Source organism: Polaribacter sp. 11A2H, assembly GCF_011379025.1.
Classification (GTDB): Bacteria; Bacteroidota; Bacteroidia; order Flavobacteriales; family Flavobacteriaceae; genus Polaribacter.
Window position 1 is genome coordinate 173,015 of record NZ_WTLD01000004.1, and the last position, 85,563, is coordinate 258,577.

78 protein-coding genes, 1 tRNA gene and 3 pseudogenes (1 of these 82 running past the window's edge) are annotated in these 85,563 nt (G+C 29.2%); 42 read left to right on the forward strand and 40 right to left on the reverse strand.

The window, feature by feature from the left end:
- Nucleotides 1-641, forward strand: the 3' portion of a protein-coding gene (locus tag GQS58_RS06735; protein WP_166384176.1) for a RagB/SusD family nutrient uptake outer membrane protein. 853 nt of this gene lie to the left of the window's left edge; the window shows 641 of its 1,494 coding nt (coding positions 854-1,494); its start codon lies beyond the left edge, outside the window; the stop codon is at nucleotides 639-641.
- Between the two features lie 463 nt (nucleotides 642-1,104).
- Here GQS58_RS06735 and GQS58_RS06740 read toward each other — a convergent pair whose 3' ends face one another.
- Nucleotides 1,105-1,965 (reverse strand): hypothetical protein, encoded by an 861-nt coding sequence (locus GQS58_RS06740; protein ID WP_166384178.1) that lies wholly within the window; start codon nucleotides 1,963-1,965, stop codon nucleotides 1,105-1,107.
- 7 nt (nucleotides 1,966-1,972) lie between these two features.
- Complete coding sequence (locus GQS58_RS06745) at nucleotides 1,973-3,169, reverse strand: Ig domain-containing protein (RefSeq protein WP_166384180.1); 1,197 nt, start codon at nucleotides 3,167-3,169, stop codon at nucleotides 1,973-1,975.
- A gap of 195 nt (nucleotides 3,170-3,364) precedes the next feature.
- On the opposite strand from GQS58_RS06745, the gene GQS58_RS06750 reads away from it, so the two are divergent.
- The 3 genes from GQS58_RS06750 (at nucleotide 3,365) to GQS58_RS06755 (ending at nucleotide 5,765) form a co-directional block, all read left to right on the forward strand.
- Nucleotides 3,365-4,033, forward strand: coding sequence for a response regulator (locus GQS58_RS06750; protein ID WP_166384181.1), 669 nt, complete (start codon nucleotides 3,365-3,367; stop codon nucleotides 4,031-4,033).
- Nucleotides 4,034-5,093: 1,060 nt separating this feature from the next.
- A complete protein-coding gene (locus GQS58_RS17045; protein ID WP_205860402.1) occupies nucleotides 5,094-5,279 on the forward strand; it encodes a hypothetical protein in 186 nt (61 codons plus the stop codon).
- Nucleotides 5,280-5,330: 51 nt separating this feature from the next.
- Nucleotides 5,331-5,765: a hypothetical protein gene (locus GQS58_RS06755; protein ID WP_166384183.1), complete on the forward strand. Its 435-nt coding sequence runs from the start codon at nucleotides 5,331-5,333 to the stop codon at nucleotides 5,763-5,765.
- A 289-nt stretch (nucleotides 5,766-6,054) separates the two neighbouring features.
- Here GQS58_RS06755 and GQS58_RS06760 read toward each other — a convergent pair whose 3' ends face one another.
- The 10 genes from GQS58_RS06760 to rplM form a co-directional block, all read right to left on the reverse strand.
- Nucleotides 6,055-6,654, reverse strand: a complete 600-nt coding sequence (locus tag GQS58_RS06760) for a hypothetical protein (protein ID WP_166384185.1) — start codon at nucleotides 6,652-6,654, stop codon at nucleotides 6,055-6,057.
- Entirely contained in the window at nucleotides 6,654-8,111 is a 1,458-nt protein-coding gene (gene rpoN / locus GQS58_RS06765; RefSeq protein ID WP_166384187.1) for an RNA polymerase factor sigma-54, read from the reverse strand. Before rpoN ends, GQS58_RS06760 begins: the two co-directional genes overlap by 1 nt.
- A gap of 86 nt (nucleotides 8,112-8,197) precedes the next feature.
- Nucleotides 8,198-9,634: an asparagine--tRNA ligase gene (gene asnS, locus GQS58_RS06770; RefSeq protein WP_166384189.1), complete on the reverse strand. Its 1,437-nt coding sequence runs from the start codon at nucleotides 9,632-9,634 to the stop codon at nucleotides 8,198-8,200.
- 328 nt (nucleotides 9,635-9,962) lie between these two features.
- Nucleotides 9,963-12,338, reverse strand: a complete 2,376-nt coding sequence (locus GQS58_RS06775) for an efflux RND transporter permease subunit (protein WP_166384191.1) — start codon at nucleotides 12,336-12,338, stop codon at nucleotides 9,963-9,965.
- Nucleotides 12,339-12,433: 95 nt separating this feature from the next.
- Nucleotides 12,434-12,988 carry a ribosome recycling factor gene (frr, locus tag GQS58_RS06780; protein WP_166384193.1) on the reverse strand — a complete coding sequence of 185 codons (555 nt, stop codon included), beginning with the start codon at nucleotides 12,986-12,988 and terminating at the stop codon, nucleotides 12,434-12,436.
- 30 nt (nucleotides 12,989-13,018) lie between these two features.
- Nucleotides 13,019-13,729 (reverse strand): UMP kinase, encoded by a 711-nt coding sequence (pyrH, locus tag GQS58_RS06785; protein ID WP_166384195.1) that lies wholly within the window; start codon nucleotides 13,727-13,729, stop codon nucleotides 13,019-13,021.
- Nucleotides 13,730-13,876: 147 nt separating this feature from the next.
- The gene (gene tsf / locus GQS58_RS06790) at nucleotides 13,877-14,848 is read right to left on the reverse strand and encodes a translation elongation factor Ts (protein WP_166384197.1); all 972 of its coding nucleotides are present in this window, start codon (nucleotides 14,846-14,848) and stop codon (nucleotides 13,877-13,879) included.
- Between the two features lie 24 nt (nucleotides 14,849-14,872).
- Complete coding sequence (gene rpsB, locus GQS58_RS06795; RefSeq protein WP_166384199.1) at nucleotides 14,873-15,667, reverse strand: 30S ribosomal protein S2; 795 nt, start codon at nucleotides 15,665-15,667, stop codon at nucleotides 14,873-14,875.
- Nucleotides 15,668-15,812: 145 nt separating this feature from the next.
- Entirely contained in the window at nucleotides 15,813-16,199 is a 387-nt protein-coding gene (gene rpsI / locus GQS58_RS06800) for a 30S ribosomal protein S9 (protein WP_166384201.1), read from the reverse strand.
- On the reverse strand, nucleotides 16,199-16,654 hold the full coding sequence (gene rplM / locus GQS58_RS06805; RefSeq protein WP_166384203.1) for a 50S ribosomal protein L13: 456 nt from the start codon (nucleotides 16,652-16,654) through the stop codon (nucleotides 16,199-16,201). The genes rpsI and rplM overlap by 1 nt, the downstream gene beginning before the upstream one ends.
- 230 nt (nucleotides 16,655-16,884) lie before the next feature.
- Between rplM and GQS58_RS06810 the strand changes: the two genes are divergently transcribed.
- Nucleotides 16,885-19,533 carry a DUF5916 domain-containing protein gene (locus tag GQS58_RS06810; protein WP_166384205.1) on the forward strand — a complete coding sequence of 883 codons (2,649 nt, stop codon included), beginning with the start codon at nucleotides 16,885-16,887 and terminating at the stop codon, nucleotides 19,531-19,533.
- 477 nt (nucleotides 19,534-20,010) lie between these two features.
- Here the strand turns inward: GQS58_RS06810 and GQS58_RS06815 are convergent, their stop codons facing one another.
- The gene (locus tag GQS58_RS06815) at nucleotides 20,011-21,069 is read right to left on the reverse strand and encodes a branched-chain amino acid aminotransferase (RefSeq protein ID WP_166384207.1); all 1,059 of its coding nucleotides are present in this window, start codon (nucleotides 21,067-21,069) and stop codon (nucleotides 20,011-20,013) included.
- Between the two features lie 120 nt (nucleotides 21,070-21,189).
- Between GQS58_RS06815 and GQS58_RS06820 the strand changes: the two genes are divergently transcribed.
- The 3 genes from GQS58_RS06820 to GQS58_RS17290 are packed head-to-tail and all read left to right on the forward strand — an operon-like array spanning nucleotide 21,190 to nucleotide 22,545.
- Complete coding sequence (locus GQS58_RS06820; RefSeq protein WP_166384209.1) at nucleotides 21,190-21,696, forward strand: DUF4920 domain-containing protein; 507 nt, start codon at nucleotides 21,190-21,192, stop codon at nucleotides 21,694-21,696.
- A gap of 34 nt (nucleotides 21,697-21,730) precedes the next feature.
- Nucleotides 21,731-22,402, forward strand: a complete 672-nt coding sequence (gene mnmD / locus GQS58_RS06825; protein WP_166384211.1) for a tRNA (5-methylaminomethyl-2-thiouridine)(34)-methyltransferase MnmD — start codon at nucleotides 21,731-21,733, stop codon at nucleotides 22,400-22,402.
- An 11-nt stretch (nucleotides 22,403-22,413) separates the two neighbouring features.
- Nucleotides 22,414-22,545: a hypothetical protein gene (locus GQS58_RS17290; protein ID WP_262887957.1), complete on the forward strand. Its 132-nt coding sequence runs from the start codon at nucleotides 22,414-22,416 to the stop codon at nucleotides 22,543-22,545.
- 213 nt (nucleotides 22,546-22,758) lie between these two features.
- Here GQS58_RS17290 and GQS58_RS06830 read toward each other — a convergent pair whose 3' ends face one another.
- Together GQS58_RS06830 and GQS58_RS06835 are read right to left on the reverse strand one after the other, a co-directional pair.
- Nucleotides 22,759-23,940 carry a glycosyltransferase family 2 protein gene (locus tag GQS58_RS06830; RefSeq protein WP_166384213.1) on the reverse strand — a complete coding sequence of 394 codons (1,182 nt, stop codon included), beginning with the start codon at nucleotides 23,938-23,940 and terminating at the stop codon, nucleotides 22,759-22,761.
- Nucleotides 23,937-24,854 carry a hypothetical protein gene (locus GQS58_RS06835; RefSeq protein ID WP_240914572.1) on the reverse strand — a complete coding sequence of 306 codons (918 nt, stop codon included), beginning with the start codon at nucleotides 24,852-24,854 and terminating at the stop codon, nucleotides 23,937-23,939. Before GQS58_RS06835 ends, GQS58_RS06830 begins: the two co-directional genes overlap by 4 nt.
- Before the next feature lie 106 nt (nucleotides 24,855-24,960).
- On the opposite strand from GQS58_RS06835, the gene ruvC reads away from it, so the two are divergent.
- From ruvC to GQS58_RS06855, 4 genes are all read left to right on the forward strand, one after another.
- Nucleotides 24,961-25,515 (forward strand): crossover junction endodeoxyribonuclease RuvC, encoded by a 555-nt coding sequence (ruvC, locus tag GQS58_RS06840; RefSeq protein WP_166384217.1) that lies wholly within the window; start codon nucleotides 24,961-24,963, stop codon nucleotides 25,513-25,515.
- Nucleotides 25,516-25,581: 66 nt separating this feature from the next.
- A complete protein-coding gene (locus GQS58_RS06845) occupies nucleotides 25,582-25,947 on the forward strand; it encodes a four helix bundle protein (protein WP_166384219.1) in 366 nt (121 codons plus the stop codon).
- A 36-nt stretch (nucleotides 25,948-25,983) separates the two neighbouring features.
- Entirely contained in the window at nucleotides 25,984-27,111 is a 1,128-nt protein-coding gene (gene hemW / locus GQS58_RS06850) for a radical SAM family heme chaperone HemW (protein WP_166384221.1), read from the forward strand.
- 40 nt (nucleotides 27,112-27,151) lie between these two features.
- Complete coding sequence (locus tag GQS58_RS06855; protein ID WP_166384223.1) at nucleotides 27,152-27,901, forward strand: cyclase family protein; 750 nt, start codon at nucleotides 27,152-27,154, stop codon at nucleotides 27,899-27,901.
- Between the two features lie 123 nt (nucleotides 27,902-28,024).
- On the opposite strand, the gene GQS58_RS06860 is transcribed toward GQS58_RS06855, so the two are convergent.
- Nucleotides 28,025-29,005 (reverse strand): CorA family divalent cation transporter, encoded by a 981-nt coding sequence (locus tag GQS58_RS06860; RefSeq protein WP_166384225.1) that lies wholly within the window; start codon nucleotides 29,003-29,005, stop codon nucleotides 28,025-28,027.
- A 76-nt stretch (nucleotides 29,006-29,081) separates the two neighbouring features.
- On the opposite strand from GQS58_RS06860, the gene GQS58_RS06865 reads away from it, so the two are divergent.
- The 5 genes from GQS58_RS06865 (at nucleotide 29,082) to GQS58_RS06885 (ending at nucleotide 33,066) form a co-directional block, all read left to right on the forward strand.
- Nucleotides 29,082-29,450 carry an MmcQ/YjbR family DNA-binding protein gene (locus tag GQS58_RS06865; protein WP_166384227.1) on the forward strand — a complete coding sequence of 123 codons (369 nt, stop codon included), beginning with the start codon at nucleotides 29,082-29,084 and terminating at the stop codon, nucleotides 29,448-29,450.
- A 12-nt stretch (nucleotides 29,451-29,462) separates the two neighbouring features.
- Nucleotides 29,463-29,723, forward strand: a complete 261-nt coding sequence (locus GQS58_RS06870; protein ID WP_166384229.1) for a DUF3781 domain-containing protein — start codon at nucleotides 29,463-29,465, stop codon at nucleotides 29,721-29,723.
- 16 nt (nucleotides 29,724-29,739) lie between these two features.
- Nucleotides 29,740-30,288, forward strand: coding sequence for a 5-formyltetrahydrofolate cyclo-ligase (locus GQS58_RS06875; RefSeq protein WP_166384231.1), 549 nt, complete (start codon nucleotides 29,740-29,742; stop codon nucleotides 30,286-30,288).
- A gap of 184 nt (nucleotides 30,289-30,472) precedes the next feature.
- On the forward strand, nucleotides 30,473-32,095 hold the full coding sequence (gene ade / locus GQS58_RS06880) for an adenine deaminase (protein ID WP_166384233.1): 1,623 nt from the start codon (nucleotides 30,473-30,475) through the stop codon (nucleotides 32,093-32,095).
- 371 nt (nucleotides 32,096-32,466) lie between these two features.
- Complete coding sequence (locus GQS58_RS06885; protein ID WP_166384235.1) at nucleotides 32,467-33,066, forward strand: PhnA domain-containing protein; 600 nt, start codon at nucleotides 32,467-32,469, stop codon at nucleotides 33,064-33,066.
- 212 nt (nucleotides 33,067-33,278) lie between these two features.
- On the opposite strand, the gene GQS58_RS06890 is transcribed toward GQS58_RS06885, so the two are convergent.
- The 3 genes from GQS58_RS06890 to GQS58_RS06900 all read right to left on the reverse strand — a co-directional run bounded on the left by GQS58_RS06890 (nucleotide 33,279) and on the right by GQS58_RS06900 (nucleotide 36,686).
- A complete protein-coding gene (locus GQS58_RS06890) occupies nucleotides 33,279-34,595 on the reverse strand; it encodes a M56 family metallopeptidase (protein WP_166384237.1) in 1,317 nt (438 codons plus the stop codon).
- Complete coding sequence (locus GQS58_RS06895) at nucleotides 34,592-34,963, reverse strand: BlaI/MecI/CopY family transcriptional regulator (RefSeq protein WP_166384239.1); 372 nt, start codon at nucleotides 34,961-34,963, stop codon at nucleotides 34,592-34,594. The genes GQS58_RS06890 and GQS58_RS06895 overlap by 4 nt, the downstream gene beginning before the upstream one ends.
- Nucleotides 34,964-35,297: 334 nt before the next feature.
- Nucleotides 35,298-36,686 (reverse strand): dipeptidase, encoded by a 1,389-nt coding sequence (locus tag GQS58_RS06900; protein ID WP_166384241.1) that lies wholly within the window; start codon nucleotides 36,684-36,686, stop codon nucleotides 35,298-35,300.
- A 106-nt stretch (nucleotides 36,687-36,792) separates the two neighbouring features.
- Here GQS58_RS06900 and GQS58_RS06905 point away from each other — a divergent pair.
- A tRNA-Leu gene (locus GQS58_RS06905) sits at nucleotides 36,793-36,874 on the forward strand.
- Between the two features lie 122 nt (nucleotides 36,875-36,996).
- Here GQS58_RS06905 and GQS58_RS06910 read toward each other — a convergent pair.
- The 3 genes and pseudogenes from GQS58_RS06910 to GQS58_RS06920 form a co-directional block, all read right to left on the reverse strand.
- A pseudogene (locus GQS58_RS06910) lies at nucleotides 36,997-37,950 on the reverse strand (ISL3 family transposase).
- Between the two features lie 22 nt (nucleotides 37,951-37,972).
- Nucleotides 37,973-38,323 (reverse strand): transposase, encoded by a 351-nt coding sequence (locus GQS58_RS06915; protein WP_166384243.1) that lies wholly within the window; start codon nucleotides 38,321-38,323, stop codon nucleotides 37,973-37,975.
- A 687-nt stretch (nucleotides 38,324-39,010) separates the two neighbouring features.
- Complete coding sequence (locus tag GQS58_RS06920; RefSeq protein WP_205860403.1) at nucleotides 39,011-39,352, reverse strand: helix-turn-helix transcriptional regulator; 342 nt, start codon at nucleotides 39,350-39,352, stop codon at nucleotides 39,011-39,013.
- A gap of 176 nt (nucleotides 39,353-39,528) precedes the next feature.
- Between GQS58_RS06920 and GQS58_RS06925 the strand changes: the two genes are divergently transcribed.
- From GQS58_RS06925 to GQS58_RS06950, 6 genes are all read left to right on the forward strand, one after another.
- Nucleotides 39,529-39,687 (forward strand): hypothetical protein, encoded by a 159-nt coding sequence (locus GQS58_RS06925; RefSeq protein WP_166384248.1) that lies wholly within the window; start codon nucleotides 39,529-39,531, stop codon nucleotides 39,685-39,687.
- 58 nt (nucleotides 39,688-39,745) lie between these two features.
- Nucleotides 39,746-40,702 (forward strand): grasp-with-spasm system ATP-grasp peptide maturase, encoded by a 957-nt coding sequence (gwsG, locus tag GQS58_RS06930; RefSeq protein ID WP_166384250.1) that lies wholly within the window; start codon nucleotides 39,746-39,748, stop codon nucleotides 40,700-40,702.
- Nucleotides 40,703-40,879: 177 nt separating this feature from the next.
- Nucleotides 40,880-41,866 (forward strand): grasp-with-spasm system SPASM domain peptide maturase, encoded by a 987-nt coding sequence (gene gwsS, locus GQS58_RS06935; RefSeq protein WP_166384252.1) that lies wholly within the window; start codon nucleotides 40,880-40,882, stop codon nucleotides 41,864-41,866.
- Nucleotides 41,838-43,466: a hypothetical protein gene (locus GQS58_RS06940; protein WP_166384254.1), complete on the forward strand. Its 1,629-nt coding sequence runs from the start codon at nucleotides 41,838-41,840 to the stop codon at nucleotides 43,464-43,466. Before gwsS ends, GQS58_RS06940 begins: the two co-directional genes overlap by 29 nt.
- A 6-nt stretch (nucleotides 43,467-43,472) precedes the next feature.
- The gene (locus tag GQS58_RS06945; protein WP_166384256.1) at nucleotides 43,473-45,662 is read left to right on the forward strand and encodes a peptidase domain-containing ABC transporter; all 2,190 of its coding nucleotides are present in this window, start codon (nucleotides 43,473-43,475) and stop codon (nucleotides 45,660-45,662) included.
- Nucleotide 45,663: 1 nt separating this feature from the next.
- Nucleotides 45,664-46,956: an HlyD family secretion protein gene (locus tag GQS58_RS06950; RefSeq protein ID WP_166384258.1), complete on the forward strand. Its 1,293-nt coding sequence runs from the start codon at nucleotides 45,664-45,666 to the stop codon at nucleotides 46,954-46,956.
- A 315-nt stretch (nucleotides 46,957-47,271) separates the two neighbouring features.
- On the opposite strand, the gene GQS58_RS06955 is transcribed toward GQS58_RS06950, so the two are convergent.
- From GQS58_RS06955 to GQS58_RS06990, 8 genes are all read right to left on the reverse strand, one after another.
- The gene (locus GQS58_RS06955) at nucleotides 47,272-48,021 is read right to left on the reverse strand and encodes a relaxase/mobilization nuclease domain-containing protein (RefSeq protein WP_166384260.1); all 750 of its coding nucleotides are present in this window, start codon (nucleotides 48,019-48,021) and stop codon (nucleotides 47,272-47,274) included.
- Entirely contained in the window at nucleotides 48,011-48,625 is a 615-nt protein-coding gene (locus GQS58_RS06960; protein ID WP_166384262.1) for a hypothetical protein, read from the reverse strand. Before GQS58_RS06960 ends, GQS58_RS06955 begins: the two co-directional genes overlap by 11 nt.
- Before the next feature lie 9 nt (nucleotides 48,626-48,634).
- A complete protein-coding gene (locus tag GQS58_RS06965; protein ID WP_166384264.1) occupies nucleotides 48,635-48,976 on the reverse strand; it encodes a plasmid mobilization protein in 342 nt (113 codons plus the stop codon).
- 126 nt (nucleotides 48,977-49,102) lie between these two features.
- A complete protein-coding gene (locus tag GQS58_RS06970; RefSeq protein ID WP_166384266.1) occupies nucleotides 49,103-49,957 on the reverse strand; it encodes a toprim domain-containing protein in 855 nt (284 codons plus the stop codon).
- Between the two features lie 88 nt (nucleotides 49,958-50,045).
- Nucleotides 50,046-51,206 carry a VapE domain-containing protein gene (locus GQS58_RS06975; protein WP_166384268.1) on the reverse strand — a complete coding sequence of 387 codons (1,161 nt, stop codon included), beginning with the start codon at nucleotides 51,204-51,206 and terminating at the stop codon, nucleotides 50,046-50,048.
- Nucleotides 51,207-51,314: 108 nt separating this feature from the next.
- Entirely contained in the window at nucleotides 51,315-51,608 is a 294-nt protein-coding gene (locus tag GQS58_RS06980; protein ID WP_166384498.1) for a DUF3853 family protein, read from the reverse strand.
- A 199-nt stretch (nucleotides 51,609-51,807) separates the two neighbouring features.
- On the reverse strand, nucleotides 51,808-52,758 hold the full coding sequence (locus tag GQS58_RS06985; protein ID WP_166384270.1) for a hypothetical protein: 951 nt from the start codon (nucleotides 52,756-52,758) through the stop codon (nucleotides 51,808-51,810).
- Between the two features lie 57 nt (nucleotides 52,759-52,815).
- The gene (locus GQS58_RS06990) at nucleotides 52,816-54,060 is read right to left on the reverse strand and encodes a site-specific integrase (RefSeq protein WP_166384272.1); all 1,245 of its coding nucleotides are present in this window, start codon (nucleotides 54,058-54,060) and stop codon (nucleotides 52,816-52,818) included.
- 1,164 nt (nucleotides 54,061-55,224) lie between these two features.
- Here GQS58_RS06990 and GQS58_RS06995 point away from each other — a divergent pair.
- The 4 genes from GQS58_RS06995 to GQS58_RS07010 all read left to right on the forward strand — a co-directional run bounded on the left by GQS58_RS06995 (nucleotide 55,225) and on the right by GQS58_RS07010 (nucleotide 60,467).
- Entirely contained in the window at nucleotides 55,225-56,145 is a 921-nt protein-coding gene (locus tag GQS58_RS06995; RefSeq protein ID WP_166384274.1) for an SMP-30/gluconolactonase/LRE family protein, read from the forward strand.
- A gap of 309 nt (nucleotides 56,146-56,454) precedes the next feature.
- Nucleotides 56,455-57,591 (forward strand): Gfo/Idh/MocA family protein, encoded by a 1,137-nt coding sequence (locus GQS58_RS07000; RefSeq protein ID WP_166384276.1) that lies wholly within the window; start codon nucleotides 56,455-56,457, stop codon nucleotides 57,589-57,591.
- 263 nt (nucleotides 57,592-57,854) lie between these two features.
- The gene (locus GQS58_RS07005; RefSeq protein ID WP_166384278.1) at nucleotides 57,855-59,012 is read left to right on the forward strand and encodes an endo-1,4-beta-xylanase; all 1,158 of its coding nucleotides are present in this window, start codon (nucleotides 57,855-57,857) and stop codon (nucleotides 59,010-59,012) included.
- A gap of 15 nt (nucleotides 59,013-59,027) precedes the next feature.
- Nucleotides 59,028-60,467: an MFS transporter gene (locus GQS58_RS07010; protein ID WP_166384280.1), complete on the forward strand. Its 1,440-nt coding sequence runs from the start codon at nucleotides 59,028-59,030 to the stop codon at nucleotides 60,465-60,467.
- A gap of 268 nt (nucleotides 60,468-60,735) precedes the next feature.
- Here GQS58_RS07010 and GQS58_RS07015 read toward each other — a convergent pair whose 3' ends face one another.
- Genes GQS58_RS07015 through GQS58_RS07030 form a run of 4 tightly spaced genes read right to left on the reverse strand, consistent with a single transcriptional unit; the run spans nucleotide 60,736 to nucleotide 64,827 of the window.
- Nucleotides 60,736-61,758, reverse strand: a complete 1,023-nt coding sequence (locus GQS58_RS07015) for a UDP-glucose--hexose-1-phosphate uridylyltransferase (protein WP_166384282.1) — start codon at nucleotides 61,756-61,758, stop codon at nucleotides 60,736-60,738.
- Nucleotides 61,759-61,773: 15 nt separating this feature from the next.
- Nucleotides 61,774-62,925 (reverse strand): galactokinase, encoded by a 1,152-nt coding sequence (gene galK / locus GQS58_RS07020; RefSeq protein WP_166384284.1) that lies wholly within the window; start codon nucleotides 62,923-62,925, stop codon nucleotides 61,774-61,776.
- Between the two features lie 11 nt (nucleotides 62,926-62,936).
- A complete protein-coding gene (locus GQS58_RS07025; protein WP_166384286.1) occupies nucleotides 62,937-63,827 on the reverse strand; it encodes an aldose 1-epimerase in 891 nt (296 codons plus the stop codon).
- A gap of 7 nt (nucleotides 63,828-63,834) precedes the next feature.
- Nucleotides 63,835-64,827 carry a GntR family transcriptional regulator gene (locus tag GQS58_RS07030; protein WP_166384288.1) on the reverse strand — a complete coding sequence of 331 codons (993 nt, stop codon included), beginning with the start codon at nucleotides 64,825-64,827 and terminating at the stop codon, nucleotides 63,835-63,837.
- A gap of 169 nt (nucleotides 64,828-64,996) precedes the next feature.
- Here GQS58_RS07030 and GQS58_RS07035 point away from each other — a divergent pair, with 169 nt between their 5' ends.
- A complete protein-coding gene (locus GQS58_RS07035) occupies nucleotides 64,997-66,625 on the forward strand; it encodes a sodium/sugar symporter (RefSeq protein WP_166384290.1) in 1,629 nt (542 codons plus the stop codon).
- A gap of 165 nt (nucleotides 66,626-66,790) precedes the next feature.
- Here GQS58_RS07035 and GQS58_RS07040 read toward each other — a convergent pair whose 3' ends face one another.
- Both GQS58_RS07040 and GQS58_RS07045 read right to left on the reverse strand, forming a co-directional pair.
- The gene (locus tag GQS58_RS07040; protein WP_166384292.1) at nucleotides 66,791-67,237 is read right to left on the reverse strand and encodes an acyl-CoA thioesterase; all 447 of its coding nucleotides are present in this window, start codon (nucleotides 67,235-67,237) and stop codon (nucleotides 66,791-66,793) included.
- A gap of 77 nt (nucleotides 67,238-67,314) precedes the next feature.
- Entirely contained in the window at nucleotides 67,315-69,444 is a 2,130-nt protein-coding gene (locus GQS58_RS07045) for a carboxy terminal-processing peptidase (RefSeq protein WP_166384294.1), read from the reverse strand.
- Nucleotides 69,445-69,787: 343 nt separating this feature from the next.
- Here GQS58_RS07045 and surE point away from each other — a divergent pair, with 343 nt between their 5' ends.
- The 6 genes from surE (at nucleotide 69,788) to GQS58_RS07075 (ending at nucleotide 74,951) form a co-directional block, all read left to right on the forward strand.
- Nucleotides 69,788-70,558, forward strand: a complete 771-nt coding sequence (surE, locus tag GQS58_RS07050) for a 5'/3'-nucleotidase SurE (RefSeq protein WP_166384500.1) — start codon at nucleotides 69,788-69,790, stop codon at nucleotides 70,556-70,558.
- The gene (locus GQS58_RS07055; RefSeq protein ID WP_166384296.1) at nucleotides 70,546-70,833 is read left to right on the forward strand and encodes a hypothetical protein; all 288 of its coding nucleotides are present in this window, start codon (nucleotides 70,546-70,548) and stop codon (nucleotides 70,831-70,833) included. Before surE ends, GQS58_RS07055 begins: the two co-directional genes overlap by 13 nt.
- 78 nt (nucleotides 70,834-70,911) lie before the next feature.
- Nucleotides 70,912-72,021: a lipid-A-disaccharide synthase gene (gene lpxB, locus GQS58_RS07060; RefSeq protein ID WP_166384298.1), complete on the forward strand. Its 1,110-nt coding sequence runs from the start codon at nucleotides 70,912-70,914 to the stop codon at nucleotides 72,019-72,021.
- 200 nt (nucleotides 72,022-72,221) lie between these two features.
- On the forward strand, nucleotides 72,222-72,380 hold the full coding sequence (locus tag GQS58_RS17150; RefSeq protein WP_240914573.1) for a hypothetical protein: 159 nt from the start codon (nucleotides 72,222-72,224) through the stop codon (nucleotides 72,378-72,380).
- Between the two features lie 35 nt (nucleotides 72,381-72,415).
- Entirely contained in the window at nucleotides 72,416-72,898 is a 483-nt protein-coding gene (locus tag GQS58_RS07070; protein ID WP_166384300.1) for a C40 family peptidase, read from the forward strand.
- 154 nt (nucleotides 72,899-73,052) lie between these two features.
- Nucleotides 73,053-74,951: a ComEC/Rec2 family competence protein gene (locus tag GQS58_RS07075; RefSeq protein ID WP_240914574.1), complete on the forward strand. Its 1,899-nt coding sequence runs from the start codon at nucleotides 73,053-73,055 to the stop codon at nucleotides 74,949-74,951.
- Nucleotides 74,952-75,164: 213 nt separating this feature from the next.
- Here the strand turns inward: GQS58_RS07075 and GQS58_RS07080 are convergent, their stop codons facing one another.
- The 4 genes from GQS58_RS07080 to GQS58_RS07095 form a co-directional block, all read right to left on the reverse strand.
- Nucleotides 75,165-75,686 (reverse strand): thioredoxin family protein, encoded by a 522-nt coding sequence (locus GQS58_RS07080; protein ID WP_166384305.1) that lies wholly within the window; start codon nucleotides 75,684-75,686, stop codon nucleotides 75,165-75,167.
- 185 nt (nucleotides 75,687-75,871) lie between these two features.
- Nucleotides 75,872-77,440, reverse strand: coding sequence for a peptide MFS transporter (locus tag GQS58_RS07085; protein ID WP_166384307.1), 1,569 nt, complete (start codon nucleotides 77,438-77,440; stop codon nucleotides 75,872-75,874).
- 74 nt (nucleotides 77,441-77,514) lie between these two features.
- Entirely contained in the window at nucleotides 77,515-78,936 is a 1,422-nt protein-coding gene (locus tag GQS58_RS07090) for a peptide MFS transporter (protein ID WP_166384309.1), read from the reverse strand.
- Between the two features lie 12 nt (nucleotides 78,937-78,948).
- The gene (locus GQS58_RS07095; RefSeq protein ID WP_166384311.1) at nucleotides 78,949-81,150 is read right to left on the reverse strand and encodes a S9 family peptidase; all 2,202 of its coding nucleotides are present in this window, start codon (nucleotides 81,148-81,150) and stop codon (nucleotides 78,949-78,951) included.
- A 132-nt stretch (nucleotides 81,151-81,282) separates the two neighbouring features.
- On the opposite strand from GQS58_RS07095, the pseudogene GQS58_RS07100 reads away from it, so the two are divergent.
- The 7 genes and pseudogenes from GQS58_RS07100 to GQS58_RS17160 all read left to right on the forward strand — a co-directional run.
- Nucleotides 81,283-82,563, forward strand: a pseudogene (locus GQS58_RS07100) (hydroxymethylglutaryl-CoA reductase, degradative); the annotation flags it as partial.
- A gap of 249 nt (nucleotides 82,564-82,812) precedes the next feature.
- The gene (locus GQS58_RS17155; RefSeq protein ID WP_240914580.1) at nucleotides 82,813-83,022 is read left to right on the forward strand and encodes a DUF1569 domain-containing protein; all 210 of its coding nucleotides are present in this window, start codon (nucleotides 82,813-82,815) and stop codon (nucleotides 83,020-83,022) included.
- Between the two features lie 150 nt (nucleotides 83,023-83,172).
- A pseudogene (locus GQS58_RS17395) lies at nucleotides 83,173-83,259 on the forward strand (hypothetical protein); the annotation flags it as partial.
- 120 nt (nucleotides 83,260-83,379) lie between these two features.
- Nucleotides 83,380-83,481: a DUF1569 domain-containing protein gene (locus GQS58_RS17400; RefSeq protein ID WP_166384315.1), complete on the forward strand. Its 102-nt coding sequence runs from the start codon at nucleotides 83,380-83,382 to the stop codon at nucleotides 83,479-83,481.
- A gap of 197 nt (nucleotides 83,482-83,678) precedes the next feature.
- Complete coding sequence (gene tnpA / locus GQS58_RS07115; RefSeq protein ID WP_166384317.1) at nucleotides 83,679-84,119, forward strand: IS200/IS605 family transposase; 441 nt, start codon at nucleotides 83,679-83,681, stop codon at nucleotides 84,117-84,119.
- Between the two features lie 179 nt (nucleotides 84,120-84,298).
- Complete coding sequence (locus GQS58_RS07120; protein WP_166384319.1) at nucleotides 84,299-85,225, forward strand: GYDIA family GHMP kinase; 927 nt, start codon at nucleotides 84,299-84,301, stop codon at nucleotides 85,223-85,225.
- Between the two features lie 55 nt (nucleotides 85,226-85,280).
- On the forward strand, nucleotides 85,281-85,563 hold a 283-nt coding region (locus GQS58_RS17160; protein ID WP_240914575.1), incomplete at its 3' end, for an NAD(P)/FAD-dependent oxidoreductase.

Below are 85,563 nucleotides of genomic sequence, written 5' to 3' on the forward strand. Positions count from 1 at the left end.
TTCCATTACAAAACATGGTTGATGAATATGAAATGATAGATGGAAATTCCATAGATGAGTCAATATTATTCGACCCAAGTAATCCTTATGAAAATAGGGATCCAAGGTTAAAACAAACAATATCTGTTCCTGGAGCTACACTTAATGGAATTGTAAATCATGTTGGTGAATTTGGAGGATTTTGTTTTAAAAAATATACAGAATATGATGAATCTGATGTAGTGTCAGCTACTCCTTATCCTACTCAATCTGGACTTAATGCAATTATAATTAGATATGCAGAAATATTATTAACTTATGCTGAAGCAAAAAATGAAGCTTCAGGACCAGATGCTACTGTTTATGCAGCTATTAATGAAATTAGAGCGAGACCATCTGTTAATATGCCACCATTACCGTCTGGTTTAACTAAAGAAGAAATGAGACAAGCAATAAGACATGAACGTAGAGTTGAGTTACTTCTTGAAGGGACACGATATTCTGATATTAGACGATGGGGAATTGCAGAAGACGTTTTAAATGGATTAACAGACGCGGGAGGAACAAGGGTTTTTAATCCAAGTAGAGATTATTTATTCCCAATTCCTTCAGGTGAGTTTGATATTGAGGGTACAAAATTAGAACAAAACCCTGGCTATTAAAATTAAATATTATTTGATTTAAGAATGTTAGTGACTCAAATATTTGTTACTAATGGATTGTTAAAGGGGGTATCTGTTAAAAGATACCCTCTTTTTATTATCATTATTTATAAATTTAAAATTTAGTATAATAGGTATAGTGGAAAGTTCGGTTAAATAGAGTTTTTTTTGACTGTCATTTCAAACTCATAACCAGAAGGTCACTGGTTCTAGTCTAGTTCCTGCTACTATAAAAGAGTAATCAGAAAATGATTACTCTTTTTTTTGTATTAAATTAAAAGAGAGTACCCTAAACAAAAGATCAAGTACAAAAGTTTTTAATTTTTTATCCTACTTAATAATTTTACATTGATTATAAATGGCTCAATGATATTTGTGTAACTAGTTTATCTATTTTAAAAGAAGAAAAACCAAAATAAATAAATATTTTGGTTTTTCTTAACTTGCTTTATATGATGTAAAATTATTTTATATCTAAGAATACTCCTCCAGAGAAAGAAGGACTTGCGGCTATTATTTTACCAGAAAAAGCAGAGTCGAAGCCCAGTGAAACACCTAGTTTTTTAGTAATATAGTAACCAGTTTCAAAACCAAAACTGCTATATTCAATATCGTTAGCAAAAATACTTCCATTACTATTTGTAGCATTTAATGATCCATTTTTTAAAGATTTTACAACATTTAATCTTGTAATTAGCCAAAGCTTATTGTTTATTAAATTGATTCCTGATTCTAAGCCAGTTCTAAACTCATCAGAAAAACCTTCACTTCTATTGTTGTAACCTAAATAAGATTTTAAATAAACAGGTTTTTCTTTAAAAGATGTAGAATAGCCTAAAGATGATGATAGAATTTGATTAAACTCTCCATCTCCATTTTGAAAACTACCATCGCTACCACCGGTATTATTACCTGTTGGTAAGCCCAAAGTTAGTTTTATATCTGCAGCCCAATTTCCTTTTTTGTATAAACCATACCTAACCCCTAAATCTACATCTCCAAAAGAATTTACTGTTTCCCCTTTGCTAATAGTTCCGCCCGTGGTACCTGAAATTTGATTATTTTGAGAAGAGCTAGCAAAGAATGGTACGTATGCAATAACATCAAATTTATTACTTACTCCATATTCTGCATACACGCTAGTGTTAAACAAAGTTCTAGTTCTATTAGGGTCTTTTGCACCTGTATCTGTATAATGCTCATCATATTGCAATTGCCATCCTGCAAGTTTATAATACCCCTTTCCTTTTCCTTTAGTCCATTGGGCAAAACTAATGTTACTTGCCAGTACTATTAAAACGAATGCAATGATATGTTTTTTCATATTTCTTTTATTTAATTTCTCCATTTCCTACTTCTATACCAAATGGTTTACACCAATATAATAAATGTGTAAAATCATTAATACCTGTATTTTTTATAATGTAAGTATGGGTTCCTTTAAAAACCGTGACTTTTTGTATTTCTTTAGCATTTGCTACTGTATTTATATTATTGGTAAAGTATAAGTATAAACCAGGTAGTCTTTCTGATGCTTTGTAGTTTTCACTAATTATTAACTCTAAATCATTTGTGTTTGGTATTTCTTTTAAAATAAAATCTCCTCTAAGTTCATAACTACTTGATGTTTTTAAAGTTCCTGATTTTTTTTGAGTTGCATTACCAATAACACTTACTGTATCTTGTGTTGTAAGAGTATTATTAGAAGAATTTACTGTTGCTGTAATAACAGCTTCTCCCGCTGCAATTGCAGTTATTAAACCAGTATTAGAAACGGTTAATATGTTTGTGTTAGAGCTTTGCCAAGTAATAGTAGGCGTCTCTGTTTCTCCAAGACTGTTTGTATAAGTTGAGGTATATTGGTGTGTATTGTTTATGTTTAACTCTATTATTGGGTTGTTAATACTTATGCGCTCGTCTATGGTTACTGCCGTTACTGTATCTTCTGTATTTATTATTTCTCCGTCTGCTGTTGTAGTACTTGCTGTAATGGTTGCTAAACCCTCACTAATTGCAGTAATTAGACCTTCGTTAGTAACTGTAATAATAGAATTGTCAGAACTATTCCAAGACACTTTTAAATCTTCTATCTCGCCAAGTTTATCTGTATAATTTGCAGTGTATTGGTGTGTGTTAGAAATAATTATTTCTTCAATAACATTATTTATTGTTAGTTTTTTAGCAACAGCTGTAACTGCTATATTATTTTCATTTGTAATAATACTTCCATTTTCTGTTGTTACAGAAGCGGTAATTACAGATTCTCCTATGGATAGTGCTGTAAGTAAGCCAGTGTTAGAAACAGATATAATGTTAGAATTACTGCTATTCCAATTAATTACTGGAGTTGTTACTTCACCTATATTATTGGTGTATTTAGTGTTGTATAGGTGTGTGTTTTTTATACCAAGTTCTGCAATGGTATTGTTAAAACTTAATATTTCTGTTTGATTATCTGCAATAATATCATCTTCAATACAGCTATTAAAAATGAGTGAAAGGAATAGAATAAATTGTAAATATTTCATTAAGGTTATTTTTAAATTCTGAAAATTTTGTCGTAGAAAAAAACAATTGTTTACAATTTTCATTATAATAGTTAACTTTTTTAAGAAAATACTTCAAAATATGGAAACCCGTATAAAAACTAAAAAATGAAAAATTAATTTTGATATTAAATTAATGAGGAGTTTAAAATTAATTTTTCATTTTAAAAGATAAAAATGTTTCAAAAAGTTTTGGTTGTAGAAGATCTGGATGTTATTAATAGCGGAATTAAAATAGCCTTAGAAGAAATAGGAATAAAAGAAGTAGATTTTGTTTCGTATTGTGATGACGCGTATGCTAAAATTAAAAATGCTTCCTTAAATAATGAGCCTTACCATTTAATTATTTCTGATTTATCTTTTAAATACGATGGAACTCACCAAGAATTAAAATCAGGAGAAGAGTTATTAGAAAAAATTAGGAAAGAATTTATAGATTTAAAAATTATTGTTTTTTCTGTTGAAGATAGACCCTATAAAATTCAGCATTTGTATAAGAATCTAAAAATTGATGGATTTGTTTGGAAGAGTAGAAGTGGATTAAAAGAATTAAAAAATGCTATGAATGCAATTTTAACTACAAATCAGTTTTATATTTCACCAGAATTAAATACCACCGTTCACCCAAAGCAAGTGGTTGAGGTTACCGATTTTGATGTGTTTTTAATAGCATCGATTTCTAAGGGTTTATTACAAACAGAAATAAGTAAAAACCTGAAAAAAATAGGGTGTTTTCCCTCTAGTATAAGTGCTATAGAAAAAAGATTAAAGTTTTTAAAGGAACATTTTAATGCTAATAATCCTGCACATTTAGTTGCTATTGCTAAAGATTTTGGGTTGGTGTAATAAAAATTTTCATAAAAAACATGCTAATTACGGAAACCCGTAATATTTATATATTTTATTGGAATATATTTGAAAAATAGTTAGAAAAGAAACTATTGAAAAGGAAAGAGTTCTAGTTGAGAGCCTTACGGATTTCCGTAAGGCTTTTTTTTTAGAAATCTTGTTTTGTATGTGATAATTAGGTTTCTTTAAAGATTTTGATTGTCTTTATAAAATCTAAAATTAAAAGATAAGTACAGTGGTTTTAAATAAGCCATTCTATAGATAAGTTTATTACAACTTCATTTATAATAATTTTGAGTATTTTAATATTGTTGGGGGACAGTGTTTTCTGTCATTAAGTTGTTTTATTTGGAGTTGTTTTTTTCGATAAGCTATCTATACAGTTTTTTAATTTTAAAACGATTACTCTTTATTATATAGTATTATCACCTATTTTATTTATAAAAAGAGGCTTTTCTATTTTTTATATATTCATTTTTTCTACTTCAATAAAGTAGTATTATTGGTGCTTTTTCTTTAAATTATTTGCCTTTTTTTACGACTGTTGAATAGTAAATATTTGCTATATATTTTTTTGAATATCCTTTTGTTCCTTTACTTTTCTAATTGTATTACCAATTTGTTTACACATTCTACAAAAGTTCTAAATTAGAATCAAATATGTATGCTGTGCTCAACAGATAAATGTAACAAACTTGTTTTTTATATACGATCGGATTTAATGTACTTTAAAAGTTATGCGTAGTATTTACTGCTTTTGTATTTGTTCTTTTTTTTGGCTATATTTATTATAAAACAAACAACCTAATGGCAGAAATTTAATACTTTTTTTTAATAATTTAATTTGTCTATTTTGTAATTACTTACTAAAACTTAAACGATAAAACAGTTCTGATGAAAAGTATATATTTTAGATAAAGAAGATTCTTTTGTTTTTCATTTTTATAATACTTCTATGAAAATAGAAACAAAAGAGAGCGTTATGCAAGAAATTACTTATAAAGAAGTGGTAAGTTGCCAGCTTAAAAAAGGAAATGAATAACTTTTAGGTACTATTTTGGCTACTATTATATCTTTTTTTACTGCTACCAGAATGCCCTTAAAGATATTTAAAGTACACGACCAATTACTTATAGAATTAAAAGATAAAAAAATATTAAACTATCAAATAGCCAGAAATATTGATGAAAACGAAGTACGTAAAGTTGTAAATTACATTAACCAAAAGCATATAAAATATTAGATTTTGCTTTAAAAAATATTTTAAATTAAACTTCCATAAATACTTTACGATTTGAATATAAAAATCACCGAAATTTTAGTTTCTGATATTACAAGAGATACTTTTGTTAAAAAATGGAATCAATTAGAAACTACTTCAAAAAATAATAAAATAAAAGGTGTCACACATAAGTTTAATGTAAATTTACGAGTACCATTAAGAGTTAAGGGCTCTGCAACTTATCTTCTTATTTATTCGAAATTGGTTGTTTTAGATAAGAATAATGGTGTTTTAATTGGTTTTTATACGAATATAAATAAACCTCTTATTTTTTCATTATTAGTTGGTGTTATTCCATCTATATTATTCTTATATCTATATTCAAGTGTATTTGTTTTCATTATTTTTTCGATACTAATTTCAATATCATGTTTAACAATGCTTTATTTAAAACTTTATAAGTTAAGTACAAAATACCTAAGTAAACTTAAAGAAAAATTTAATTAGTTAATCTTTAAAAGACAATTGATTTTGTTATAAGTATTGTTTTTGGAGGGTAGTATTAAATTCTCTTACCACTTTTCTAATAAATTTCAGTTTAATGATGAAAGCGGTTGTACTATTAAATTTAAGGTTTTGTCTCGTTATAATAAATTGCAGTAAAGCATTATCTACAAGTTATATAAATTTAATATCAACCTTTATTATGGTGTAACACCTATTTTTTTTAATAGTATTATAAACGGAGAAGGTTATAAATGCTTAATACATAAAATTGTAGCTAATTTGCTATCTGTTATAAAAAGTAGAATACAATACTTGGAGATAAGAAACCTAGTATAAAACCTAAATAGACTTCTTTATGTGTATGTGCTTTTAAATGTAACCTAGCACTTGCTAAAATTCCGGAGAGGAGCAAACCACAAATAAGTACTGCTATTAGGTTTTGTTGATAGATAAAACTTAAAACATAAAAGAACCCAACAGTAATTCCTATAGATATTAAATGAATGCTTGTTTTTATCTTTAGAGCAAATAGTAGGTATATAAAGACTAAGCCTAAAGAAGTGGCGTAAAAAAGCATTCCTAGATCTCTTAAGTTTGCTATTCCGTATAGGGTGTTGCCTAATAAATAAAATAGTACAATCATCATAGCAACCGGAATTTTTCTTTCCTTTATACTTTCTGCTTTAAATGATTTAATGAGTTTAAAACGCCTAAAAAGAATAAGTAATAGTAAAGGTACAATGTAAGTTGTTACAAAAATTAAACCTAATACTGCAAATTTTTGGTTTTTGCTAAAGCTATTTTCAATTAATATAAAATATAAGGTTATTCCAATTGTAGGAATTACAATTGGATGCAGCATTACAGATATAAATTTATAAAACTTCATTAAATCTCTTTACGTAAACGAGCTACGGGTAAATCTAGCTGTTCTCTATATTTTGCAACTGTTCTTCTTGCTATTGGATATCCTTTTTCCTTTAAAATAGCAGCTAGCTTTTCATCCGTTAAAGGTTTCTTTTTATTTTCTTCTAAAATTACCGTTTCTAAAATCTTTTTTATCTCTTTGGTAGATACATCTTCTCCCTGATCGTTTTTCATAGATTCAGAAAAGAATTCTTTAATTAACTTTGTGCCATAAGGAGTAGATACATATTTGCTATTTGCAACCCTAGAAACAGTTGAAACATCCATATTAATTTTATCTGCAATATCTTTTAAAATCATTGGTTTTAGCTTTCGCTCATCACCTGTTAAAAAATAATCATACTGATAGTGCATAATTGTATTCATGGTAACTAAAAGTGTTTGCTGACGCTGTTTAATAGCATCAATAAACCATTTTGCCGAATCTAATTTTTGTTTTATAAAGAATACAGCATCTTTTTGAGACTTACTTTTTACAGTAGCTTCTTGATAGCCTTTAAGCATATTGTTATACTCTCTAGAGATATGTAATTCTGGAGCATTTCTAGAATTTAAAACTAAATCTAATTCTCCATCAATCAATTTTATTGAAAAATCTGGAACAATTTGTTCTGCTATCTTATTATTACCAGCATAAGAACTTCCTGGTTTAGGGTTTAGTTTAGAGATTTCTTTATTTACTTCTTTTAATTCTTCTTCAGAAATAGTAAACTTTTCTTGTAATTTTTTATAATGTTTTTTTACAAAATGATCAAAAGCAGTCTCTAGAATTTCTATGGCTAAACTTCTAATTTTGTTACTTTCTTTTCTCTTTAATTGAATAATTAAGCATTCTTTTAAATCTCTAGCTCCAACTCCAATAGGATCTAAAGTGTGGACAACCTTTTTTAGAATAGAAATAACTTTTTCTTCTGTGGTAAAAACGTTTTCTGTAAAAGCTAAATCGTCTACCAAGTCTATAATATCTCTTCTAATATAGCCACTATCATCTATACTTCCCACTAAAAACTCGGCAATAGCGAGTTCTTCATCATTAAAAGTATAGGTACTTAATTGATTTTTTAAAGATTGATGAAAACTAGTACCACTGGCATAAGGTACATTTTTCTCTTCATCATCTGCAGAGTAATTATTAGCCTGAGTTTTATAACTCGGTATTTCGTCATCACTTAAATAATCATCTATATTGATGTCTTCTGCCTCTATTTTTTCTGTTCCAGCATCATCATATTCATTCGATAAATCATCATCTATAGAATCAGCATCATCCTTACCAGTATCTAATGCCGGATTTTCTTCAATTTCTTGTTTTAGACGTTCCTCAAAAGCTTGCGTAGGCAATTGAATTAACTTCATCAACTGTATCTGTTGTGGAGATAATTTCTGTAATAGCTTGTATTGTAAACTTTGTTTTAGCATATAGACAAATATATGAAATAGCTTAAAATAAAAAACGTCATTCTTATAGGAATGACGTTTTTATTACTTTAATTTTTTAGTTCTTTTTAAAAATCAGCGTTTTGTGGTGTTCTTGGAAAAGGAATTACGTCTCTAATATTACTCATTCCAGTTGTAAACTGCACGAGTCTTTCAAAACCTAGTCCAAAACCAGAATGTACCGCTGTACCAAATTTTCTTAAATCTAAGTACCACCATAATTCTTTTTCATCAATATTCATGGCTTTCATTTTTTCGACTAAAACATCATAACGTTCTTCACGTTGCGCGCCACCAACCATTTCTCCTATTCCAGGAAATAAAACATCCATGGCTCTTACTGTTTTTCCATCATCATTTAAACGCATGTAAAATGCTTTAATATTTGCTGGGTAATCAAATAAAATAACCGGACATTTAAAGTGTTTTTCTACTAAAAAACGTTCGTGTTCAGACTGTAAATCTGCACCCCATTCATTAATTGGAAATTGAAATTTCTTCTTTTTATTTGGTTTACAGTTTCTTAATATGTCTATTGCTTCTGTATATGAAACTCTTTTAAAGTTATTATCTGCTACAAAACGAAGTTTTTCTAACAAACTCATGTCACTTCTTTCTGCTTGTGGTTTGCTTTTTTCTTCTTGTGTTAAACGTTGGTCTAGAAAGTCTAAATCATCTTTACAGCTTTCTAAAATAGAACTTAAAACTGTTTTTATAAAGTCTTCTGCTAAATCCATGTTACCATCTAAATCCATAAATGCAACTTCTGGTTCTATCATCCAAAATTCTGCTAAATGACGTGTAGTATTAGAGTTTTCTGCTCTAAATGTTGGTCCAAAAGTATAGGCTTTTCCTAAAGCCATCGCATACGCTTCTGCTTCTAACTGACCAGAAACAGTAAGGTTTGTTTCTTTACCAAAAAAGTCTTTAGAATAGTCAACTTTTCCATCTTCTGTAACCGGAGCTTCATTATCTTTAAAGTTAGTAACTCTAAACATTTCTCCTGCTCCTTCTGCATCAGAACCCGTAACAATTGGTGTATTAACGTAGTTAAAGTCTCTTTCCTGAAAATATTGATGAACCGCAAAAGATAATTTAGAACGCACACGCATTACTGCGCTAAAAGTATTTGTTCTTACACGTAAATGTGCATTTTCTCTTAAAAATTCGAAACTGTGTTTTTTAGGTTGAATAGGGTATTCATCTGGATTAGAGTCTCCTAAGATTTCAATTGCTGAAACCTGAATCTCTACAGATTGTCCTTTTCCTTGACTTGCAGCCAAAGTACCTTTTATACAAATAGCGGCACCTGTTGTAATTCTTTTTAATGTAGTTTCATCTGTGTTTTCAAAATCGATAACACATTGTATGTTGTTAATGGTAGAACCATCATTTAAAGCAATAAAGCGATTGCTTCTAAATGTTCTAACCCATCCTTTTAGAGTTACTTCTTGTAGTAATAATCCTTCCGATTTTAAAAGTTCGGCTACGTTGCTGTTTATCATATTCTTATAATATTGATATAAATATATGTTATTAATTGATTGTATTATTCTTATTATTTTCTAGATATATTCTCCTTTTAATAAAAGAGGAGGTGTTTATCAAAAAAAGTATGTAGAATATACAAAAACTGTTTTTTATTAAAGAGTAAAGATACTTTTTTGAAAGAAGATGAGCAATGATATTTTACAGTAGTTTTAAGTATGGTTTGCTTAAAATACTGTTAATTTTTATCGTTATTCATTGTCTTTTCTTGTAGTCACTAAAAAATCGGATGTTAGACAATAACATCCGATTTTTTTAGTAAAAATTTATAGATCAATTAAAGATTTATTCTTCTAATTTATCTTCCTCTGGAGGAATAATTCTTATAGAAGGTTCCTTAAATACTTTTTTGTTTGCTATTTTCTTTTCAAAAGTTAATAATAATGAAGGTAATAATAGTAAGTTAGAAACCATTGCCAATAATAAGGTTACAGAGACTAAGCCTCCTAATGCAATGGTGCCTCCAAAACTAGAAAGTGTAAAGGTTAAAAAGCCAAAAAAGAGTACAATAGAAGTATAGAACATACTTACCCCTGTTTCTCTTAGTGCTCCATAAACAGATGGTTTTACTCGCCAATTATTAGCCATTAATTCTTGCCTGTATTTAGCTAAAAAGTGAATCGTATCATCTACAGAAATACCGAACGCAATACTAAATACAAGTATGGTTGATGGTTTTATAGGAATACCAAAATACCCCATTAAACCAGCTGTAATTAATAATGGCAATATGTTTGGCAGTAATGAAATGAAAATCATTGGTGGAGATCTAAACATCCAAGCCATAAAAATGGCAATTAATAAAATAGCTAAGGATAATGAAATAACTAAATTGTGAATTAAATAATTGGTCCCTTTTATAAAAACTAATGCTTTACCTGTAACAGAAACTTCATATTTGTCTGACGGAAATTCTTTAGCAATTACTTCTTTTAAGCGCTCTTGAATTACATTCATCTTTTCAGTACCAATGTCTTTCATAAAAGTGGTTATTCTTGCATAACGACCTGTAGAATCTACAAAGTTTTTAAGCATACTAGCATCACTATTGGAATTTTTGGTATATGCAAAAATGTAACTTTGTTCTTGACTTGTTGGTAACTGATAATATTTAGGATTCCCTTTGTAGTAAGCTTGTTTAGAGTATTTTACTACATTGGTGATAGAAATTGGTTTAGAAAGTTCTGGAAAAGATTCTATTGCTTCATTTATTTTTTCCATCTTTTTTAAAGTAGACAAACTCATTACCCCTTTTTCCTTTTTAGTATCAACTAAAATCTCTAAAGGCATAATACCGCCAAATTCGGTTTCAAAGAATTTTATATCTTGATAAAACTCTAAACTTTTAGGCATGTCTTCTATTAAACTACCAGAAACTTTTATTTTATAAACACCTATAATTGCTGCAACGATAACAATAACTGTGGCAAAATAAATAGTAATTCTTTGGTTTCTTACCATTTTTTCCATCCAATTCACTACATTTTCAATCCACTTTGTTTCTAAGTGGTTTAAATGCTTCTTCTTTGGAAGCGGCATAAAACTATATAAAATAGGTATAATTAATAAGGCTAATATAAAGATACTTATTATATTAACTGAAGCTAAAATACCAAACTCTCTAAGTAAACTACTTTTCACAAAAATAAAAGTTGCAAACCCAGATGCAGTTGTAATATTTGTCATTAAAGTAGCATTACCCACTTTAGTAATTACACGTTGTAAAGCTTTTGCTTGTTGGCCATGTTTCTTTATTTCTTGTTGATATTTATTAATAAGAAAAACGGCATTTGGTACACCAATAACAATAATTAACGGAGGTATTAATGCCGATAAAACGGTTATTTCATAACCAAACCAACCTATAAAACCAAAGGCCCAAACAACACCTATCATTACTACTAAAAGTGTAATAAAGGTTGCTCTAAATGAGCGAAAGAAAAAGAAGAAAATAACTGCTGTAATACCTAATGCACCTACTACAAATAGTAGTATTTCATCTTGAATATTTTGTGCATTTAATGTTCTAATGTAGGGCATTCCGGATACTCGAATGTCTACATCATTTTCTTTTTCAAATTTATTTATGGTTGGTATTAAAATATCAAAAATAAAATCTCTACGTTGTGGTGTATTTATAATTTCTTTTTTAATATAAATGGCAGTCTGTAATGTACCTGTTTTTTTATTAAATAGTAAATTATCGTAGAAAGGTAGTTTTTCAAATAGCTGATTTTTTATATCTAGAACTTCTTGTGTTGTTGTTGGTTCTTTCTCATACAAAGGTTCTAGTACAAATTTTCTTTGTTTTCTATCTGCTTTTAATTTTTGAATATCAGCAATAGATATAGTAAAATCTATTTCTTCTAAACTATCAAATTTTTGAACTAAATTATTCCAAGCATTAAATTTTTTAGGTGTAAATACTGTAGAATCTTTTATACCTAAAATAACCAGGTTGCCTTCTTCTCCAAATATCTCTAAAAATTGATTGTATTCTAGATTAGCTATGTGATCTTCAGGTAATAAATTTGCTTCTGTATATGAGAATTTCATATACTTCATTTGTGAAGCTAATAAACCTGTAATGATGGCAATACCTATTAAAACCAAATAACGGTTTCTTAAGATAAGACCAGCAACTTTTGTCCAGAAATTCATTTAGTTAAATTTTAGAAATTGTAATTAATTTTATATTGTTATAAATAAAAAGAGAGTGTTAAGAAACACCCTCTTTTTTTATTGTGTCGGTTTTTTTAAACCTTCATTATTTCAACTTCTTTTACAGCTAGTTTTTCTTCTATCTGCTTTATAAAAGTATCTGTTAATTTTTGCACATCAGCTTCTGTTATTTTTTTAAGATCGTCTGAAGCCTCTGTTTTTTTAATATCATTATTTGCATCTTTACGAGCATTTCTAATACCAACTTTTGCGTGTTCTGCTTCTGCTTTGGCTTGTTTTGCTAAACCGATTCTTCTTTCTTCAGTTAATGGCGGTACATTAATCATAATAATATCACCATTATTCATTGGGTTAAAACCTAGATTGGCAACCATTATAGCTTTTTCTATAGGTTGTAACATGTTTTTCTCCCAAGGTTGAACAGATATTGTTCTTGGGTCTGGTGTAGTAACATTTGCAATTTGGCCTAACGGAGTTAGAGATCCATAATAATCTACCATTACATTTGCTAACATTGCAGGTGTTGCTTTACCAGCTCTTATAGTTCGTAATTCTTTAATTAAATGCTCAATAGCATTATTCATCGCCTCTTTAGCGGAATCAAGAATAAATTCAATTTCTTCGTTCATCGTCAGTAAATTTTAAAAAAAAAACTCTAATTAATGAGTATTAACAATAGTACCAATTTTTTCGCCAGAAACTAATTTCATTAAGTTTCCATTTGTGTTCATGTCAAAAACAATAATTGGCAATTTGTTTTCTTCACTTAATGTAAATGCAGTCATATCCATCACTTTAAGACCTTTTTTAATTACGTCTTTAAAAGTTATATTCTCAAATTTGATAGCATCTTTATTTTTTTCTGGATCTACATCATAGATTCCGTCTACACGAGTTCCTTTTAATATAGCATCTGCATCTATTTCAATTGCTCTTAGAACGGCAGCAGTATCTGTTGTAAAATATGGATTACCTGTTCCTGCACCAAAGATTACAACTCTTCCTTTTTCTAAGTGACGAATTGCTTTTCTTTTAATATACGGTTCTGCAACTTCTTTAATTTCTAAAGCTGTTTGCAATCGCGTATGAACATCTTCATCTTCTAATGCACTTTGCAATGCTAAGCCGTTAATACAGGTTGCTAACATCCCCATGTGGTCTCCTTGTACGCGGTCCATACCATTTGCAGCACCAGCAACACCTCTAAAGATATTTCCACCGCCAATTACAATGGCAACTTCGATTCCTTTTTGTACTACTTCTTTAATTTCTTTTGCGTATTCAGCTAAACGTTTAGGATCAATTCCGTATTGTCTTTCGCCCATTAAAGCTTCTCCGCTTAATTTTAAAAGAATTCTCTTGTATTGCATAGTTTATTTTGAAAGTTGTGCAAAATTAAGCTTTTTTTTTGAGTTTTGTTTTTTTGAGATACAAAAAAACCTCGCAATTCTAAAATTATAGAATGCGAGGTTTTAAATATTTATGTTCTTGTCTTCACAAGAATAGAAGATACATGTTTATCCTAAAGTAACTCTTTTGAATCCACTTACAGAAACATCACCATATGTACTTACATATTGTGCAACATTTTTCTTTTCATCTTTAATAAAAGCTTGGTCTAAAAGACATTGCTCTAAATCTAAAGTTGTATTGTCTGCAATAAATCTTTCCATTTTTCCTGGTAAAATTCTATCCCAGATTTTTTCTGGTTTTCCTTCTGCAGCTAATTCCGCTTTAGCAGCTTCTTCAGCTTTAGCTAAAATTTCATCAGATAATTGAGACATAGAAATATATTGAGGTACGTTTTTCAACGTTTTCCCTAATCTTCCTAATTCAATATTATCTTTTTCAATTACAGCAATTCTTGCTTCTGTTTCAGCAGCAACAAATGCAGGATCAAAATCTTTATAAGATAAAGTAGATGCTCCCATAGATGCTATTTGCATAGCTACGTCTTTAGATAATACATCAGCATTATCAACAGCAGCAGTTAAACCAACTAATGCAGCAATTTTACCAATGTGAGTATAGGCACCAACATAAGCAGCTTCGATTTTCTCAAAAGCAGTTATCTCTAACTTTTCTCCAATAACACCAGTTTGCTCAATTAATTTATCAGCAACAGTCATTCCTCCAAAATCAGCAGCTAAGAAAGATTCTTTATCAGCATGATTTAAAGCAATTTCTGCAAATTGACTTCCTAATGCTACGAAAGCATCATTTTTACCAACAAAATCAGTTTCACAAGCTAATACGATTGCTACTCCAACAGTATTATCAGCATTGATTTTTGTTACTGCAACTCCTTCTGTAGATTCTCTATCAGCTCTTTTTGCAGCAATTTTTTGACCTTTTTTACGTAAAATATCAATTGCTTTATCAAAATCACCAACAGCCTCAACTAATGCCTTTTTACAGTCCATCATTCCAGCTCCAGTTGCTTCTCTTAATTTTTTAACATCAGCAGCACTAATCTTTACTGTTTCCATGTTATGTATGTTTTTTAGTTAGAATTATTTTTTTTCTTCAGCAGGTGCTTCAGTAACTTCTGCCTTAGGAGCTGCTGCTTCAGCTTTTGGAGCTGCAACTTCTTTAGTTTCTTTTACTTTTTCTTTGTCTGCTTTTCTATCTGATAAACCTTCTGCAATTGCATTAGTAACATAAGATAATACTTTGTCTATAGACTTAGAAGCATCATCATTTGCTGGAATGATAAAATCTACTAATCTAGGATCAGAGTTTGTATCAACCATTGCAAAAATAGGAATACTTAATTTTTGAGCTTCTGCTACTGCAATGTGCTCTTTTTTAATATCTACTACAAATAATGCACCAGGTAAACGAGTCATATCTGAAATAGAACCTAAATTCTTTTCTAATTTTTCTCTCTGACGATTGATTTGTAATTTTTCTCTTTTAGATAATGCATCAAAAGATCCATCTAACTTCATTCTATCAATATGAGCCATTTTCTTAACAGCTTTTCTAATAGTAATAAAGTTTGTTAACATACCACCAGGCCATCTTTCTGTGATGTAAGGCATGTTTACTGCTTTTGCTTTTTCTGCAACAATATCTTTTGCTTGTTTTTTAGTAGCTACAAATAAAATTTTACGTCCAGAGTTAGCGATCTTTTTTAAAGCTTCTGAAGTTTCTTCTATTTTTGCTGCTGTTTTATACAAATCGATGATGTGTACACCATTACGTTCTGTATAAATGTATGGAGCCATGTTTGGGTTCCATTTTCTAGTTAAGTGTCCAAAGTGTACACCACTATCTAATAACTCTTGAATATTTACGTTTGCCATTTTCTTAAATGTGTTTACTTTCTGTTTTGAAATCAATAGTTAGGTAGTCTTTCGAGTCCTAACTATTTAGATGCTAAACTGTTTAATATTAAAATATAATAACAGTTCTCGATATAATATAGTGCAGAATAAATTCTGACAAATATTAACGTTTCGAGAATTGGAATTTTTTACGTGCTTTTTTCTGACCGAATTTCTTACGTTCAACCATTCTTGGGTCACGAGTTAATAAACCTTCTGGTTTCAAGACAATTCTATGATCTGCATCAATATGAACTAAAGCTCTTGTAATAGCTAAACGGATAGCTTCTGCTTGTCCTGTTACACCACCACCGTAAACATTAACTTTAATGTCGTAAGACTCTAAGTTTTCTGTTAACATTAAAGGTTGTTGTACTTTGTACTGTAAAGTTCCAGTAGTAAAGTAATTTTTATAATCTTTTTTGTTTACTGTAATGTTTCCTGTTCCTTCAGAAAGATAAATACGAGCAACAGCTGTTTTTCTTCTACCGATTTTATGTACTATATCCATTATTTAAGATCGTTAAGGTTAATAGCTTTAGGTGCTTGACCTGCGTGTTTGTGCTCTGTACCTGCATATACATACAAGTTTCTGTAAAGTGCTGCTCCTAAAATATTTTTAGGTAACATTCCTTTTACTGCTTTTTCGATTAATCTTGTAGGATCTTTCTCAAACATTTCTGTTGCAGTTAACGATCTTTGTCCTCCTGGATAACCTGTGTGACGAATGTAAGATTTGTCTCTCCATTTGTTACCAGTAAGGTTAATTTTTTCTGCGTTGATGATAACCACGTTATCTCCACAATCTACGTGAGGAGTAAAATTTGGTTTGTTTTTACCTCTAATTAGCTTTGCTACTTTAGAAGCTAGACGACCCAACGTTTGCCCGTCTGCATCAACTAAAACCCACTCCTTGTTTACGGTAGCGCTGTTTGCTGATACTGTTTTGTAACTTAATGTGTTCATAATTACACTATTAGTTTTTGTTTATTAATAATTGAATTTTCCTTAAAAAAGGAGTGCAAATGTACTGTATTTTATTTGATTGACAAATAGTGCTTTAGATTTATTTTGTACTTAATGTATTAATGTTTTTTACATGTTAGTAGTTCTCAAAATTTTTAAGATAATAAAAGTTACTTTTGTTGTATAATTAAGGGCATTTTACGCAATCTTTATACTAGCCAACCATCCATATGAAATTTTATTTATTTACTTTATTATTAATAGTAAGTATTTCGTTTACTACCTATTCGCAAGAATCAACGAATGAAATTATACCAAAAAGAGTTTATAATACAAAGAAATTAAAAGAAGTAGCAATAATAGATGGTGTTATCTCGGAAGATGCTTGGAATGTTGTAGAATGGTCATCAGACTTCGTACAGAAAGAACCAAATGAAGGAGTTGCACCAATGCATCAAACAAAATTTAAAGTAATGTATGATGATAAGTATTTATACATTGCTATTAGAGCTTTTGATGATAAACCAGAATTAATTCAGCAAAGACTTACACGTAGAGATGGTTTTGCTGGTGATAGGGTAAATGTAATTATTGATAGTTATCATGATAAAAGAACCGCATTTGCATTTACAACAACTGCTGCAGGGGTAAAAGGTGAAGAAATTGTTACGCAAAATGGCGATAATTGGGATGATAGTTGGAACCCTATTTGGTATACAGATGCTAAGGTAGATAACAAAGGCTATACCGTAGAAATGAAAATTCCTTTTAGCCAGTTACGCTTTGGTAATGCAAAAGAACAAATATGGGGGTTTAATATTAATCGAACTTTTTTTAGAAAACAAGAACGATCTTTATGGCAAAGAATTCCAAATTCTCAATCTGGGTTTATTAGTGAAGCTGGTGAGTTGCATGGATTAATAGATTTAGTATCGCAAAAACAATTAGAAATTCAGCCTTTTGCAGTTTTACAATATGATTCTTATCCAAAAGAGGGGAATAACCCGTTTAGAGATGGAAGTGATTTTAAACTAAATGCGGGTTTAGATGCTAAAATTGGAATTACAAACGATTTAACGCTAGACTTAACGATAAACCCAGATTTTGGACAAGTAGAAGCAGATCCAGGAGCGATTGCTTTAGATGGATTTCAAATATTTTTTAAAGAACAGCGTCCTTTTTTTGTTGAAAATAAGAATATTTTCAATTTTGAGTTTGCTGACGGAAGTGATAACATTTTTTATAGTAGAAGAATCGGTAGAAATCCTCATAAAAAAGTTGGTAATAATATAGAAACTGATCTTATTTTACAAGATGATGAATTTGCAGATGTACCACAGAATTCAACTATTTTAGGTGCTGCAAAATTTTCAGGAAAAACACAGAATGGTTGGTCTATTGGTGTTTTAGAAAGTGTTACAGCAAATGAATTTGCAAAAATTAAAGAAACAAATGGTAATACCAGAAAAGAAATTGTAGAGCCTTTAACAAACTATTTTATTGCCAGAGCTCAAAAAGATTTTAATGAGCGTAACTCTTTCATAGGAGGAATTTTTACAGCAACAAACAGAAATTTAGAGGATAATTTTTCAGATTTACACAAAGCTGCTTATACAGGAGGAGTAGATTTTAGGCATACTTGGCATAATAGAGATTTTTATTTGGAAGGGAATACAATTTTAAGTCATGTTAAAGGAAGTGAAGAAGCAATTTTAGATACACAAACATCTATTGCCCGATTGTTTCAAAGACCAGATGCAGATTATGTAGATTTAGATCCAACAAGAACTTCGCTAACAGGAAGTGGAGGTAGGGTTGAATTTGGGAAGCAAGGTGGAGGAAACTGGCGTTATAATGGAGGTTTTATTTGGCGTTCGCCAGAATTAGAATTGAATGATGTAGGCTTTTTACGTCATACAGATGAAATGATTCAATTTACACAAGTAAGATATTTATGGCAAATTCCTAAAGGTATTTATAGAGATATAGATTTAAGTGCAGAGCAATCTACTATTTATGATTTTGGAGGCAATTTAAATAAATCTCGTTTTGCACTTGAAGGAAGGGTTAATTGGAAAAATAATTGGTCTTCAAATATAGGCATGGGATCTAGTACGCAAATGCATAGAAACTCTTTTTTAAGAGGTGGACCGCGCTTTAAAGTAGCAGATGATAAATTTATATATGCTTTTGTAGAAACGGATAAAAGTAAAAAATTTAGTCTTAAACTTGGTTATGTTCGTATTAGAAGTGAAGAAAACGTAAGTGATACAGATAAATATGAGTTTAAAATAAATTACCAACCTTTTAATTCTTTTAGTATGTCTTTAGAAAATGTATTGGAAAAAACTTCTGATAAATCTCAATATGTAACAACTAAAGATTTTGGTAATTTAAAAAGATATATTTTAGGAAATATTGAAAATGATTCGTGGACGACAACTTTACGATTAAATTATAGTTTAAATCCTAATATGTCTATTCAGTTTTATGGGCAACCTTATATTGCTCGTGGAAGATATTCCGATTTTAATTACGTTACTAATTCAACAGCATCTAGTATTAATGACAGGGTAAGGATGTATAATGAGAATGAGATTTCTGAAAACAATGATCATTTTTCTATTGATGAAAATTTAGATGCAATTGCAGATTACACATTTAAGAACCCAGATTTTTCTTATGTACAATTTAGAACAAACTTAGTGGCAAGATGGGAGTATATACCAGGCTCTGAGTTGTTTTTTGTTTGGGCAAGAGGTGGCGCTGGTTCTGATGATGCTAGAAATTCATTATCAAGAAGCTTTAGAAACCAAATTTTAGACAAACCTTTAGAAAGTACTTTTTTAATAAAAGCAACGTATAGATTTGTAAGGTAATATAAACGGTTTATAAATGATAATTAGCATTATTACTTGTGAACCTAAACTTAATTTATCAAATTTATTTTACATATAACGGCCTTCTAATAATGTAAAATTTGTAAGATTAAAATAAATGAAAACCACTTTATTTTTGGTTGATAAATATTTATTTTACTTTATTATTATTTAAAAAGTAGCCTAAAAAAAGCTTAATCTGTCTTTTTTTACTTCTTTAATAATAGAGCATTTCCGTTTTTGTTAGTATAAAAATAAGCATAACATTTTTTTTTGAGAACCCACATTTTATGCAATTTCTAAAACGGTATTGTATTGTATGTTTTTTTGCTGAATTTTTACTTTCGCTGTTTAAAGTTTGTCAAGAAACTCAATTAAGAAATAAGCGTAAAACTTAAATACAAAAAAAGCATCAAAATTAATTGATGCTTTTAGTATTATATGTTTTTACAGTTTTAAACTACAACTATAAATTGTTTATTTAAGAATTACTCTCCATCCGTAAGGATCTTCGGCTTGGTTTGTTTGTATGTCTGTAATCGCTTTCTTTAGAGTTCCTGCAAAAGGTGCTTCTAATTCTGGTAAATCATAATCAGAACCTTGGTATCCAAAAGCTGCAATAGGAGAAATTACTGCAGCAGTTCCTGCTCCAAACATTTCTTTTAAACTACCACTTTGTGCAGCAGCAATTACTTCAGAAACTGTAATTTTTCTAACTTCTACATCAATATTCATGTCCTCAGCAATCTGAATAACACTTTTACGTGTAATTCCATTTAAGATTCTATCGCTTGTAGGACTTGTAATTAAAGTATCATTAATTCTAATGAAAATATTCATTGCACCAGCTTCCTCAATATATTCGTGCGTATTATCATCCGTCCAAATAACTTGATTGTATCCTTTTTCTATGGCCAATTGTGTAGGGTAAAACTGAGCAGCATAATTACCACCAGCTTTTGCAAAACCAACACCACCATTTGCAGCACGAGCATATTTTTCTTCAATTAAAACTTTTACTTTGCCAGAAAAATATGCGCCAGAAGGAGCTGTACAAATTATAAATTTATAAGCATCTGCCGGAGAAGCGTGAAATCCTATTCCAGAAGCAAACATAAAAGGTCTAATATATAAAGAGCTTCCTTCATTAGTAGGAATCCATTTATTATCAACTTCTAATAATTTTTTTAAACCTTCCATAAAAACATCTTCAGGAACTGCAGGGATAACCAAACGTTCTGCAGATTTATTTAAACGCTTCCAGTTTTCTAAAGGTCTAAATAACATCGTGTTTTCATCTGCATCTTTGTAGGCTTTCATACCTTCAAAAATAGATTGTCCGTAGTGGAAAATCTTTGCAGATGGGTCTAATGAGATAGGTGCATAAGGTTTAATAACAGGTGTTTGCCACTCGCCATCTATAAAGTCACACTCTAACATGTGGTCAGAATATACACTACCAAATGGTAGATTGTTAAAATCTACAGAATCGATCTTCGATTTTTCTATACGTTGAATTTCTATATCAGATTTCATTCTTTTTGATTGAATTATTGGACAAATGTACATAAAATATTCATCGGTCGATATAACTAATCATTGCTTTTACTCATTATAATATGTACTTTTGTTCGATACTCATTAAATTTAGAAAATATGAAATATGTAATATCCTTTTGTTTGGTTATTTTATTTGGTTTTACGGCATGTAAAGAAGGCAAGAAAGCAGCCAATGAAACATCAGAACCAAAACAAGAAGTGGTTTATGAATCTTTCGGAGAAAAAATTGAGTTAGACAATGCAATTACTTCAGAAGAGTTATTAGCTAAATTTAAAACCATGAAAACTGGTGATACAATTAATGTAAAGTTTGCATCTAGTATTAAAGAAGTTTGTTCTAAAAAAGGATGTTGGATGAAGTTGCCTTTAAATGAAGAAACTGAAACGATGGTTCGTTTTAAAGATTATGGTTTTTTTATGCCTTTAGATTCTCAAGGAAAAGAAGTGGTTTTAAATGGTAAAGCATTTGTACAAGAAACATCTGTAGAAGAATTGCAACATTACGCAGAAGATGCAGGGAAAACTAAAGAAGAAATAGCAAAAATTACCGAGCCTAAAAAAGAATTTACTTTTGAGGCAGATGGTGTTTTAATGAGAAAGTAAAAATTAGTTTCAATAAGTAATAAGTCTACATATTTTGAAAAGAGAAATTCTAATAACTTCCGATGGTTCTACAACCATTAATTTACCCGATTTAAATGAACAATATCATTCTAAAAACGGTTCAATAAACGAGTCTTACCATGTTTTTATTAATAGCGGATTAAAATTAGTTACTGCAGAAGAAGTATCTATCTTAGAAATTGGTTTTGGTACAGGTTTAAACTGTTTTATTACCTATTTAGAAGCAAAAAGAAATATAAACTATGTTGGTGTAGAAGCATATCCTGTTACTGCAGAAGAAGTAGAGAATATGAATTTTATTACTGTTTTAAAAGCAGAAAAAGAAAGTGCTGTATTCGATAAAATGCACGCTGTTTCTTGGGAAGAAAAGCATCAAATTTCAGATACTTTTTCACTCATAAAAAGGAAGCAGTTTTTTGAAGATATCGAAGATAAAGACACGTTTAATTTAATTTATTTTGATGCCTTTGGTGCTCGTGTACAACCGCAATTATGGACGGTAGAGATTTTCCGTAAAATGTTTGATGCATTAAAAGAAAACGGAATTTTAGTAACTTATTCGGCAAAAGGAAGCGTTAGAAGAGCGATGCAAGAAGTTGGTTTAACAGTAGAGCGTTTGCCTGGACCTCCGGGGAAAAGAGAAATGTTAAGAGCAACTAAAATAACGACAAAAACGAACGAGTAAAAAACATTCAGATGGAATTCAAAAGAAAATTTGGAAGACAAAAGCAATCTAAACCTACAAAAGGCCTTTTTTTAATTGCTGTTTTAGCTTTCGTTTTAATCCTTTGGTTTAAAGCCGAAGATATTATGAATGCTTTATTTTAATAGTTTTTTAGAAGCTATTTCCTGCTTTACATTATATCTTTTTATAGCTGTCTTTGCGAAGTTTACTTTTTTGTAAACTGTGGCAATCTCTTTAAGGTTAACAGATTGCTTCGTTCCTCGCAATGACGATTTTTTAATAGGGAATATAAAGGTTGCTACTTCAATCAGGGCTAAACTTGTTTGCAATAAATATTCATTTACCTAAAGTAGAAGTTACTTTTTAAAACGTCTTCCTTTCCAATTGTACTTAAAAAAGAGCGATTTAAAAATAACGAGAAGGCTAAAAAAAGGATACAAGAAGCTTGCAAAAAGATACCATTTATAAAAGTGTTTTTCCTGTTTAAAAAACTGAATTGTAGGCAAGAATAAAAACAAATCAATAATTACTTTTAACACAAAAGGAATAAAAAGCATTTCTAAGCTTCCAAGCAATAAATAGTAAACAACAACAAAGTTGGCGAGTAAAACCAATAAACCAATTAGCTTTACTTTTAAAGAACTAAAATTACCTGTTTTTGCAGCCCAACGTGTTCTTTGGTTTACTAAATCACTCCATGTTTTTACAGGAAATGTAGTAACAATAGCCGCTGCTGATTTTAAATAAAAAACACTTTTTTTATCAGCAATTATAAATTTTTCAAACAGAAAAACATCATCTCCGCTAGCAATATTGTTGTTGCCTTCAAAACCGTTTAGTTGTAGAAAAGCATCTTTTCTGTAAGCAAAGTTTGCACCGTTGCATAAAAAAGGAAAATCCATTCCAAAACCACCAATGGTAGTTCCTTGCATACTCATAAAATCTAATAATTGAAACTGCTCTAAAAAGTTGTTTTTAGCTTTATAGTTTACAGGAGCAACCACCATTTTTGCATTATTATTCTGAATAAAAATATCTAAGCTTTTTAACCAATTTTCAGGTAAAATACAATCTGCATCTGAAGTAACAATCCAATTGTTTTTTGCCTCAGAAATAGCTGTTGTAATGGCGTCTTTTTTTGGTGAGTTGGAGGTTCTATTGTTTCTTATAATACGAATGTCAGTTCGAGTGATTTCCCTTTTTTTCGAAATTGTATCGAGAACTTGTTTGCTTTTTGAGATTTCTCCTCGTTCCTCGTTCGAAATAACAAATTGTTGAATTATTTCAACAGAGTCATCAGTAGAAGCATCATCAACCAAAATAAATTCAACCAAGTCTTTTGGGTAATTCAGTTCCTCAATTGATTGTAATAAAATAGGTAGGTTTTCAGCTTCATTTCTAAAAGGGATAATTACTGAAAATGAGGTTTTATTTACTGTTGCTACTTCCTTAAATTCTTTAACTTTTTTAAAGCCAATTCTTAACCAAACAATTAGAATTGCATAAGAAGTAAATGTGAAAATTAAGAACCAAATCATTTTGTAAAACTAGGTTTAAAAGTTAACACAAAATAACTACCAATAATTGCGGGTAGTACAAAATTTAAAATCCACATTAAAGTGGTTGTAGATAGAATGATAAGAGGTTCTATATTTAAAAACGAAAATATCCAAATAGCTACAGATCCTTTTAAGATAACATCAAATAATGACAGCATTGGTATTGTAGAAGCTATCAAGTAAACGGAGGTAATTGCCGAAATTGCATCAACATAAGAAATATCAACATTAAAAATGAGTAATAAAAAGTAAAACTGATGTGAGAAAACTAAGAACCGAAACAATGATAAAATAGCAACTTTTATATTTAGCGTCAACGGTATACTTTTTATAAAATTCCTTGCTTTTTCAAAAGTAAAGCCTTTGAAGTTAAGTTTTTTTAGTAGAAAAAATAAGACAAGAATTAGAATAAATACTAAAAGTAAAATTTTAAAAATTTGATATAGATCAACATTTATTTTATGACTAAGAACAAAATAACAGAGGCCGATACTTCCAAAAAATAAGGTCATTACCATTTGATAAAAGTTACCAACCAAATTTAAACCTAATATTTGCTTTCTATATTTCTTATTAAAATAAAGTGCTTTTGCTCCGTATTCTCCAATTCTATTGGGTGTAATTAAAGAAGTTGTTAAGGAAGCTAAAGATTGTTTTGTGGCTTCAAAAAAGGATATTTGTTTTACAAAACCGACAAGAGATTTCCATTTTAATATTTCTAAAAACCAATTTAAAAATGTGAGAAGAGATAGAAAAAATATGATTTTGATAGAAAAAATATCATTTTCTATTAAATTTTTATAAAAAACAGTGAATTTTAACTGTTCGTTATCAACCAGTTTTGTGTAAATAAAATATCCGCAACCAATTACAATCGATAGTTTTATTATCAACCAAAAGAATTGTTTAGATTTGTATGAGAGCGAATTATACATGGTTTGCAAAGTAACAAATAATCATCAGTATTTTTGGTGATAAAAACAAAAACAATCTACCAGTTTGGCGATAGAAAAAATTATTTTAGGCATTGATCCGGGAACTACAATTATGGGTTTTGGTTTGATAAAAGTTGTTGGTAAGAAGATGGAATTTATTCAGATGAATGAATTAATGTTGCAGAAATACGATGATCACTACCTAAAATTAAAACTAATTTTTGAGCGTACTATTGAGTTAATAGATACTTATAATCCTGATGAAATAGCTATTGAAGCACCGTTTTTTGGAAAGAATGTACAATCTATGTTAAAGTTAGGTAGAGCACAAGGAGTTGCTATGGCAGCAGGTTTGTCTCGCGAAATTCCGATTACAGAGTATTTGCCAAAGAAAATTAAAATGGCAGTTACCGGAAGCGGAAGCGCAAGTAAAGAACAAGTTGCTTTGATGTTAAAATCACTTTTAAACTTAAAAACATTACCAAAAAACTTAGATGCAACAGATGGTTTGGCAGCTGCAGTTTGCCATTTCTATAATTCAGGAAAAGTAGTTGGTGGAAAGAATTATACAGGTTGGGCGAGTTTTGTGAAACAGAATGAGAAACGCGTTAAGAAATAATGTTTAGTTTTCAGTAGCAGTAGCAGTAGCAGTGTTCAGTTGTGGTAATCAGTAAAAATAAAAATTATGAGTTTTACAGATTTATTAGCTCTTAAAAAATCGTTTTCTTTGGCAATGAATATTTTTGAGGTTTCAAAATCATTTCCGAAAGAAGAAAAATATTCACTTACAGATCAAGTAAGAAGATCTTATAGAAGTGTCTCTGCAAATATATCTGAAGCTTATAGAAAAAGACAATATCCTAAGCACTTTGTTAGTAAATTAAGTGATTCGGATGCTGAAAATTCTGAAACTTACACTTGGTTATTGTTTGCTTTAAAATGTGAGTACTTTGATAAAAATACTTTTGAAAAATTAGCTTCCGAAAATTTAGAAGTAGGAAGATTAATAAATTATATGATTAATAATCCTGGTAAATTTGGTGTCAAGTAATTCTGCCAACTGATACTGTAAACTGAGAACTAATTTATGTCCGGAATATATATTCACATACCATTCTGTAAGCAAGCATGTTTTTATTGCGATTTTCATTTTTCTACTTCGTTAAAGAAAAAGGAAGATATGATTTCGTCTTTAATTAAAGAGATAGAAATTAGAAAAGACGAGTTAGAAAACACCATTATAGAAACTATTTATTTTGGAGGCGGAACACCGTCTGTTTTAAATACAGAAGAAATTAATTTGTTAATTGATGCTGTGTATAAAAATCATACAGTAATTGAGAATCCAGAAATTACGTTAGAAGCAAATCCGGATGATTTGTCTGAAGAAAAAATAATTGAACTATCTAAATCACCAATAAATAGATTAAGTATTGGCGTGCAATCTTTTTTTGAGAAAGATTTAAAACTCATGAATCGTGCGCATAATTCATCCGAAGCTAAAAATTGCTTAACAATTGCAACTCGTTACTTTAAGAATATTTCTGTTGATTTAATTTACGGAATTCCAGATTGTACCAATGAAGAATGGAGAGATAATATACAAACGGCACTGAGTTTCGGAATTCCACATATATCTAGTTATGCGTTAACGGTTGAGCCAAAAACGGCATTAGCAGCGTTGATTAAAAAAGGGGAAATTAAAAATGTGGATGATGAAAAAGCAGAGGAACAATTTCATATTTTAATAGAAGAATTATCGAAAGTAAATTTTGTGCATTACGAGTTGTCTAACTTTGGTAAAGAAGGTTTTTTTAGTCAGAATAATTCTTCTTATTGGTTGGGTAAATCGTATTTAGGTATTGGTCCTTCTGCACATTCTTTTAACGGAACCCAACGAAGTTGGAATGTAAGAAATAATGCGAAATATATAAAAGCGATTCAAGAAAACACGCTTCCAATAGAAAGAGAGACACTCACAAAAACGGATGGTTATAATGAATATATTATGACAGGTTTAAGAACCATTTGGGGAGTTTCTTTTGATAAAATAAAAACAGATTTCGGAGAAAAATATATTAAATATTTAGAAAAGCAATCTGAAAAATATATTGAGCAAGAATTATTGTATATTGAAAACCAAATTTTAAAAACAACCCAAAAAGGAAAGTTTTTATCAGACGGAATATCCTCGGATTTATTTATGGTAAACTAGGTTATTCGGCTTAATTAATAAAGAAATATTTGTAGCATAAATGAAAGCAATAATAGAATATAACTCTAGAAAAATAGAAGTAAACATTTCTAACCCAATAGATATTTCAATTCCTATTGATATGTCTAAAGGTAAAGTTAATGCTTGGGGAATTGATGATCCAAAGATAGAACCAGAAAAATATGACGACTACGAAGTAAGTGTTACAAACGGAGCAGTCGTTAACTTTAATAATATTCATTTTAACCCGCATTCTCATATTACACATACAGAATGTGTTGGGCATATTACAAAAGAAGTACATTCTGTTAATCAACATTTAAAGTATTTTATTTTTTTAGCAGAAGTAGTTACTATTGCTCCTTTGTTTCATAATGGAGACTTTCTAATAGGAGTTAAACAATTAAAACATGCTTTAGGGAATAAGAAGCGTGATGCAGTTGTAATTCGTACTTTACCTAATTTAGAGGAAAAAAAGAGTATGAAATATTTTAACACGAATCCTACTTATTTGTCTGAAAAAGCAGCTATTTATTTAAGAGAAAAAGGGATAAAGCACTTGTTAATAGATTTACCTTCAGTGGATAAGGAGAAAGATGGAGGCAGGCTTTTATCTCACAATGCTTTTTGGAATACAGGAGGTAAATTAAGAATGGATGCAACCATTACAGAATTTATATACGTACCAAATACTGTGGAAGACGGAGAGTATTTATTAAACCTAATGATTGCACCATTTGAAAATGATGCAACGCCTAGTAAGCCTATTTTGTATAAAATTATAAAGTAGATAACATTTAAAATTATTGTACCCTTCAGGTTTTTAGAACCTGAAGGGTCTATTTTTTTATTCTATTGGTTAATAAGTAGGAGTAAGTTAAAGTCAGTGTGTCATGTTTGTGAATCTTATTTCTTAAAACCACTTTTTTCTTTTAAAATACCAAACAGAGACTATGGTTACTATTGCCATAACACCCAGTAATATAAAATAGCCATATTTAGATTTTAATTCAGGAATGTTTTCAAAGTTCATTCCGTAAATTCCTGCTAAAAAAGTTAATGGAATAAATATAACAGACAAAATAGTAAGCGTTTTCATTACCTCGTTTAAACGATGTCCTTGAATACTAAATATTAAGTTTATTTTACTCTCTAATTCTTGTAACTCAAAATCTATATTAGAAATTAAATTACTTGTTTGTTCTTTTAATTCACTAAAATATTTTACATCAAAACCTTCAATTTCAATCTTTTCTAATTTTATTATGGTGTCTCTTAAACTTAAAGTGGCTTTCTTAAAATTGAATAATTCTTGCTTTCTTTTTTCAACTAAAGAAGTAAATTCTGGAGTTGGTTTTATATGTGTAGAGTTTAATTTATCTGCGCTTAATTCGGCATTTTCTAAATACGTATCTTGGTAATTGTCAATAATAGATTCTAATAATAGAAACAACAAATAATCTGCTCTTTTCTTTCGTACAATTCCTTTATTTCCTTCTAAACGCTCGCGAATCCAATTAAAATAATCACCTTGTTTTTCTTGAATAGACCATAAAAAATCTGCGGAAACAATAAAAACCATTTGTTCAGAGTCTAATTTGTTACTTTCTGTAATTAAAACACGCGTGGTTACAAAAAATAAATTATCTAATAAAATAACTTTATTCGGGTGTTCTTCATCACTTAATAATTTAATTAAAAAATCGTCTAATTTATTTTGATAGATAACCCTTTTGTAAACATTATGAAACTGAATTCCGTAAGTATTCAACCATTTTGTAGTTTTTGTATTATCAGAAAAAACAATTTCTGATATGGCAGAAAACTTGGTTTTCTCGTAATTCTCATCAGAATATCTAATTATGGTTGTATTGTCTAAGAATTCATTTTCCATTAAAAAAAGATTTGTAAATTTGATAGATAAAGATACTTTTTAATTTATTAAAAAATACATTTAAAAAGAAGAGTTAATGCACATAGAACAATTAAGAGATTTTTGTATTGCTAAGAAAGGAGTAACAGAGCATTTTCCTTTTGATGAATCTACGTTGGTTTTTAAAGTAATGGATAAAATGTTTTTACTTACCGGATTAAATAATTGGGAAAAAGGAGAAAGTAAAGTCAACCTAAAATGCAATCCAGAAAAAGCAATAGAACTAAGAGAAGAATACGAAGGGATTATTGCAGGTTTTCATATGAATAAAAAACATTGGAACACTGTTTCTATAAATTCTAGTGATGTACCAGACAATTTCGTAAAAGAATTAATTAACCATTCTTACGATTTGGTGGTAAGCGGATTGACAAAAAAACTTCAAATAGAACTAGAAGAATTATAAGTTTCTAAAATGATGGAAAATAATAAAAACGAAATTTTAGAAAAACATTGTTATACCGAATTGGTCTATCAACGGATAAATAAAAAGTTAAAAACAGCTTTTTCTAAGGATGAAACTGAAAAATTGATTAGAAATATTTTAGAAGAAACTACTGTAGAAAACTACTTGAAAAAAGGAAAGAACTTTTACGTTTCTAGTAAAGAGCACAACATTAGAATTACAGTAAATTCGAATACTTTTAGAATTATTACGGTAGATAAGATTTTAAAATAACCATTATTTTATCAAAATGAAAAAACAAGAACTTAGAAAAATTTACAAACAGAAACGTGCAGATTTAACTGAAAATCAGATTATAGATTTTCAGCAAAATATCTATCAACAAATTTATAAGTTAGATATTGGCGGTATTAAAAATGTACACTTATTTTTGTCTCTTACAAAGTTTAAAGAAATAGACACACAACCAATTATCAATTTTTTTAGAAGTAGAAATATTAGAATCGTTGTAAGTACTTGTAATTTTAAAGACAATACACTTTCTCATTTTTATTTAGAAGAAGACACGGTTTTAGAATTGAATAAATTCGGAGTTCCAGAACCCGTAAATGCAGAACAAGTGGATGAAAAAGAGCTCGATTTAGTTTTTGTTCCGTTGTTAATTTCTGATGAATTAAATTACAGAGTTGGTTACGGAAAAGGATTTTACGATCGTTTTTTGTCCAACTGTAAACAGGACGCAAAATTTATTGGAATCAATTATTTTAAGCCTATTTACCAGATTGAGGATTCCAACGATTTTGATATTCCGCTACATCAAGTAATCTATCCCAAATAAACTTTAAATCGCCTTTAATTCTTTGTAAATTTGTTTTTGAACATCTCGATTCAGTTTTGCAAATAAAACACTTAGTGTGATAGTCCGTTCATAAGAATTGATAATAGTGACTGTCAGTTCGAGTGAAATTTCTTTTTCAGAAATTTTGTATCGAGAACATTTTCAATTAAAACTCAATTAAAAAATGATTGTACAAGGAAATATAGTTGACATACAAAACAAAAGAATTTACAAAGGAGAAGTTGAAGTTATAAACGGAAAAATAGCTGCTGTAAAAGAAGTAAATCACAACCAAGAAAACTACATTTTACCAGGTTTTGTTGATGCACATATTCACATAGAAAGCTCTATGTTGGTTCCTTCGGAATTTGCAAAAATTGCCGTAAAACATGGTACAGTTGCAACGGTTTCCGACCCACATGAAATTGCCAATGTTTTAGGTGTAAAAGGAGTTGATTTTATGATTGAAAACGGAAAGAAAGTTCCGTTGAAATTCAATTTTGGCGCTCCAAGTTGTGTGCCTGCAACTTCTTTTGAAAGTGCCGGAGCAATTATAGATGCTGATGATATTAAATTGATGATGGAAAACCCGGATATTAAATATCTGGCAGAAATGATGAATTATCCCGGAGTTTTATTTGATGATGCTGAGGTTTTAGCTAAGATTGAACACGCAAAAAACAACAACAAACCAATTGATGGTCATGCGCCAGGTTTAAGAGGCGATGATGCTACAAAATATATTGCAGCCGGAATTTCTACAGACCACGAATGTTTTTCTTTTGATGAAGCTTTAGAAAAGCTGCAAAAAGGTATGAAGGTAATTATTAGAGAAGGTTCTGCGGCAAAAAACTTCGAAGCTTTAATTGGTTTATTACCAGAACATTTCGAGAATATGATGTTTTGTTCAGACGATAAACATCCAGATGATTTATTGTTGGGGCATATCAATCAGTTGTGTGAAAGAGCCGTTGCCAAAGGAGTTGATGTTTTTAAAGTATTGCAAGCAGCTTGTGTAAATCCTGTAAAACACTACAATCTAGATGTTGGTTTATTACAAAAAGGAGACGATGCAGATTTTGTTATCGTTGATAGTTTAGAAAAATTCAATGTTTTAGAAACGTATATAAACGGAGAATTAGTCGCTAAAAATGGCGAATCTTTTGTAAAGCATGTAGATTTTGAAGTGTTGAATAATTTTAATACGGATAAAAAAGAAGTTTCAGATTTTAGATTTGAATCTTCTGCAGAAAAAATAAGAGTCATAGAAGCTTTAGATGGCGAATTAGTAACCAACCAGATTGAAGCAGATGCTTTAATTGTTGATGGAAATTTAGTATCAAACACTAAAACCGATGTTTTAAAAATGACCGTTGTTAATCGTTATAAAAATGATGTGCCTGCAATTGCTTTTATTAAAAACTTCGGATTAAAAGAAGGTGCCATTGCAAGTTCTGTTGGGCACGATTCTCATAATATTATTGCCATCGGAGTTTCGGACGAAGCTATTTGCAAAGCTGTAAATTTAATCATAGAAAATAGCGGCGGAGTTTGTGCTGTAAACGACACTCAAGAAAAAATAGTTTCGTTACCAGTTGCCGGAATTATGTCTGATAAACCTGCTGAGGTTATTGGTAAAGCGTATGCAGAATTAGATGCAATGGCAAAAGAAATGGGCAGTAAATTACGTGCGCCTTATATGAGTTTATCTTTTATGGCGTTGTTGGTAATTCCTGCGTTAAAATTGTCGGATAAAGGTTTATTTGATGGAACGTCTTTTAAATTTACTTCTTTAGAGGTTTTTTAGAGGTTTAAAAGTAACAAAGATTCAATGTTTCAAAGGAACAAAGTTTTTAAGTCTGATTGTCATTTCGACGATAGGAGAAATTTCATAAAGTTGATTGGTTTGGGCTTTTCTCTGTTATGTGATTTCTCATTCTTCGAAGTGACAATTTGTTGTGGAAATAGAAAATACGCTCGCAAACAAGTTTAGCCCTGATAAAACGGTCTGTTTGAGCTCTTTTTTAGCCTTTTTTTGGCTAAAAAAAGCAAGTAGTGAAAGCAGGAAATAGCTTCGAGTTAAAATTTTATCAAATTCTTAATTTTTAGGATACTTCTTTGGTAATTAATTAGCATTTTTCATTTAAAAATGTACTTTTGCCTAACTAAAATTATATTATGAGTTTACAACAAGATTTAGAAAATAGAAGTGGAAATAAGTGTGAATTATGTACATCAACAGATAATTTAGCAATTTACGAAGTTAAACCAACATCAACAGTTGGGGGTAGTGGAGTAGATGGAAGCTTGCTAGCTTGTGAAACTTGTAGAACTCAAATTGACAATGCAGACCAAACAGAACCAAACCATTGGCGTTGTTTAAACGATTCTATGTGGTCTGAACATAGAGCTGTAAAAGTGGTTGCTTGGAGAATGCTTTCTCGTTTAAGAAACGAAGGTTGGCCAAAAGATTTACTAGACATGATGTATTTAGAAGATGACGATTTACGTTTTGCTAAAGAATCTGGAGATCATTTAGATGATAGCGAAAAGATAATTCACAGAGATGCAAACGGCGCAATTTTAGAGGCTGGAGATTCTGTAGTTTTAATAAAAGATTTAAAAGTAAAAGGATCTAGTATGGTTGCTAAACAAGGAACTGCGGTACGTAGAATTTCTTTAGATCATGAAAATGCTAAGTTTATAGAAGGTAAAGTAGGGCCAACGCAAATTGTAATTATTACAGATTACGTTAAAAAAATGGCAGATAAAGAGTAACTAGCTATAGATAAAAAAGAGAAGTTGGGCGTTTCCTTGCAGGTCGCGCTTTACACTATATCTTTTTTTCGTACCTCAAAAAAGGATGCCGTTTCAATCGCTAACGCACTTGTTTGCAAGCTAAAAGCATTGAAATGTGTTTTAAGTTTATTTATAAACATAAAAAAAAACCTCGAAAATTTCGAGGTTTTTTTAGTTTCTATAGTGTAGTTTTATTCTTTTTTACTCGTAATATAAATTGAGCCACCACCATCTTTATTTTTTTCTACGTTTACACTTTCTATAGTGTCTGGCTTTACTTCTTTCATTTCTTTTTTAGAAATGCGTTTTCCGTCTAAGTAATAAATAGGTTCTTTTTTCTTTTTAATAGAGACCGTAGAACTTCCGTTTTCTTTTTTAGTAACGTTTACACTTTCTATATTATCCGCGTTTATTTTGTCCACTTCTTTTTTAGAGGTAACTTCTCCGTTTAAATAAAAAATTGGTTCCTCCTTATTTTTTTCTTTTATAGATGTAAAAGGAAATGGTGCTGCTGTTTTTTTCTGAGACTCGCTTAATTGTACATATAGTTTTTCTAACTTTTCTATATCTTCTTTTTTTGTAACGGCATTATCTTTAGATTTTACTTTTTTAGCTAAAGAATTATATTCTATAACTATTTTGTCTTTTGCTTTTTCTTGTGCTTGTACACGTTCTGCAAATAAGAAAAGGAAGCCAACTAACAACGGAATTACTGAGAGTTGTTTTAATAAAATTTTAGTTTGTGAACTTTGTTTTGTCATCATTTTTAATCTTTTTTTAGTGAGTGAATAATTCAAATTACTGGCCAAGTAATATTCGTTGTTCCAAGCAGCTTTGTTTAATAATAAGTGCTGGTATTTATTGGTGTTTTTATGTTGATTGATAACCTTTTCGTCGGCTAAAAATTCGTGGTTTAATTGTATTGCTTTCTTTAAGAAGATAAATAATGGGTTTACCCAAAATATAATTTGAAGTAACTCAATTATTAGAACATCTAAGGTGTGTTTTTGCGTTACATGGGTTAGTTCATGTGTAAAAAGTTCTTCTTCAATTTTCCCTTCTTTGTAGTCTTTTTTATTGATAAAAATGAAATTCCAAAAAGTGTGAGGTAGTATTTCTTCCTCCACCAATACAAGTACTCCTTTTTGATATTTTATAGTTTCGTTTTTTCTTATTTTTTGAATAATCTTTGCAAAGTTTTTTACAAATCGAATTAAAAATAAGATTGATATCATTAAATAAACACCAATTAATAACTGACTGTAATTAAAAGTTTCATGAACTGTTGCAAAGGCAGTATTTCCCATGAAAATAGGCTCTCCGTTGGTTTCTAAAATATTTTTAGACTGAACAGTAATTGTTGCTAATGGGACTAAAAAAGAAACAATAATACCTATTAAAAGATAAAAACGATTAAACGTGTGCATTTTTTCCTTTTCTAATATAAAATGATAAAAGAAAAGTAATAACGCTAAACAACTTGCGGATTTTAGTAGATAGAGAATCATTGTTGTTGCTTTTTAATTTGACTGTCAATTATCTTTTTTAAATCTTCTAGCTCTTCTGTAGAAAGGTTGGTTTCTTTAGTGAAAAACGATGCAAACTGACTAGCAGAGTTATTAAAGAAATTTTTAATCAGGCCGTTTACGTGTTTAGAGAAGTAATCTGTTTTTTTAATTATTGGAAAATATTCTCTCGATTTTCCGAATAAAGTATAATCGATAAACCCTTTGTCTGCAATTCTCTTTAATAAAGTGGCAACCGTTGTAGTTGCTGGTTTAGGTTCTGGAAAATCTGCTAACAATTCTTTTAAAAATGCTTTTTTACGTTTCCATAAATATTGCATTAATTGTTCTTCGGTTTTAGATAATTGCATGGTCTTTTATTTTACTCTACAAACATAGAGTAAAAAATTGTATTCTACAAATGTAGAGTTAAAAAAATTTTATGAAGTAGTAAACCTCAAAGGTTTTAAAAATCTTTGAGGTTTGTATGTAATAAAAAGGTTTCTAGTTTTACTTAAAGTAGGCAAGTACATTTGCATTAAGGATTACAGTAGTTGTTTGAGCTCTTTTTTCTTTTTCAGAAAAAAAAGTGAGTGTCCTTCTACAAGCTCAGGATAAACTCCAAGCCTGACGCAATTATTTTTTTCAAATAATTGGGGAATGCCCTAAAAAAAAATCCGCTCATTGCTGAACGGATTAGTTATTTTATTTAGACATTTCTGTAAAATATTTATAGAAATACGGAATGGTTTCAATCCCTTTTAGGTAATTCCAAACTCCAAAATGTTCGTTTGGCGAGTGAATGGCGTCAGAATCTAACCCGAAGCCCATTAAAATAGTCTTGCTTTTTAAATGCTGCTCAAATAGGGCAACAATAGGGATACTACCACCGCTTCTTTGAGGAATAGGTGTTTTTCCGAAGCTAGTTTCATAAGCTTTACTAGCAGCTTTATACGCAATATTGTCTATTGGAGTTACATAACCTTGTCCGCCATGATGCGGTTTTACAAGAACTGTTACCGATTTAGGAGCAATGCTTTCAAAGTGTTTTTTGAATAACTCTGTAATTTCTTTCCAATCTTGATTCGGCACTAAACGCATAGAAATTTTAGCAAATGCTTTACTCGCAATTACTGTTTTTGCGCCTTCGCCAGTATAACCACCCCAAATTCCGTTTACGTCTAAAGTTGGTCTAATTGCGTTGCGCTCGTTGGTAGAATAGCCTGCTTCTCCGTGTACATCGTCAATTTTTAAAGCATCTTTATATTTCTCTAAAGAAAAAGGTGCTTTTGCCATTTCTGCTCTTTCTTCTGTAGATAATTCTTCTACATTATCGTAAAAACCAGGAATTGTAATGTGGTTGTTCTCGTCGTGTAAAGAGGCAATCATTTTGGTTAAAATATTGATAGGATTTGCAACTGCGCCTCCGTATAAACCAGAATGTAAATCTCTGTTTGGCCCTGTAACTTCTACTTCTACGTAACTTAAACCACGTAAACCTGTTGTAATAGACGGAATATCGTTGGCAATCATTCCTGTATCTGATATTATAATAACATCATTGGCTAGTTTTTCTGTATTTCTTGGTACAAACCATGCCAAACTTTCTGAACCTACTTCTTCTTCTCCTTCTATCATAAACTTTACGTTACAGGGTAAGTTTCCGGTAGATGTCATGTATTCTAATGCTTTTATGTGCATGTACATTTGTCCTTTATCATCGCACGCACCTCTTGCAAAAATTGCGCCTTCTGGATGAATTTCTGTATTTTTAATAACAGGTTCAAATGGAGGAGAGGTCCAAAGTTCTATTGGATCTGCCGGTTGAACATCATAATGACCATAAACTAATACGGTTGGTAGGTTCTTATCGATGATTTTTTCTCCATAAATAATAGGATATCCAGGAGTTTCGCACATTTCTACGTTGTCACAACCTGCTTTTTTTAAACTTTCTAAAACAAAATCTGCGGTTAATAAAACATCCTTTTTATATGCCGAATCTGCACTTACAGAAGGGATTTTAAGGAGTTCTATTAATTCATTTAAGAAGCGTTGTTTGTTGTTTTTTATGTAAGATTGAATGGTATTCATAAAATGTTTTTTTTATTTCTTCATCAAAAGTAGAAAAATTATTATGAACTGCTTTGCAGTTTGCAAGGAATGTTTATATTTGCAGCCCAATTAAATGGGAAAAATTGCAGGCGTGGTGGAATTGGTAGACACGCTAGACTTAGGATCTAGTGCCGCGAGGTGTGAGAGTTCGAGTCTCTCCGCCTGTACAAAAAGAGAAAGCTGACTTTTTAAGTCAGCTTTTTTTGTTTATAGGTAACACATAGGTAACACATTAGTGGTGTTTTATGGATTATTTAGGATCAAGTCCAAAAGTTGTGGGATTTGATAATTATGCATAAATATTTGAGAGTCTAAAAAGGAAGAATTCAATATTTCTAACGCCTCTAAACTGTGCTCTAAAAGCTTTAATTTTAGCATTAAAAGATTCTGCTGATGCATTTGTACTCCTGTTGTCAAAATAGTTGAGTATATTTTTATAATGAATTGACATTGTTCTAGCAATACTATTAAAACTTTTAAACTGAGCTTGCCTTACTTTTTCGTCCCATTTAGCAAGTCTAATTAATGCTGTCGTTTTGTCTTTTGTTTGATTATAAATCCAAGATAAATTTTGACATAATTTGTACGCTTTTTCTATATCAGGGTATTTTTCAAAAAGAATTTTAGCTCTTTGATGTTGATTTACAGTCTATTTAGTGTTCGATTTGTACAATAGATACCTGCTTCTAGCTAGTAACTGCTTTAAAGTATCTCCGTTTTTTAATAGTTTTGGTGTGTATTTTAACGATTTGTTTCTAGCGTTTTCTATAGCATCATTTTCTTTATCTAAAGCTTCCCAACGATGTTTAATTCTAATTTCTTGTAATGCATCTAAAGCCAATTTTTGCACATGGAATCGATCTATAACTTGAGTAGCTAGTGGAAGCGATTTCTTAACGATTAGCCCCATATTACCAGCCATGTCAAGGGTTACTTCATTTACTTTTTTGCGTTTTTTTAATGAGATTTTTTGAAGTATTTTAATGACAGTTTCTGCTTTAGTCCCTTTTATCATTGCTATTAGTGCACCTTTTTTACCTTTAGCAGCTTTGTTTGTAACAATGGTATATAAATCTCCATTAGAAAAAGCAGTTTCGTCAATGGAAATATATTTTCCAATATTTTCAGGAAAAAGCAACCAATTTTTAGCGTGTTGTTTTTGATTCCATCGTTTAAAATCACTCAAATAATCTTTGTACTGTCTCTGTAGGTTTCTAGGATTTACTCCGTAAAAGGTTGCCACAACAGATGTACTTGTGGCATTATTACAGACTGATTTGTTTTAAAAAAGCAGCAAATTCACTAGTAATTCTAGTTCCTTTTGCTACTAATTGCCAGTCTCTTATTACTAATTTTTTAGAATGATCATCAATCCAGCGTCTTCTAATAACATGTAGAAAAACGTTTTTACCTCGAATAGGAAAATCTTGAATAGTGGCTTCTGGAAAAAATCCTTTAGAGCTTAATTTAAGTGTTTTAAATTCTTCTGGAATTGTGTTTAACTCAGTAAAATAGAAATGGAGTTCTTCATTTTTAACTTCGTGTTTGGTAAGTTTAAAATAGTCAACAAGTATTTCTGGTAGTAATAATTTAATAAGTTCAATAGAAGTATCCAAAATAGAAGTAATTTAAAAATCAAAGTTCTTACTTTTTATTTTACTCCACAACTTTTTGTATTGATCCATTATTTATTAAAAAGAGGTCAAATCCAAAAGTTGTATGATTTACTAATTATGCATAAATATTAGTTATTAATATATGTTCTTTTTGGTGCTGTTTTTAAATTTAGTATGTTTGAAAATAAATTAAATAGAACAGTTTTGATTGGGTATTTTCTTTACCTTTTTAAAACAAAGTAGGTTCTATATAACCTAAAGAAGTAGTAGTGAAATCATATTTGGTAGAATATCTTTACGATTGAACCAATCAGAAAAATCAATATCTGATTTTAAATTGAAAGACATTCTTGTTTTTGTTTTATGAATTTCTCACATGTCGCTGTATTATTCTACAAAAGCAAAAAAGTTCGTTATTAAAGCCTATCTTATATTTAATTTTTGACTTTACTTGATATTGGATGTAATAAAGAGTAAAACATTAGAAAAAGGTTGTTATTATATCACTTAGCAATTAAGTATTAATTGAAGTATCCTATTAAAGAGAAATACTAATGAAATTAGAGAGTAAAACCCACAGCAATATGCATTTAAACAAATCCAAGAATTTCAAAAAACTAAAGAATATAAAAAAGTTGTTATTTTAAAAAAAAGGCATATAAAATGTAATCAAGTTTCGAGTATATTTTACTTTTCTTTTTTTAAATGTTGAATTTCCTTTTCTAACTTTACTATATATTTTTTCATAATTTCTATGACTAATCCTGAATATAAATTGGAAGTATTATTATTATTGCCAAAATTTCCATTTGTCGTTTCATTATTTATTACATAAATACCATCTTGAGGCGCATAAATATCTTCTAAAGTAGTTTCTAAAATTTTGGCCATTAAAGACCATTCCTTTTTTGATATTTTGGTTTTGCCATTTTCTCGTCTGCAATATTGAGATTGCTCAAAACCTAACTTAAAAGCCATATCTGCTTGAGATAAACCTCGTTCTCTTCGTTTATTTATTAATTTTTGCATAATCATAACAATATTTTTTTTGTGAAAATAACAATTATGTTTTAATTCACATATTTTATGACTGAAAAAGTATTTTATTGAAAGATAAAAATCACAATATTTGAAAAGTAATATTACGTAAGGAGGAAACTGAAAAGCCTTAATTAGAGTAGGTAAATTGAAAATTATATTTAATTATGAAAAAATTAGAAGATTTTAATGTTGAGAAAATAGAAATTGACTCAATCTATGGAGGAAGAATGAAAGCAGCAGCATCATTCGATTGTAATACTATGACAATTGGAGGAAGTAATAGTGGTGCTGATGATGGTTCAGATAATCATTGGGATGATTAATTAACACATTCAAAGTGTAAGAGAAATCTCTTACACTTTTTTTTTTAAAAAAAAATAGATGATATTAATTTTAAGTACGCCTACAGATTATGACACACAGGCTGTTATAGATTGGTTGCAATATAAAAATGCGATTTTTTTTAGACTAAATGATGAAGATATTATGACTGGTAATACTATTTTTAATTTAGATCCAGTTACAATTGAAAATTCATATATTCAAACTAAAAATAAATTTATTTATTTAAAAGATGTAAAGATAGTTTGGTATAGAAAATTTGGTTTTTTTGAGAGTTATAAAGATCAGTTTGGAGCTAAAAATGATATAACAAGTTATATTAATTCAGAATTTTCTGTAATTAGAACAAACATAATTAAAATTTTAGAAAAGAAAAAATGGTTATTTAATAGAAATAACATGCTAACTAAGCTAGAAATCTTAAATTTCGCAAATAAATTTGATATTAAAATACCAAATACAATAGTCACCTCTGATAAGAAAATTCTTTCCACTTTTTTTAATAATAATAGTAAATCCGTTATATCAAAATCATTGGGAGAAGGAAAACATATTGAATATAATAATAAAACGTATCCTTTTTATACGCAAAAAATTGAAAACATAGAGAGAATTAGTGATACATTTAGTCCTTCTTTATTTCAAAGTTATATTGAAAAAGAATATGAATTAAGAGTTTTTTTTCTAGAAAATAATTTTTACAGTATGGTTATTTTTTCTCAAAATAATGAAAAAACTAAAATTGATTTTAGAAATTATGACTTTCAAAACCCAAATAAAGTAGGTCCTTATAAATTACCAAAAGAGATAGAAGAAAAATTAGTTAAATTAATGAATTTTCTTGGGCTGAATACTGGTTCTATTGATTTAGTAAAAGGATTAGATGGGAGTTATTATTTTTTAGAGGTCAACCCATCAGGGCAATTTGGAATGACAAGTTTCCCTTGTAATTATAATCTACACAAAAAGATTGCAACCTATTTGATAACAAAATAAAAATATGCTAATAGATAAAATCCCGTTAGACTTTAAAAACAAATTACCAATAAGTGCTTTCTTCGTAAAAGGAGAAAAAAAAAATTCAGATTTAAGAAAAGATTTAGCTTATGTTAATTCAGAATTTTATAATACTAATAAAATGCGCTGCTATGGATTATATAAACCTGCTTTCCTATGATTGAGAAAAAAAAATACTTTAAATTTCATAGCTCTTGTGTCCCTGTTAAAGGACAAAAAAGAGGCGTTATTTATGATTTACAAAGAGGAACTTTTTATTTTGTTCCTAACTCTATAATTGATATTTTAGTTGAGAATTCAAAAAATAAAATTGAATCTTTATTTTTGAAATATCCAACTCAAGAAGAGTTAGTCGAGAAATATTTAAAATATTTAATAGAAAATGAATTAATTTTTTTAGTAAATGATTTAAATCATTTTCCTGAGATAGAAACTAATTTTGATAGACCTTTTCTCTTAGATATACTCTTTATTGAATTAGATTCATTATCTAAAAGTAAGATAAAAGTACTCGAAAAAATTAATGAGTTGGGCTGTACACAACTAATTATTATAACTTATAAAATAGTTAACATAGATATTATTAAAAAAGTCATAGACTTGTTGTCTAAATCAAAGATTCAAGTTATTAACTTAATAACTAAATATAATAATGAAATTTGTTCTGAAATTTTAGAAATTCATAATAAGTCACCACGATTAAGAGAAACTATTTTTTTTGAAAGTCCACAGGATATAAATGACAACTACATAAAGTTCACAAAAAAAAATTTAAAAAATGTATTGACAAAAAGAATTACAAATATTAATGACTTAATTATTAATCAAGATGCATATTTTGAATCTTTAAAATATAACCTTTTTTTTAATAGAAAAATATACATTACAAATAGTGGAGAAATAAAACATTATTTTAATGATACTGGACTATATGGAAATATAAAGTATGATGAAATTCAAAAAGTTGTAAATTCGGATAATTTTCAAAATCTTTGGAATATAAGAAAAGTTGAAGTTGAAGAATGTAAAAACTGTGAATTTAGATACCTTTGCCCAGATAATAGAATTCCAATAAGAGAAAATAATATTTTTCTACATCAAACATCTTGTAGTTATGATCCAAAAGAAGCTAAATGGAATTAAAATTTATATACTTCTATTAATTTGTGTATTAATGATTTCATCCTGTTCTTCTGGTTCAAAATATATAAAGTATAATTATTTTAATGGGGTTCACTATTATAATGATTCACTAAAAATATATGCAACTTTTTTTGCAGACACAGAATACAGTAATGTGAATAAAAAAATCAATAAAAAAGTATTAAAAAAAATTGGTTTTGATAAAATGTTAGTATATGGGAGAGCAGTTTCAGATATTGAAGAATATAATATTTCATTATTTTATAAGATTGAAAATAATGAATCTAAATCTGACTTTATTGAAGGAGGATTAGTGTTGAATGACACTATTAATAAATATGTAATCTATAAAAAAAATAAAAATAAAAAATCAATTTATTTATACTTAAAATCTTTGACAAACTCAAATCAAACTATTTTAGAAGATGGTGAATCAATAATAAATTCTATTAGCTTTGATGGTTCTCTCAAAAATGAGTTAAGTTATTCTAAAATATTTAACACATATAAAGATGAAAACAATTTTTTGTATGTGAAAAATAAATTTGATGAAGCACCAATAAAAAAAAGTAAAAAAAATGATTGGATGAAATTCCAATTTTTGACAACTATTTTATCTAAAGATCCAACTTACCAAGGATACAATGATTTAATTGAAAAATTTGAATCTCCCAAGAAAAAATATTTTGATAAGAAAATAGACTCATTATTTGAAAATAAAGAAATACTAACAAATGAAAATGATTTTTTAAATGAGTTAAAGAGTATCTCTAAAGATGAAAAAGTTATTATGCTAAATGAAACGCATTGGCATCCAAAGCACCGAATATTAGCCTTAAAATTACTATCAACTTTAAAGAAAAGTGGTTTTAATTACTTAGCGGTTGAAGCTTTAGGTCAAAAGAAAGATTCTTTGCTTAATATAAATAAATTTCCAATCAAATCTACAGGTTATTATACTAGAGAACCATATTTTGCTCTCTTTTTAAGAGAAGCTCTAAAATTAAATTATAAAATTATTAGTTATGATAATTTTGACACACAAAATAGAGAGAAAACACAAGCTAAAAATATAAAAGCTATCATTGATAAAGATTCAAAAGCAAAAATATTTGTTTATGCAGGAATAGACCACATTTTAGAAAAAGACCTCAAGAAAAAAAGAATGGCTGAATACTTCCAAGATTTAACAGGAATAAACCCTTTAACAATTGATCAAGTTGAAATAGTAAGTAATTCATCAAACGAAATAACCTTCGTAAAATCATCTTTATTTAAAAATTTTAAAAAGGTTAATTCAAATGTTGATTTCTTCTTAATTAATAACTTAAAACCTCAATTAAAATCTATTTACAAAGAAGAGGAACTGAATAAATTTAATTTAAATAATATTAAATTAGAGAAATATAAAAATCAAGAGTTATTAGTTTCATTCTATTTTAAGGAAGAATATTTAAGATATCAATCAAGGAGTATACCTTTTTTAAACAAAATAATTAAATCAAACAATGTGAAATTTCATTTACCTAGTGGTTCTTATCAAATAGTGATAAAAGATAATAACAATAATTTAATTATTTCTGAACAAATTAAAATATAGTAGATATTGAACTCTTTCCCACATTACAAGCAATCAGACCAAAAAGATTGTGGACCAAATTGTTTGAAAATTATTTCCAAATATTTTGGTAAGATTATTTCCATTCAAGAATTAAGAAAACTTACTGAAACCACTAGAATAGGTAGTAGTTTATTAGGGATTAGTGAAGCTTCTGAAAAACTAGGATTTAGAAGTTTAGGCGTTAAAATATCTTTAGAAAAATTATTAGAAGCACCATTACCCTGTGTATTACATTGGAATAAAAACCATTATGTTATTCTCTATAAAATAAAGAAAGGTGTTTTTTATACTTCTGACCCAGCACACAGTTTATTAAAATATAATAAAGCAGATTTCATAAAACATTGGATGGGTAATAATGCTGATGACATTACTGGAGAGGGTATTGCATTATTGTTAGAACCTACACCTAAATTTTATAATTCAGAATTTGACACCAAAGAAAAATCATTAGGTTTTTCTTTTTTGTTCAAATATCTATTTCGTTATAAAAAGTTTCTTATTCAGCTAATTATAGGTTTATTGGCAGGAAGTTTATTGCAACTTATCTTTCCTTTTTTAACACAAAGTATTGTAGATGTTGGTATTAAAAATCAAGACATTCATTTTATTTATTTAATTTTATTTGCACAATTGGCGTTGTTTTTAGGGAAAACAGCAATAGAAGTAGTAAGAGGTTGGATATTATTACATTTAAGTACACGAATCAATATTTCTTTAGTTTCAGATTTTTTTATAAAACTAATGAATTTACCTATTGCTTTTTTTGACACAAGAATGACAGGAGATATTTTACAACGTATTAACGACCATAAACGAATTGAACGCATATTAACCACTTCTTCATTAAATGTGTTGTTTTCTATGGTTAACTTAGTGCTTTTTAGTTTTGTACTTGCCTATTATAATTGGCAAATATTTGCTATTTTTTTAATAGGAAGTATTCTTTATTTTCTTTGGATTACTCTTTTCTTAAAAAAACGTAAAGATTTAGATTACAAACAATTTTCTCAAGTAAGCCAAGAGCAATCTAAAGTAATTGAACTTATAAACGGTATGCAGGAAATTAAATTACACAATGCAGAAAAGCAAAAACGATGGTCTTGGGAATATTTACAAGCACGTTTATTTAAAATTTCTATGGAAGGTTTGGCATTAGAGCAATACCAAAATGTAGGTTCAGGTTTTATTAATGAATTTAAAAATATTTTAATTACTGTGTTTTCTGCAAAACTAGTTATTGATGGAAATATTACTTTAGGTATGATGTTAGCTATTACTTATATTGTAGGTCAACTAAATTCGCCAATTGCACAATTAATAGGTTTTGTAAGAGAATTACAAGATGCTAGAATTTCTTTAGAAAGATTGTCTGAAATTCACGAAAAAGAAGACGAAGAACCTCAAAATGAGAAACGTATTTCTGAAATCCCGACAAACTCTAAATTTATACTAAACAAGCTTTCTTTTAGATATATTGGATCTGACAAACTTGTTTTAGAAGAGTTAGATTTAGAAATACCAACCAATAAAATTACAGCAATTGTTGGTGTAAGTGGAAGTGGAAAAACTACTTTAATGAAATTACTTTTAAAGTTTTATGAACCTAATTCTGGAGAGGTAAAGTTAGGAAACTATGATTTAAAAAATATATCTCAAAGGACTTGGAGAGACCAATGTGGTGTTGTAATGCAAGAAGGTTATATTTTTAGTGATACAATTGCGAATAATATTGCTGTAGGTGTAGATTCTGTAGATAAGAAAAAATTAGCACACGCTGTTGATGTTGCAAATATTCAGGAATTTATAGAAAAATTACCATTGTCTTACAATACAAAAATAGGAATGGAAGGAATTGGTTTAAGTACAGGACAAAAACAACGTTTATTAATAGCTAGAGCCGTTTATAAAAGTCCTAATTATTTATTTTTTGATGAAGCAACTTCTGCATTAGATGCCAATAACGAAAAAGTAATTATGGGGAAATTAAATACTTTTTTTGAAAATAAAACGGTTGTTGTAATTGCACATCGATTAAGTACGGTTAAAAATGCACACCAAATTGTAGTATTGGATAAAGGAAAAATAGTTGAGGTTGGGAATCATCAATCTTTAATAAAACAAAAAGGAAATTACTATCATTTAGTAAAAAATCAATTAGAACTAGGTAAATAAGATGCCAGATAATATAGAAGATATAGAATTAAGAAGCGAAGAGGTGCAGGAAATTCTAACGAAAGTTCCTAGTTGGATGATTCGTTGGGGAAATACTTTATTTCTTATATTAATTATAATGTTATTGTTTATTTCTTGGTTTGTAAAATACCCAGATATTATTTCATCTGAAGCTATTATTACGACTAAAATTCCACCTCAAAAAGAATACGCAAGAATTACAGGAAAAATAGACACTATCTTGGTCAAAGACGGAGAAAAAACTTATAAGAACAAAATATTAGCTATTATAGAAAATACAGCAAATTATACAGATGTTTTCTATTTTAGGTCTATTATAGATACCATAAAAATCCAAAAGAAGTCTTTTTATTTTCCAATTGATAAAATGCCTATTTTATTTTTAGGAGATATAGAAACTAGCTTTGCAGTATTTGAGAATAATTACATTCAGTATATTTTAAATAAAGAGTTAGATCCATTTTCTAATGAAGCAAATGCTAATAAAATTACAACTTCAGAACTAAATAGACGTTTAATTAATCTTCAATCTCAAAAATTATTAAATAAAAGAGAATTAGAATTCAGACAGAAAGATTTGAAAAGAAATAAATCTCTTTTTGGTAAAGGGGTCATTTCTGAACAAGAATATGAGACTAAACAATTAGAGTACTTACAGGCGGAAAGAAATTATAAAAATATGTCTTCTTCTATCTCTCAATTAAGAGAGTCAATTTCTAATAGTAAAAAAACTTCAAAAGGAACTGAAATATCTCGTATTCGTGAGGAAATGACCTTATTAAAGAATGTAATTCAATCTTTTAATCAATTGAAGAAGAGTATTAAAGATTGGGAAATGAAGTATGTATTAAGTTCTGAAATAGACGGTAAAGTTTCATTTTTAAATTACTGGATTGAGAATCAAACAGTAAATCAAGGTGATTTAGTTTTCACAATTTTACCTGCTGAAAACTCGGAATTTATTGCCAAATTGAAAACTCCTGCTCAAAATATAGGAAAAGTAAAAGTTGGGCAAACTGTAAATGTAAAACTCCAAAACTATCCTGATTACGAATTTGGTGTTTTAAAAGGGACCGTAAATACTATTTCAGAAATTTCTAATAAAGAAGGTTTTTATACAATTGATGTTTTGTTGCCAGAAAAACTAATAACTTCTTATAATAAAGAAATAGAATTCAAACAAGAAATGCGTGGTACAGCAGAAATTATTACAGAAGATTTACGCTTAATTCAACGTTTCTTTTATCAGTTTAATAAGATTATAAATAGATGACTTTTATATTTTCATCTTGTAATATTATAAAAAAAATGACGAAACAAATTGTTATAATTTTTTGTGTGTTATCCATTTCAATACCGCTATCATAAGTCATCGCTATTAATATTTAGTGTTTAATTTCACTACTAGCATCCAGATTATTTTAGGAATCTATAACTTAATTTCCATCTGTTGGTTTTCCGTTTTAGAAATCAGTTGATTTTTTCTTCATAAGCAAGCGTTAAAAATCAACTGATTTTTAAAATGAGCCTCAGCGGCAGGCGACACGAACAGTTTTTCTTTATGCATATCCCTTTTTTTAATAGAAAATTATCTTTTAAAACCTCTATCTTTTTTGATCATCTGTTTTTCTTGCTCTTCATAAGATAATTGCTTTTCAATCCCTTTTAAAGAATATTTTCTATCAATATCAGAACCTTTTATATAAACCCCTTTTTCATCTATAAAGCCAATTCCTCTTCCTTTTTTTGTTTTAACTCCCATACTTTTTAAATGGAATTCAAAATCTTCATAAGAATCAGATTGACTAATTGCAGATTTAATTTTTTCTTTTAATGGTGCAATCCTTTTATCATTTTTAATAAATACTTCTTGTTTTTTCACTGCTTCTAAAACACGTTTTACTTGTCTTAGTTTGTACTTTAATTCAATATCTCTGCAAAAGTCCATATTCTGATAATGGGTATAACCATCCTTTACGGCTAAATTATTAGATTGAATACGTGATGCTACAATATGAATATGTTCCTTATCCGTACCTTCTTCATGCATATACACAGCATAAGGGTTCTCTTGAAAACCAATTTTTTTAGCATAATCATTTGAAATATCAATCCAATCTTGGGTATTTAATTTTCCTTTGTCTTCTGGAGCAATTCTTATTTTGATATGAAAAGTATTTTTTACGCATCTATCATTAAGAGCGTTGTTTCTTTCCATCTGAAAGTTTATTTCAGTGCTATTTCCGATACATTTATTGGAAGCTATTAATTCTCCTCCACGTTCACAATAATCAAGTGCATTTTGTAAGTATGCTATGGATTCTAGTTTAGCGATCATTATTGTCAAGTAATTTTAGTTCTTCTTTTAATTCTTGCTTTCTTATTTCTCGTTGATAAGTGCTTAAAAGTGTATGATATTCTTTCATAAATAAGGTGTCTTTTTGTTGAACCTTTTTTAGAATTTCATTAGCATTAATAATTTTATCGTTGTTTAATTGTTTTAAATAAACAAAATTATAGAAAAGTTGATATTCCTCTCTTTCATTACTTAACATGCTTTTTTCTGTAAAATAAGAAGGAAGATATTTTATAGAACACCAAATTATTACCAAGCTAAAAAACATAATAATTAATGACCTAGGTTTAAAATGCGATTTACTTCCTAGTAAACTATATTCTGCATAATTATTAACGGTTGGAGTTATTTTATTTTCTTTTAGACAACTACTAACTTCATCACTAATATCTGAACTAGTTTGCAGAAGTTTTGTTTGGGAATTAAACATATCAGTAACCAATGCAGTTATTGCAATATTTGTTTTTTTTACAATATCTACTAATTCTGTTTGGTCTTTTTTATTTACATCTTTAGAAATAGTATCTAATTTATCTACTACTTTTTGCATTAAAGTAAAGATGGCTTTGTTTGTGTTTTCTTCCATAATAATGGTTTATAATTTAGAATTGATTTCTATAATATGATTACTAATTTGTTTAATTTCATCCAAAACAACTTGTTGATCTATAATTAAAAATTGCTCATTTGAATTTAATTTCTTTGCTATCTGATTTAAATTATTTCCAATTCTAATTAAAGAAGTCAAATATTTCTTGGTATCTAAATCATGCACTTTTTTTGTAAATATTGGTTTGCCTAATTTTTCTAAAACTGCATTTCTGTAAAAAAAAGAAGGTTTTATTTGTAATGATTCACATTGAATTTTAATGACTTCTTTATCCTCTGAATTGAGGTAAAAAACGACTTTTACTTTATTGTTAGAATTTGATTTCATTTTGCTTTTGTTTTTTTTCTTATGAACATTTTCTGTGAATAAGCCAGCGGGTTTTAATTTCTTTTTAGGGCACGAAGCGGGCCATATAAAGGAATTAAGACCACGACTGGCTAAGAACAGACTGCATTAATTTATATTCATTAAATAATTATTTAAATCATTGAAGTTTTTATAATGTATTCTGTTGTCTATAATTTCACTACTTGTATTTTCTATTAAAAAATTGGTAGCTTTATTTCCTGCTTCATCGTTGTCCATAAATGATTTTATTATAGAGTAATCATTTAGTAAATCAATTGTTTTACTAACTAAAGAAGTAGAGTTAAGTATGATAAAATTTTCTTTAGGTATTTCTTTTTTCAAAGTGAGATAAGAAAGGAAATCAGACCAGGATTCAAATATTGAAACAACATCAGAATTATTATTTATGGTTGTAATTTCTTTTTTTCCTAAGCAAATTTTCCTGAAATTTTTATTAAAAATATTTACGATTTCTAATCCACCAACATCATTCATAAACCCAATTCCGTACAATTCTTTACCATTAGAAAAAGAGTAATGAACTTGAAAACAAAATTGTTTTGCAAATTTCAAATTGATTTTCCTATTGCTTAAATAATCCAATAATTTTTGATTTGTTAATTCAGTTACTTTTTTAATAGAGTAGGTGGGTTTTGTCTTGTTCTTAATTTGTTTTTTTTGCTGGTGAATAGGAAAAGTATCTTCAGATAAAATAACTAAGGCTTCTTTAATTGAACAATTATTGTATTTCATTACAAAGTCAATTATTGTGCCTCCAACTCCTTCTGCAAAGTCATACCAGACGTTTTTAGTAATATCAATTTTAAAAGAGGGTGTTTTTTCGTTATTCCTAAAAGGAGAATAATACCAAACTTCATTTGTCTTGATTTTACCTATCTTAAAACCTTGTTTTTTTAGGCAAGAAACTAAATCTATTGTTTTTGCTTTTTTACAATTCATATTTATTTTTCTTTTGGTGATTTTATCTTACCCATCTTACCTTTTTTATGAAATAGGTAAGATGGGTAAGGTAGTTTGATGAAAAATTTTATTTTTTTCGTAACTGAATTAAGTATCCTTTTACTCCTGTGTCTCTGCTGTTAACTCTCTTAAACTTTAACTTTCTTAAAATTTTACCAATCGTTATGTGGCTTACGGATGAATACTCTTTCTTAATTATCATTGTCACTGTTGTAGTTGTCATAAAATCATCTCTATTTTCTGATTTCAGGAATAATTGATTGATAAGATCTTCTTCAACTGAAGAGTGCATAAAATTTTGATTTCTTTTCTCATTATTAATTTGATCTTCTTTTGTAAACTCACAATTAAGACTTTCATCCTTATAGGCTAGATGATAAGCTTGCGCCCAAACTTTATTGATATCGATGTCTTTTGAGTAACTAAAATCGATTTGACCTATGAGTTCTATACAGATCCATCTGACATTACCTGTTTCGTCTCTTAAAAAATTTATAAGATTAGTTGAGCCAATAAAGGAGCAATTTCGAGTCTGATGTGAATTGTTTTTTGCGTACGGTAACCTAATGTTTATGTGTGTTTTTGAAAACATAGATTTATAGGCGTTTATGTATTTTGTTGGAAGTTTATCTATTTCATCTAGATTGATTATGATGTTCCTACACAGTTGGGTTAATCCGTCTTTATCATCACTGATGTTCTCTGCTATATTTTTTTTTAATTCAGGAGGACATAAAAACTTACATAATGTGCTCTTTCCAGAGTTTTGTTCTTCCTGAGCAAATACAAGACATTGCTTATTGTAGAAATTTTCTTCAAATACAGTTTTTACACTTCTTGCAAGCCATTTTTTTAAGTGATATTCAAAAAACACATTATCATCAGTTGGTATATATGAGGTTAGATTTTTAATATGGTCTATTCCATCCCATTTATTAAGGCTATTAAAGTATTCCTTTAACGGGTTAATTTGTTTTATATAATTAGAACCTAAATATGTTTCTAATTCAAATTTTTTAAATTTAATTTTCTTTTTGGTTAGTTCAATCATTAAAGATTTTTCATTGAGAACTACCCATTCTTTAGAGCCTTTGTACCTTATTAGTAATTCGTTTGTTATTATATTGAGTACGATTTCATATCTACCGTTCACATATTTATGAATCGTATCATACACTGTAGTGTTCTTTAGTAATTTATTATTTATGTATAGTTCTTCATTATCCATTTTTGTAAATAGAGTTTAAAACCGTATATTTGACTTAGATAATACGGTAGTTATTATTGTCTTTTTGAAAATATTATAAAGCAGTGAGTTCGTACCTCGTTGCTTTTTTTATTTAGATTCCTTCATAAGTTCTAATGCTAGTTCAGCATCAACAATAATTTTACGTCCATTTTGGATAATGGCTTCATCAATAATTCCTGATTTTTTAATTCTGTTTGCTGAGGATTTACTACAGCCGAAAAGTTTTGCAATGCCTAGTATACCATATACATGTTTTTCCCTTTTTTCAGGTTGAACATTTTTTAAAGGTACTTCGTGGTTTAACTTGTTTTGAAGGAATATAAACTCTTCTCCTGTCATTTGGAAGAGTGGTTTTTCTTTTAGTGTTTCTAAATTCATAATATCTAATTTGTTGTATTAAACTTAACCGTGATCTGCGGTTGTTACATTCGAATACTGTAAAACTAGATAAAATGACGTTTTTTGGAAGGTGGAAATAGCGTGGAAACTTGAGTGAGTTTTCACGCTAAATAACTGTAATCAATAGCTTGTTGATTATTTAATTGTGGTATTTCTATGGAAGGTGGTTGTTAAAAAAACTCTAAGAGGTTAATAGAGTAATTTTATCCTTAAACAGAGTATCAACTTCATTAGCAAATGCTTCTTCATTCTCTGTGGCACTTTGTGATTTTACAATTCGATATTTTCTATCGTAATACCTCTTGGTAAACTTAAATTCTTTTAAAATTCCTTTTAACCACTGTTTTCCAATCTGTTTGGTTAAGGTTTTGTGTAATTTGTGAAATATATAAGTTATTTTAGTTACGTTTTTTATTTCAAGGTAATTTATAGTGTTTTGTAAGTTCAACACTTTATATAATTCAATTTCAGAAATCTCTTCAAAAGCTAAATCGCTATAATTTTTATGAATTAGATGAACAATACCCATGTTAAAAAATATTTTATCATGAATCATTAAATAATTCTTGTCATATGGTTTAAAGTTTTTAAAATTTGTAGTTATTAATTTATCAATATAACTGCTATATAGATAAAGTTCTTCATGAAAGTCATGCGCTAAAAACCCTATATTATTATATAAATCTGAGGAAAAATATTTTTCTCTATTTTGAATCTCTTTTATTTTATATAAGAGTAACTCTAATTCTTTATCATTTTTAGTGCTTTTAGAGTGTTTTCTTTTTCTAAACTCATTTAACTCTAAACTTTTTCTTGGTAAATTTTTAAAAATTTTCTCATATTTTTTATATATGGTAATGTTTGGAATTATTGATTCGTGAAGATGCTCTAATAGCACGATTCTTTCTTCTTTTTCAGTTTCTGGATTTATCTTTTCTATTATTTCAGAAACAAGCATAATATTCTCAAGTAAATGACGATAAATATCTTGTGAGTCAAAATCAAAATTAGAACCATTGGAATTTACCTCTAGTGCCCAATATTTGTTGATGTCTGAATAAAGTTTGGCTAATAGAACAATACTACCATCGATGTTATTTACATTTACTTTTTCTTCTTCCGTGTTTTTCATAATTTATTAAATCTTCCGTTATGTTTTCTGTAACTATATTATCTATAAATTAATTTTTTAAAAAGTTAAAATAGAATCTAAGGCATCATCAGCACTTTTATGAATGAAATTACCCTGATAACCAATTGTAGTGCTAAGATGTGTATGACGATATAGTTTTTGAAGCATTTGAGGTGAAATTTTATCGCCTGCAATATTTCCAAAAGAATGGCGAGCAATATGATTCGTGATTTTTTTGTCAATTTCAGCCATAATACCAAGTTTTTTTAAATTTGTATTTAATTTTTTGGTTTGGGTTTTTGTAGCTGTGTATATTTTCTTTGAGTCCTGCTTTAAAACTTTCTTAGATTGCTTTTTAGATACGTACTTAAGGTGTGGAAAAATATAATCGGAGTTAGAAACTTTATCTTGTTCATAACGTGATAATATTTCAATTATTTGAGTAGGAGTTTTAAGAGATACAGTTTTGTTGTTTTTTCCCATTTTATAATATATCCTGTCATCTACAATATCTTTCCATTTCATACATAAAACATCGCCTATCCTAATACCAGCAAGGTAAAAAGAGAATAAAAAAACATCTCTTGTTTTTGAAATTTCAGGATATTGCGATAAATCCAGTTCTTTAATTTTTCGAATTTCCATTTCATCAAGTCCAATCTTTATCGTTTCAGGATATTTTATTTTTATTTTACCCTTGCCAAAAGGGTAGAACTTTTGATCTACTAAGTTCTTCCTTATTCCATTATTATATAGTAATCGTATTAAAACGTAAATATTCATTATCGACCTTTCAGAAATAGTACCAATACCTGCAAGATGAATTTTTAGTTTTTTGAGAAAATTTTCATCAATTTCTTCAAAGGATAAATTTTCATTCTTTGCAAATTCTTTAATTCTATTAATTTTACTTTGATCTGATACTGCTCTATTGTGTTTTTCTAATTTGGTTAAGTCTTCTATGTGTTCTTTTGCTAGTTCGAAAAAAGTTTGTTTCTCTTTATTGTTTTTAATAACATCCATTACTTGAATAGCTGTATAGCTTTTGTTTTTGGATTCCATATCTAAAATATAATCTTCTATTTCGCCGTACTTTTTCCTAATTAATCGGTTAAGTTGTTTGTGTTTTGGATGTTTTGAATTTACTTCTCTAGCAGGAGCATCCCAATGTTCAGGATCAATGTTTTGTAATAACTGTAAGTAAGATCGTTTTCGGTTAACTGTAAGACGAAGTGCTAATCTATAAACAGTATTACCGTTGTTGTCTTTTTTAGGATGTAAGACAGTTTTTAAAGTACTCATAACTTGAATTTTTTTTCAAAGATAAGTAATTTAGGTAACACATAGGTAACACTTTTTTTGACATTCAGTGATTTTTAGTGAATCCTTAAAACTCTATAAGTCTTTAATTATATAGGTTTTATAGTGTGTTGATAGTTTGATGATCTCTATGAATTTATAATTCGCTAGACTTAGGATCTAGTGCCGCGAGGTGTGAGAGTTCGAGTCTCTCCGCCTGTACAATAAGAGAAAACCTCAGCTTTATAGCTGAGGTTTTTTGGTTCTAGGTAACATATTAGAGGTTGATTGAAAGGTTTAGAATAGATAATAGAAATAGAAGGAATAGAACATACTTACATAATAATCCCTTTTGATATGAGATTACTTTTTTAAGATTATTGCAACTAATAAGAAGTGAAAATTAGTTTTTTATAAATATTTTAGTGAAGTAGGTAGTGTCAAAATAAACATGAATACAAGTTCTATAGATAAAGAATTAACCAATAAACGACTATCTTATTTTAGTAACAGGTTCTACTTATTTAAATGAAGTATTTTATAGAGTAAATTTTTATTCTTCTTCTTATTTTACAAAATATTTTTAAGCACATTTTAGAGTATTACCAGAAGAAATTGAAATAAAAGATAGTGATATTTCAGAAAGCTAAACTTATCTTTAAAAAACATTTATACTACCTCTTATAATGTATTAGTGTTTTTTTAACCTAAAAAGCAACAAAATTACCACCTGATGCGTTGCTTGTTTCACTCATAGGTAACTCAACTTTCTATATTTGGTTTTTATTGTGATAAATTTAAGGAGGAAAAATTACAAATTAAGAGTTTAATTACAGAAACTGAGGTTGTATGTGTATTAGTCTTTTCTTAGGTTTAATTAATAAGGTTGAAAAATTTAGGTGTACATAAAAACATTAACACTTACATTGTAAAAAAAAGATAGATGAATTAGTAAAAAAAAACTGCAATTAGCTGTTGTATATATAGCGTCTCATTAGTGTATTATTCACTAATAAAAAATGGGAAAAGTAGCTTAGAATTATAAGTTTGATGTAGGGAAAGTTTTCTATACTTCATTAATGCATAAATCTGAAGCTCTTAAAGAGATAATTATATAAAACACCTTTTAGAAGGTATATACTGTTTATTAAATAATAAAGAATAATTATGAAAAAAGTAATTTTATTTTCGCTAATTTCTGTGTTTGCTTTTACAGCTTGCTCTGTAAAAAAACAAGAAAAGACAATTCCAAAAATAATTGCAGAAGGCGCTAAGTTAACTTTGGTTTCTGATGATTTTGAATTTACAGAAGGACCAGCATCAGACAAAGAAGGGAATGTCTATTTTACGGATCAGCCTAATGATCAAATTTTAAAATGGAATGCCACGACTAACACTATTTCTCAATATCTGAAACCTTCTGGTCGTTCTAACGGACTTTATTTTGATAACCAAGGAAATCTATTATCTGCAGCTGATGAAAAAAACGAATTATGGAGTATCAATTCAGATAAAAAAGTTACTGTACTTGTAAGCAAATTTGAAGGAAATAAATTGAACGGCCCTAATGATCTTTGGGTAGATAGTAAAGGAGGTATTTATTTTACAGACCCTTATTATCAACGTGACTGGTGGTCTCATAAAGAACCACAACAAAAAGAAAATAGAGTGTATTATTTAGCCCCAAATGCAGATAAATCGATTGTTGTATCTAATGACAATTATGTACAACCAAATGGAGTAATTGGTTCTAAAGATGGAAAAACACTTTATGTTTCAGATCATGGAGATAAGAAAACCTATGTTTTTACGATTGAAGAAAATGGGAGTTTAACCCATAGAAAATTATTTACAGACATGATTTCTGATGGAATGACAATAGATAATTTAGGGAACGTCTATTTAGCAGGAGATGGTATAACGGTTTTTAATTCTGAAGGAAAAAAAATAGAACATATTGCAGTGCCAGAAGGTTGGACTGCCAATGTAACTTTTGGAGGGAAAAATCAAAAAACACTTTTTATAACAGCGATGGATGCCGTTTATACTTTAGAAATGAATGTACAAGGAGTTCGATATGCTAAATAATATATTTTTAAAGCAAATTTTATAAATAAAACAAAGATAAAATTGAGAGCGTAACTTTTTTTGGGAGCTCATGATGGCATTTTTTGGTAAGAGAACTCATCAACTGTAATGTAACGTTTTTTGTAAAGTAGTTAAAAATCAAATTTCTTTAACGATGTTAGTATCTGAAGAGAATTATATTGCTACCAATATTTATAACTTTAATGTATTCGTTAATCATTTGTTAGTAAAGTGCGCTAATGATTAGAATTAATTTTAAAATCACTAAATTTTAATATATCAAAAATTAAAAAATAGAACACTTTAAATATGAAAAGAAAAATTTTTATTAAACAGCTTTTAGCAGCATCTTCTGGTATTGCAATATTTGCATCTCAAATACAGCTATTACAAGGGTGTACAACTCCAGCAAAAACCAAAAAACTTGGGATCGCTTTAGTTGGCTTGGGCTCTTATTCTACAACACAATTAGCGCCAGCTTTATTAGAAATAAAGCACTCTTATCTGTCTGCAATTGTTACTGGTACCAAAGAAAAAGAAGATATTTGGGCAAAAAAATACAACATCAAAAAAGAAAATATTTACAACTATACTAATTTTGATGATATTGTAAATAATGATGATATAGACATCGTATATATTGTTTTACCAAATAGTATGCATGCAGAATTTACTATTAGAGCAGCAGAAGCTGGTAAACATGTAATTTGCGAAAAACCGATGGCAACTTCTGCAGAAGATTGTCAAAAAATGATTGATAGCTGTAACAAAGCAAATGTAAAATTATCTATTGGTTACAGATTACATTTCGATCCTATTAATGGTTATTTAATGGAACTTGGGCAAAATAAAGTTTTTGGAAAAATGGATACTGAAGCTGGTTTTGCATTTACTTTAAAAGATCCTGAAAAATGGAGATTGCAAAAAGAGTTAGCTGGCGGAGGACCTTTAATGGATTTAGGAATTTATGTATTACAATCTGCAATCTATATGTTTGGAGAATTACCTACATCTTTATGGGCAAAAGACACCACCAAAGACACCGATTTTTTTAACAAACAAAATATTGAAGGAAGTTTAGAATGGGAAATGACGTTTCCATCAGGAAAAGCGTTGTGTAAAACTTCTTATGAAGAAGAATTTTATTGTTATATAACCGCAACTACAGAAAAAGGGAATATAGAATTAAACCCTTCATTTACCTATGGTGAATTAAAAGGTAAAACACCAAATGGTCCAATAGAAATAGAAAATGTAAATCAGCAAGCATTTCAAATTGATGCTTTTGCTTTAAATATTTTAAATGATACTGAAAGTATTGTTTCTGGTGAAATGGGATTACGTGATTTATACATTATCGAAAAAATTTATGAATCCGCAAGAGCAGATGGTAAACAAGTTTTGTTAGATGAAATACCTAATATTTTGGACTTAAGAATAATATAATTAAATAATCTAGTTATAGTATATTGCTATTATTTACTTGTGTACCGAAACCAAAAGAGTGACCTACTAATAAAATAATTTTTACAGCAAGACATAAATGTGCTTATAGTGATGAGTTAATAGCTCTAGGTAGACCTTTATCTGATTAACATAAATTAGATAATTTTTAAGCCTTTTAAAACAACATTAGGTGTTGTAGATTATTTAGATTTTGAAACAAGAAAACCAAAACTAACCACAATATAAATATATAAATAAGAATTATGATCAAACAAATAAAATCAATTTTAATTTGCGCAGCAGTTTGTTTTTTAAGCTGTAAAGAACTAAAAAAAGAAGCAGCACAAGAAAAAGAAGTTACACAAGAAAAAGAAGAAATTAAAGCTTCATTAAAAAGTACCTTTAATAGCGATTTTTTAATAGGTGCAGCAATTAATTCTGCCCATATAAAAGAAACAGATTCTATTGGTGTGGCTTTAATAAATAGAGAATTTAATTCAATTACGCCAGAAAACGACTTGAAATGGGAGGGGATTCATCCGAAGGAAAATGAATATTTCTTTGATATAGCTGATGCCTATGTTGCTTTTGGGCAAAAAAATAATTTATACACTATTGGCCATACATTGTTGTGGCATAGTCAATTATCTCCTTATGTGAGTAAAATTACTAAAAAAGAAGATTTAGAAAATCACATAAAAACACACATAAATACAATTGCAGGTAGATATAAAGGTAAAATAAATGCTTGGGATGTTGTTAATGAAGCTTTAAATGAAGATGGTTCTCCAAGAACTTCTCATTTTTACAATGTTTTTAAAGGTGAAAGTTATTTAGAATTAGCATTTAAAACAGCTTCAGAAGCTGCTCCAGATGCAAAATTAGTGTATAATGATTACAATCTTTGGAAGCCAGAAAAAAGAAAAGGAGTTATTAGAATTGTAAAAAACTTACAAGAAAAAGGTATTAAAATAGATGGCGTTGGTATGCAAGCGCATTGGAGTTTAGATGGACCAAGTATTGAAGATATTGAGAATAGTATTTTAGCTTATTCAGAATTAGGTGTAAAGGTTTCATTTACAGAATTAGACATTACAGTTTTAAAGAAACCAAAGGGATTAAACGGAGCAGCTATAGAGCAAAACTACGATCGTTATAAAAATGATCCTATATTTAACCCTTATAAAGACGGATTAACAGAAGAGGCAAAACAAAAATTAGCAACCCGTTATGAGGCTGTTTTTAATTTGTTTTTAAAGCATAAAGATAAAATTGAAAGAGTTACTTTTTGGGGTGTAAATGATGGTAATTCATGGTTAAATGATTGGCCTATAAAAGGTAGAACAAATTATCCATTATTGTTTGATAGAAATAATCAACCTAAAGATGTATATAAAAATGTAATCTCTATAAAAAAATAAACCAATTTTTAAATTATGAAGTCAATTTCGCAGAAATTATCAGTAGGAGAAAAAATTGGTTACAGTTTAGGTGATTTAGCAGCCAATTTAGTGTTTCAAACACTTGTAACGTATTTGGCTTTTTTTTATACAGACATTTATGGATTAGAAGCAAACCATGCTTCTGCTATTATGTTAACTGTAGGTCTTATTGCCGCCTTTGGCTTTAATCCTATTATTGGTGCCATTGCAGACAGAACAACTTCTAAATGGGGAAAGTTTAGACCATGGATTTTATTTACAGCAATACCTCTTGGTATAGTGGCGCTCTTAGCATTTAGTACACCAGATTTTGAATATAGAGGAAAAATAATTTATGCAGTAATAACTTATACGTTATTATTATTACTATATGCTGCCAACAACCTACCTTATTCTGCTTTAAGTGGTGTTATTACTGGCGATATGGGAGAACGAAATAGTATTTCTGCTTATCGTTTTGTAGCGGTAATGTTTGCTCAATTTTTTGTGCAAGTGTTTATGTTACCAATTATTGAATCTGTAGGAGAAGGTGATAAGGCTGTAGGTATAGAAATTGTTATGACTTGGTTAGCAATTATTGGTACTATTATGTTATTGATAACATTTTTTACTACCCGAGAACGTATTGTACCAAAACCAGAACAAAAATCAAGTGTTAAAGAAGATTTATCCGATTTATTTAAGAACAAACCATGGGTAATAATATTAACCGTTACAACCTTAGTTTTTGTAACACTAGCTATGAAAGGTGGCTCTTATGTGTATTATTTTAAGAATTATGTAGATGAAGAGAGATTGACAAGTTTTATAAGTCCTATTTTAGATTTCTTATCTAGTATTGGAGTTAATTTTTTTGGTGAAGATCCTGTTTCAGCTGGTTTTGGATTATTTAATGCCGGCGGTATTATCTTTATGATTGTTGGCATTGGTTTATCTAAACGATTAGCTGATAAATATGGTAAAAGAGATATTTTTAAAATATTCTTATTCATATCTACATTATTCATCATTTTCTTTTATTTCTTCTCACCAAAATCTGTCGAATTTATGTTTGCATCGCAAATTCTACATGGTTTTTTCTACGGAATTACCATACCACTGCTTTGGGCAATGATTGCAGATGTTGCTGATTTTTCAGAATGGAAAACAAACCGTAGAGCAACGGCAATTATTTTTTCTGCTATGATGGTTGGTTTAAAAGGTGGTCTAAGTATTGGTAGTGCATTATTAACATGGATTTTAGGTCTTTATAACTATATACCACAAAGTGACACAGTACAAGCAGAAAGTGCAATTTTAGGGACAAAAATGTTAGTGAGTATCTATCCTGCAATTCCTTTTTTATTAGCAGTTGCACTCCTTTTTTTCTATGAAATAGATAAAAAATTGGAAGTTAAATTAGAAGCAGAATTAAAAGAAAGAAGAGCAAATTAAAATAATTTTGTAATCTATTTAGAGAATAAAGAATACTAAAAAGATGTGCATCCTTTATGTAAAGCAGAAATGTTTAGACTGATGATTTATAAAGGTAATTATATAGAATATTGTTCATGAAATTTTCAAGTAAGAAAAGTTTATTCTGTAATAATTAAGGCTAAATAATCTAAATGTCGATTGTAAGAAGCTGTTGCATATTAAAACCAAAAAATCATCTAAAAATTACTTTTTAGATGATTTTTTAATTTTTAAAAGTTTGTAAATGTTACAAACAGTCTTTAATCATTTTAACTGCTTGTTCTGCAGTAATATCTCTTTGTGGGGTTCCAAACATTTCGTAACCTACCATAAATTTCTTTACAGATGCGCTTCTTAATAAAGGTGGATAAAAACTCATGTGGAAATGCCAATGTTTGTTTTCATTACCATCTGTTGGCGCTTGATGAATTCCGCTAGAATATGGAAAAGAAGTATTAAAAATCTTATCGTATGCTTTTGTTAATACAGAAATTGCTTCTCCGTATTGTAACGTTTCTGCTTCCGTCATTTCTAAGATGTTAGGCAAAGGTCTTTTAGGAACAATCATAGCTTCGAAAGGCCAAATAGCCCAGAAAGGAACTAAAACAACAAAACCATCATTTTCAAAAATAATACGTTCTTGTTTTTCTAATTCTTGCGCTAAATAATCGCCCAATAAACTACTGTTATTGTTATTGTAGTAGTTTAATTGTTGTGTATTTTTTTTATCAACTTCATTAGGTAAAGAAGATTGACTCCAAATTTGACCGTGAGGATGCGGATTACTACAACCCATTACTGCACCTTTGTTCTCAAATATTTGAACGTAGTTAATGTTAGGGTTTTCAGACAATTCTTTAAATTCTTTTTGCCAAGCAAAAACTACTTTTTGAATTTCCGTTGCAGACATATCAGCCAAACTTTTTGAGTGATCCGGACTAAAACAAATTACTTTACAAATACCCGTTTCACTTTGTGCTTTTAAAAGTCCGTCGTTTACACTAAACGTTGGCGAATCATTTTGTAATGCAGCAAAATCGTTTGTAAAAACAAAAACATCTTTATAATCTGGGTTTACTTCTCCGTTAATTCTAGTGTTTCCAGCACACAAATAACAAGAATCGTCATGTGTTGGTCTTTTTTCATTATTAACTTCTTCATTTTGTCCTTGCCAAGGTCTTTTAGCTCTGTGTGGTGAAACTAAAACCCATTCTCCTGTAAGAATATTAAATCGTTTGTGCGAATAATCTTGTAAATTTGTATTGCTCATTTTTTTGTGTTGTAGTTATTGTTTTACGATATGGGTACCTTCCGAAAGTTCAATAAAATACACTGAACATTCATTATCAAATTCATTTTTATAGGCTTTAGATGCTGTTTCTGCAAATGCTTTTGCTTCGCTTTTATCAATTAAATTAATGGTACAACCACCAAAGCCACCACCCATCATTCTTGCGCCCAAAACGTGTTTATTTTTCTTTGCTTGTGCAACTAAAAAGTCTAACTCATTGCAACTTACTTTGTATTGATTAGATAAACCTTCGTGAGATTGATAAATTAAAGCACCTAACAATTCTAAATCGTTATCCTCAATTGCTTTTGCTGCTTTTATTGTTCTATTATTTTCTTGAATTATAAACAATGCTTTTTGATAATTAGCTGGCGTAACTTTGTCTACAATAGTTTCTAAATCTGCTTCTGTAGCATCTCTTAATGCCTTTATGTTTAACAATTCAGATACGCCTTCGCAAGCAGAACGTCTGTCGTTATAAGCACTGTCGGATAAACTATGTTTAACGTTGGTGTTTATTAACATTAATTGATGATTTTCGAAGTCAATTTTATAAGGATTCGACGCTACAGTTCTACAATCTAAATGCAATGCATGGTCTTTTATACCAAACATACTTGCATATTGATCCATAATTCCGCAGTTAACACCCACATAATTATGCTCTGCTTTTTGAGATATTAAAATCATTTCATGTTTGGTTAAACCTAAATTAAACAATTCATTTAAACCAAAAACAACACTATTTTCTAGAGCGGCAGAAGAAGACATACCAGCTCCAGCAGGAATATTTCCTTTAAAGATGATATTAAAGTTGCCAATTACTTTGTTTTTATTCTGTATTTCTGCAACAACACCAAAAACATAGTTTTCCCAGCATCCTTCTTTAGAGGGTTTTATTTTATCTAATTCAAATTTTATGGTACTGTCTAAATCTAAAGCGATGGCTGTAGAATAATTAGCACCACTTTTTTGAATAGCAGCAGCAATACCTTTATTTACAGCTGCAGGAAACACAAAACCATCATTATAATCTGTGTGTTCTCCAATAATATTTATTCTTCCAGGAGAAAAAATTAATAGAGGTTCTGTTTTAAATTCTTTGATAAATGTCTCTTTAACATCCTTAATTAGTATTGTGCTCATAATTTGCCTAGTTAATTGTTAATTATGTTTATTTTCCAAATAATAGAATATTTTTCATTTGGGTTTAATGTTTGTAATCCAATTTTATTATTAAAACTATTAGAAACACCTGTAGTAGGCTCAATGGCAATGGTGTTTAATCTAGGAGGAGTATATGTTTGTAAAAAATTATCAGTACCTGTTGATTGAAAATTTAATTGGTATTTAGGAGTGTTAAATTGAACTTTATCAGAATTTAAACGCCAACAATCATCTAATTTTTTTTTCTCGATATCTAAATTTATCATAGAATTTTTAGCTTCAGAACCAGTAGTAATATTACGATCTCCAATAATTATTTTTTCATTACAATCAAAATATAATGAACTTTCCGCTAAATTATCACTGATAAAATACGGGTGCCAACCTAAAGTAAACGGAAAAGTTTTAGCATCGGTATTTCTTACAGTAACAGATAAATCTACCCCATTATTTGTAAAAGTATAAGTGACTAGAATGGAGTATGTGTACGGAAAACCATCATTTCTAATGTTTTCATTATACTCTAAAATTATTTTTGCACTATCTGTAGATGCTTCTTTTGCAATTACTTTAAATGTTTTATTATAAACAAAACCATGTAGTGCATTTTGTTCTTCTTGCTGATTTTTTTCTAATTGATAATCTTCATTATTAAAAGAATACTTACCATCTTTAATTCTATTTGCAAACGGAAATAAAATAGATGATGCAAACGTAGAGTCGTATGTTAAAGGTGTTAAATCTTGAATAATGGCATTTCCGCCTAAAGTTAATTCTTGCAAGCTAGCTCCTTCATTTAGGTAAATCTTACCAAAAACCGTGTTTTTAGCATTTTTTACTTCTAAAATAGTACTTTCTGTATTATGGTTTATAGTATACAATGTGTTGTTATATTGAGTTTCGAATAATTAATTTATTCAGATTTTCTATTTTACCCTGTTCCTTGTTCAAAATCATTTTAGCTAATCTTTTCCCCATTTCATTAAAATCTGTAGTAATGGTTGTAATGCCTCCTTCAACAATTTCTTTTAATAGTGTGTCATTATAAGAAATTACGCCAATATCATTGACTAAAGTCATATTCTGACTCTTCATTTTCTTTATAATTCTTAGCAAGCTTTTATCATCAAGTAAAACGTAGAGTTCTCCTTTTGTAAGAGGTTCTTCTTTTACGTTGCTTAAAATTTCGAAAGGTATTACGTTTTGTTCGCAGAATCGAATAAACCCTTTAAGTAAGCCTTTAGGCTGTTTTTCTTCAGAAAAGATAAGATTAATTTTATGGTATTTTAAAATTAACTCTGAAGCTTTATTTAGGTTTTCATAGATAACTTTTTCAAAATTTTGATAGATAGATGGGTACGCCATCAAATCTTCTGGCACTTGATCTAAAATGTAAACTTTATCATCTGGTAATAATTGAATGCTCTTGCCAGTGTTTTCTAAATTGGCAGGCATAATTACATAATAATTATAACCACCGGCATTGTCTTTTATTAGTTTTTTAAAAATAGTTTTATTAAAATGATGAAAGAAAATATCTACCTGAATTGTATCGTTTAAATTTTCTAAAAAAGAATTATACAGGTCTTCTTTAAATGAATTTAACTCATCAAAAAGTAAAAATATTTTTTGATGCACATTAATGTCTTCACTTAAAACATAATAACCTTTACCTACAATAGATTCTATGATGCCTCTATGCTTTAATTCATTAAAGGCCATTAAAACGGTATCTCTAGAAAGCTTATTGTTATTTTTAATGGTATTAATAGAAGGCACTTGATCTCCTTTTTTTAATGAACCATTTTCTATAGCATTTTCTATAGCATTAATGATTTGCTTGTATTTTGGGATCCCTATTTTTTTTTTAATTTCTATCATAATTAATTACAAATATATGTTTTTTTAATTAAAAAACCTGCTAGACCCTACTAGTTTGGTAAAAATGTACTGAGAGACACATTTCTTTAGGCTTACAGATACATTTTCTGAAATGTATATACATATATTTGATTTTTATATATAATTAACTAAAACAAAAATAATAATTATGAAAGCAGGTTTTGAAATGTGGGACTATATAGTCTTCATTGCGTATGCCATTTTAATTTTAGGTGTAGGTTTATGGGTTTCTCGAGATAAAAAAGGACATCAAAAAAATGCAGAAGACTACTTCTTGGCAAGTAAGTCTTTACCTTGGTGGGCAATTGGTACTTCTTTAATTGCAGCCAATATTTCTGCAGAACAATTTATAGGAATGTCTGGTTCTGGTTTTGCACTAGGTATTGCAATTGCTTCTTATGAATGGATGGCAGCTTTAACTTTAATAATTGTTGGTAAATATTTCTTACCTATTTTTATTGAAAAAGGATTGTATACCATTCCAGAATTTGTTGAAAAACGTTTTTCTACCAACCTTAAAACCATTTTAGCTGTATTTTGGTTAGGTTTATACATATTTGTTAATCTTGCTTCTGTTTTATATTTAGGAGGTTTGGCTATTGAAACCATTATGGGAGTAGATATGATGTATGCGATTATTGGTTTAGCGTTATTTGCAGCTGCATACTCTTTGTATGGTGGTTTGTCTGCAGTAGCTTGGACAGATGTTATACAAGTAGTATTTTTAGTATTAGGTGGTTTGGTTACTACTTACTTAGCTTTGAATACGGTTTCTGGAGGAGAAGGAATGTTAGCTGGTTTTTCTAAAGTATTAGATGCGGCACCAGAAAAGTTTCATATGATATTGGATGAATCTAATGATAACTATGTAAACTTGCCTGGTATTTGGGTATTAGTTGGTGGTTTATGGGTTGCAAACTTATATTATTGGGGTTTCAACCAATATATTATTCAAAGAACTTTAGCTGCTAAATCTTTAAAAGAATCTCAAAAAGGTATTTTATTAGCTGCATTTTTAAAATTAATTATTCCATTAATCGTTGTTATTCCAGGAATTGCAGCGTATGTAATGGTAAACGATCCAGCTATTATGGCTAATTTAGGAGAAGCAGGTATGTTAAATGTGCCTTCTGCCGGACAAGCTGATAAAGCATATCCTTGGTTACTACAATTTTTACCTACAGGTCTTAAAGGTGTTGCTTTTGCTGCTTTAGCAGCTGCAATTGTTTCTTCTTTAGCTTCGATGTTGAATTCTACATCTACCATTTTTACAATGGATATTTACAAGCAATACATCAACAAAAATGCAGATGATAAAACAACGGTAAATGTGGGAAGAATTTCTGCTGCAGTTGCTTTAATAATTGCTGTTATTGTAGCGCCACTTTTAGGAGGAATTGATCAAGCATTTCAATTTATTCAAGAATATACAGGAATTGTAAGTCCAGGTATTTTAGCGGTATTTATCTTAGGTTTGTTTTATAAGAAAACAACTAATAATGCAGCGATTTGGGGAGCTATCTTATCTATTCCAATTGCATTGGCATTAAAGTTTATTCCAATTGCAGTATTTGAGCCTTGGATGCATCAAATGGGTATTACAGCTGTCTTAACGCTTATTATCATTATGGTTATGAGTAATATTCAAAACAAAGGGAAAGATGATCCTAAAGGGATTGATTTTGGAACAGATTTATTTAAAACAACTCCGTTGTTTAACTTAGGTTCTATTGCCATTTGTATTTTAGTAACTGTACTATATTGTTTATTCTGGTAGGAATTACCAAATAGTTTATATAAAAAATCGTCTAAAGAAATTTAGACGATTTTTTCTTACCTAATTTTTTAGGTTTTAGAATTGATGGCTTGTTAAGAAAATAAGACACTGAAAGATGTTCAGTGTGACAAGGTTGAATTCTTTTATTCAGTAATTTTTATGCTCTTAACTTTTTTTAAGTGCTATTTCTTCAAAATCTTCACTTTTTTCTGCAGAGTCAAACAAATATTGTGCTGCTGCTGGAGGCGTTGTTAATTTTCGTTTTGTTAAATCTATCCAAGCTCCATATACTTTTATAATTGCAGATAGTTGGCCAGCTTCATTAAAAACCTGGTGCGTAATTTTCCAACGTTCTCCGTTTTTGGATAAGCCGGAAAGCTTAAAATCTACAGAGATATTTTCGCCTAAATGAATTTCTTTTCTAAAAGAAGTCTCTTCTGTAAATAAAATAGGACCAAGGTTGTATTTTGTAAATTCTTCTATAGAGAAATTTTGGTCTCTAAAATATCGTACTCTTACTTCTGCAGCATAATCATTATATGCTGTGTGACGCATGTGTCTGTTTGGGTCAAAGTCTGACCATTTTGTGTGAAATGTTACTTTAAAACTCATGTTAGCTCTTTTTTTAAACAAAAACCTGATAACATTAGATAATATTATCAGGCCTATTATTATTTTATATTTTGTAATTAATGTTTTATAATTTCGTTTTTTGTATTCATTTTTAATTCACTTAAAACGTTAATTGCTTCAAAAACATATACATCTTTAGATAAGTTTTTATGCCATGCCAATCGTTTATCTGCTAGTGCTGTATCCTTTTTAATTAATGAAAGTTCGTAGGCAGGAGAGTTAAATGTTAAATCTGATTTATAATCAAAAACAGATTTGAATTTCTCTGCATCTTTTTCATTGGCTACATTGGTATCTTCAAATTGTTTGTAGTTTAGAGAGTAAGAATTGTCATCTTGCTTTTGCTTTAACCATTTTGCATATTCGTTTATCAACTTAAATTTAGAATCTGTAGCAATTCTTTGTTTGCTGTTATTAACAACATCATTAAAATTTTGGTACGAATTTGTTTGCACATAATCTGCTTGTTTTACTTTGTCCCAAACCAATGCTCCATCTAAATCTCTTTCGCCAAATTTCATATAACTATATCTGTCTGGCATTGCAATGTCTGAATATACACCTTCAATTTGCGTAGAACCACCATTAACTCTATAGAATTTTTGAATGGTCATTTTTAGAGCACCTAAATCTTTATCGTATTTTGTAAACTGATTAATAGGCAAAACACTTTGTACAGTTCCTTTACCATACGTTTGGTTACCGCCCATAATTACCGCTCTTTTATAATCTTGCATTGCTGCTGCAAAAATTTCTGAAGCTGAGGCAGAAAACTCATTTACAAGAACAACTACTGCTCCTTCCCATTGAATTTTTGGATCAATATCTTTTTTAATAATTGGATCTTCTCCTCTATATTTTACCTGTACAATTGGGCCTTCATTAATAAATAAGCCACTAATTTCAATGGCTGTTTTTAAAGAACCTCCTCCATTATTTCTTAAATCTACAATTAAGCCAGTAACACCTTCGCTTTTTAAGCGTTCTATTTCTTGCTCCATATCTTTTGCAGAATCTCTATAACTTTCCTCATTAAAATCGATATAGAACTTAGGTAAATCTATAATTCCGAATTTTTTACCATCTTTTTCTACAATACTAGATTTTACAAAAGTTTCTTCTAACTCTACAACATCTCTAATAATAGAAATTATTTTAGTTGTACCGTCTAATTTTTTCTTAACGGTTAATCTAGCTTCAGTACCTTTTTTTCCTTTTATAAATTTTATAGCATCGTCTAAACGCATCCCTACAATATCTAAAGGTTCTTCGTCTCCTTGGGCAATTTCTAAAATAATATCACCAGGTTCTAAACTTCCTTCTTTCCATGCAGGTCCTCCAGAAACCAATTCAAAAATTTCGGTATAAATTCCTTTTTTTACTAAACGAGCTCCAATCCCTTCTAGTTTCCCAGACATATCTTGGTCAAAACGCTCTTTTATACTTGGCGCCATATAGGTTGTGTGCGGGTCAAAAGCACCAACAACACTGTTTAAAAAAGTAGAAAACCAGTCTTCATGTTCTAATTCTTCAATTCTAACATACAATTCATCCATGTTTTTTAAAACTTCTGCACGTGCTTCTTTTTCTAATTCATCAAAGCTTTTCGTTTTGTAATTTTTATCTTTAAGTACGTCAGCTTTTTGTTTCTCTAATTTGTCTTGAACTCTAATTAGAGTGCTTAACTTTAGTTGCTTACGCCAGTAGTCTATTAATTCGTTTTCATTTTTAGCAAAAGGAAGTTCTTCATAATTTACATCAATGGTTTCCGTTTTGTTAAAGTTAAATGGATGTTTTAACAAATCACCATAATACGATTTTGCATTTTTAATTTTATCAGTAAATCGTTCATAAACCAAATTGTAGAAAGAGATATCTTCTTTTAAAAGTTGATTATCGATTTCATATTTGAATTTAGAAAAATCTTTCATATCCTTTTGGGTGAAATATCTTTTACTTGGGTCTAAACCATCAATGAATTCTGTATACACATATTCAGAAAAATCGTCATTCATATCTTTTACAACAAAATGACTTCTTGTTAGAATATTTCTAAGAATGTATACTAATATTTTATCTTTTTCAGGATCTGAACTTTTGTCGCTATTAGCAGCTTGGGCTTGCAAGCTAGTTGCAAATAGAAGTATTGCTAATAAAAATGTAGTGATTTTATATTCTGTCTTCATATTTTCTTATGTCGTTGTTTTATTTCTAAAATTACTCCTTGTGCTTTGCTAAACTACTAAAATAATGCCAAAATTATTTAGAGTGTAAGGGGCTTATTTGTTTATTGTTTAAGTACTAAACATTGTTTTGTTCTTTCAATGTATCCTTTTAAACCTAAAGAATAACTTTTTCTTATACAATATTACGCAAAAAAGTGAAATTGTATTCTTTACAAAATGTTAAAAAGGAATCGTATAAAATCAATTATATTTGCTTAAAATAATTCAAAATCTAAAGTTCAATAATTAAATTGAAAACTACCTTTAATTTTGAGTTATAAATTTAGAACTTTAAACGACTATGATGCAAAACAAACCTTTAATTTTAATTACGAATGATGATGGAATTACAGCTCCTGGTTTAAGAGCTTTAATTAATATAATGAATAAAATTGGTGAGGTTGTTGTGGTTGCTCCTGATAGTCCGCAGAGCGGAATGGGGCACGCTATTACAGTTGATAATGTTTTAACGTGTAATGCGATAACTATAGATGATGGTCCGCAATTAGAATACACCTGTTCTGGTACGCCTGCAGATTGTGTAAAAATGGCGGTAAATGAAATTTTAAATAGAAAACCAGATTTATGTGTTTCTGGTATAAATCATGGTTCTAATGCCTCTATTAGTGTTATTTATTCTGGTACTATGAGTGCTGCAATAGAAGCAGGAATAGAAGGGATACCTGCCATTGGTTTTTCATTATTAGATTTTAAATGGCATGCAGATTTTAAACCATCGGAAGAGTTTATAAAAAATATTACATTAAATGCGTTGCTAAACGGAATTCCGGAAGGCATTGTTTTAAACGTAAATATTCCGAAGTTAAAAAAGGAAGAAATAAAGGGCGTTAAAATTTGTAGACAAGCAAATGGGTATTGGAAAGAAATTTTTGATAAACGAAAAAATCCAATGGGAAAAGAATATTATTGGCTTTCTGGTGAGTTTATAAATAAAGACAAAGGGCAAGATACAGATCTTTATGCATTAGAAAATGGATACGTTTCGGTTGTTCCTGTTCAGTTTGATATGACGGCACATCACATGATTCAAAAATTAAACGCTTGGGAACTGTAAAAAAACATATTTTAATAGGCGTATTGGTTTCATTATTTGCCACTTTTGGAGGTATATTTTTATATTTAGAATATATTTCGAAATTTGGTTTTTACGAAACTATCGATTTAATTAAAGAAGGAGAATTGTACGGTAAAGTATTGTCTTTAGCTGCAATGCCTAATTTATTTGTGTTCTTTATTTTTATCAAAAAGAAACAAGACAACAAAGCAAAAGGAGTTTTATTGGCAACTATTTTAATTGCATTAACTACTTTAGTTTTAAAGTTTTTTTAACAGAGATAATGTCTCCTCGAGCGCAGTCGAGAGGTTTAATAAGGTCTCGACTGCGCTCTAGTAAACAAGTAAAAACTTATGAAATATTATATAATTGCAGGAGAAGCTTCTGGCGATTTACATGGTTCTAATCTAATGAAAGCATTGTATAGAGAAGATGCAAATGCAGACATTCGGTTTTGGGGTGGAGATTTAATGCAAAATGTTGGCGGAACTTTGGTAAGTCATTATAAAGAAAGAGCTTTTATGGGCTTTTTTGAAGTTATAATGAATCTTTCTAAAGTATTGGGTTTTATTAAATTTTGTAAAAAGGATATCACCCAATTTAAACCAGATGTGCTTATTTTGATTGATAATTCGGGCTTTAATTTACGCGTTGCAAAATGGGCAAAAGAGCAAGGTTTTAAAACCAATTATTATATTTCTCCGCAAGTTTGGGCAAGTAGAGCAAGCAGAGTAAAAGATATTAAAAGAGATATCGATAAAATGTTTGTTATTCTTCCTTTTGAAAAAGAGTTTTATGAAAAATACGACTATAATGTAACCTTTGTAGGCCATCCTTTAATTGACGGAATTGCAGGTAGAAAGCAAGTAAGAGAAATTGCTTTTAGAAAAGAATACAACTTAACAGATAAGCCAATTATTGCTTTATTACCAGGAAGTAGAAAGCAAGAAATTACAAAAATGCTTTCTGTAATGTTGTCTTTAATAGATGATTTTTCTGAATATCAGTTTGTAATTGCAGGTGCTCCAAGTCAAGATTTAAGCTTTTATCAAAATATTATTGGTAATCGTAAAGTTTCTTTTATCAACAACAAAACATACGATTTGTTAAGTATTTCTTATGCTGCAATTGTAGGTTCTGGTACCGCAACTTTAGAAACAGCTTTGTTTAAAGTACCACAAGTGGTTTGTTATAAAGGCGGAACTATCTCTTATCAAATTGCGAAAAGAATTATCACTTTAAAATTTATTTCTTTGGTTAATTTAATCATGGATAGAGAAGTGGTTAAAGAATTAATTCAGAATGATTTTAATAAGAAGAATTTAAAAACCGAATTGACTAAGATTTTAGATGCTACTTATAGAGAAAAACTATTTTTAGAGTACTTTGAATTAGAGAAAAAATTAGGTGGAAAAGGAGCTTCAGAAAAAGTGGCGAAACAAATTGTAAGTGATTTAAAATAAGAAGGTAATTAGTTTTAAGTTTCATGAATTATAATAATAAAAAGTTTAAAGTTGTTCAAAACGCTGATAATGGAGAAACTTCAAAAGAAACTATTTTTACATACAAGTAAAAAGGTGCTATTTTAACGTCTGAATATAAAGGCGGACAAATAGTTAAAGGTCATTTAATAGGTCTTGTAGATGAGTATGGAAATATAGAAATGCGTTATCACCAAGTGAATCTTAAAGGAGAATTAATGACAGGTATTTGTTACTCTAAACCTGAAATTGCTGCTAATGGAAAAATTACTCTTTATGAAAATTGGACATGGACTTCTGGTGATAAAACAAGTGGAACTTCTGTTTTAGAAGAAGTTTAATTATAATACAAATGATAGGTAAAAGAATATTTAATATGAAGAAATGGAGTTTTTTAATAGTTGTAATTTCTTTATTATTAAGTTCTTGCTCATCCACTAAAACGGTTGTTAAAAAGACACAAAAACCAATTACTAAGGCGGATAAAATAGTAGCAAATGCCTTAGAATATAAAGGTGTTCGTTACAAATTTGGAGGTACTACCAATAGAGGTATGGATTGCTCTGGAGTGATATATGTTGCCTTTGGAAGCGAAAACGTACAATTGCCAAGAATCTCTAGAGATATGGCAAAAAGAGGTCATAAAATTGCTGTTAGTAAAGTTAAAAAAGGTGATTTACTATTCTTTAAAACTAGTAAAAACAGACGAGGAAATATCAATCATGTTGGCTTGGTGGTTTTCCATTCAAAAGGACAAATTAAGTTTGTACACGCCACTACTTCTAGAGGTGTAATTGTTTCTACACTATCAGAAAAATACTGGAAAAATGCCTTCGTAAAAGCAACAACAATCTTGTAATTAATAGTTAACTTTTTTTTAGTAACTTTAACTTGCTATGAAAAGGTTGTACAATTACATACCCTTGCACTTTGTTGTGCTTGTAATTATTGGAATTTGTTTCCAGTTTTTTACCCAATTTTGGACTTTTAGTTTTCTTAGAACCACGATTTTTTTGTTAGGTTTAACTGTTTTATTCTTTCTGATAAAACATAAGGTTTTAAGAACATGTACTGCTTTTATTTTATTCTTTGGTATCGGTGTTTCGGCTGTTTATGTGAGTGATGAAAGAAATTATGATTCATATTATCAACATCATTTAAAAGATAATTCTAAGGTTGTTTTACAGATTCATAAAATATTAAAACCTGGGAATTATTACCAAAAATATGAGGCTGTAATTGTTCAGGTTGATGATTTGAAAACTACAGGAACAGTACTTCTAAATGTTAAGAATGATAGTAGTGCAAATTCGTTACAAATTGATGATCAGTTATTCTTAAAACCTACTTTAAAAGAGCTAATTCCGCCTTTAAATCCGCATCAATTTAATTATAAGTTTTATTTAGCAAAACAAGGTATTCATCATCAATTATTTGTGGAAGAAAATCAATTTTTAAAGATGGATTCTACGGCTAATACCTTATTTGGATTGTCGGCTATTTTTAGAAATCAAATTCAGGAGGCGTTAGAAAAATACCATTTTAAACCAAACGAATTAGCGGTCATAAATGCACTGTTATTAGGTCAGCGACAAGACATTTCTAAAGAATTGATTGTAGATTATCAAAGAGCAGGAGCAATCCATATTTTGGCAGTTTCTGGCTTACATGTTGGTGTTATTCTATTGATTTTATCCTTCGTTTTTAAACCTGTTGAAAGAATTAAGCACGGAAAGTTTATAAAAACAATCATTATTGTTTCTTTACTTTGGATGTTTGCTTTTGTAGCAGGTCTATCTGCGTCGGTAGTTAGAGCGGTTACCATGTTTACTTTTTTAGCCATCGGTTTGTCTTTTCAAAGAAAAAAGGTAATAGATTTTTCCTTTATTTCTTCGATGCTTTTTTTACTACTAATAAAACCAATGTTTCTGTTCGATGTTGGTTTTCAATTAAGTTATTTAGCCGTTTTCGGTATACTTTGGGTACAACCAAAGTTGTATGAAATTTACAAACCAAGATATATACTTGACAAGAAAATTTGGCAATTATTCACTGTTTCAATAGCGGCTCAAATAGGAATCTTGCCTTTAAGTATTTATTATTTTCAACAATTTCCAGGGTTGTTTTTAGCATCGAACCTTGTAATTATTCCTTTTTTAAGTGCAATTTTAATCGGAGGGATTTTAGTCATTATTACATCACTTTTAAATACTCTACCTCAGGTTTTAGCAAATATCTATGGAATGATTATTTCTTGGATGAATGGTTTTGTAAGTTGGGTTTCTCATCAGGAAGAATTCTTATTTAAAGAAATTTCCATTTCATTTATTGCGATGTTATTTTGGTATATACTCTTGTTTTTAGGAGTTTCTTTTTTTATTAAAAAATCACCTAAAAATTTGATTTACTTTTTAGTTTCAATACTATTTCTACAAACTATTTTTCTGATTGAATCGAAAGAAAATAAATCGAAAGAAGAATTGATTGTATTTCATAAAAGTAGGTTTTCTGTGATTGGAAAGAGAGTAGGTGCGCAACTCTTTTTACAGCACGATTTAGATAGTGTAAGATTGAAAAATGAAAATAGTATTAAAACATATAGAGTTGCAGAAGGTATTGATGAGGTTAAAGAAATCAATTTTAAGAACTTTCTTCAATTTTCTAAAAAGGATATTTTACTGATTGATAGTTTGGGTGTTTATACCATTTCCGGAATGGTGAAACCTATTGTAGTGTTGCAATATTCACCAAAAATAAATTTATCAAGATTGATAAAAACAATAAAACCATCACAAATTATTGCAGATGGTTCTAATTATAAGAGTAATGTAAATCGTTGGGAAGAGACTTGTTTAAAACATCAAATCCCATTTCATTATACAGGTCAAAACGGAGCGTTTATTGTGAAGTAAACCTCCTGCAAGGTTTCAGAAACCTTGTAGGTGTATAATCTACAATAGTATTATATCAAATGAATTTTAAAATGATTGATGATAAATTTAAATTATTTTTTCTTAATAAGAGATAGAAAATCTAATCATAGCCATAGCTACGATTCTATTTTATATTGAATTAGTAAGGAAAAAGGAATGAATTTAATCAGTCATTTTGATGTTTATTTGGTATTATTTTAAATTACTTTTAAAATTGTTATCAAAGTCTTCCCATTTTTTAGTTTTGTATAGTTCTTCAGAAAAAAAGACCAATACTTTTTCCATGATTTCTTTGTCTAAATAACCAGGAATTTTATCTAATAATTTTACATCTTCCGACAAAAATAGCGTGGTAGGATACGACAATTTACCATCCATTAAAGAAGCTGCAAGTTGGTGATAACCTCGTCTACCTTCTTTTTGAAATTTAAATGTATGATCATTAAAAATGATATCTTCTTTACCCTCACCATCTAGTTTAACGGCATAAAAGTTTTTATTGATATAATTGCCAATTGTTTTATTAGAATAGGTATTTAAATCCATTTTTTTACAATAGCCACACCAATCTGTATAGATATCAACTAAAATAGGTTTTGGATTCTCTTTGTTTAGTTCAATAGCCTCTTCAAAACCAAGCCATTTAATATTTTCTTGAGCGTTTGTATTTAAATAAAATAGAGAAATAGCAATAAGTAATATTCGTTTTTTCATGAATACTGAGTCGTTATAATTTTGTTGAATTTACAAAAATAAGTGATTGTCTAAAAAGTATTGAATCTTGTCATACTGAACTTGTTTCAGTCTCTAAATTAACTGAATTTAATAACTCACACAAGAATCTGAAATAAATTCAGATTGACAGAAAAACTTACTTTTTAGACAACCATTTTCTCCATTTACTTTACACCGTGCATTAGTTTCTTTAATAATGGTGTTAAACTCATTACTAAAACACCAGCAATGATAGGTACAAAAGTAAAAATTAAAAAGAAAGTACTCATAGAGTATTCTGTAGTTATTTTATCAATCATTCCTCCCATCAATCCAGCTAATTTATTTCCCATACCAACTGCAATATACCAAAGACCAAACATCATTGCAATCATTTTTCCTGGTACTAATTTAGATACGTAAGACAAACCTACCGGAGATAAACTTAATTCACCTAAAGTGTGAAGTAAATATGCTAAAATAAGCCAAATAACACTTACAGAAGCCGTTTTTGCTCCTTGAGGAATACTTGCTGATCCATAAGCTAAAACTAAAAACCCTAATCCTAATAATATCAATCCGATACCAAATTTTACGGTTGCTGGTGGATTGTATTTACTTTCCCATATTTTAGAAAATAAGGGCGCAAATGTTATAATAAAGAATGAATTTAAGATACCAAACCAAGAAGCAGGTATTTCCGTAGAAACTTCACTAAACTGGTTTTTTAACATGATGATTACGATAACCCATATTATTGCAAAACTGATTCCTAAGAAAAGATTAGATAATGCATATTTTTTAAAAGTAATTTTAAATAAACTAAATAAAACATACGTAATAATAATTAAAGGAACAATCGTAAGTAGTGTATTTGCTATTCTAAAAATATTTGCAGCGCTACCTTCTAATACTCTATTGGTATAATCTTTAGCAAAAATAGTCATAGAACCACCCGCTTGCTCAAATGCTGCCCAAAAGAAAATAGTAAAAAATGCTAAAATACCAACAACAATATATCTGTCTCTCTGTACATTGCTTGGTACGTCGTCATAACTTTTTTCTTCTTTGTTAGCAACTGCATCAGATAAATCAACAGCTTTACTAGGCTTTGTACCAACATTACCAAAAATGCTTTGCGCAAAATAGAATTGTAACATTCCGAAAAACATAAAAATACCAGCTAAACCAAAACCAAAATGCCAGCCATAAGTTTCACCTACATAACCACAAAGCATAATACCTAAAAAAGCACCAGCATTTACACCCATATAAAAAATAGTAAATGCACCATCTTTTTTTTCTTGAGCGTTTTTATAAACACCATTAATAATTGAAGTAATATTAGGTTTAAAGAAACCATTTCCTGCAATTAATAAACCAATACCAACATATAATGCCCAAGGAGTATCAAATGCCATAGACGCATGCCCAAGTGTCATTAATAAAGCACCTATAACAACTGCGTTTCTATAGCCTAAAAATCTATCGGCTAAAATACCTCCAATAATAGGAGTAAAGTATACTAACATGGTATAAGTACCGTATAGACTTAAAGCTTCTTCACGACTCCAAGCCCAACCACCATCGGTTAATGATGAAATTAAAAAAATAACTAATAATGCACGCATTCCATAGTATGAAAAACGTTCCCACATTTCTGTGAAAAATAAAATAAATAAACCTGCTGGGTGTCCTAGCAATAATTTATTGTTCATTTCTGAACCTTCAAATCTGTATTTAGCGGTATTCATGTAAAAAAGTTAAAATTAATTTATAAAATAAAAGCCTCATAATTGAATTTATGAGGCTTTTAATTTGTTTGTTATTAGTCTGCTAATTCAAAGCCTTCAGTTTCTTCGTTCTTGGTACTTATTCTATCTTCGGCACCGTGTGTTAACCTCTTTAGTGGTTTTAGAATTGCTATAAGTAGTAAACCAAAAATTGTACAAGTTATTGCAATTCCGGTAAAGACTTCAAAGTCTCCTGCGTTTTCAGAAAGACCTCCAATAAAACCAGCAACTTTGTTCCCTAAACCTGTTGCAGCAAAATAAGCCCCCATCATTAAGGAAGCATATTTTAATGGCGCTAGTTTTGTTATAAAAGACAATGCTACAGGAGAAGCACATAGCTCTCCAATAGTATGAAAAAGATATGCTAATATTAACCATATCATTGCAGATTTTTCTGCTACTTCATCACCATTCATTACAACTTCAGAAGCAGCTTTACTCATAAAGAAAAAACCAAAAGCCATAATAATTACACCTATTGCCATCTTAAATAAAGAAGATGATTCTTTTCCTTTATTTTTCCATTTATGCCAAAAAGCACCAACAGCGGTTCCTAAAACAATTATAAAAAATGCATTTACAGATTGAAAAACAGCTGCAGGAATTTCATTTCCAATAAGAGGTAAAGAAAATGATAACATTCTATTTGTTTTTTGTTCTGTATATAAACTCATTAATCCTCCGGCTTGTTCAAAAGCACCCCAAAAAACAATAATAATTAAGAAAGATAGAAACATTACTAACATTCTATCCTTTTCAATTTTACTTAAAGGTTTTTTTAATAAGTCTTTGTTAGGTGAATCGTCATTACCAATAAAGTTACCAACTGTACCTAAATATTTTGTACCAAACATATATACAATTTGACCTAGTGCCATACCTATACCAGCTAAACCAAAACCATAATGCCATCCATATTTAGCGGCTACTGCACCTACTAATATTGCTCCTAAAAAAGCACCTAAATTAATTCCGATATAGAATACATAAAAACCTTTATCTCTTCTGTCGTCTCCTTGTTTGTATAAACCACCAACCATTGTAGAAATATTTGGTTTTAAGAAACCAACACCAATAACAATAAAAATAAGACCTGTAAAAAAGGCCCATTGTGCATTAATAGCTAAAATTCCATGACCTATACATAGTAAAACTCCACCGACCATTACAGCCTTTTTTTGACCAATAAATTTATCTGCAATCCAACCTCCAGGAATAGATGTTAAGTAAACAAACATGGTATAAGTTCCGTAAAAAGATAGAGTTTCTCCATTAGACCAACCAAAACCAGATTGTGGATCTCCCATTATAATTGGAGCAGCAAGATATAAGGTTAAAATTGCTCGCATTCCATAATAAGAAAAACGTTCCCACATTTCAACAAAAAATAATACATACAACCCTACAGGATGTCCAAATAATTCTTTTTCGTGTGGTTTTTTTATTAAATTACTCATAAGTTTATTCTTTTATTTAGTTGATTCTGTATTTAAATTTTCGTCGATAAAGTTAGTCATTTTTGTGTACAAATTTAAACGCGTATTTCTTCCTCTATAAATTCCGTGTGTTCTGTCTGGTACAATAAACATATCGAATTGTTTATTTGCTTCAATTAAAGAATTTATCATTCTATAAGAATTTTGTACATGTACATTATCATCTCCCGTTCCATGAACTAAAAGGTAGTTCCCTTTTAATTTATCTGCATAGTTAAATGGAGAATTATCATCATAACCACTTGGGTTTTCTTGTGGAGTTTGCATGTAGCGTTCTGTGTACACAGAATCGTAAAAACGCCAAGAAGTAACAGGTGCAACTGCAATTGCTGTGGTAAAAATGTCATTTCCTTTTAAAATACAGTTTGTACTCATAAAACCACCAAAAGACCAACCCCAAATACCAACGTTATTTTTGTCGATATAAGATCGTTCCACTAATTTTTTAGCTGCTGCTATTTGATCTTCAACTTCATATTTACCCAATTCCTTTTGAGTAACCTTTTTAAAATCTGCACCTTTAAAACCAGTTCCGCGTCCATCAATACAAACCACAATAATTCCTTTTTGCGCTAACATATTGTGCCAGTAATCATTGCTTCCGTTCCAAGTATTTCCAACTTGTTGAGAACCTGGGCCAGAATATTGAAACATTAACAAAGGATATTTTTTGTGTTCATCAAAATCTAAAGGTTTCACCATCCACATATTTAAATCGTTTCCGTTAATATTAATGGTAGAAAACTCTTTCGGACTCATTTTATAGGTTGATAATCTTTCTTTTAAAGCATCATTATTTTTAATCACCTTTAACATTTTTCCTTTACTATTATATAAAGAATAAATAGGAGGTGTTTCTGCCGATGAATACGTGTTGATAAAAAAGTTTAGATTTTTACTGAAAGAAGCAGTGTTTTGTCCATCTTTATTACTCAACAATTCTTTACGCTTTCCATTTAAGTTGATAGAGTAAACCCCTCTATTAATAGAACCGTTTTCTACAGATTGATAATAAATAGTTTTCTTACTTTCATTAAAACCATAGTAGTTGGTTACTTCCCAATTTCCATTTGTAATTTGATTGATTAATTTTCCGTTAAAATCATAATGATAAATATGATTGTAACCATCTTTTTCGCTAGTCCAAATAAAACTGTTATCAGCTAAAAAAGTAAGGTTGTCGGTAATATCTATATATGCTTTGTCTGTTTCATTTAATAATAAAGTAGCAGTAGCATTTTGAGTACTTACTTTATATAAGTTTAAGTTATTCTGATGACGATTTAAAGTAGTTGCGACTAAAACATCAGTATCATTAGACCATTTAATTCTAGGAATATATTCATAATCTCCTAAAGTAATTTTCTTTGTATTTTTAGAAGAAAGCGTATACATGTGTAAAGTAACATCTGCATTTTTCTCTCCTGCTTTAGGATACTTAAAAGCTTGTTGTGTTGGGTATAATTCAGTACCAACAACATCCATAGAAAAAGTAGGAACGTTGGTTTCATCAAAACGCAAAAAAGCTAAATGAGTTCCGGTTTTATTCCATTCAAAAGCTCTTACAAAAGCAAACTCTTCTTCGTACACCCAATCTGTAATTCCGTTTATAATTTCATTTATTTTACCATCCGTAGTAACTTGTGTAATATTATTAGAAGCTACATTTTTAATAAAAATGTTATTGTCTTTAGCATACGCTACATTTTTATTATCCGGAGAAAAAACAGGTTCTTGAATTGCCTCACCAATTAAAGTCAATTCTTTAGAAGCAATATCATAAGCATAATACGTTCCTTTTTTAGAGTGACGATAAATTTGCTGGAAGTTGGTTCCTAAAATTAGTTTGGTTTCGTCATTATTAAAACTATAAGAAGAGAAACTATTTAATCCTTCTAAATCTAAGCTATTAACAATTGTTTCTACTTTTTCTAAAGTTTTGTAACTGTATTTATCCACAGTAACCGATCTAGATGCTCTATTAAAATCTAAAACAGCATAATAATCGCCATTCATAGAATTTAAAGAATTCATTCTATCTGCAGAAAATGTTCCGTTCCAGATTTCTTCTAATGTTATGTTTTTTTTGTTTGATATTTTACTTGCATTTACTTGTGCAAATGTTATACAGTTAATTAATAGTAAAATAACTGTAAGGGAGACTCCTTTTCTCATTGTAGACCTTGTATTTGATAAAAGTTTGCCAAGTTTACGCAAAAATCCATAAAAAATATCTTAAAAATCCATAAATGTTGATTATCTATTAATGTTTTAACAGTTTGACTTATCTTTGTTGTTGATAGTTTTATACCCAAATTAATGAGCAAACTTATTTCTGGTTTTTCTAAGTTAACGAAAGATGAAAAAATTACTTGGTTAACAGAGAATTATTTCCATAATCATACCAAAACTAAAGATATAATTAAACAGTATTGGAATGATAATGATGATTTACAGCAATTACATGATGATTTTATAGAAAATACAATTTCTAATTTTTACATGCCTTTTGGTATTGCACCAAATTTTGTAATTAATGATAGAACTTATGTAATTCCTATGGTGGTAGAAGAAAGTTCTGTGGTAGCAGCGGCTTCTTTGGTTGGTAAATTTTGGAGTACAAGAGGAGGTTTTAAAACCAAGGTAATTGGTACCACAAAAATTGGGCAAGTCCACTTTATGTATGCCGGAGACAAAACGAATCTTGAAGATTACTTTAATAAAAATAAAACGGAATTATTTGCAGCAACGGCTTCCATCACTAAAAATATGGATAAACGTGGCGGTGGAATTTTAGATATAAAATTAGTTGATAAAACTGATAAATTAGAAAACTATTACCAACTACACGCAACCTTTGAAACCAAAGATTCAATGGGCGCAAACTTTATAAATTCCTGTTTAGAAGCCATTGCTAAAAAGTTTGAAAAAGACGACATAGAAATTGTAATGAGTATTCTTTCTAACTATGTTCCTGAGTGTTTGGTTAGGGCAGAAGTGAGTTGTAAGATAGAAGAATTAGGTGGTGAAAATCCTCAGAGATTTGCAGAGAAGTTTTACCAAGCAGTAAAAATTGCAGAAATAGAGCCTTATAGAGCGGTTACGCATAATAAGGGAATTATGAATGGAATTGATGCCGTTGTTTTGGCAACCGGTAACGATTTTAGAGCGGTAGAAGCTGGAGCTCATGCTTACGCATCAAGATCTGGACAATATGCAAGTTTATCTCATTGTACTATTGATAATGGGGTTTTTAAATTTTGGATTGATATTCCGTTAGCTTTAGGAACCGTTGGTGGCTTAACAGGTTTACATCCTTTGGCAAAGTTATCTTTAGAAATGTTGCAAAAACCATCTGCCAGAACCTTAATGCAAATTATGGCAGCAGCAGGTTTGGCTCAGAATTTTGCAGCTTTAAGAGCATTAACTACTAAGGGAATTCAGCACGGACACATGAAAATGCATTTGCAGAATATCTTAAACCAGTTTAATGCTACAGAAGAAGAAAAAGAAATAGTTATTGCTTTTTTTGATAAAAAAACGGTGACTCATTCTGCTGTGGTAGAAAAAATAGATGCTTTAAGAAAACCGTCTATCAATTGGATAGATTTTTTTAATAAGAACTTAGTAAGTTATAAACTGTCTAAGATTGATGAAAATACAAAGCCACTTTTTGGAAAAATGAATGGGCAACAAATGATAGAACATTTAAGCCTTCTAATACAAGTTTCTAACGGAAAAGTAGCTGCTGATTATTATGTTTCTGATGAAAAAGCAGCAAGAAGAAAGCCATTTTTAAACACCGAAGGAGAATTGCAAGTTGGATTTAAAGCAAGTATGTTGTCTGAAGAACCAAATGCCTTAAAATTTAATTCTGTAGGAGAAGCAATCCATGATTTATTTACTCAAATAGATGCTTTTAAAATTCACTTTGAAACAGCTAAAGCTGAAAATCATCCATTTTTTGGGGAATTAGATTATGAATATTGGCAGAAATTTCATGTAAAACATTTTACACATCATTTTAAACAATTTGGGTTGGTTTAAATGGTTATAATTTGGCTAAAGCCAATTGTGAATATTAAAACATGAATCATCTTGCTAAAGCAGGATGCAATTGATTAAGATGTATAAATATTTTGTAAATGAATAGATATAATTCATAAATTGTAAAGGGTTTCAAAAGAAAATCACCCATTTTTTGGAGAGTTAGATTATGAATATTGGCAGAAATTTCATGTAAAACATTTTACACATCATTTTAAACAATTTGGGTTGGTATAAATGGTTATAATTTGGGTAAAGCCAATTGTGAATATTAAAACATGAATCATCTTGCTAAAGCAGGATGCAATTGATTAAGATGTATAAATATTTTGTAAATGAATAGATATAATTCATAAATTGCAAAGGGTTTCAACAGAAAATCATCCGTTTTTTGGAGAATTAGATTATGAATATTGGCAGAAGTTTCATGTAAAACATTTTACACATCATTTTAAATAATTTGGATTGATAGAATGAATATATTGGTTGTCATCCTGCTAAAGCAGAATACAATTGATTGTGTATATGGAAAAATGTAATTTATTCTACTGAATAGCAATGGGTTTTAACTGAATAGCAATGCGTTTTAACCCATTGAAATAAATAACAAGATTGATAATTGGCTTTAGCCAAATTTTAAAACCAAATATAATTTTATGTCTTTTATAAAAGTCTATATACATTTTGTTTGGAGCACCAAAAACAGGTGCCCTTTTCTGGCAACAAAAGAGGTGAGGCAAAAAGTTTGGACTCATATAAAAGAGAATGCTAAAGAGAAGGGGATTTATATAGATTTTATTAACGGGTATACCGATCATTGTCATTGTTTAATTTCTTTAGGAGTAGATCAATCAATCCAAAAAGTAATGCAATTAATAAAAGGTGAATCTGCTTTTTGGATAAATAAAGAAAAGATAATTGTAGAGAAATTTCAGTGGCAAAGTGAATATTTTGCAGTTTCGGTTTCGGAGTCTATGATTGATAAAGTTAGAAATTATATTAAAAATCAAGAAATACATCATTCTAAAAAATCTTTTCAGGAAGAATATAAAGAATTTATATTAAAATATAATTTTCAAAAATTTGATGATGAGTAATTATTAATAAAAATGGTTTCAATTGAACAAATTATTTTAACTGAATAGCAATGGGTTTTAACTGAATAGTAATTATAAATAGATTATGTTTGGCTAAAGCCAATTTTAATTTAATAATTATATTCTGCTAAAGCAGAATGCAATTAAATAGGATGTAATTAAATATTAATTAACAAAAAATGAATTTTTATTCTAACGGAAAATTATTAATAACAGGAGAATATCTTGTTTTGGACGGAGCAAAATCTTTAGCCATTCCAACAAAATTTGGGCAAGATTTAGTTGTTGAAAAAATAAAAGAACCTCAGCTTATTTGGGGAAGTTTTACACACACGGGAGAATGTTGGTTTGAAGCGATTTTTGATTTAAAAAAACTGCGTTTGATAAACTGTACCTTCAACTCAGATAAAGAAGGAAGTGGAGAAGTTATTGCAGAAACCTTATTAAGTATTTTAAAAGAAGCAAAAAACTTAAATCCAGATTTTTTAGCATCAGAAAATGGATTTGTTGTAAAAACAAACCTTACATTTCCAAGAAATTGGGGATTAGGGACTTCATCAACATTAATAAATTCGATAGCTTCTTGGGCAAAAATAGATGCTTTTAAGTTGCTTTGGAACTCCTTTAAAGGAAGTGGTTACGATATTGCTTGTGCACAAAATGATACACCAGTTTTTTATCATATTAAGGATAAAAAACCTGTTGTTGAGCCAGTAGAATTCAACCCAAGTTTTAAAGAAAATTTATTTTTTGTACACTTAAATCAGAAGCAAGATTCTAAAGAAGGAATTTCAAAATTTAGAGAAAGTAATATCAATTTTGATAAAGAAATAAAGAGAATTTCAGAAATTTCTGAGGCACTTTTAAAAGTTGAATCATTAGAGAAATTTGAAGATTTAATAGTTGAGCATGAGCAAATTATCAGTTCAATCATTAAATTAACACCGGTAAAAGAAAAATTATTTCCAGATTATTTTGGAGTAATAAAAAGTTTAGGCGCTTGGGGAGGAGATTTTGTGTTAGTAACAGGAAATTCGGATACACCAAGCTATTTTAAAAATAAAGGATATGAAACTATATTGACTTACAGTCAGATGGTTTTATAAACTCACATTAGACCTCACAGTTTTTTAAAACCTGTGAGGTCTCAAAATAAAAAACATGAAAAAAGTAATCATTATTGGAGGAGGAGCAGCAGGATATTTTACAGCGATAAACGCGAAAGAAAATAACCCTGAATTAGATATTACGATTCTCGAAAAAGGAAAAGACGTTTTACAGAAAGTAAAAATTTCTGGAGGTGGAAGATGTAATGTAACCCACGCATGTTTTATTCCGAAGGATTTAACAGAATTCTATCCAAGAGGAAAAAAAGAATTGTTAGGGCCTTTTCATCAATTTATGACAGGCGATACTTTTGAATGGTTCGAAAATAGAGGAGTTC

Excerpts from the sequence above, each read along its gene's own strand:
- GQS58_RS06740 (WP_166384178.1), bottom strand. The coding sequence starts at position 1,965 with ATGAAAAAACATATCATTGCATTCGTTTTAATAGTACTGGCAAGTAAC.
- GQS58_RS06745 (WP_166384180.1), bottom strand. The coding sequence starts at position 3,169 with ATGAAATATTTACAATTTATTCTATTCCTTTCACTCATTTTTAATAGC.
- GQS58_RS06750 (WP_166384181.1), top strand. The coding sequence starts at position 3,365 with ATGTTTCAAAAAGTTTTGGTTGTAGAAGATCTGGATGTTATTAATAGC.
- GQS58_RS06760 (WP_166384185.1), bottom strand. The coding sequence starts at position 6,654 with ATGAAGTTTTATAAATTTATATCTGTAATGCTGCATCCAATTGTAATT.
- rpoN (WP_166384187.1), bottom strand. The coding sequence starts at position 8,111 with ATGCTAAAACAAAGTTTACAATACAAGCTATTACAGAAATTATCTCCA.
- asnS (WP_166384189.1), bottom strand. The coding sequence starts at position 9,634 with ATGATAAACAGCAACGTAGCCGAACTTTTAAAATCGGAAGGATTATTA.
- GQS58_RS06775 (WP_166384191.1), bottom strand. The coding sequence starts at position 12,338 with ATGAATTTCTGGACAAAAGTTGCTGGTCTTATCTTAAGAAACCGTTAT.
- frr (WP_166384193.1), bottom strand. The coding sequence starts at position 12,988 with ATGAACGAAGAAATTGAATTTATTCTTGATTCCGCTAAAGAGGCGATG.
- pyrH (WP_166384195.1), bottom strand. The coding sequence starts at position 13,729 with ATGCAATACAAGAGAATTCTTTTAAAATTAAGCGGAGAAGCTTTAATG.
- tsf (WP_166384197.1), bottom strand. The coding sequence starts at position 14,848 with ATGGAAACAGTAAAGATTAGTGCTGCTGATGTTAAAAAATTAAGAGAA.
- rpsB (WP_166384199.1), bottom strand. The coding sequence starts at position 15,667 with ATGGCAAACGTAAATATTCAAGAGTTATTAGATAGTGGTGTACACTTT.
- rpsI (WP_166384201.1), bottom strand. The coding sequence starts at position 16,199 with ATGGATATAGTACATAAAATCGGTAGAAGAAAAACAGCTGTTGCTCGT.
- rplM (WP_166384203.1), bottom strand. The coding sequence starts at position 16,654 with ATGAACACATTAAGTTACAAAACAGTATCAGCAAACAGCGCTACCGTA.
- GQS58_RS06810 (WP_166384205.1), top strand. The coding sequence starts at position 16,885 with ATGAAATTTTATTTATTTACTTTATTATTAATAGTAAGTATTTCGTTT.
- GQS58_RS06815 (WP_166384207.1), bottom strand. The coding sequence starts at position 21,069 with ATGAAATCTGATATAGAAATTCAACGTATAGAAAAATCGAAGATCGAT.
- GQS58_RS06820 (WP_166384209.1), top strand. The coding sequence starts at position 21,190 with ATGAAATATGTAATATCCTTTTGTTTGGTTATTTTATTTGGTTTTACG.
- GQS58_RS17290 (WP_262887957.1), top strand. The coding sequence starts at position 22,414 with ATGGAATTCAAAAGAAAATTTGGAAGACAAAAGCAATCTAAACCTACA.
- GQS58_RS06830 (WP_166384213.1), bottom strand. The coding sequence starts at position 23,940 with ATGATTTGGTTCTTAATTTTCACATTTACTTCTTATGCAATTCTAATT.
- GQS58_RS06845 (WP_166384219.1), top strand. The coding sequence starts at position 25,582 with ATGAGTTTTACAGATTTATTAGCTCTTAAAAAATCGTTTTCTTTGGCA.
- hemW (WP_166384221.1), top strand. The coding sequence starts at position 25,984 with ATGTCCGGAATATATATTCACATACCATTCTGTAAGCAAGCATGTTTT.
- GQS58_RS06855 (WP_166384223.1), top strand. The coding sequence starts at position 27,152 with ATGAAAGCAATAATAGAATATAACTCTAGAAAAATAGAAGTAAACATT.
- GQS58_RS06860 (WP_166384225.1), bottom strand. The coding sequence starts at position 29,005 with ATGGAAAATGAATTCTTAGACAATACAACCATAATTAGATATTCTGAT.
- GQS58_RS06865 (WP_166384227.1), top strand. The coding sequence starts at position 29,082 with ATGCACATAGAACAATTAAGAGATTTTTGTATTGCTAAGAAAGGAGTA.
- GQS58_RS06870 (WP_166384229.1), top strand. The coding sequence starts at position 29,463 with ATGGAAAATAATAAAAACGAAATTTTAGAAAAACATTGTTATACCGAA.
- GQS58_RS06875 (WP_166384231.1), top strand. The coding sequence starts at position 29,740 with ATGAAAAAACAAGAACTTAGAAAAATTTACAAACAGAAACGTGCAGAT.
- ade (WP_166384233.1), top strand. The coding sequence starts at position 30,473 with ATGATTGTACAAGGAAATATAGTTGACATACAAAACAAAAGAATTTAC.
- GQS58_RS06885 (WP_166384235.1), top strand. The coding sequence starts at position 32,467 with ATGAGTTTACAACAAGATTTAGAAAATAGAAGTGGAAATAAGTGTGAA.
- GQS58_RS06890 (WP_166384237.1), bottom strand. The coding sequence starts at position 34,595 with ATGATTCTCTATCTACTAAAATCCGCAAGTTGTTTAGCGTTATTACTT.
- GQS58_RS06895 (WP_166384239.1), bottom strand. The coding sequence starts at position 34,963 with ATGCAATTATCTAAAACCGAAGAACAATTAATGCAATATTTATGGAAA.
- GQS58_RS06900 (WP_166384241.1), bottom strand. The coding sequence starts at position 36,686 with ATGAATACCATTCAATCTTACATAAAAAACAACAAACAACGCTTCTTA.
- GQS58_RS06920 (WP_205860403.1), bottom strand. The coding sequence starts at position 39,352 with ATGCAAAAATTAATAAATAAACGAAGAGAACGAGGTTTATCTCAAGCA.
- GQS58_RS06925 (WP_166384248.1), top strand. The coding sequence starts at position 39,529 with ATGAAAAAATTAGAAGATTTTAATGTTGAGAAAATAGAAATTGACTCA.
- gwsG (WP_166384250.1), top strand. The coding sequence starts at position 39,746 with ATGATATTAATTTTAAGTACGCCTACAGATTATGACACACAGGCTGTT.
- gwsS (WP_166384252.1), top strand. The coding sequence starts at position 40,880 with ATGATTGAGAAAAAAAAATACTTTAAATTTCATAGCTCTTGTGTCCCT.
- GQS58_RS06940 (WP_166384254.1), top strand. The coding sequence starts at position 41,838 with ATGATCCAAAAGAAGCTAAATGGAATTAAAATTTATATACTTCTATTA.
- GQS58_RS06950 (WP_166384258.1), top strand. The coding sequence starts at position 45,664 with ATGCCAGATAATATAGAAGATATAGAATTAAGAAGCGAAGAGGTGCAG.
- GQS58_RS06955 (WP_166384260.1), bottom strand. The coding sequence starts at position 48,021 with ATGATCGCTAAACTAGAATCCATAGCATACTTACAAAATGCACTTGAT.
- GQS58_RS06960 (WP_166384262.1), bottom strand. The coding sequence starts at position 48,625 with ATGGAAGAAAACACAAACAAAGCCATCTTTACTTTAATGCAAAAAGTA.
- GQS58_RS06965 (WP_166384264.1), bottom strand. The coding sequence starts at position 48,976 with ATGAAATCAAATTCTAACAATAAAGTAAAAGTCGTTTTTTACCTCAAT.
- GQS58_RS06970 (WP_166384266.1), bottom strand. The coding sequence starts at position 49,957 with ATGAATTGTAAAAAAGCAAAAACAATAGATTTAGTTTCTTGCCTAAAA.
- GQS58_RS06975 (WP_166384268.1), bottom strand. The coding sequence starts at position 51,206 with ATGGATAATGAAGAACTATACATAAATAATAAATTACTAAAGAACACT.
- GQS58_RS06985 (WP_166384270.1), bottom strand. The coding sequence starts at position 52,758 with ATGAAAAACACGGAAGAAGAAAAAGTAAATGTAAATAACATCGATGGT.
- GQS58_RS06990 (WP_166384272.1), bottom strand. The coding sequence starts at position 54,060 with ATGAGTACTTTAAAAACTGTCTTACATCCTAAAAAAGACAACAACGGT.
- GQS58_RS06995 (WP_166384274.1), top strand. The coding sequence starts at position 55,225 with ATGAAAAAAGTAATTTTATTTTCGCTAATTTCTGTGTTTGCTTTTACA.
- GQS58_RS07000 (WP_166384276.1), top strand. The coding sequence starts at position 56,455 with ATGAAAAGAAAAATTTTTATTAAACAGCTTTTAGCAGCATCTTCTGGT.
- GQS58_RS07005 (WP_166384278.1), top strand. The coding sequence starts at position 57,855 with ATGATCAAACAAATAAAATCAATTTTAATTTGCGCAGCAGTTTGTTTT.
- GQS58_RS07010 (WP_166384280.1), top strand. The coding sequence starts at position 59,028 with ATGAAGTCAATTTCGCAGAAATTATCAGTAGGAGAAAAAATTGGTTAC.
- GQS58_RS07015 (WP_166384282.1), bottom strand. The coding sequence starts at position 61,758 with ATGAGCAATACAAATTTACAAGATTATTCGCACAAACGATTTAATATT.
- galK (WP_166384284.1), bottom strand. The coding sequence starts at position 62,925 with ATGAGCACAATACTAATTAAGGATGTTAAAGAGACATTTATCAAAGAA.
- GQS58_RS07030 (WP_166384288.1), bottom strand. The coding sequence starts at position 64,827 with ATGATAGAAATTAAAAAAAAAATAGGGATCCCAAAATACAAGCAAATC.
- GQS58_RS07035 (WP_166384290.1), top strand. The coding sequence starts at position 64,997 with ATGAAAGCAGGTTTTGAAATGTGGGACTATATAGTCTTCATTGCGTAT.
- GQS58_RS07040 (WP_166384292.1), bottom strand. The coding sequence starts at position 67,237 with ATGAGTTTTAAAGTAACATTTCACACAAAATGGTCAGACTTTGACCCA.
- GQS58_RS07045 (WP_166384294.1), bottom strand. The coding sequence starts at position 69,444 with ATGAAGACAGAATATAAAATCACTACATTTTTATTAGCAATACTTCTA.
- surE (WP_166384500.1), top strand. The coding sequence starts at position 69,788 with ATGCAAAACAAACCTTTAATTTTAATTACGAATGATGATGGAATTACA.
- lpxB (WP_166384298.1), top strand. The coding sequence starts at position 70,912 with ATGAAATATTATATAATTGCAGGAGAAGCTTCTGGCGATTTACATGGT.
- GQS58_RS17150 (WP_240914573.1), top strand. The coding sequence starts at position 72,222 with ATGCGTTATCACCAAGTGAATCTTAAAGGAGAATTAATGACAGGTATT.
- GQS58_RS07070 (WP_166384300.1), top strand. The coding sequence starts at position 72,416 with ATGAAGAAATGGAGTTTTTTAATAGTTGTAATTTCTTTATTATTAAGT.
- GQS58_RS07080 (WP_166384305.1), bottom strand. The coding sequence starts at position 75,686 with ATGAAAAAACGAATATTACTTATTGCTATTTCTCTATTTTATTTAAAT.
- GQS58_RS07085 (WP_166384307.1), bottom strand. The coding sequence starts at position 77,440 with ATGAATACCGCTAAATACAGATTTGAAGGTTCAGAAATGAACAATAAA.
- GQS58_RS07090 (WP_166384309.1), bottom strand. The coding sequence starts at position 78,936 with ATGAGTAATTTAATAAAAAAACCACACGAAAAAGAATTATTTGGACAT.
- GQS58_RS07095 (WP_166384311.1), bottom strand. The coding sequence starts at position 81,150 with ATGAGAAAAGGAGTCTCCCTTACAGTTATTTTACTATTAATTAACTGT.
- GQS58_RS17155 (WP_240914580.1), top strand. The coding sequence starts at position 82,813 with ATGTTGTCTGAAGAACCAAATGCCTTAAAATTTAATTCTGTAGGAGAA.
- tnpA (WP_166384317.1), top strand. The coding sequence starts at position 83,679 with ATGTCTTTTATAAAAGTCTATATACATTTTGTTTGGAGCACCAAAAAC.
- GQS58_RS07120 (WP_166384319.1), top strand. The coding sequence starts at position 84,299 with ATGAATTTTTATTCTAACGGAAAATTATTAATAACAGGAGAATATCTT.